Below are 112192 nucleotides of genomic sequence, written 5' to 3'. Positions count from 1 at the left end.
TTCTGCCCGTAAAACTGATGGGCGTATAAGAAAAAAATGTGATACAACAATTCAAACACAACGCAAACGATTATCCCCGTCATAATTCGCGCACTTGCGGCCTTGTCGCATCGCGGATTATCGAGAGGGCAACAACACTATTTAGGGTCTTCCGTAATGATCCCATTGATTTCTCAGGCACCGGGCGTCGTTCAGCTGGTGCTGACTTATTTGCAAGCACTGGAGCAACAGGGTTTTACAGGTGATACCGCCACCAATTATGCCGACAGGCTGACGATGGCGACCGACAACAGTATCTATCAGTTACTTCCCGATGCCGTCGTTTTCCCCCGTTCCACCGCCGATGTGGCGTTGCTTTCCCGTCTGGCCGCGCAGGAGCGTTTCGCGTCGCTGGTCTTCACCCCGCGCGGTGGCGGGACAGGCACCAATGGTCAGGCCCTGAATCAGGGCATCATCATTGATATGTCGCGCTATATGAACCGTATCATCGAGATCAACCCGGAAGAGGGCTGGGTGCGCGTCGAAGCGGGGGTGATTAAAGATCAGCTCAATCAGTTCCTGAAACCCTACGGCTACTTCTTTGCTCCGGAATTATCCACCAGCAACCGCGCCACGCTGGGCGGGATGATCAATACGGATGCCTCCGGCCAGGGGTCCCTGGTGTACGGTAAAACGTCCGATCACGTCCTGGGCGTGCGCGCGGTGCTGCTGGGCGGGGACATTCTCGACACCCAGGCGATTCCGGTGCAGCTGGCTGAAACCCTCGGGCAGGACAACACGGCGGTCGGGCGCATTTATCGCAGCGTGCTCGAAAGCTGTCGCGATAACCGCCAGCTGATTGTCGATAAATTCCCGAAGCTGAACCGCTTCCTGACGGGCTACGATCTGCGCCACGTCTTTAATGACGATTTGAGCGAGTTCGATCTCACCCGTATTCTGACCGGCTCGGAAGGTACCCTGGCCTTTATCACCGAAGCCCGTCTGGATATCACCCGGCTGCCGAAAGTGCGCCGCCTGGTGAACGTCAAATACAACTCCTTCGATGCGGCGCTGCGCAACGCGCCGTTTATGGTCGAGGCGCGCGCGCTGTCGGTGGAAACCGTCGACTCGAAAGTGCTTAATCTGGCGCGGGAAGATATCGTCTGGCATTCGGTCAGCGAGCTGATCACCGATGTGCCTGATAAAGAGATGCTGGGCCTGAACATTGTTGAATTTGCTGGCGATGATGCGGAGCTTATCGACTCACAGGTGCAGATGCTCTGTACCCGACTCGACGAGCTGATCGCGCAGGGCGAGGGCGGCGTGATTGGCTGGCAGTTGTGCAACGATCTCTCGGGCATTGAGCGCATTTACGCGATGCGTAAAAAAGCGGTCGGCCTGCTGGGGAATGCGAAAGGCGCGGCCAAACCGATTCCGTTTGCGGAAGATACCTGCGTGCCGCCGGAACATCTGGCGGATTACATTGTGGAGTTCCGCGCGTTACTCGACAGCCACGGTCTGAGCTACGGCATGTTTGGTCACGTGGATGCCGGTGTGCTGCACGTGCGTCCGGCGCTGGATATGTGCGACCCGCAGCAGGAGATGCTGATGAAGCAGATCTCCGACGACGTGGTCGCGCTGACGGCAAAATACGGCGGCCTGCTGTGGGGCGAGCACGGGAAAGGTTTTCGCGCCCAGTACAGCCCGGCGTTCTTCGGCGAGCAGCTGTACGGTGAACTGCGCAAAATCAAAGCGGCGTTTGACCCGAATAACCGCCTGAATCCGGGCAAAATCTGTCCGCCTGCGGGTGTGGACGATCCGATGATGCAGGTCGACGCGGTGAAGCGCGGCACGTATGACCGCCAGATCCCGATCGCGGTGCGTTCCTCCTGGCGCGGGGCGATGGAGTGTAACGGCAACGGTCTGTGCTTTAACTTCGACGTGAAAAGCCCGATGTGCCCGTCGATGAAAATCACCAGCAACCGCATTCATTCCCCGAAAGGGCGAGCGACGCTGGTGCGCGAGTGGCTGCGATTGCTGGCCGATCGCGGCGTGGACCCGCTGAAACTCGAAAGCGATTTACCGGAAAAACGCGCCAGCCTGCGCACGCTGATTGAGCGTTCCAGGAACAGCTGGCACGCCAGTAAAGGCGAGTATGATTTTTCCCATGAAGTGAAAGAGGCGATGTCCGGTTGCCTGGCGTGTAAAGCCTGCTCGACGCAATGTCCGATCAAGATCGACGTGCCGGAGTTCCGCTCGCGCTTCCTGCAGTTGTATCACTCCCGCTATCTGCGCCCGGTGCGCGATCATCTGGTGGCGACGGTCGAAAGCTACGCCCCGCTGATGGCGCGCGCGCCGAAGACGTTCAACTTCTTTATCAATCAGCCGCTGGTGCGCAAACTTTCCGAAAAACATATCGGCATGGTCGATCTGCCGCTGCTCTCCACGCCTTCTCTGCAACGCCAGCTCGTGGGCCACCGTTCGGCCAATATGACGCTGGAACAGCTGGAGGCCCTGAGCGACGAGCAAAAAGCGAAAACCGTGCTGGTGGTGCAGGACCCGTTTACCAGCTACTACGAGGCGCAGGTGGTGGCCGATTTCGTGCGGCTGGTGGAGCGCGTCGGCTATCAGCCGGTGGTACTGCCATTCTCGCCGAACGGTAAAGCGCAGCACATTAAAGGGTTCCTGACGCGCTTTGCGAAAACGGCGCAGAAAACGTCGGACTTTTTGAACCGTATCGCGCAGTTGGGCATGCCGATGGTGGGCGTCGATCCGGCGCTGGTGCTCTGTTATCGCGATGAGTACAAACAGACTCTGGGCGACAAGCGCGGGGATTTCAGCGTTATGCTGGTGCATGAATGGCTGCCTGCGGCGCTGCACTCTGCCGAGACAAAAGAGGTCAGCGGTGAAGCCTGGTATCTCTTTGGACACTGCACGGAAGTGACCGCGCTGCCGGGTGCCCCTGCGCAATGGGCCTCTATCTTTGCCCGCTTTGGCGCGAAGCTGGAAAACGTCAGCGTCGGCTGCTGCGGGATGGCCGGGACTTATGGGCACGAAGTGAAAAACCACGCGAATTCGCTTGGGATCTACGAATTGTCATGGCATCAGGCCATGCAGCGTTTGCCGCGAAACCGCTGTCTGGCGACGGGTTACTCCTGTCGCAGCCAGGTGAAACGCGTTGAAGGAAGCGGCGTTCGCCATCCATTGCAGGCTTTACTGGAGATTATGGGATGATCTGGAAACGTACCGTGACGCTTGAGGTGCTCAATGCCATGGGAGAAGGGAATATGGTCGGGCTGCTCGATATTCAGTTTACCCGTATCGGCGAAGACGTCCTTGAAGCCACCATGCCGGTGGACAGCCGCACGCATCAGCCGTTTGGCCTGCTGCACGGCGGCGCGTCCGTGGTGCTGGCGGAGACGCTGGGATCGGTGGCGGGTTACCTCTGTACCGACGGGGAGCAAAAGGTGGTGGGGCTGGAAGTGAATGCCAACCACATTCGCTCCGTGCGCAGCGGGCGCGTGCGAGGCGTCTGTCGCGCGCTCCATGCGGGCGGTCGTCATCAGGTGTGGCAAATCGATATTTTCGACGAGCAGGAGAGGCTGTGCTGTTCGTCGCGCCTGACGACGGCGGTGGTTTAAATAAAGGTAAACATCCTTGAGGAATTGTTTTTGGTCAAAAATTGGTCAGTCAGACGTGCTATACTGGTCAGGTTTTGTACATAGAGAGGATGTTATGGATACCGAAATGAGCCCCACCCAACTGGCAGTAGAGTTTTTACGTCGCGATAAGAGCAACCTGTCCCCGGCGCAGTACCTGAAAAAGCTGAAACAGCTTGAACTGGAGTTTGCCGACCTGCTCGCGCTCTCTTCAAACGAACTGAAAGAAGAGATCTACTTTGCCTGGCGGTTAGGCGTTCACGTCCATTAATACTCCCGCTTGTTTAAAAGGCCGCTTATGCGGCCTTTTTTGTTTTTATCCGTTGAGCGATGGGGTGGCTAAACGTTCACCGCGTCAATCAGCCGGGTTTTCATCGACTGATAGGCAGAGGCGGCATAATCTTCCGCCCAGCGCTGATCGTCGATGGCCTCCAGTTTAACCGCGCAGTACTTGGTTTCCGGCGTTTTCGACGTCGGGTCCAGATTATCCTGAGTCAGTTCGTTACAGGCTCCGATCCACCACTGGTAAGTCATGTACACCGCGCCCGGATTAATGCGTTCGCTGATGTTCGCCCGGGTGATCACTTTCCCGCGACGCGAACGCACCCACACCAGCTGTCCGTCTCTTACCCCCAGCGCGTCGGCATCCGCCGGATTCATCTGCACCCGTCCCGGTTCATCGGCCAGGCTTTGCAGCGCGGCGCAGTTACCGGTCATCGAACGGCAGGAGTAGTGGCCGACTTCGCGTACTGTACACAGCACTAACGGATAGTCTGCGTCCGGTACTTCAGCAGGCGCGCGCCACGGAGCGGCAAACAGTTGGCCTTTACCGTTGGGCGTATCGAACTGATTGTCTTTGTACAGGTAGGGCGTGCCGGGGTGATCCAGCGTCGGACATGGCCATTGCACGTGGCCCATCTCGCCCATTTTTTCGTAGGTGACGCCGAAGAACAGCGGGCAGAGTTCGCGCATTTCGTCCCAGATCTGCTGGTTGGAGTCGTAATGCATCGGATAGCCCATCTCGCTGGCAAGCAGGCTGATGATCTCCCAGTCGCGTTTCACATTGCCGCTGGCCTCGATTGCTTTACCGAAGCGCTGGAAGCCGCGGTCTGCACAGGTAAACACGCCGCCGTGCTCACCCCAGGAGGTCGCCGGTAACAGCACATCGGCGACTTCGGCGGTTTTGGTCATGAAGATGTCCTGCACCACCACGAAGTCGAGCGCTTCAAAGCCGCGACGCACCAGGCCCAGATCGGCTTCGGTCTGGAGCGGGTCTTCCCCCATGATGTAGTAGGCTTTGATTTTGCCTTCCAGCGCCAGGTGCGGCACTTCGGTGATGCGTGTGCCGACCTGATCGTCCATGGTGTTGACGTCAATCCCCCAGGCGTCGGCAAACTTCGTGCGCACGGCGGCATCCGTCACGTCCTGATAGCCAGGGAACATGTTCGGCAGCACGCCCATATCGCACGCGCCCTGTACGTTGTTTTGCCCGCGAACCGGGCCGACGCCGACGGCAGGGCGGCCGAGATTGCCGGTCAGCAGCGCCAGGCTCGACAGGCCTTTCACCACATCCACGGCCTGGCCGAACTGGGTCACGCCCATGCCCCACATCACCGTGGCAGACGGCGCGGCGGCGAAGGTGCGCATCGCCTGACGCACGTCGCGCGCCGGGATGCCGGTCAGATGCTCGACCTTCTCAGGCGCGTAATCCTGGACGATTTTACGATAATCGTCGAGGCCATCGGTGAAGCGCGCGACGTAGTTTTTATCGTACAGCTCCTCTTCCAGCAGAACGTAGCCAAAGGCATTGACCAGCGCCATATTGCTGCCGTTGTTGAGCTGCAAATGCTGATCGGCGATGCGCGCAGTTTCGATGCGACGCGGATCGCAGACGATGATTTTGGCACCGTTTTGTCGGGCTTTGAGCACCCGACGGGCGACGATCGGGTGCGAATCGGCGCAGTTATAGCCGAACACCAGCAGACATGCTGAGTTCTCGATATCGTTTATGGAGTTACTCATTGCGCCGTTGCCGAGCGTCTCCTGCAAACCGGCCACTGACGGGCCGTGGCAGACGCGGGCGCAGCAATCCACGTTATTGGTGTTAAGTACACCGCGCGCAAACTTCTGCATTACGTAGTTGGTTTCGTTGCCGGTACCGCGTGACGAGCCGGTCGTCATGATCGCGCGTGGGCCGTGCTGCTCTTTGATGGCTTTCAGTTTGCTGGCGGTGTAGCGGATCGCCTCTTCCCAGGTGACAGGGGTGAATTTGTCTCCTTTGTGATAGCGGATCATCGGCTGGGTGAGGCGAGGGGTGAGCAGACGGGTATCGTTGAGAAAGTCCCAGCCGTAAAAGCCTTTCAGGCACAGGGTTCCCTGGTTGGTGACGCCTTCAGCGGCTTCGGCACGGAGGATACGGTTGTTTTCTACAACGAGGTTTAATTTACAGCCTGCGCCACAGTAGGGGCAGACGCTTGCGATTTTTTTCATCAATAACAGACCTGTTAAGAAATGAATTAAGGTATTGCGGAGGTCCGCAATACATCATGCGATTCAATATGTTGAATGTGCGTCATCTGACATTCCTGCTAAGCAGGTTCTGTGCCAGATTTCATTTCATTGATTTAACAGGAGTTGTTTGGTTTTGAGCGCCTGGCTCGACATGACATTCGACAAAAGTGTCGACAAAAGAAAAGGCCAGTGAGAAAACGCAGCAGGGTGCGATGCTCTTCTGGCCTTCGGGGGCGAAATCGTTTTTTTAGATATCGTCCATGGTATAGCCAACCACGATTTCGAGGGTTTTGCGGATCACGTCCGCCATCACCACATCGTCGGTGGTTTCAAGGGCGTTAATCAGCCACAGGATAATGGCTTTGTTGGTCAGATGCCCTTCTGACGCCATGATACAGCTCACCGCAGAGGCGAAAAGCGCGGATTCATCGGCCAGTCTGTCGCCTGCATTACGGAAATATTCAGACAGCGCGGTATCATGAAAACCAGTATACGCAGCGGGTTGAACTTGAATATTTTGTCTCATTTATTCTCACCGTAAGGGTTATTGATCGGTTGCTGTTAGTGTATGTTTTTTGAACCGCTGGGCTTGCCATCGCCAAACAGCGGGAAAACATTATCGCTTTGCTCGCTTTTTAGACCGTTCAGATCCCTCTGAGGGCGGGCTCTCTTACGTTGTGCGAACGGCGTACCGCTGGCGCTGATTTCGGCTATCACCGCCGCGAGGGCTTCGCGACGGCGAGGGTCGGCCTCACTCGCCTCCATGTCCCGCAGTCTCCGCACGAGAGACTGCTTGCTGACAGGGCCGTGCTCTTTCAGAAGAGATAAAACCGCCTCTCCAATTAATTCATCTGTTAATTGCTCTATTTCACTTCTGTTCATAACTGCATCTCTGATTGCCGCAGGGTGACGTCACGCCGTGCGGCATTAAGTCAGATCCCCTTTTAAGGGGGTCTGCTGAAGATTGCCAGGTCTTTTTGTGCCTGAAACGTTCCTTCGTCAGAATTGACTTAAAAACCAGGTGATCTGTTAAATGGGTTTGCTATTGGATCTCAACGATCAAATAGCAAACCAATCAATGCATGGTAGTGGCTCTCTTCTTCTGGACCGGACGCCTTATCAAGACGGCTGAGTAACTTGGTGCACAGGTTTTTGCGATTCAAATGACGGCCATCGCTCAGGATCTCTACTACGATCTGTCCCAGGGTTTCTTGCTGAGTAGGTAGCGCAGCTTTCTCGAAGTACTGGACAATCGCATTACCGCTATCGGGAATGTAGCTGTTCTGACGCATGTATCACTCCTGTAAAATTAAGTAGTCAGCTAAGTTACGATTTAAGTTATACGTTTTTTAAAAAGTTGTACATTTTTGATGTACAGTTTTTTACCTTAATTTTAAGCAAAAAGTGCTATTTCTTTTTTATCAGTAAGTTACAATGTGTTTGATTCGATATCAGTACAGAATATATTGTACAAGATGTTTCACTCTGAAAATTCTGTACAAACGTGCGGGAGGCTGTGGAATCCGGCTGAACTGTTTGAAATGTGAATTATTTGTTAATCAATTAATGTGGTATAACAATGACCTGACCCCCGCGACACGCCGCGGGGGTAACCTTCTACTCACCAGGACGACTATGCTCACGACAATAATCTACCGCAGCCATCTCTGCGAAAACGTTCCGGTGAAAGCGCTGGAAGAGATGGTCGCGGGAGCGAACATTAAGAACGGGGAATCCGACGTCACCGGGATTTTACTGTTCAATGGAACGCACTTTTTCCAGCTGCTGGAAGGGCCGGAAGAGAGCGTTTTCCGCATTTACGCCGACATTTGCAAAGATCTGCGCCACTACAACCTGGTGGAGCTGCTGTGCGATTACGCGCCGTCGCGACGCTTTGGCAAAGCAGGAATGGAGCTGTTTGATTTACGCACTTATGATCGCCAGGAAGTGCTCCAGAAGGTGCTTGATAAAGGGACAACCAAGTACCAGCTGACCTACAACGATCGCGCATTGCAGTTTTTCCGCACCTTCGTTGAAGCGACGGAAAAAGCCAACTATTACGAAATTCCTGACGGCGATAGCTGGGACTTTATCCCGGATGACGACGTTGCACCGGCAGAACCTCTGGCGCTCGACGCATCGGCTGATTGCGGCTTTGCCTTTCAGCCGATTGTCGATCCTTTTGCCCGGGAACTGGTCTCCTATGAGGCCCTGATCCGCACCGCTGACGGCGGCTCTCCGGAAGCCTACTTCAAAAAATTCTCCGGCAACGAGATTTACGAGGCTGATCTGCAGAGTAAGAAAGTGGCGTTTGCCATGGCCGGTCAGTTACGCCTTCAGGAGCAGGCCTTATCCGTCAACCTGCTGCCGATGACGCTGGTGAATGTGCCTGGCGCGGTGGGATTTCTGTTAAATGAGATTGAAGCCAACGGTCTGGTGCCGGAGCAGATTGTGGTCGAGTTCACCGAGAGCGAAGTGATTTCGCGCTTTGATGAATTTAAAGACGCCGTCCGGCAGCTCAAAAGTGCCGGTATCAGCGTGGCAATCGATCACTTTGGCGCGGGTTTCGCCGGGCTATTACTGCTGGCACAGTTCCAGCCAGACCGAATCAAGATTAATCGCGATCTGGTGGCGGATGTCCATCGCAGCGGCCCGCGACAGGCGATTATTCAGGCCATCATCAAATGCTGTACATCCCTTGAAATCCTGGTGTGTGCCGTGGGTGTCGAAAAGGCGGAAGAGTGGATGTGGCTTGAGTCGGCGGGGATCTCCCAGTTCCAGGGACATCTGTTTGCCAGCCCGCGTTTTGGCGGGATTCCAGCCGTGGCGTGGCCGGAGAAAAAACAGGGATAGCGTCGTAAAGGTTGTACAAATCAGACCAGGTACACGTCATCTTGTACAAAATCGACTTGTACCCTGGTCAATTGTTAGTTATACAATCAGGTTATACAATCTGCTAAAGTTGATCAGGTTTGGTATGGAAGTATTGCGTTTAAGCATGAGGGAGTTAATGGCCTTATACAGTATCGGCGAAGTCGCCGAACGATGCGGAATCAACCCCGTCACACTGCGCGCCTGGCAGCGACGCTACGGTTTGTTGAAGCCGCAGCGCAGTGAAGGGGGCCATCGTCAGTTTGACGAAGAGGATATCCAGCGCATCGAGGAGATTAAACGCCTCATGAAAACCGGCATTTCGGTTGGCAAGGTAAAGGCGTTACTGGAAGTCGGCGTTCCTCTGGTGGACAGCAACTGGATCTCTCTTCAGGAAGAGATGATGACGGTGCTGCGGTTTGCCAGTCCCGCGAAACTGCGACTTAAAATTTCTGAATTCCGTCGCGACCACGCCATAGAAGTTCTCATCGATCACATTTTCATTCCGGTTCGTCAGCGTTTAAGCCTGGATCACAACACCGCCCGACACATGTCCAGCCTGCTGGATGGGGTGCTGATCGATTTCATTGCGATGCTTCTGGCTGAAGCGCGCAAAAAGCCGGGCAACGAAGCGTTGCTGATTGGGTGGGATACGGACGATCGTACGCGTTTATGGCTGGAAGCCGGGCGCCTGTCGCAGCAGGGCTGGCATATTGATGTGCTGGCTGAGCCGATTGACTCACCGAAACCCGAGCTGTTCCCGGGGCAAAAAATATTTGTCTGGACGGGGCATGCGCCCTCAATGCGTCAGCAGGAGCAGTTAGATCACTGGCGCGAACAAGGTTTTTCCGTCTCATTTATCAACGGCTAATCGCCTGACAAGACTAAAAAGGCCCTTTCGGGCCTGTCATATTTGCTGCTTATTCGCGGCTTATTTCCTGCCGACCAATAAACCGATGATCAGCCCGATTGCGCCTGCCGCCATCAGCCCGGTCAATGGATTATCACGAACTCTGTCAGAGACCTCTGAAGCGACGTCTGATGCTTGTGCTGCGTATTTGCGTGCGGCGCCTTTCAGCTGATGTTTCGGTGAATCAACCGCATCGCCAAACTGGGACTGCGCTTCGCCTGCAAATTCATCGGCTTTGTTCAGGGCTTTTTTCGCCAGGCGATCGGCTTCATTCTCAAAATCATGTGATGACATACTTATCTCCTTTTGGTGTCACATAAAGTTTAGTCCCTTATCCCTGACGCGCTGATGATTCGGTGTTTTCCTGGAATGCCCTGTTTGCGTAAATCACATAACGCCCTGATTTTCGGGTAGTCGGTTGATTCTGAAGATTTTCTAAAACCGATTAAATAAATAGGTATTCCCGATACATATTTTCCCCTTGCGCTGTTCTCACGGTTTTAGCCCATCAAATACGTTATACATCAAAGCATTAAACAATTTTTTCATAGGCTAATAACCTGCGTCGCAGGGTCTATGCTTAATAAAAGTAGCCAAAAAGGGCGGTTTAGCCGAAAGCCCCTGCTGTCAGGGGGTTGAAGTGATAATCGTTATCACTAACATGGTGTAATGCCCCTGGCGGCTTAACAGATGAGGTGGACCTATGGAATTGCATTCAGAAACCTTTAATCCCGCTGATTTTGCCTGGCGTGGTTTGACGCTGACGCCCACGGCGGCGGCGCATATTCACGAGCTGATAGCGAAGAAGCCGGATATTGTGGGCTTGCGTCTCGGCGTTAAACAGACTGGCTGCGCCGGGTTCGGCTACGTGCTGGACACGGTGAGCGTGCCCGAAAAAGACGATCTGGTGTTCGAAACCGACGGGGCGAAGCTGTTTGTCGCACTGCAGGCGATGCCGTTTATCGATGGCACCGAAGTCGATTACGTGCGCGAAGGCTTAAACCAGTTATTCAAATTCAATAACCCGAAAGCGCAGAATGAATGCGGCTGCGGCGAAAGCTTTGGGGTATAGGCGGTACTATGTCTCGTAATACTGAAGCAACTGACGATGTGAACACCTGGAGTGGCGGGCACCTCAACTATAAAGAGGGCTTTTTCACCCACCTGCAAACGGACGAACTGGCGAAAGGCATCAACGAAGAGGTGGTGCGCGCGATTTCGGCCAAACGTAATGAGCCGGAGTGGATGCTCGAGTTTCGCCTGAGCGCGTTTCGCGCCTGGCTGGAAATGGAAGAACCCCACTGGCTGAAAGCACATTACGATAAGCTCAACTATCAGGACTACAGCTACTACTCCGCGCCATCCTGCGGCAGCTGTGATGACACTTGCGCGTCTCAGCCGGGTGCCGTACAGCAGACGGGCGCCAACACGTTCCTGAGCAAAGAGGTGGAAGAGGCCTTTGAGCAGCTCGGCGTGCCGGTGCGCGAAGGACGTGAAGTGGCGGTCGACGCCATTTTTGACTCCGTTTCCGTTGCCACCACCTACCGAGGCAAGCTGGCCGAGCAGGGCATTATCTTCTGCTCCTTTGGCGAAGCCATTCACGACCACCCGGAACTGGTGAAGAAATACATCGGTACCGTGGTGCCGAGCAACGATAACTTCTTTGCGGCGCTGAACGCGGCGGTCGCCTCCGACGGCACCTTTATCTACGTGCCGAAAGGCGTGCGTTGTCCGATGGAGCTGTCGACCTATTTCCGCATCAACGCGGAAAAAACGGGCCAGTTCGAGCGCACCATTCTGGTGGCCGATGAAGGCAGCTATGTGAGCTATATCGAAGGATGTTCTGCGCCCGTGCGCGACAGCTATCAGCTGCACGCGGCGGTAGTAGAGGTGATCATCCACAAAGACGCCGAAGTGAAATACTCCACGGTGCAAAACTGGTTCCCTGGTGACGGTAATACGGGCGGCATCCTGAACTTCGTGACCAAGCGCGCCCTGTGCGAAGGTGAAAACAGTAAAATGTCCTGGACCCAGTCCGAGACCGGTTCGGCGATCACCTGGAAATACCCGAGCTGCATTCTGCGCGGCGATAACTCGATCGGTGAGTTCTACTCCGTGGCGCTGACCAGCGGCCATCAGCAGGCCGATACCGGTACCAAGATGATCCACATCGGTAAAAACACAAAATCGACGATCATTTCGAAAGGCATTTCTGCCGGGCACAGCCAGAACAGCTATCGCGGCCTGGTGAAAATCATGCCGACAGCGACAAACGCCCGTAACTTCACCCAGTGTGATTCGATGCTGATCGGCACCGACTGCGGGGCGCACACCTTCCCGTACGTGGAGTGTCGTAACAACACCGCCCAGCTTGAGCACGAGGCCACCACTTCGCGCATCGGCGAAGACCAGCTGTTCTACTGCCTGCAGCGCGGGATCAGCGAAGAAGATGCGATTTCGATGATTGTGAACGGCTTCTGCAAGGACGTGTTCTCTGAGCTGCCGCTGGAATTTGCCGTAGAAGCACAAAAATTACTCGCGATTAGCCTTGAGCACAGCGTCGGTTAAGGAAAAAACATGTTAAGCATTAAAGATTTACAGGTCAGTGTGGAAGATAAAGCGATCCTGCGTGGGCTGAATATTGACGTCCGTCCGGGTGAAGTGCACGCCATTATGGGGCCAAACGGCTCCGGGAAGAGTACGCTCTCCGCGACGCTGGCCGGGCGTGAAGATTATGAAGTGGTCGGCGGGTCCGTCGAGTTTAAGGGCAAAGATCTGCTGGAACTCTCCCCGGAAGATCGCGCCGGTGAAGGCATCTTTATGGCCTTCCAGTATCCGGTCGAAATCCCGGGCGTCAGCAACCAGTTCTTCCTGCAAACCTCCCTCAATGCGGTGCGCAAATACCGTGGAGAAGATGAACTGGACCGCTTTGACTTCCAGGATCTGATGGAAGAGAAGATCAAACTGCTGAAAATGCCGGAAGATTTGCTGACCCGTTCTGTGAACGTCGGCTTCTCCGGTGGCGAGAAAAAACGTAACGATATCCTGCAGATGGCGGTGCTGGAGCCGGAGCTGTGTATTCTGGATGAAACGGACTCTGGTCTGGACATCGATGCGCTGAAAATTGTTGCCGACGGCGTGAACTCCCTGCGCGACGGCAAACGTTCGTTCATTATCGTCACCCACTATCAGCGCATTCTTGACTACATCAAACCGGATTACGTCCACGTTCTGTATCAGGGCCGCATCGTTAAATCAGGCGATTTTACTCTGGTCAAACAACTGGAGGAGCAGGGCTATGGCTGGCTTACCGAACAGCAGTAACGCACTGCAGCAGTGGCATCGCCTGTTTGAAACCCAGGGCGAAACGCGATCTGAACAGGCGCAACAGCACTTGCAGCAGATGCTGCGTCTCGGTCTGCCGACGCGCAAACATGAAAACTGGAAGTACACGCCGCTGGACGGCTTGCTCAACAGTCAGTTTGTCACGCGTCTGGCGGATGTCACGCCAGCCCAGCGCGATGCGCTGGCGCTGAATATTGACGCCGTACGTCTGGTGTTTGTTGATGGGCGTTATAACCCGGAACTGAGTGACAGCACTGAGGGCAGCGGGTTTGACGTTGAGATCAATGACCAGCGCCAGTCTCTGCCTGTGCCGGTGCAGCCGGAAGTATTCCTGCATCTGACCGAAAGCCTGGCGTCAGGCGTGACGCATATCCGCGTGAAGCGTAATCAGCGCCCGGCGAAACCGCTGCTGCTTTTACACATCACGCAGGGGCTGGAGGGCGAAGAGGTCAATACGGCCCACTATCGTCATCATCTCGACCTGGCTGAGGGGGCGGAAGCGACCCTCATTGAGCATTACGTCAGCCTGAATGAGACCAGACACTTTACCGGCGCGCGCCTGACGATGAACGTGGCGGCCAATGCCCAGCTGCATCACATCAAGCTGGCGTTTGAAAACCCGGTGAGCCATCACTTTGCCCACAACGACATACTGATTGGCCCGGACGCGGCGGCGTACAGCCACAGCTTCCTGCTCGGCGGGGCGGTGCTGCGCCACAACACCAGCACGCAGCTTAACGGCGAGAACACCACGTTGCGCATGAACAGCCTGGCGATGCCGGTGAAGTCGGAAGTATGCGATACCCGTACCTGGCTTGAGCACAACAAAGGCTACTGTAACAGTCGCCAGATGCATAAAGTCATCGCCAATGACAAAGGGCGTGCGGTGTTTAACGGCCTGATTAACGTGGCGCAACACGCCATCAAAACCGACGGGCAGATGACGAACAACAATCTGCTGCTGGGCCGTCTGGCGGAAGTGGACACCAAGCCGCAGCTCGAAATTTATGCCGATGACGTCAAGTGCAGCCACGGGGCGACGGTTGGCCGTATCGACGATGAACAGATGTTCTATCTGCGTTCGCGTGGTATCAACAAGCAGGCGGCGCAGAAGATGATCATCTACGCGTTTGCCGCGGAGCTGACGGAAGCGCTGCGCGATGAAACCCTGAAACAGCAGGTGCTGGCACGCATTGGTCAGCGTTTGCCAGGAGGCGAAGCATGAGTTTTCCCGTAGAGAAAGTGCGGGCGGATTTTCCCGTCCTGACCCGTGAAGTGAACGGTCTGCCGCTTGCCTATCTCGACAGCGCGGCCAGCGCGCAGAAGCCGAATCAGGTGATTGACGCCGAGGCGGAGTTTTATCGCCACGGCTATGCGGCGGTGCATCGCGGTATTCATACCCTCAGCGCCGAAGCGACGCAGCGGATGGAAAACGTGCGCACGCAGCTTGCGACCTTCCTCAACGCCCGTTCACCGGAAGAGCTGGTGTTCGTGCGCGGCACTACTGAAGGTATCAACCTGGTGGCCAACAGCTGGGGCAGTGCGCAGGTGCATGCGGGTGACAACATCATCATCACCCAGATGGAGCATCACGCCAATATCGTGCCGTGGCAGATGCTCTGCGAGCGCGTGGGGGCACAACTGCGCGTGATCCCGCTCAATCAGGACGGGACGTTGCAGCTGGAGCTGCTGGATACCCTGCTCGACGACCGTACGCGGCTGGTGGCGATTACCCAGATTTCCAACGTGCTTGGCACCGAAAACCCGGTGGCCGAGATCATCGCCAAAGCGCATCAGGCCGGTGCGAAAGTGCTGGTGGACGGCGCGCAGGCGGTGATGCATCACGCTACCGACGTACAGGCGCTGGACTGCGATTTTTACGTCTTCTCCGGTCATAAACTGTATGGCCCGACCGGGATTGGCGTGCTGTACGTGAAAGAGGATATCCTGCAGGCGATGCCGCCGTGGGAAGGGGGCGGGTCGATGATCGCCACCGTCAGCCTGACGCAGGGCACGACCTACGCTAAAGCGCCGTGGCGCTTTGAGGCCGGGACGCCGAACACGGGCGGGATTATCGGGCTGGGCGCGGCAGTTGAGTACGTATCAGCGATTGGGCTGGATGCGATTGCCGAGTACGAACAGACGCTGATGCGCTATGCGCTGGCGGAGCTGGCCAGCGTGCCGGATCTGACCCTCTACGGACCGGATTCGCGCAAAGGGGTCATTGCCTTTAATCTGGGTCAACATCACGCCTACGACGTGGGGAGTTTCCTGGATAACTACGGCGTGGCCGTGCGCACCGGGCACCACTGCGCGATGCCGCTGATGGCGTTTTACCAGGTCCCGGCCATGTGCCGCGCGTCGCTGGTGATGTATAACACAACGGAAGAGATCGACAGGCTGGTGACAGGACTGAAACGTATCCATCACCTGCTGGGCTAAGAGAGGCAAGACATGGCCGCGTTGCCGGACAGAGACAAACTGTTGCGTAACTTTACCCGTTGCGCCAACTGGGAAGAGAAATACCTGTACATCATTGAGCTGGGACAGCGTTTGCCTGCGCTCAGCGAAGCAGCACACAGCCCGGAGAACATTATCCAGGGCTGTCAGAGCCAGGTCTGGATTGTGATGCGCCAGACCGACGACGGCGTGATTGAATTGCAGGGCGACAGCGATGCTGCCATTGTGAAAGGGCTGGTTGCCGTCGTGTTTATCCTGTATCACCAGATGTCCGCTCAGGACATTGTGGCCTTTGACGTGCGCCCGTGGTTTGAAAAAATGTCACTGGCGCAACATTTAACCCCTTCCCGATCCCAGGGGCTGGAAGCGATGATCCGCGCAATCCGCTCCAAAGCGTCCAACATTAGCTAAACTAAAAAGACTGCATTCATTCTGTTACGCGAGGTGGCTCCCACCTCGCTGGTTTTTCGGCTTTCTGGCGTTCTGTCAGTGAATAAGGAATCTCAGCATGAAGCGCGCGTCGATAATTACACTTTTACTGCTCAGCACTTTCGGTGGCCTTAATTCTGCCAGCGCGATGGATTATCCGTTGCCGCCAGCGGGCAGCCGCCTTATTGGTCAAAATCAAACCTACGCCATCCAGGAAGGGGACAAAAATTTGCAGGCGATTGCCCGTCGATTTAATACCGCGGCGCAACTGATCCTCGAAACCAATAATACGATTGCACCGGTCTATCCCGCGCCGGGGACGGTGATTACCATTCCGTCGCAAATGCTGCTGCCGGATACGCCGCGCGAGGGCATCGTGGTGAATCTGGCCGAGCTGCGGCTCTACTATTTCCCGCCGGGGGAGAATATCGTTCAGGTTTATCCTTTGGGCATTGGCCAGTTGGGGCTGGAGACGCCGGTCAGCACCACGCGCGTGAGCCAGAAAATCCCGAATCCAACCTGGACGCCTACACCGGGCATCAGAGCGCGTTCTCTGGCGCAAGGTATCAAATTGCCACCTGTGGTCCCGGCAGGGCCTAACAACCCCCTGGGGCGCTTTGCGCTGCGTCTGGGGATAGGGAACGGGGAGTATCTGATTCATGGCACCAGCGCGCCGGACAGTGTCGGTCTGCGCGTTAGCTCCGGCTGTATGCGCATGAATGCGCCGGACATTAAAGCGCTGTTTGCTCAGGCGCGCGTGGGCACCCGCGTGCAGATTATCAACGAGCCGGTGAAGTTCTCCGTTGAACCCGATGGCAGACGCTATGTAGAAGTACATCGCCCGCTGGCTCAGGTCGAAGGGGAGAACCCGCAAACCACGCCAATCGTGCATAACGCGGGCTTTGCGTCCTTTGCGTCGCTGGAGGGTAATGACAAAGTGCTGATTGATAAAGCGCTGTCGCGCCGCGCGGGTATTCCGGTTGCGGTCTCTGCGGGAAACGGCCCATCCGCCTCGGTGGCGAATCCGGTGCTGTCGGTGCAGAACAGTCGCGCATCAGACGCGGTGTCTGAAGGCGAGAAAGAGGTCGTCATGCAGTAGGGCGAATAGCAGGCAAAAAAAATGGCGCACAATGTGCGCCATTTTATTAACAGGTACTATTACTTACGGTATTTAGTAGCCTGGTTGTCCAGACGCTGGTTAGCGCGTGCTGCGTCGTCTTTAGCAGCCTGAACGTCAGAACGGATTGCGTTCACGTCGTTGCTCAGCTGGTCAACTTTAGCGTTCAGAGTCTGAACGTCAGAAGACAGTTGGTCGATTTTAGCATTGCTAGAACAACCAGCCAGCATAGTAGAAGCCAGGATTACCGCGCCCAGTACCAGTTTAGTACGATTCATTATTAATACCCTCTAGATTGAGTTAATCTCCATGTAGCGTTACAAGTATTACACAAAGTTTTTTATGTTGAGAATATTTTTTTGATGGGAATACACCTATTTTTGATCGTTCGCTCAAAGAAACAACGAATCTGCCCCTTTTGCCGAAAAAGCTATGTTAAAAAAGACATTTTTCATCGGATTCATCTTAGATAAATCGCTCTTAAATAGAAAAACTCGATTTGCATTTTGAATAAACATGGCTAATGCCATAAATAAAAAAAGCGCCCGGAGGCGCTTTTTTAGCAAATCAATTCGTTTGATAATGATTACAGGACGTGAACAGATGCCGTATTGGTCGTTCCGCTTGGTACCAGCGCACCAGAAACCATCACCACAACGTCACCTTTACGTGCCAGACCACAATCAACCAGCTGCAGAGCCACTTCTTTACCCAGACGGTAGAAATCGTCGGTAGACGCAATCTCTTTCACCAGGTGTGGGATCACGCCTTTGCTCAGAACCAGCTGACGAGCAGTGGTTTCGTTGGTGGTCAGCGCCAGGATGGTGGCGTTCGGGAAGTATTTACGCACGGCTTTAGCGGATTTACCGCCCTGGGTCGCCACCACGATCAGCGGCGCATCCAGTTTCTCAGCGGTTTCAACGGCACCACGGCAAACGGCTTCGGTGATACGCAGTTTACGGCTGTCGTTGCTGTTATCCAGACGGCTGGTCATGACGCGGTCAGTACGCTCGCAGATGGTGGCCATGATGGTCACGGCTTCCAGCGGGTATTTACCTTTCGCGGATTCGCCAGACAGCATTACTGCATCGGTACCGTCGAGGATGGCGTTCGCCACGTCACCGGCTTCTGCGCGGGTAGGGCGTGGGTTTTTGATCATAGAGTCGAGCATCTGCGTGGCAGTGATAACCACTTTACGTGCACGCACACACTTCTCGATCATCATCTTCTGCGCGAAGATCACTTCTTCAACCGGGATTTCAACGCCCAAATCGCCACGAGCAACCATGATGCCGTCAGACGCTTCGAGGATTTCGTCGAAGTTGTTCAGGCCTTCCTGGTTTTCGATTTTGGAGATGATCTGGATCTTCTCGCCGCCGTGGGCTTTCAGGTGCTCACGGATTTCGGTCACGTCGGAACGTTTACGGATAAAGGACGCTGCAACGAAGTCAACGCCTTGCTCGCAACCGAAGATCAGGTCTTGTTTGTCTTTTTCAGCCAGCGCTGGCAGTGCGATGGAAACGCCTGGCAGGTTAACGCCTTTGTTCTCGCCCAGGTCACCGTTGTTCAGCACTTTACAAACAACGTTTTTGCCTTCGATAGCGGTCACTTCCATACCGATCAGGCCGTCATCCACCAGCACGGTGTTGCCAACGGACAGGTCGGTGGTGAAACCTTCGTACGTCACAGCGACGATTTCGTTGTTACCCACAACGGATTTGTCGGTCGTGAAGGTGAAGGTCTGACCCGCTTTCAGGGAGACGTCGTTGCCGCCTTCCAGTTTGATGGTACGGATTTCCGGGCCTTTGGTATCCAGCAGGATCGCTGCTTTTTTACCGGTCTTGCTCATCACGTTGCGCAAGTTCTGAATACGTTGGCCGTGTTCAGCATAGTCGCCGTGAGAGAAGTTCAGACGCATTACGTTCATGCCGGCGTCCAGCATTTTGCTCAGCATCTCTTCAGATTCGGTTTTCGGGCCGATGGTGCAAACAATTTTCGTCTTTTTCATGACAGTCTTAGTCTTTAAGTTGGGAAGGATATGGAAATCTCGCTCCGGGGGCGCACTGCCGCAGAGTCAAACCTGTGTAGCGAAATTTTAAATGACACGCACTAAGGATAGGTGACATCAAATGAGCGTGCAGAAGAAAGTGTGCCTGAGTCTTGGCCCAACGAAGGAGAGGAGAAGTTGTACGTTGTTTTTTGTATTCCAAGCGCTGAAACCATTCACCCAGGGATTAGGCGCGCATTATACGCTGATTTTCAGATAAAAGGAAAATGGAAACGGTGTTTCAAAAAGATTCTGTGCAGTTTCACAAAAGATTGTTATCAACGCGTTAAGGCTAAACGCTATCTTGTTGCGGCAGAGGGAACGTCTGCCGCATTTCGCTTAATTTTTCAGCGCTTGTTCGAGGTCTGCGATCAGATCGTGGGCATCTTCAATCCCGACGGACAAACGAATCAGCTGCGGAACGATGCCGTTGGCTAACCGCTGCTCCAGCGGAATCGACGCGTGGGTCATGCTGTAGGGCTGGCTGACCAGGCTTTCCACGCCGCCCAGGCTCTCGGCGAGGGTAAAGAGTTTCAGCTTGCGGATAATCGCGGTGGCCTGTTGCGCATCACCTTTGACGACCACGGAAATCATCCCGCCCGGCAGGGCCATCTGCGTGCGCGCCAGCTGGTAATGTGGATGAGATTCCAGCCACGGGAACCACACTTTTTCGACCGCCGGATGCTGCTCCAGCCATTGCGCAATCGCCAGCGCGTTGGCGCTGTGTTTTTCGACCCGCAGGGCGAGGGTACGAATGCCACGCAGGGTCAGGAAGCTGCTAAACGGGTCGAGCACGCCGCCGACGGCGTTTTGCAGATAACCCAGCTGGTCAGCGAGTTCGCGGTTGTCGCCCACCACCGCCAGGCCCGCCACCACGTCAGAGTGGCCGTTGAGATATTTCGTCGCGGAATGGACGACGATATCAAAACCCAACTCCAGCGGACGATGGATCACCGGCGAGGCAAAGGTATTATCCGCCACGCTGATGATGCGATGGCGACGCGCAATCTCTGCGATAGCCGCGAGATCCACCAGTTTCAGCAAAGGGTTAGTCGGGGTTTCCACCCAAATCATTTTGGTGTCAGGGCGGATTGCCGCTTCAAGCGCCGATAAATCGCCAGGTTTCACCCAGCTCACCTGCAATCCCGTGCTGCGTTTGCGCACGTTTTCAATCAGGCGATATGTGCCGCCGTAGACATCGTCGATGGCGACGATATGGCTGTATTTATCCAGCAGCTCCAGCACGGTAGAGATCGCCGCCAGACCGGAAGCAAAAGCATAGCCGCGCGTTCCGCTCTCCAGCTCGGCAATCGCCGTTTCCAGCGCATGGCGCGTCGGGTTACCGCTGCGGGAATACTCGTAGCCCGTATGTTCGCCGGGAGACGGTTGCGCAAATGTCGAGGTGGCGTAAATGGGCGGCATCACCGCGCCGTGCTGATCGTTAAACTCGCCGCTGTGGACGCTCAAGGTTGCCAGGTTTTTCATGATTATTATTCCTTAGTGTTGGAGACGGTTGCGCCACACAGTGAGGACATCGCTGCGCGTAATCAGACCCAGAAAGCGATCGCGGTCGTTAATCACGGCCACGAGACCGCGGTCAAAGATCGGTTTCAGCGCGCTCTCAGACGCATGTTTGTCGAGCACCTCGACGTTGCGGGTCATTGCCTCGGTGACGGGCAGGGCGAAACGCTCGCCGTCCCCCGCGATATGGCTGACCAGATCCCATTCGTCGACAATGCCCACCACCTGACCGTTCTCTAAAACCGGCAGCTGTGAGATATCGTACAGCCGCATACGCGCCAGCACGGTCGCCAGGGTGTCATCCGGGGCGGCAGTAACGGTCGCGCCTTCGTCGTGACGCAGGGCGATATAATCAGAGAGATCGCCGGTTTGCGGGCGGGAGATCAGCCCCTGCTGGCGCATCCAGTCGTCGTTGAACATTTTCGAGAGGTACTTATTCCCGCTGTCGCAGGCAAAGGTCACCACCCGTTTCGGTGTGGTTTGCGCCTGGCAATAGCGCAGCGCCGCCGCCAGCAGGGTGCCGCTGGAGGAGCCGGCCAGAATGCCTTCGGTTTTTAGCAGGTCGCGGGCGGTGGTGAAGGCTTCACGGTCGGTGACGCGATAGGCCTGATGCACGCCTTCGATGTGCGCCAGCGGCGGAATGAAGTCTTCGCCGATCCCCTCGACCAGCCACGAACCCGCGTCATGGTGACGGCCCGACTCCACCTGATCCGCCAGCACTGAACCCGCCGGGTCGGCCAGCACAAACTCCGTGTGTGGAGAGTGCTGCGCAAACCACGCCTGCAGCCCGCCGAGCGTACCGCCGGACCCTACGCCAACCACAATCGCGTCGATCCTACCGTCCAGCTGTTCAAACAGCTCGGGTGCAGTAGAGGTGCTGTGCGCCAGCGGGTTGGCCTCGTTATTGAACTGGTCAATATAGAAGCTGCCGGGGATCTCCTGCGCCAGCCGCTTCGCGTAGTCCTGATAGTAGGCCGGGTGGCCTTTGTTGACGTCGGAGCGCGTCAGCACCACCTGAGCGCCCAGCGCGCGCAGATGAAAAATCTTCTCGCGGCTCATTTTGTCCGGCACCACCAGTACCAGCGCATAGCCTTTTTGTGCCGCAATCAGCGCCAGCCCCAGCCCGGTATTGCCCGCCGTAGCTTCAATAATGGTGCCGCCCGGTGCGAGCAGCCCTTTGCGCTCGGCTTCGTTGATCATCGACAGGGCCACGCGGTCCTTAATCGAGCCGCCAGGATTCTGGTTTTCGAGTTTTAAAAACAGCGAGCACAGGCCGGTATCCAGCTTGTGCAACTGGATGAGCGGCGTGCGGCCAATCAGTTCAGTCACGGAGTGATAAATCGCCATGGTCTTTTCCTTAACAGAGACATGGCTGGATGATAGGACTATGAAATTTCCTCAAGAAAGAACGTTTCACTGCCTGTTAGAACGGAAAGTAATATAAATGGCTGATTTGGCAGTTAAGACAGCAAGCCGTAAAGTGCTCTGGATGTGAGGATGGCTATATAAGGAGAAAATGCGGCAAAAATGACCGTTTTTGCGCCTCAGGCGCTGCCACATATGCATTGTGCAGATAATCATTACCGAAAATAAGCTAATCATCCTGCGCCCAGTCGCCACGCCACATATTCCTCAGCGTTATAAGACATTCGATTTTGTTCATTTAAAACATCATAACGTCTGATTACTATCGTTTGGACATCCATACTGCTAAACCGCTATATGCGTAACGGATAACGAAAAATAATGATTGTTCTCAGGAATATTTCGAAGGTTTTTGACAACGGAAAAGTGGCACTTACCGCCGTTGATAACGTCAATTTGACGGTCGAACAGGGGCAGATTTACGGGATTATCGGCTACAGCGGCGCCGGAAAAAGTACGCTGATTCGCCTGCTGAACGGACTGGAAAAGCCGACCTCGGGCAGCGTGACCATCAGCGGCCAGGAGATCTCTTCGGCCAAAGGCGAAGCACTGCGCCAGGCGCGCCTGAAAATTAGCATGGTGTTCCAGCACTTCAACCTGCTCTGGTCGCGTACGGTCAGGGAGAATATCGCCTTCTCAATGCAAATCGCGGGCGTGCCGAAAGCCAAAATTAACGCCCGCGTTGCAGAGCTGGTGGATCTGGTGGGGCTGAAAGGCCGCGAGACTGCTTATCCGTCGCAGCTCAGCGGCGGGCAAAAACAGCGCGTGGGCATTGCCCGTGCGCTAGCAAATAACCCGGACGTACTGCTGTGCGATGAAGCCACCTCCGCCCTCGACCCGCAAACGACGGATCAGATCCTCGATCTGCTGCTCGACATTAACCGTCGTTTTAATCTCACCATCGTGCTGATCACCCACGAAATGCACGTGGTGCGCAAAATCTGCGACCGCGTGGCGGTGATGGAAAACGGCAAAGTGGTGGAAGAGGGCGATGTCCTCGGCGTTTTCACTCATCCGCAAAAACCGATCACCCAGCAGTTTGTGCGCCAGGTGAGCCAGTACACCGAAGAAGAGGCCTTTAATCCGGAACTGGCGAACGAGCTGGAAGGCACGGTGATCCGCCTGACCTTCACCGGGCACAGCACCCACAAGCCGATTGTCGGGGAGCTGACCCTGCGTTACGGCCTGCCGTTTAACATTCTGCACGGCAAAATGACGCAAACGGCACACGGCGTTTTCGGCCAATTATGGGTGCACGTCGTCGCATCCGAAGAGCAACTGAACAATATCCTCGCCGACCTGAAGCACAGCGATATTGATGGCGAGGTAATTAAACATGGCTGAGACGCTTTTTCCGCATCTGAAATGGGACCAGCTGTGGGCCGCCACCCTGGAAACGCTCTACATGACGGCGATCTCCGGTGTCGCGACCTTTGTGTTGGGGATTGTCCTGGGGCTGGCGCTGTTCCTGACGGCGCGCGGCGGATTGTTCCACAACCGCACCGTCTACAGCGTCATCTCGATTGTGGTGAACGTTTTCCGCTCGATTCCGTTCATCATTTTGATTGTCCTGCTGATCCCGTTCACCAAGACCATCGTCGGGACGATTTTGGGGGCCAACGCCGCGCTCCCGGCGCTGATTGTTGGCGCGGCACCGTTTTATGCGCGTCTGGTGGAGATCGCCCTGCGCGAAGTGGACAAAGGGGTCATTGAGGCGACGCGTTCGATGGGCGCACGTCTGAGCACCTTAATTTTTCGGGTTTTACTGCCGGAATCATCACCTGCACTGGTCTCAGGCATTACGGTGACGCTGATTGCACTGGTGAGCTACAGCGCAATGGCGGGGGTGATTGGCGCCGGTGGTTTGGGAAATCTGGCTTATCTGGAAGGATTCCAGCGCAACCACGGTGATGTCACGCTGGTGGCAACGGTGACTATTTTGATCATCGTTTTCATTATCCAGTTCTGCGGCGACGTCATTACTTCACTGTTAGATAAACGATAAAACACACAGGAAACCACATCATGAAAAAGACACTGACACTGATTGCCGCCGCAACCCTAAGCGCCCTGAGCTTTGCCTCCTGGGCGGATACGCTGACCGTGGGCGCGTCCAACACCCCGCATGCGGAAATTCTGGAGCAGGCGAAGCCGATTCTGGCGAAACAGGGTATCGATCTGGAGATCAAACCTTTCCAGGACTACATCCTGCCCAACACCGCGCTCGCAGGCCGTGATATCGACGCGAACTACTTCCAGCACATTCCTTACCTGAACAGCGTGCTGAAAGATCATGCGGGCGACAAAGATTATGATTTCGTCAGTGCCGGTGCGATTCACATCGAGCCGATTGGTATCTACTCCAAAAAATACAAATCCCTGAAAGATCTGCCGGAAGGCGGCAAAATCATCATGCGTGATGCGGTCTCCGAAGAGGGGCGTATTCTCTCAATCTTCGAGAAAGAGGGCGTGATCAAACTGAAGCCAGGCATCGATAAAGTGACCGCGCGCATCAGTGACATTGTCGAAAACCCGAAAAAACTGCAGTTCACGCCGAACGTCGAAGCCTCTCTGCTGCCGCAGATGTATAACAACGACGAAGGCGCGGCGGTCGTGATTAACGCCAACTACGCCATTGATGCAGGTCTGGACCCGGTTCACGACCCGATCGCGGTCGAGAGCGGTGAGAACAACCCGTATGCGAACATCATCACCGTGCATCGCGGCGACGAGAAGAAGAAAGATATCGTGGCGCTGGTGGACGTGCTGCACTCCAAAGAGATTCAGGACTGGATCCGCACTAAATATAAAGGCGCTGTGATTCCGGTAAACAACTAATCCCCTGGATAAAAGACCCAGGCCCGGCGAGCGATCGCCGGGCTTTTTTTGTATCCATTCTGTTAATCATTTAAGCTACTCCTTTAAAGCAATGGAGTGGTAGCAATGGGCAATGTGACCAAAGACGACGCGCTTTATCAGGAAATGTGCCGGGTAGTGGGGAAGGTCGTTCTTGAGATGCGGGATTTAGGGCAGGAGCCTAAGCATATCGTCATTGCGGGCGTGCTGCGTACCGCGCTGGCGAACCAGCGCGTGAAACGCAGTGAACTGACAACGCAAGCGATGGAAACGGTGGTTAAAGCGCTGGCGGGGTGAAACGCCAGCGTTTAGCGATCTGCTCAAGCGAGCAGCAGAGCAGGTAATAGACCACGCCGGTAAAGATAAAAATGGCCGCCGGGTAAATCTGCACCCGGTTGTTCACCTGGCCGGCAACGGTGGTCAGTTCCGGCACATTGACAATAAAAGCCAGCGACGTGTCTTTCAGCAGGCTGATAAAAATCCCCAGCAGAGACGGCAGAATATTGCGCAACACCTGCGGCAGCAGGATCAGCCACAGCGTCTGCTGCGTACCAAATCCCTGAGTTAACGCCGCCTCAAATTGCCCGTCCGGCAATGCCCTCAGCCCGGCCAGCACGGAGTGCATCACGGCGGCCGCGGTAAACCACGCCAGCGCCAGGGTTACGGTCAACGCGCCGGGGAGATCGCCACCCGTTAAAAGCGGCAGTAAATACCACATCCAGAAAATCACGAAGATCAGCGGGATACCGCGAATCAGCTCGGCCCATAAAAACAGCGTGTTACGCACGACGCCCGGAAACCGCCAGGCGAGTGCCGCGAGCGCAATGCCGCCCGGCAGCGCCAGCACGGCCGCTCCCAGCGCCATCAGCAGCGTCAGCAACACCCCGCCAGGCTGACCGGCGGACATCCGTCCCCAGAGCAGATAATCCAGGTTATCGATAATGACATTCAGCCCGGCGATCATGCGTGTTCCCTCCCGGCGTTGATAGCCGCATGACGCGCACGCGGGCGGCGTTTTGTGGACGGCCCAAGCCTCACCAGCAGCAGCCCCAGCAACACGCCCGTCAGCAGATACAGCACGGTGCCTACGGTAAAAGCTTCCAGCGCGTGGGCGTTATAGCTCTCAATCTGGCGCACCTGATAGGTCAGCTCGGCAAAGCCGATGCCGCTGGCAAGAGAGGAGAGTTTCATTAAGTTCAAATACTGCCCGACCACCGGCTGCCAGGCGTTTGCCAGCCCCTGAGGCAGCAGGATGTAGCGGAACAGTCGCCAGGAGGAGAACCCCTGCGCCAGCGCCGCCTGTCGCTGCCCCGATGGCACTGCCTGCAATCCCGAGGCGATCTCCTCGATTAAGAACGCGGAGGTAAACACGCCCAGCCCCCACGCGGAACAGAGAAACTCCGGTGTAAACCACCAGACATTCCCCGGCAGAATCGACCAGCTGTGATCGGCGTTGATGAAATTGCGAAGTGCCTGCGGCAGCCCGTTCCAGGCCGCGAAATACCAGAACAATAGCTGCACCAGTAACGGCGTATTGCGAAACAGAGAGACCCATGCCGCCACGAGAGCGTTCCCCGTTTTCCCGCCCGCCAGACGGAGAAGCAAAAGCAGAACGGCGAAGATGCTGGCGATGATCATCCCCGCGAGCGTCACCCACAGGGTGGTCAGAAAGCCGGTTAAAATCCACTGCAAGGGCTGTCCGGTCAGTACCCCTTGCCAGTCGAGGGCGGGCATCAGGATGGCTCCTGATGCAGCGGGTTCAGCACCTTTTGCAGGAACTGGCGGGCGCGAGGATGTTCAGGATGACGGAAAAACTGCTCCGGCGGGGCGGTCTCCAGAATCTGTCCACCGTCGATGAACACCACCCGGTCGGCGATTTCGCGGGCAAACTGCATCTCGTGCGTTACCACAATCATCGTAATCCCGCTGTGGGCGAGAGCCTTCATTACCTGCAGAACCTCACCAATCATCTCCGGGTCAAGGGCCGATGTTGGCTCATCGAACAGGATAATTTGCGGCGATGAGGCCAGCGCTCGGGCAATGGCCACGCGCTGCTGCTGCCCGCCGGAAAGCTCGGTCGGGTAGTGGCTGGCTTTCTCCACCATTCCGACTTTCTCCAGCAGCGTCAGGGCACGCTCCTGCGCCTGCGGCGCTTTCCAGCCGTGAACATGCTCGAGCGCCAGACTGATGTTCTGGCTGGCGGTCAGATGGGCGTAAAGGTTAAATTGCTGGAACACAAATCCCACCCGGCTGCGAAGCTGGCGCAGGGCGGGGCCGGTCAGCTTGCGGGTGGGTTTGTCGTCAATCAGGATCTCGCCGCCGTTGAGGGACTCTAGCTGATTGATGAGGCGAATCAGCGTGGACTTTCCGGAACCGGACGGCCCCAGAATCGCCACCACTTCCCCCGGATCAATGCGAAGTGAAATGCCTTTCAGCACCTGATGATCGCCGTAACGTTTGACCACATCGCGGAACTCAACGCTTGCCTGCTCCAGATGTGAAAAATCCGCGGCACGGGCCGCGGAGCGTGAAAAAAGCGCTGAGAGCATATTACTGGGCTTCTATTTTAAAGGCGCGAGGCTGAGGTGAGGCGGTTTGTGGGCCAAACCAGACGTCATAAATTTTGGCGGCGTCGCCGGTTTTCTCAAGATTCACCAGCTCGTCATTCACCACGTTCAACAGCGCGGTTTCGCCTTTCTTCACTCCCACCCCGATCTCCTCTTTACTGAGCAAATCCGGCAGGATTTTAAAATCGGCTTTATCTGGCGCCTGGGCCAGTAAACCGGCCAGAATGGTGCTGTCCTGGGTAATCGCCTGCACGTTACCGTTGCGCAGGGCGGTTAAGGCCAGCGGAATATCGTCGTAAGAGAGCACGCGGGATTGCGGGAAACGCTGGTGCAGCGCCTGCTCGCCGGTGGTGCCTTTCACCGCGCCGATGCGCGCTTTGCTGTAATCATCCAGTTTATCCGCCGATTTTGCCGGAACCAGGAACTGCTGACCGGTCACGAAATAGGGCGTGGAGAAATCAATCACCTGAGCACGCTCCGGAGTGATAGTGATGTCGGCGACGATCAGATCGGCTTTCCCCGACTGCAGCAGCGGAATGCGGTTCGCCGGATTCGTGGCGACCAGTTCCAGCTTCACGCCAAGTTTTTTGGCCAGCGCTTTGGCGAAATCGACGTCATAGCCAACGATATCGTGCGTTTTGGCATCGATGGAGCCGAACGGCGGGTTGGCATCAAACGTGGCGACTTTCACCACGCCAGCGGCTTTGATATCCGCCAGCTGATCGGCCTGCGCCTGGGTCGATAAAAGGCCGCCTGTGGTCAGTAAACCAAGTGCCAGTGCGAGTGTGTGATAGTGCTTTTTATGTGTAGCCATAGTTCCCTCAAGTATCCCGTTGTTTTTGTTTTGTCCGGATACGCTCCCATAAGCGTTATCTATCGCCAAATAAGAAAATGTTCTTTGCTATATGCAAAAAGGTATTAGTGAACAGGGTGTTACGGGTAAGTGACGAGAGGCGATGTATTTGCGAATTCTGAAAATAGTCAGCTGATATTGGTATTTCCGTTAAGTCCAGTTTGGGGGTTAACTGAGTTCAGACGCCATCGAGAGGAGTGGGACCATGCAAAACTGGGTGAATACGTTACGGCGGTTTTTTGTCGCCAAATCAGAGACGGAGAACAGCGCGCAACGTGTTATTGAATCGGTGCTGCCGATCGCCAGTCTGTACGGCGTCGACGTCGCTAACATCGACCCGGAGTGGTTCCATGACAAAACACCACGCTGAGCTGCGCCACACGCGCATGACCTACTGGAACGAGCTGTGCAGCCGATACCTGAACGTATCGGCTTTTTTTTGTTCTTAATCCGTCAACCTGCTAAGGTCTAAGGCAAAAATCACCTCGCCTGAAGACTGAATGAACAGCCAAAAATTGATCCGGCGTGCCCTGGTGGTGTGGATAATCGTCTGCCTGCTGAGCAGCGTCCTGCTGTATGCCGAACAGATCCGCCGCCAGTTCTGGGAGCGCGATCGTGAATTTACCGCGCTCTTTTCCGCCATCAGCGCGGTGCTGACGCAAAACGAATCTGTTTTGCCCCTGCTCAATGGCGATGAAGATCTGACGGCGCTGCGCAAAAAATTCCCCCACATTCTGGCCCTGGAAAAAACAGCGGGCCGTGCGCTGGATGCTGCTCGCGTTGAGCCGCTCCGTGACGACCAGTACTGGCTGTACAATCCGTGGCGGCAGATCCGGGTGCGGATCGATCTGCGTCCGCTGCTCGCCGCCACGCACCGTTTTTCCCATCTCACTATCAGCCTGTCAGCAGCCGATGCGCATCCCTCATCGACGGCGTTCTGGCACTGGCAGCGGGCATTCCCTCAGCATACGCAGCCCTTTACCCTGACGGCGGATGCTGAACCGCACTGGCTGCAAATCTCCTGGGCGCTATTCCCGCTGCTGTTTGTCGGCTGGGCGGCCATCGTTGCAGCAGGGAGCGGTGTGCTCTGGCAACGCTTGCAGCGGCAAAACGCCGAGCAGCGAGCCTGGTATTATCAGCACGCGCGGCTGAATACGCTCGGCGAGATCACCGCCGGCATTGTGCATGAAATCAATCAGCCGCTGACGGCGGCGCAGACCTGGATTCAGGGGGCGCAGCGACAGCTGGCGCAGGAGAATCCGCAGGCGGTGGGCCATGCGCTCGGCGCGGCGCTGATTCAGACTCAGCGCATCGGCGAACTGCTGGCGCGCTTTCGTGAACACGTGGTGCAGGAAAAAGTCACGCTCAGCGAGATAGATTTAGCCCAATGCTGGCAGCATGTAGTGAATTTGCTTGAGCATGAGCGCAAATCGGAGCACATCACCGTCAGCCACGCTTTCACGGCCGACGCCGCCACCGTGCTGGCCGACAGGCTTTGGCTGGAGCAGGTGTTACACAACCTGCTCAGCAATGCCATACAAGCCCAGCAGGAGAATGCGCGCGGCTGGGTACACATCACCAGCCAGCGTAAAAACAGGGTCATCGAAATTATCATGACCGACGGCGGGGCGGGGTTCAGCCCGGAGGCGCTGGAGAAGGCGTTTATGCCGTTCTACAGCGGCAGAGAAAAGGGGATTGGTCTCGGGATGACGCTCACGGAATCGCTAATGATGCGCATGAATGGCACGATCGCGCTCGCTAACACGCCGGAGGGCGGGGCGCAGATCGTGTTGCAACTGGAACCGGGTAACGGAGCCGCACATGGGTAATGTGGTCTATTTGATTGATGACGACGCCGCCATCAGAGAGTCAATGGCCTTTCTTCTCTCGGGCATGCACTGGGAGGTGAAAACCTTTGCCAGCATCGAGGCGTTTACCGAAAGGTATAGCAACGACCGGGCGCTCGCGGGCTGTCTGCTGCTGGATATGCGCATGCCGGGCAAAGGTGGGCTGACCTGGTTGGAAGAGGGGGCGTGGCCGTGGCCGCTGCTGCCGGTGATCGTCATGACCGGGCACGGCACCGTTGATGCCTGCCGTCGGGCGTTTCATCAAAGGGTTTTCGAGTTTTTCACCAAGCCGCTGGATGCCGATAAGCTTATCGAAACCCTCGCTCGCGCATTTGAGGAGAGCCAGCGCCGCACGACCCACTGGCAGGAGGTGAGGCGGGTGAAAGCGCTGTTTGAACAATTGACGGCGCGGGAGCACGAAGTGCTTTGCGAACTGATGGAGGGGCGCAGCAATAAAGAGGTGGCGGCGCGCCTGAATTTATCACCCAGAACCGTTGAAGCGCACCGCGCGGCCCTGTTTGCCAAGCTCGGCGTGAGCAGTCTGGTGCAGGCCATCCGCGAATACGACAAATTGCAATCCGTATAACTACCAGGCGGGCTGCGTAATCAACCGAATACCGCTTAACCGATCATCCCGATAGCATCGTGTTGTCTCCCACATTCGAGGAATTGCGATGAAAACGTTAATGACGGTAGCCGCGCTGGTGGCAGGAATGATGTCGGTATCCGCGCAGGCAGAAACCCTGACGCAGAAAAATATCTCTCTCACTCAGGCAAATGCCCTGGCGAGCGCGGCGATTCAGGCCTGTAGCGCCAAAAATTACCAGGTCAGCGTGACGGTAGTGGATCGTGCAGGCGTGGTGAAAGCCGTGCAGCGCACCGATAACGCCGGTCCGCATACGGTAAAAGCCAGTGAGATGAAGGCGTTTACCGCGCTCAGCACCAAAAATGCCTCCGGCAAGGTGATGGAAGCCGCACAAAGCAACGCGGGCGCGCAGAATATGCGTGACGTTCCAGGCTTCTTGCTGCTGGCAGGTGGTTTGCCGGTGAAAGAGGGCGACGAGGTGATTGGTGCAATCGGTATCGGCGGTGCGCCGGGTGGTCAGTTAGATGAAGCCTGTGCACAGCAGGCGCTGGACAGTGTGAAAAAGTAACAAACGCTCTACGGTGTAGACGTTAAAAAAGCCGGGTAGGGCGAAGCCGCCACCCGGCCTTGACTGTCAGATCTTGCAGGCATCGCCGCAATCATCGTCGGCAACAACCGCCTGCGCTTTCTTGTCTGCATCTTCCAGACGTTCCGCGTTGCGCTCTTGCGCCTCTTCCAGACCGTTAAACACCAGATTATCGAGATCAATTTCCATTATTTACCTGCTGAGTTCAGTTTTGCTGTTGGCAGAGTATAGGATAAAAAAGTCGGTGAAAGTACCTCACCGCACGTAACGCCAATCCCTGCCATACTCTTTCTCTGACGGCTGAGAGGAGGGGAAATGATCACACTGTGCAAAACCTGCGGGACATCCTATGACACCACCACGGGCGCCGTGGAGCGCTGCGCGATTTGTGAAGACGAGCGCCAGTATGTTCCCGTTGGCGGGCAACAGTGGGTGGATTTTGACACCGTTGTCGCCAGCCACACCAACAAATGGCAGCAGCTTGAGCCAGGCCTGCTAAGCCTTAAAACCGTACCCAAATTTGCCATCAACCAGCGTGCGATCCTGCTGACTACACCGCACGGCAATATCCTGTGGGATTGCATCGCCACGCTGGACCCTGCCACCCGCACGCTGATTGACGCGTTGGGCGGGCTGCACGCCATTGCAATCTCCCATCCCCATTACTACACCACCATGCAGGACTGGGCGGTGGCGTTTGACGCGCCGGTTTATCTCCATGCCAGCGACCGGGAATGGGTGATGCGCGACAGCCCGGCGCTGCGCTTCTGGGAGGGGGAAACTCAGGATCTGCTACCCGGCGTGCGGCTGCTGCGTCTGGGCGGCCATTTTGCGGGCGGAACGGTGTTGCACTGGGATAACGGTAGCGGCGTCCTGCTTGCCGGGGATATTTTGCAGGTGACGCCCGGCGCGGATCGGGTGTCGTTTATGTGGAGCTACCCGAATATGCTTCCTCTGCCGGGGGCGGCGGTCAGTGCGATAACCGATCGACTGCGGGAGGTCCCGTTCCAGCGGCTGTACGGCGCCTTTGAAGGACAAAACATCACCGAAAACGCACACGACATCGTCATGCAATCAGGGCAGAAATATATTTCTTGTATGAAGTAAAGCGCGGTGGGTAAACTTCACAAGCGTGATCGCGATCATGCCTAAACTAAAACAGATAAAAGAGACATTGCTATGCAACATATCATTGAAGGTTTTCTCAGCTTTCAAAAAGAGATTTTCCCGCAACGTAAAGAACTCTTCCGCAGTTTAGCGTCCAGCCAGAATCCCAAAGCGCTTTTTATCTCCTGCTCAGACAGCCGTCTGGTCCCCGAACTGGTGACGCAGCAGGAACCTGGACAGCTCTTTGTCATTCGAAATGCTGGCAACATTGTGCCGCCGTTTGGCCCTGAGCCAGGCGGTGTCTCTGCGACGATTGAGTATGCGGTGGTGGCGCTGGGCGTGACCGATATTGTGATTTGCGGCCACTCCAACTGCGGTGCGATGAAGGCGATTGCCGACAATGCGAATCTGGACCCGATGCCTGCGGTGTCCCACTGGCTGCGCTATTCCGATGCGGCCAAAGCCGTGGTGGAAAAGAAAACCTGGGCCACCCCGACTGATAAAGTGAATGGCATGGTGCAGGAGAACGTGTTTGCCCAGCTGAGCAACATCAAAACCCATCCATCGGTGGCGGTGGGGCTGCGCAATAACGCCATCCGCCTGCACGGCTGGGTGTATGACATCGAAAGCGGCGAGATCCTCGCGCTGGATAAAGAGAGCAAAACCTTTATCTCCCTGTCTGACAACCCTCAGGTCTACTTCGAATAACGCTTTCAGGGCGGGACAGACCCGCCCTGCATCGCCGGTTAGCCCGGCAACACTTCCAGTTTTACACCCGCCTTACGTGCCGTCACTGGCAGCAAATCGACCGCCGCCACATATCCGTCCGGGTCGAGACAGCGGTTATAGCCTTTAGCTTGCGCCAGAATCTCGTCATCCCAGTAGATGCGTTTACGCTGATCGCCCTGAGTGGTCAGAATGCACTCCACGTCACCTCCGATGGCGCAATATTGACGCCAGCTGTTGGCCGGAACGGAAATCACCGAGCGCTCCGGCGCGATCACGCTGACCTCTTCGCCCGCCTGATTCCACGTCACCTTCAGCGACCCTTTGAACACCATAATCACCTGCACGTCCGGGCAGAGATGACGCCCGACCACATGCTCAGCGGCGAGGCGCAGCCATTCGACGGAAAACCCGTGCGGATTCACAATCGCCGGTGCCGAGTGGCGGTCCTGCGACATACCAAAACCAATCACCGGCGCGATCTCCCCGCCGTGGCCCGGCAGAACTGAATCCAGCAGGCCGTCCGCTGACCAGCCGCGATCGTCGCCAGTGACGGCACGCTGACGCATCTGTTCGACAGAATAGTGGCGCAGGGCGGCGATCTCTTCCGGCGGCAGCGGCGTTAACAGCTGTGAGGCATCCGGCAGCGTATCGCCCGCGTTCACGTCGATCAGCATATTGTCTTTGCTCAAATACAGCCCGTATTCGCTGGCCGCCGCCAGAATGGACGGATGCCAGATGATCCCCCCGGTGTTATTCCCGCCAAGCACCGTGTAGACCATGCCGCAGGTCTCTTGCGGGCTAACGTTGGTAAAGCCACGGAAAATCCACGTCGGAATCGACAGAATGGCCGGCGCGCTGAACTCGGCCTCGTTTTCGCCGTTCGCCCCCAGCGAAAACGCCAGGTGCCTTCATGAATCAAAAACACCTCAGCGGTGAAGTGCAGATGCAGGTTATTGGTCACCCCTTTCGGCATCGCCGCTGCGCCAATATTAAAGCCGTGCGGTTCCGGAATATTGACCACCTGCGCCGATGACTGGGTGACACCCGGCCCGATAAAGGAGTAGTTCTGCTTCAGGTGCGAGCCGGGCAGTTTGCAGTCGATAAACGCCAGATTGCAGGACACCATCTCATCGGGCGTGATGACGCGGCTTTTGGCCTGCGCCGGGGTGATATGTTGTGCTTTCATAATGTTTCTCCTGTTAGTAACCGGATGCGCCCGTGGTGGGAGCGGAGGCTCCGCGCGCCAGGGCGATAGCTTCCCGCGCGGCGCGGCCAAGCTGCATCACGTCGTTGGCGGGGGTGACAAACTGAAAACCCTGGTCGATACGCAGGCGTGCGGCGTCGCCGGAGGTGCAAAAAATCCCGGCCAGTTTTTGCTGCTGGCGACAGCGGCTGACCACCCGTTCGACGGCTGCGAGCATCTCAGGGTGCTGGGATTCCGCGCTGGCGCTGCCGGTGAGGGTTAACGACAGATCGTTCGGGCCGATAAACACGCCGTCCAGCCCGTCGGTTGCCAGAATGGCGTCGAGATTCGCCAGCCCTTCGCGGGTTTCAATCATCGCCAGCGTCAGGATCTCCTGGCAGGCGTGCTGCGGATAATCCGATCCGCCGTACAGCAGCCCGCGCGCCGGGCCAAACGAACGCACGCCAAACGGCGGATAGCGGCAGGCGGCGACGAACCGCGCGGCCTGTTCGGCGGTGGAAATCATCGGGCAGATAATGCCGTAGGCCCCGGCGTCGAGCATGCGCATGATTTGCGCCGGATCGTTATGCTGGACGCGTACCAGCGGCACCGCGGGCGTGGCCGACAGGGCCTGAAGCATCGTCAGGGCGCTGGCGAAATCGATCATTCCGTGCTGCAAATCGACCGTCACCGCGTCGTAGCCCTGATGACCGACGATCTCCGCGCTGTAGCTGGAAGGGATCGCCAGCCAGCCGTTGATGATGGGGGACTGTTCCTGAATCAATTGTTTGAGTTTATTGCGTCGCATGAAGGGACTCCTGAATCCACTGGCGCAGCGGCGGGACGACCTCATCGGGCGCTTCGAGCACCACGAAATGTCCGGCTGTTGGAACCGTGATGTGCCGGGCGCGGGGCGCACTTGCCGAGACCAGTTGGTGATGGTGGGGCGTGCAGATGAGATCGTGCGCGCCGTTAATGATAAGAATGGGGCAGGAGAGCGCGCTCAGCGCCCGGCGGTTATCCCGCCGGGAGAGGGCGATCTCCGTCTGGCTGGCAAAGGTGTCGTGGCCGCTCTCCTGCGCCATCTGGCAGACAAGCGCGTGGAGTGGCGCGTCAGAGCGCCGCCCGGGGGCGACATACTTTTCCCACAGGGTGGCAGACAGCCAGTTCGCCAGCCCTTGCTCACGCGCAGCGCGAACGGCCTCGCGTCGGAGGGCGGCATTTTCCGGCGCATCGGCAAGGGGATTCACCGACAGGAGCGCAAGCCCGGCCAGCCGCTCCGGGGCATCGGCCGCTATTTGTAGCGCCACGATAGCCCCAAGGGAAAACCCGGCCAGCAGAAAGCGCGGCGGCAGGTTTTGCAGCAGGCGCTGCGCGGCCTGCGGTGCGGAATCCGCCCCGGTAAGGCTCACGCACATCACGGAAGAGAGCGCCAGGCGCTCTATCAGCGGCTGCCACAGACACGCTGTGCAGAGCGTTCCGCCGATCAACACCAGCGGGAGCGCGGTGTTATCACACGCTGTTTTGTCCATTTGGCCTCTCATGTGGCAGTCCAGCCGCCGTCGACCAGCAGCGCAGTGCCGGTGATCATCGCCGCCGCATCGGAGGCCAAAAACACCACCGGTCCCATCACATCCTCGACGCGTCCGAGACGCCGCAGCTTGATGTTCTCCAGCACATAGCGGCGAAAATCCGGGTCGTCGAGGGACTGGCGCGACAGCTCGGTTTCGATAAAGGTCGGGCACAGGGTATTGACCCGGATACCCGCACCGCCCAGCTCCAGTGCCATGGTTTTGCTTAACCCCTCAAGTGCAAATTTTGACGCGCAGTAGACGCTGCGATTCGGGCCGCCGACATGGCCCATCTGCGAGGAGATATGGATGATGGAACCCGGAATGTTGCGCTCGCGCATCCGCTGCGCCACCCGCTGGCTGAGGAAAAAAGTGGCGCGCAGGTTCAGGGTCATCACCGCGTCAAAATGGGTTTCGCTGACGGCGAGGAAAGGCTCGTGACGAGCCAGCCCGGCGCTGTTGACCAGAATGTCGAAGGCGGGCAACTCTGCGAGCGCCGCATCGACGCGCGAGATATCGGTGATATCCAGCGCCAGCGAATGCAACGTCAGCCCGCCTTCAGCCGCAAGCGCGGCGGCGTGTTCCAGCGTGTGTTGATCGCGGGCGGCAATCCACACCTCTGCACCCGCCTGGGCGAGCGCCACGGCGCAGGCGAAGCCCAGCCCCCTGGAGCCGCCCGTGACCAGCGCCCGTTTTCCCGTAAGATGAAAAGAGGGAGTCTGGGGAAGGGTCATGATTACACCTTTTCCCGAACCGGCGCAGGCGTGGCGTAAGGCACGTCCGTATTCCCGTAACGGCGAACGCGAATGTTGGCCTGCTCCGCGTGCCCGGCAAAGCCTTCCAGCAGCGACAGACGCGAGCAGTAGCTGCCGATTTCGGCGGTGGCTTCGTCACTGAGGACTTTCTGCCAGGTGCAGGTTTTCATGAACTTGCCGACCCACAAGCCGCCTGTGTAGCGCGCCGCCTTTTGCGTCGGCAGGGTGTGGTTGGTGCCGATGACCTTGTCGCCATAGGCCACGTTGGTGCGCGGGCCGAGGAACAGAGCACCGAAGTTGGTGAGATTATTGAGGAACCAGTCGTCGCGATCCGTCATCACCTGCACGTGCTCGGAGGCGATACGATCCGCTTCGGCCAGCATATCGTCGTAGCTGTCGCAGACGATGATTTCACCGTAATCCTGCCAGGACTGACGGGCAACGTCGGCGGTCGGGAGTTTTGCCAGCAGGCGTTCGATCTCCGTCAGCGTCTCTTTTGCCAGCGTCAGCGAGTTAGTCAGCAGAATTGCCGGTGTCGTAACGCCGTGCTCTGCCTGGCCCAGCAGGTCGGTGGCGCACATTTCCGCATCGACGGTGTCGTCGGCGATCACCAGAGTTTCCGTCGGACCGGCGAACAGATCGATCCCTACGCGGCCAAACAGCTGGCGCTTGGCTTCGGCGACGAAGGCGTTGCCCGGTCCTACCAGCATATCAACCGGTGCGAGGGTGTCGGTGCCGAGCGCCATCGCGCCAATCGCCTGAATGCCGCCGAGGGCGAAGATCTCCGTTGCACCCGCCATTTTCTGCGCCGCGACAATCGCTGGCGCCGGTTCACCGCCAAACGGCGGGGCACAGCTGATAATGCGCGAGCAGCCCGCGACGTTGGCGGTGATAATCGACATATGCGCCGATGCCAGCAGCGGATATTTACCGCCCGGGACATAACAGCCGACGGCGTTAATCGGAATATTTTTATGGCCGAGAATAACGCCGGGGCGCGTTTCGATCTCCAGATCGCGCAGACACTCTTTTTGTGCGCGGGCAAAATTAAACACCTGCTGCTGGGCGAATTCGATATCGTGAATATCCTGGCGGCTGAGTTTTTTCATGCAGCTGTTAATTTCGGCGTCCGTCAGGCGATAATCCCGACGGTCGTAGTTATCAAATTTTATCGATAATTCACGGATTGCTTTATTCCCGCGTTTTTCAATATCCGCCAGAATCAGCTCAACGGTTTCACGTATTTGTCGCTGCGCTTCTTGACGTTCCTGCACCGGTTTACTGGATTTAAGTTGATAAGCCACAATGTTCTCCTTTAATACTCGAAATGACAGATGCCCTCCCGGCGAACCGGGATAGTTATTACATAATGAGCGGGAATTATTCTCGCGCGGAGGCGAGGGAACGGTTGGTGGATAATTCCACCGGCTGACGGGTTTTGCGGGAATAGACCCAGCGCACCGAAAGCGGGGTGGCGATGGCCGCAATAATCGAAAGCCCGGCAATAAACAGATACCCGGACGAGAGATTAATGTGCTGCATCATGACGCCCATGATTACCGGCCCGGCAAACATGCCGCAGGAGTAAATAGTCTGGAATAACCCCATGCGGGTGGACTGCTCATCGGAAGTCGTGTTGACCACGCTCAGGGACATAAACGCCGCGAACGCCATGCCGAACGAGAAACCGGCCAGCGCCTGAAGAAGATAAATCAGGTACAGATTGCTGGTAAACGGAATGCCAAACGACGAAATCACCTGGAGTAAAATCCCCAGCACCGCGGTTTTGACCAGCCCCAGTCGCTGATAAAACACCGAGCTGCACAGGGCAATCGCCAGGGCGTAGAAGACCAGATGGATGTTACTCAGCAGCGTCAGGATTCCGGCGCGGGCGCCGAGCTGTTCAGCGTAAATGGGGGTAAGGGTGTCGCGGGTGGCAAAAGGAACCAGAATCACGATGGTTGCCAGAATACCGATCAGCCAGACGGAGCGGTCAGCGAGCTGAAGTTTTGCCCCGGCGATACAGGCTTTCAGTGACGGCGCCTGCACCGGATCGTGGACGTCGCGTATGCGGGTGGTCAGGAACAGGGCGAGGAGAGCAGACACACAGGAGACGAAAAATGCGATGTTGTTCGCAAAATAGTGAATCAGCACGCCGCCGATGCAGTTGCCGAGAAACACGCCGATGGGGCCAGCCAGCGCCAGCAGGGCGACAGCCGCCGGGGCTTCTTTGCGATCAAAGTAGCGAATAAACAGAATGTTATACAGCACCCAGGTGGCGGCGGTTACGCCATCGGCGGCTTTCGCCAGATACAGGGTAATGGCGTTCGGCTCAAGCCAGGCAATCGGCCAGGCGATGACTGGCAGTACCAGCGCTATCTGGATAAAGATTTTGCGGCTCTTCACCACGTCAGAGATGATCCCCAGCGGGAAACGAATCATCAGCGTCGCCAGACCGCTGGCACCCATGATGATGCCCATTACCTGCGGTTCGATGCCCTGATTGATCATCATGGGCGCCAGAAACGCATCGATGCTGTGAATACAGATATAAAACAATACGCTAATGATAAAAAACAGCCGGGCTTCCGGTCGGCGCAACAGTGCTCGAAACATGGTTGTGAACCTCTTAAAAATTAATGGGTTATAACCAATCAAGTACAACGTTTACCGGCTCAGTCCCTCTGATGACATCCCAATTTGCCCGGTACAATTGACGGCATGCATACGTATTCAAAAATTGAAGTTACGAAAAGGTTTCAATTTTGTAAAGGTTCAATATCACCATTGTGAAAAAAATAATTTAGCCTGTTGCATACGCATGCAAAAGTGGTGTAAGACTAAAAAGCACTCACTTCCTGAGGCGCTTTTAACGGGGTGGTTATCGAAGATGGTATGTTATCTCTTTGAAACACATGGCCTGAATGTGGAAGTGACAGGATAAGGAACCCAGGGTAATGAAGCGTAAGACGTTTGCGGCGGTGACCAGCCAGCAGGTGGCACAGCTGGCAGGGGTGTCGCAGTCAGCGGTATCCCGCACCTTTACGCCGGGGGCGAGCATTTCGCCCGCCACGCGTGAAAAAGTGCTCAAGGCGGCGCGTGAGTTGGGCTATCGCCCGAATGCGATTGCCCGTTCGCTCAACACGGCCCGGTCGCGCATTATCGGCGTGGTGATCTCCTATTTTGACAACCAGTTTTATCCGCAGGTGCTGGAAGCGCTGGCGCAGAAGCTGGATACGCTTAACTACCACCTGCTGCTGTTTGTCGGCGACAGGGACGGCAACGTCGATCGCATTTTCGACCAGATTATGCAGTATCGCGTCGACGGGATTGTGCTGGCGTCGGTGACGCTGTCGCTGGATCTCTCTCAGGAGTGTCTTGCCGCCGGAATTCCGGTGGTGCTGTTCAATCGCAGCGAAGAGAGCGGAATGGCGTCGAGCGTCAACAGCAACAACGAAGCCGCCGCACGGCAGATTGCTGAATTCTTGCTCGCCGGAGAGCACAAGCGCTTCGCCTACGTGGGCGGCGTCGCAGATTCATCGGTGAATATCGCCCGCCAGCGGGGGTACCTCGACACGCTCGCGGAACACGGCGTCACTGACGTAGAGGTGGTGAATGGTAACTATGACGCGCAGCAAACCACCCGCGCGGCGTATTCGCTTTTCACTAAGACGCCTGCGCCAGACGCCATTTTTGTCGCCAACGATCATATGGCGGTGATGGTGATGGACGTGGCGCGCTACGAATTTGGCCTGCGGGTGCCGGAGGATGTGTCGATTATCGGCTACGACGACATCGGACCGTCCGGCTGGCCGTCCTACGCCTTAACCTCGGCCTCGCAGCCGGTGGAGGCGATGGTGACAGCGACGGTGGAATTACTGATGAAGCAGATCGACAGCGGCAACATCGAGCCTGAACAAATTACGCTGCCCGGTATGCTGGTGGTTCGCCATTCGGCGCGTCGCCCGCGCACGGGAGTCATCGAAAAAGACGGTTTATCTCTGTTCCAGCCTCAGGAGGTCAAATGAGCAGATTGCCGGGCTTCAGCCCCCAGTTCGACTCTATTCAGCAATTTATTCTGACGCTGACCCACGTGGTCTGGGAGCAGAAGGATATCGGTCAGTTGGCGGATTTCTACGCCACGCCGGTGGTGTTTATTACGCCGGAAAAACAGCTTAACGAACTGTCGCAATTTATGCGCCTGACCCTGGAGGCGATGCACAGCTTCCCGCAACGCTCCGTGCTGACGGAAGATATCCTGTGCAGCCACACGCCGGGCGAGGAGTATTACGCGGCGCAGCGCACGGTGGCGTCGATTCGCCATCAGGGGGAGGGATTTTTCGGTGCGCCGACCGGGAAAAATGTGTGGGTGCGCACCTGGGCAGACCGCATCTGCGCCCACGGCGCGGTGCGCCAGGAGTGGCTGCTCCAGGACCGGGCGGCGATTGTCTCTCAGCTGGGGCTGGATATTCGTGAGTTCGCCCGCAGCCTTTCTGCTACGCAGCAGCAGCTTGGCATTGAGCCGGAATCGGCCGAAACCCTCGACGCACGCTGGGCGGGTGGCCCGGAAGGCGATGATATCGACGGGCCGCTGGCGGGTGTGGTCGAGCGCTATCTGACTATGTGGGCGGGGGCAATGGCGGCACGGTGCCGGGGTTGTACCATCCTGCCGCGACGCTCTACGGGCCAGGGCACTGCATGGCCACGGGCGAGCAGGAGATCGGCGCCTGGCTGTCGGGCTATCGCGCGTCGTTTGCGGACAGTGAAACCCAATTGCACCACCTGATTGTGCGCAAAGATCCGAACGAGCCGGTGCGCATATCCCTGCGCTGGTCTCTGCTGACCTGGCACGATGGCTACGGCAAATTTGGCGCGCCGACCCGTAAACCCATTTCAATTACCGGTATTACCCAGCTCGAATTACGTGACGGTTTAATTATTCGCGAATATTTGGGTATCGATGAATTAGCGATCTGGTCGCAGATTGTGAAATAAATCAGATTGTGAAATAAAAAGGGAGGTTCGCCTCCCGCTATTCTTCTTTTATTAACGCTGTATAACATCGCCGTATTAGGTTCTGCGGTTAATTTCTCCATCCATTCCGGGTGAGGGATCCTTTTGTCTGAAAAGAAATGCAGGAGGTCATATGTCTTCAACTGAAGCAACCAATAAAGCTCCAGCAGTACCCGAGAAAAATAATAGCAAACCCGCGCGAGACGAGCCGGTATTACAGGTCGAGCGTCGTGACTTTATTGATCTCGTTCCGGAAAAACGCCCGCGCGCCCAATCATTACGAGGCTTCGATGATTGTTATACGGATATTGTCGATTATATTGTCCGCTGTACCCATAAAATATGGGATGAGCGTGATGTCGGATTAATTTACACCCATTACACCCACAACTGCGTGTTATATAACGCGCTGGGAACCCTCTATAACCGCGAGCAGGTCGTGCAGGATACGCTCCAGCGCTTAATTGCGTTCCCGGAGCGTCGCGGCATGGCGACCCAGGTTATCTGGAACGGCAATGACGTGGACGGTTTCTATACCTCGCATCTGGTGACCGGCAGCGGGCGTCACACCCAGTACAGCCATCTGGGCAAACCGACCAATCGCACCTTTGTGAACCGTACCGTCGCCGACTGTATGATCCACGAAAACAAAATTTACCGTGAGTGGGTGGTGAGCGACAACATGTCGCTGATGAAGCAGCTTGGGCTGAACACCGATGAAATCGCCTTTAACATGGCGAAAGAGCAGTTCGATAAAGGTTTTCGTGTCACCGATATTGGCGAGAACGGCCGGATGCTCGGCCAGTATCCGCCGGATGTGGCCTGTGACGTCTCTATCGCCCACACGGACACCGAAGAGCAGCTTCTGCGCTGGATGCATGAAATCTATAACCGCCGGATGCTGGGCAAAATCAAAGAGGTGTACGCCCCAACCGTGCAGTGGCACGGCCCGTTAATGAAAGAGCTGTACGGCACGGCGGCGGTGACGCACCAGACGCTGGCGCTGATCGGCATGATCCCTGATGGCGCATGGCTGCCGCAGCATATCTGCTCGAATCCATGCGATGAGGGCGGGGTGAAAGTGGCGGTGCGCTGGATTATCGAAGGCCACCACCTGGGCTACGGCGCGCTGGGCAAACCGACGGGCGAGCGTCTGTTCGTGATGGGCATGTCCCACTACCACATCGTCAACGGCAAAATCGTTGATGAATGGGTGGTGTACGACCACCTGGCGCTGCTGGCGCAAATAAAACTCGGCCAGATGGAGGAGGCGTAATGTCAGCACAAGCGATTACGGAACAGGTGCGCTGGATCAAGCAGCCGCAGGGGCAGGATGCGCAGGCCGACCGATCATTAACGGATAAAGTCAGCGCCATCATCGAGCGCGTGAAAACGGAAGGCGATGCGGCGCTGAGGGCATTTTCGCAGCAGTTCGACAACGTGGTGCCAGAGCAGTTTGAAGTGACGGCGCAGGAGATTGAAAACGCGCTGAACGATCTGGATCCGCAGACGCGGCACGACAGCGAGTTCGCCATTGCGCAGGTCCGCCGTTTTGCCCAAGCGCAGCTCGCGACCATGCAGCCGCTGGAGGTGGAAACCCTGCCGGGCGTGCATCTCGGACATCGCATTATTCCCGTGCAGACCGTCGGCTGCTACGTACCGGGGGGCGCTATCCGATCCTTTCGGCGCCAGTGATGTCGATTGTTCCGGCAACGGTCGCGGGCTGCGAGCAGATTATTGCCTGTCTGCCGCCCGCCGCTCATCCGGCGATGATTGCCGTCTGCCATCTGGCGGGTGCACATCGGATCTTCAAAATCGGCGGGGCGCAGGCGATTGCGGCGATGGCCTGGGGAACCGACAGCATTCCGGCGGTGGATAAAATCGTCGGGCCGGGCAACGCCTTTGTGAATGAAGCCAAGCGTCAGGTGTTTGGCAAAGTGGGGATTGATGCCCTGGCCGGGCCAAGCGAAATCTTCACCGTCGCCGATGACAGCGCCGATCCGCGTATTCTGGCGGCGGATCTGCTGGCGCAGGCCGAGCATGACGTCCATACCCGCGTCGGGCTGGCGACCACCAGTCGCGCCATTGCCGAAGGTACGCTGATAGAGATCGAACGTCAGCTGACCACGCTGCCGACGGCGGCTACGGCGGGTGAAGCCTGGCGTCGTCAGGGCGAAATCGTGCTGTGTGACACCGAGGAGCAGCTGATCGCGTTTGCCGATTTTATGGCGACGGAGCATCTGCAGGTGCACACCCGCGATCCGCACGGCACGGCGGCGAAGATCCGCAACTACGGTTCGCTGTTTATCGGCCAGAACGCCAGCGTGGTGTTTTCGGACAAATGCTGTGGGACCAACCACACCTTGCCGACGATGGCGGCGGCGCGCTACACCGGCGGGCTGTGGGTGGGTGCCTATGTGAAAATCTGTACCCATCAGTGGATTGATGACAAAGGCATTGCGGCGATTGCGGAGCCGGCTATACGCCAGAGCCGCACGGAAGGGATGCAGGGGCACCGGCGCGCGGCGGAGATTCGTCTGCGGCCTGAGGCGATTGACGCAATCACCTCGGGCACGCGTGATTAAATCAGCAGCCTGGCCTGGCCCTCCGCCAGGCCTTACTCCTCACTGAATGGCAGGCGACGACGCGCGCGCGACGCGCGTTGGGTGATCGCTTTCGCCATCGACTCGCCAATCTCCGCACACACGGTCAGCCCCTGCACAAAGGGCTGATCGTGCATTAGATACGGCAGGGCACCAAAGGCGATGCGCCCGCGCACGCTGTCGGGTGCCAGCAGGGTATAATCCTCACCGACGTCCGGGATCTCATCGCCGTTTTCCTGTAACTGCTGGCGCAGCGTCGGGAACGGCAGATCTTTGGTCTTCAGCGGTTTTTGTCCGCGGGCATCAATAAAGAGATCGAATTCATAACGCTCTCCTTTCGCCTTAATGATCGTCATGTCATCCTGCACATCCCTTTTATAATCCGCGCCGAGCGCCAGCACGCTGATAATGCCGGCCTCGCGCAGCGCCAGCAGCCGACGAATAGACTGGGAGGGAATGGCCGCATAGTTGTCGATAAAAATGCGCGACAGCCCGGCGTCAAAACGCTTGCGGTCTTTATCCGTCAGATGCGGGACGATCTCCTGCACCACTTCATGCATCCGCAGAATGGTGTAGCGCCAGGGCACCGTGCGTTTATCACGTTTGTTGCGCTCGACCTCATCGAGATTGGATTGCGCCCAACTGAAGGGATCGTGTTTGTGGCGCTCGGCAAAATAGGCGTCGTGGAAGGTATCGGCGCTCAGCGCTTCAAGGCCAATAGCGTGGCTCCACTGCGGATCGGCCAGCTCAAGTTCCTGCGTCATCAGGGTGAACACGCGATCGAGCAGCCCCTCAGATCCTGCGGCGAGCGCTTTTTCGATGGCCTGTTCCGTGACGAGGGTGAGCGGCTCGTAGGGGAGAGGACAGTAAAAATCGGCTTCTGGCAGAATGCCCGAGCGCGACATCAGCACGATGTCGAGCGCATCGCTCCCTTCGTCGAGCCTGAATTCCACGGGCTGATTTTCCGGCTCGATAAATTTACCGTGCTGAATGGCGACCGCCATCGCCGCATCTAACCCGCTGAGGGAGGTGCCCATAATGCCAACGCGACAGGCGCGAATAGTGGCTTCCATCAATCCCGACCAGGGGCTGGGGAAGAAAGAGCGCGTTGATTGCTCTTCGTCCGGCCAGACGTGACCGGTGGCGATCACCGCCAGATCGTACGTCGCAGATTCTGCCCGGTTCTCCGCCCAGACGTTGACGCCCTGAGGCGTCACCTCCAGGTCCTTAACCTGGCAGGACTCCTGTACCTTGACGGTAAAACCTCGCTGTTTCGCCTGTGCGATCAGCTGTAAAAACTGGTCGCGATAATACTCGCCCAACAAAATGCGTGGCAGGAACTGGCGGTCATGAAGGGAGGATTTCTGCACACCGTAGCGTGCCAGGTGTTCGCTGCTCTGGGTAAGCAGCCAGTCGAGATAGGTCGAAAAGAGCGGGGGGATTTCGATGCTGGCGATGTTAGCGAGCATCATCCGCGAGTTGTCTTCATCGCTGTAAGGCATGCCAACACCGGCCTCGTCGCCCTGCTCATAAATATCCACGGCCAGTGGCGTCTGATTTTTCAGCAGAGAGAAAAGGGTATAAATGCCAGTGGGGCCGGCACCGATAATCGCAATCTGTTTCATCCATTCTCACCCGTTATTATTGTTTGATTCCTGGAGGGCAACCGGGCACCGACTTCGCCGGGCGTTAACGCCTTTTGCCCGTCTGCCCTCGTCCATTTCTGAGTCATCACCGCTTTTAGTGCCGGATTTCCCGTACATCAAACAGTATATACGCTGTCACTATTTCTATAGCAGAAGCGGGAGCGTCATCAGAAAGCGGTTATCCGTCAGGATCTCGCCAGTGGAATACATTACGTCAGGGGATGAAACAGGATTCGCGCAAAGAAGCAGAGGGTTAAGCGGTGAAAATGTAAAACGGGAAACTTGGTCGAGAGAGAGCCGCAATGCCTGTTATTAACGGGCTAATCAGGGATATTCTGGAATGTTGAAAAGGGAGGTAAAGCTGAAGAGGTGTAACCTGAAATGGTGCGTCCGAGTGGACTCGAACCACCGACCCCCACCATGTCAAGGTGGTGCTCTAACCAACTGAGCTACGGACGCACTGTACAGATTTTTTTGATGGTGCGTCCGAGTGGACTCGAACCACCGACCCCCACCATGTCAAGGTGGTGCTCTAACCAACTGAGCTACGGACGCATCATGTTGTCTGTGACAACGGGGTCGAATATTAGCGACAGTGACGGGATGAGGCAAGAGGGAAAATGCAATTTTCTTCCGTATTTCACGTGATTGCTTCATTCCCGCGCAAAATGAAGAGAAAGTAGCCGCCCGTAGACGGCTAGCGGGTAATTAACGCGCAGCGCGTTGCAAAATCACATTCGATGGCTGACGTTGCAGGAAGCGCATACGCAGCATCATCAGGATAGCGGCGGAGGTTAATCCGATGATAAAGCCCATCCAGAAACCGGCCGGACCCATTCTGTCGACCACCAGATCCGTCAGTGCCAGCACGTAACCGCTTGGCAGCCCGAGCACCCAGTAGGCGGTGAAGGTAATAAAGAAGATCGAACGCGTATCTTTATACCCACGCAGAATACCGCTGCCGATCACCTGAATCGAATCGGAAATCTGATATACCGCCGCCAGCAGCATCAGCTGTGAGGCGAGGATCACCACTTCCGGATTGTCGTTGTAAAGCAGGGCGATCTGCTCGCGCAGCAACACGGTAAAGATGGCGGTACAGGCCGCCATGCACACGCCCACCATCAGGCCGGTATGCGCCGCCGTCTGTGCATCGAGCGTCGAACCCTGCCCCAGACGATAGCCGACGCGGATCGTTACCGCTGCCGCAAGGGACATCGGCAGTACGAACATCAGCGAGCTAAAGTTCAGCGCAATCTGGTGGCCTGCCACGTCGACAATCCCCAGCGGGGAGACCAGCAGGGCGACGACCGCAAACAGCGTCACTTCAAAGAACAGTGCCAGCGCAATAGGCAGACCGAGCTGCACCAGACGTTTCACCACGCTCATATCCGGCTTGCCGAAACCCGGCTCATTGCGGATATCGCGCATTGAGCGCGCGCGTTTGACGTAAGAGAGCATGCTGGTAAACATGACCCAGTACACCGCCGCCGTCGCGACGCCACAGCCCACGCCGCCCAGTTCAGGCATGCCGAAATGACCGTAGATAAAGACATAGTTCACCGGGATGTTTACCAGCAGCCCGATAAAGCCAATCACCATGCCGGGTTTGGTTTTCGCCAGTCCTTCACACTGGTTACGCGCCACCTGGAAGAACAGGTAGCCGGGCGCACCCCACAGCAGGGCACGCAGATAGCCGACGGCTTTATCGGCCAGGGCCGGGTCGATATTGTGCATCGAGCGAATAATATGGCCCGCGTTCCACAGCACAATCATGATCAGAACGGAGACACATCCGGCGAGCCAGAAGCCCTGACGCACCTGATGGGCAATACGATCGCGTCGGCCTGAGCCGTTAAGCTGGGCGATAACCGGCGTAAGGGCCAGCAACAGTCCGTGGCCGAACAGAATAGCCGGAAGCCAGATAGAGGTACCGATAGCAACGGCGGCCATATCGGTGGCGCTGTAACCACCCGCCATAACCGTATCCACAAATCCCATTGCGGTTTGAGCGACCTGCGCGATGATCACCGGTATTGCCAGCGCTAATAACTGACGCGCTTCATTCATGTACTTCTGCACGTGAACACCTTTTGTTTTGTTGTTATTTGAGAGACTAAAAAACCCGCCGAAACTGGCAGCAAGAAGAAAAAACAGGGGGAATGCCAGCTATTGTAGCGGGGTTTCTCTATTTATCTAGTGAAAAAATCGCCAGAAAATGCGCTCCGCTGGCAACCTGTTTTTCCAACTGTTATTGTGTTGCGATTAAACGGTGTCACTACCGTTGGGATAATACAGGAGTGGTAAGCATGTTTACTGGTATCGTGCAGGGCACTGCAAAACTGGTGTCCATAGATGAAAAACCTAATTTCCGTACCCATGTGGTCGAGCTGCCGGAATATATGCTCGACGGTCTGGAGACCGGGGCATCGGTGGCACACAACGGCTGCTGTCTGACAGTGACAGAGATTAACGGCAACCGTATTAGCTTTGATCTGATGAAAGAGACGCTGCGTATTACCAACCTCGGTGAGCTGGTGGTGGGCGACATGGTGAACGTTGAGCGCGCGGCGAAGTTCAGCGATGAGATTGGCGGACATTTAATGTCGGGTCATATTATGACGACCGCCGAGATTTCGAAAATCCTGACTTCAGAAAATAACCGTCAGATCTGGTTTAAGGTACAAGACGCGTCATTAATGAAATACATCCTGTACAAAGGATTTATTGGCGTGGATGGGATTAGTCTGACGGTGGGTGAAGTGACGCCAACCCGTTTCTGCGTGCATTTAATTCCGGAAACGTTGCAGCGCACGACGCTCGGGGCGAAAAAACTCGGCCATCGCATTAATATCGAAATTGATCCCCAGACCCAGGCGGTAGTGGATACCGTAGAACGGGTGCTGGCGGCGAAAGAATTAGCAAGTAAACTGACGTCGGAAGACGAATAAAATAAACCCCGGATATCCGGGGTTTATTTTTTTATCGCGCGACCCGCAAACCATGCTCGACGCCACGACTGAACACGACCTGCCAGAGCTGAATATCCCGGGCACGAAATGCGCCCGCACAGGCATTCAGGTAATATACGAACATCCGCTTGAAGCGTTCAGAATAGTTCTCCGCAATTTCCGGCCATGACGCCAGAAAACGTTCGTGCCAGGCCATCAGTGTCGTATCGTAGTCGGCACCGAAATTGTGCCAGTCTTCGACAATAAAGTGCGACTCACTGGCATCGGCTATCTGGCGAACCGAAGGTAAACAGCCATTCGGGAAGATATATTTATTGATCCAGGGATCGACCGAATGATCGGTCTTTTTGGAACCGATGGTGTGTAGCAGGAAAAGACCTTCCGGTTTCAGGTTGCGATCGGCAACCGTGAAATAGGTGTTGTAATTTTTGGGCCCAACGTGCTCGAACATTCCCACGGAGACGATACGATCGAACTGATCGTCCAGATCGCGATAATCCTGCAGCAGAATGGTCACATCCAGCCCCGCGCAGCGTTCTTGCGCCAGTTTCTGCTGTTCAGCCGAAATGGTCACGCCCACGACGCTCACGCCGTAGTGTTTCGCCATGTACCAGGCAAGCCCACCCCAGCCGCAGCCGATATCCAGCACCCGCATACCGGGCTGAAGCTGCAGTTTTTCGCAGATTAAACGCAGTTTCGCCTGCTGTGCATCTTCGAGCGTGGTGGCCTCTTTCCAGTAGGCACAGGAATATTGCATCAATGGGTCAAGCATGCGGCTGAAAAGATCGTTGCCAAGATCGTAATGCTCTTTCCCGACAATCCATGCCCGTTTTTTACTTTGCAGATTCAGCAACCGTGCAGAGGCAATCCGCAGCGTATCCTTCAGGTGGTGGGGGAGCTGGTTTTCCAGCCCGGCGCGCAGAACGTTATGGAAAAACATATCCAGCCGCTCGCAATCCCACCAGCCGTCCATGTAGCTCTCGCCTAAACCCAGCGAACCTTCCTGCAAGACGCGTTTGAAAAAATCGGGATGCTTTACCTGAATATCTGAAGGAGCAGACCCGTTAATCGCGATGCCCGCCCGACTCAGTAATTCATTGACGATCCGGAACCAGTTATTGTCCCGAACATTGACTTCTTCTATACACGATGAACTCATAGCTTCTCCATCACGTTGTGTGATCAGAACCTTCAAACAGCGTAGCCGCTTTTTATGGTTTGTGAGAAATCCCACGGTTTTTCCGTGAGGCTAATATCCGACGTAGAACAGAGGAAGGGAGATAACCCTTACCGAAAGGCCTTCCATGGTAAAACGGGAGCACTCCGGCTCCCGTTAACACATAATATTTATCGTATTTATATGAACCAAATTTAGTATAGGCCGCAAAAAAGAGCGATTCAACTGAAAGTTGTTAGCAGCCTAATGACTGAAATGTAACATAATTGCTCGCGCGATTACGCCTGCGACGATTTCGCCTCGGCGGTGTCCTCCGCCAGCGTCTTCACCGACGCCTGCATGCGATAACCCAGCGCGGCGAGAACCACGGTAGCCAGCATCACGCTGGTCGTGGTCATCAGCGGCGTAGCGATTAACGCAGAGACAATCAGGCTTGCGAGGAAGCACAGACCGAGCTGCAGGGTGTTTTGCAGCGCCGCCGCACGGCCCGTCGCATGAGGGAACGGGCGCAGTGCCTGAGCCACCACAATCGGGTAAATCGCCCCGTTTGCCACGGCCATCACACAGAATGGGATCAGAATTTCAGTCAGCCCGACGTGTGGAATAAAGCCAACCGCCCAGGTACCGATGACGCTCACGGCGAAAAGCACCAGCAGCCATGGCAGCATCTGTTCCCCCCGCCATTTTTGCAGCGCGGCACGGCAGCCGTAGCCCCCCACCAGGAACGCGATGGTCTGTGGAACATAGCTCAGGCCGATCACCGCCGGGCTGTAGCCCATATCATGCAGAATAAACGGCGAACCGGTCAGCCACGCAAAGAAGCTGGCGGAACAGGCGGCGTAGACCAGCACGTTGCCGCGATACGCGCGTGAACGTAGTAGCGACAGGAAAGTGACGCGATTATCGTGGTTTTCAGCCGGTTTCGGCTGAGCAGGTTTCAGCGTGAAGGCCGGTAACATCAGCACCAGCGTGATGATAAACAGGGTGGCGAAAATCGCCTGCCAGTCAAAATGCACCAGGATCCAGCTACCGAGCAGGGGAGCCAGCGCCGGAGAGAGACCGACCAGCGGCATAATGGTGGCAAAAATGCGGTTCACGCGAGACGCGGGATAATAGTCCGTCACTAACGCCTGCCAGGTGACGGCGGCGGCACACACACCGAATGCCTGGATAAATCGCAGCACCAGCAGCCAGGTGGCATCACGCACCCACAGCATTCCCAGGCAGCCGACGGCGAAAATCGCCAGACCGAGGAGCAGAATCGGTTTGCGACCGTAACGGTCAGAGAGCGGGCCCCATAACAGCTGTGCGAAGGCAAAACCGGCGAGGAACAGGCTCAGGCTGGCGCTGATGGCGGCGGCAGGGGTCTGTAAATCGGCCTGCATCGCGGCAAACGCGGGCAGGTACATGTCGGTCGCCAAAAAGCCCAGCACGCTTAAACCGCCGAGCCAGACCAGGAATCCTTTGTTGGGTTGCATTATTTTTTATTTCCTAAAGAGGGCAGGTAATCACTGGCGCAAAGTGTAGGGAGTGCAAACTGCCTTGTGAAACGCTAATATTTGGTGATTGCATTCAAAAATTTTGCAGGCAGAAAATGTGGTCAGAATATTCGTTAGAAGTGGTGGATGCGGTTGCGCGTAACGGCAGCTTTAGTGGTGCGGCCCAGGAACTCCACCGCGTCCCCTCTGCGGTGAGCTATACGGTGCGTCAGCTTGAAGAGTGGCTGGCGGTTCCGCTGTTCGAGCGCCGTCACCGCGACGTAGTTCTGACGCCAGCGGGCGTCTGGTTTTTGAAAGAAGGGCGATCTGTTATCAAAAAAATGATGATCACCCGCGAGCAGTGCCAGCAGATTGCGAACGGCTGGCGCGGGCATCTCGCCATTGCGGTCGATAACATCGTCAAACCCGAACGCACCCGACAGATGGTCGTCGATTTCTATCGCCACTTCTCTGATGTGGAGCTGCGCGTCTCGCAGGAGGTGTTCAACGGCGTGTGGGATGCTCTCTCTGACGGCAGGGTGGAGATGGCGATCGGCGCGACCCAGGCGATCCCGGTGGGGGGTCGCTATGCGTTTCGCGATATGGGTGCCCTGAGCTGGACCTGCGTTGTCGCCCGCGATCATCCTCTGGCCGCCATTGCAGGCCCGTTGAGCGATGATACGTTGCGCAACTGGCCGTCGCTGGTGCTGGAAGATACCTCACGATCGCTGCCAAAACGGATTACCTGGTTACTTGATAACCAGCGGCGTGTGGTCGCCCCGGACTGGGAGACGTCGGCGACCTGTCTTTCTGCGGGGCTGTGCGTGGGAATGGTGCCGGTGCATTTTGCACGTCCACGCATTGATCGCGGTGAGTGGGTAGCACTGACGCTGGAAAACCCGTTCCCGGATGCGGCTTGTTGCCTGACGTGGCAGCAAAACGATATGTCACCGGCGCTGGCGTGGCTGCTGGATTATCTGGGGGATAGCGAAACGCTGAACAGGGAGTGGCTGAGGGAGCCGGAATAACCGGCCCCTCGGGGAGATCAACGGCGGTAGTCGCGGAACGGACCGTCGGCCACGGAGCGGCGTTCAATCAGACGTGGGTGGACTTCTATCGACTGCGACTCTTCACGCTTGCTGACGATGCGGTCCAACAGCATATTGAACGCCGTTTCGCCCAGCGAGTCTTTCGGCTGGTGAATGGTCGTTAGCGCCGGAGTGAAGTAGCGAGCGTTGCGCACGTTATCGTACCCGATCACGGAAATGTCCTGCGGCACGCGCAACCCCAGCTCATCGGCTGCGCAAAGGGCGCCCATCGCCATAATGTCACCCCCGATAAAGACCGCGGTAGGGCGGTGCGACTGGGAGACGATCTGCTGCATCGCGCGGTAGCCGGATTCCGGCTCGAAGTCGCCCTGCACGATCCAGTTTTCTGGCACCGTAATCAGCGCTTCTTCCATCGCTTTCATGAACCCTGCCAGACGGCCTGCGCCGGTGTTGCGCTCCAGCGGACCCGGAATGACGCCGATTTCGCGGTGACCACGCTCAATCAGGTAGCGACCTGCCATGTAGCCGCCTTCAAAGGCATTATCGTTGACGGAATCGGTAAAATCAGCGCGGGTATCACCCCAGTCCATTACCACCATCGGAATGTGGCGATACTCTTCAAGCATGGAGAGTACGGACTCCGGGTATTCGGAACACATCACCAGCAGGCCATCAACGCGCTTTTGCGCCATCATCGACAGGTAAGCGCGCTGTTTCTCCTGGCTGTTCCAGGCGTTACCGAGAATCAGGGTGTAGCCCTTCTGGAAACAGTTTTTCTCAACCGCTTCGATGATCTCGGCAAAATAGGCGGCTTCGCTGCTGGTCGCCAGCAGGCCGATCGATTTAGTGTGGTTCACCTTCAGGCTACGCGCCACGGCACTTGGGGAGTAGTGCAGCTCTTTGATGGCGGCCCATACGGCGTTGCGCGTCTCTTCCGCAACGAAACGCGTTTTGTTAATTACATGTGATACGGTTGTAGTGGAAACGTTTGCGCGTTTCGCCACATCTTTGATTGTTGCCATTACATGTCACTCCAGACCATATCTTAAACTCCTGAAATACTTAAAGGTAAACGTTTGCCTTCTCTCACCCTTATCTCGCAATGTGAATTGCGATACGCCGGGAAAACGACTCAGAACGTCAGGAGGGGGTCAGTGGCCGGTACGCTTATAAATTTAGCGTGGAATTTTGTCTTATCTTGATGAAAAGGGGAAGAGCAAAAACGTTTATCAGCCTAAATCCAGGAAGATTTTTGGGGTAAACTGTGTAAAAATGAGCAAGCTCACTTTTCGTGGGGTGATTAAAAGGAGAAAAATTGATGAGTACCGATCTGAAGTTTTCGCTGACGACAACCATTATTGTTCTGGCTCTGATTGTCGCTGCGGGTCTGACCGCTGCGCTGCACTGATTTAAGCGGGGGAGAGTTCTCTCCCTCGTCTCCTGCCCGTTCCCTGATTGTTACCCGCAGGGCAAAAATCTTTTGCTAATTTGTTAACTTCTCATTTTTTGTGATTGATGTCATGCTTTTGACATCTTAGTCCCGTGTCGCGCGACGACACGGCATCCGGAGTTAATCAATGAAAATCAATTTTCCCCTGCTGGCCCTGGCGATTGGCGCTTTTGGCATCGGCACCACCGAGTTTTCCCCGATGGGGCTGTTGCCGGTTATCGCCAAAGGGGTAGATGTCTCTATTCCGGCCGCAGGCATGCTGATCAGCGCCTACGCCATTGGCGTGATGATTGGCGCGCCGCTCATGACGCTACTGTTGTCGCATCGTGCCCGTCGCAATGCGCTGATCTTCCTGATGGCGATTTTTACCCTCGGTAACGTGCTCTCGGCGCTGTCACCGGATTACACCACGCTGCTGCTGTCACGCATTCTGACCAGCCTGAACCACGGCGCGTTCTTTGGCTTAGGCTCAGTGGTGGCGGCGAGCGTGGTGCCAAAACACAAGCAGGCCAGCGCGGTGGCAACCATGTTTATGGGGCTAACCATCGCCAATATTGGCGGTGTACCGGCGGCGACCTGGCTTGGTGAAGTCATTGGCTGGCGGATGTCGTTTATGGCAACCGCAGGGCTGGGCGTAGTGGCGATGATTGCACTGTTCTTCTCCCTTCCGAAAGGCCAAGCGGGCGAGCGCCCGGACGTGCGTAAAGAGCTGTCGGTGCTGGTTCGTCCACAGGTGCTCTCCGCTCTGTTAACCACGGTGCTCGGGGCGGGCGCGATGTTTACGCTCTACACCTACATTTCACCGGTTCTGCACGATATCACCCACGCCACACCGCTGTTCGTGACGGCGATGCTGGTGTTGATTGGCGTCGGTTTCTCCCTGGGCAACTATCTCGGCGGTAAACTGGCGGATCGTTCGGTCACCGGGACGCTGAAAGGCTTCTTAACGCTGCTGATTGTGATTATGCTCGCGATTCCCTGGCTTGCGCGCAACGAGTTTGGGGCGGCCATCGCGATGGTGGTGTGGGGCGCTGCAACCTTTGCCGTGGTTCCGCCATTGCAGATGCGCGTCATGCGTGTGGCGCACGAAGCGCCAGGCCTGTCTTCTTCCGTGAATATCGGGGCGTTTAATCTCGGAAATGCGCTGGGTGCGGCAGCGGGTGGGGCGGTGATTTCAGGCGGGCTGGGATACGCTTTTGTACCGGTGATGGGGGCGATTATTGCGGCGCTCGGCCTGCTGCTGGTCCTGACATCGGGCCGTAAACAGCCGGAACCTGTTCGCGTCACAGAGTAATCAAAAAACGCAGAAGGGCTGCCCCTTCTGCGTCTCATTTATGCCGCGAAGTTCTTCGCCACAAATTCCCAGTTAACCAGCGCCCAGAAGTGCTCAAGGTAGTTCGGGCGAGCGTTACGGTAGTCGATATAATACGCGTGTTCCCACACATCAACGGTCATCAGCGGTTTCGCGCTGGTGGTCAGCGGCGTTCCCGCGTTTGACGTTGAGACGATAGCCAGTTTGCCGTCGGCCTCTTTGACCAGCCACGTCCAGCCAGAGCCGAAGTTCTTAATTGCTGCGTCAGTAAACTTCGCTTTGAAATCTGCAAAGCTGCCGAATGCGGCGTTAATGGCAGCCGCCAGTTCACCGGTTGGTTCGCCACCGGCGTTCGGTGCCAGGCAGTGCCAGTAGAACGTGTGGTTCCAGACCTGAGCGGCGTTGTTGAACACACCGCCGTCAGAACTGCGCACAATCTCTTCCAGCGTTTTACCTTCAAACGCAGTGCCCTTAACCAGATTGTTCAGGTTAGTGACATAGGTCTGATGGTGTTTGCCGTAGTGGTATTCCAGGGTTTCCGCCGAAATGTGCGGAGCCAGGGCGTCTTTTGCATACGGTAATGCAGGTAATTCGAACGACATTGCTTCTCTCCTTATTATAGTGTTGCACTGCAATAACCCTATTGAGTGCAAGGATAGAGTAGCAAATTGAAAGGGTATGCAAAAGAGGAACTTACCCTGCCGACGGTGCGGCAGGGCAGGGATTAGCGAATGGTTTTCGGGGTCATTACGCGGCGGGCGCCAACGTAATGGCGAACCCAGTAATCTTCGCTCAGGGAGGTGATTTGGATATCCTGCCCGCTGCGAGGCGACTGGATAAACTTGCCGTTGCCAACGTAAACGCCAACGTGATCGGCGGTGCCGCGACCTTGCGTGCGGAAGAAGACCAGATCTCCGCTCTCCAGCTCACCGCGATTCACGGCTGCCGCATCACGCAGGTGATACATCTCATTCGCCGTACGCGGGATGCGGAACTTCACCAGATCTTTATAGGCGTAATAGACCAGACCACTGCAGTCGAAACCGGTGCGCGGGGAGGTGCCGCCCCAATGATAGGGTTTGCCAATCTGCCCCATCAGCTTATTCATCGCGGTTTTCTGCGCTTTCTGTACGCGCACTTTATGCACCTCAGAGAGCTTCGCAGTTTTGCCCACTTTCACGCAGTTCGTTTTGTGGCCTTTCCGGACGGTGCATTTTTCCGGAGCCACTTTTGCAACTTTTGCGGCAGTGCGGGTGGGTTTGCTGCGGGTTTTACTGGTGAGGGCCTTACTGGAGGAGGACTGCTTTCGTGCGGTAGTGGTTTTTTTCTTTTCGCTTTTACGGGTGCTGGTAGGTGTTTTTTTCTTACGTTCTGTGGTTTTCGCCAGATGTGACTTCTGCACGGCAGAGTGCCGCGCCTGCTCCGAGGCGTTAGCCGCTGGCGTGAAAACGAGTGATGTAAACAGTAAAGCACAGAGCGTGATCGAGATTTTTGTTATCCGCGCCACTGAGCATTCCCCTGAATTAGATGTGGGTCATCAATAGTACCCACGTATGATTTACAAAGCCCGTCGATTCTAATCTAAAAATCTGCGAGATGTTAATAGCATTTATCGGTCTAAAAGTCTGTTTCGTTAGCGAGTGCAAAAAAAAAAGTCAGATTGTTGCCGCGTTGTTCACTCCCTGAACAAAACCACACCGGGTGAGGGGGTAAGCTATCTTTGGAATGCAACTTTAGCCGACAACCGTTAAGATATAAGCAGGTGACGAAAATGTTATTTTCCGATGTCTCTCTGACCCGCTACAATGTCAGACGATCGCCGTAACAGAAGTTAAAGGAAGCAAGACATGAGCACGACTATTGAAAAAATCCAGCGCCAGATCGCTGAAAACCCGATTCTGCTGTACATGAAAGGTTCACCGAAGCTGCCAAACTGCGGTTTCTCTGCACAAGCCGTGCAGGCGCTGTCTGCCTGTGGCGAGCGTTTTGCTTACGTTGATATTCTGCAGAATCCGGACATCCGCGCTGAGCTGCCGAAATACGCTAACTGGCCAACCTTCCCGCAGCTGTGGGTTGATGGTGAGCTGGTCGGCGGTTGCGACATTCTGATCGAAATGTATCAGCGTGGCGAACTGCAGCAGCTGATCAAAGAAACCGCTGCTAAGTACAAAACCGAAGAGCCAGACGCAGAATAAGTTCTTTTGCATCAGGCAAAAAAAAGCGACCTTTCGGTCGCTTTTTTTATTCTTCGCTGTCACCCATCGGCAGTGGCCAGCCACCCAGACGCTTCCAGCGGTTCACAATCTCACAGAACAGTTCTGATGTGCGCTCAGTGTCGTAAAGCGCCGAGTGCGCCTGAGTACCGTCGAAATCGATGCCCGCAGTAATACAGGCTTTGGAGAGCACGGTCTGGCCCAGTGCCAGCCCGCTCAGCGCGGCGGTATCGAAGGTCACGAACGGATGGAACGGGTTACGCTTGAGCGACGCGCGCTCGGCGGCGGCCATCATAAAGCTGTGATCGAACGTGGCGTTGTGCGCCACCATGATCGCGCGATTGCAATTGCTGTCCTTCATGCCTTTGCGCACCATTTTAAAAATGGCATGCAGGGCGTCATATTCACTCACCGCGCCACGCAGTGGGTTCGTAGGATCAATGCCGTTAAAGGCCAGCGCTTCTGGCTGCAGGTTCGCGCCTTCGAAAGGTTCAACATGGAAATGCAGCGTGGTGTCCGGTGTAAGCCAGCCCTGTTCATCCATTTTCAGCGTAATGGCTGCAATCTCAAGCAGCGCATCGGTTTTAGCGTTAAATCCGGCTGTTTCTACGTCAATCACAACAGGATAAAAACCACGAAAACGGTCGCACAGACCGGTAAGTTGAGCGTTATCGGACATCAGGGTCTCTTACAAGGGAAAAAAGCAGTGCGTATTATGACAAATTTTGCGAGGCGATGCAGTAAAACAACGGGCGCAGAACGCGCCCGGAGGGATCAATTGCCCAGACCGCGACCGGCGTCTTTGGCTTCAATCAGTTCGATTTTGTAACCGTCAGGATCTTCCACGAAGGCAATCACGGTGGTGCCGCCTTTGACCGGACCCGCTTCGCGCGTCACGTTGCCGCCGTTGCTGCGAATGCGCTCGCACGCTTCTGCCGCGTTATCCACTTCCAGCGCGATGTGGCCGTAAGCGGTGCCCAGCTCGTAGCTATCGACATCCCAGTTGTAGGTCAGCTCGATTACTGCTTCGTCGCTTTCCGGGCCGTAACCGACGAACGCCAGGGAATATTTGTATTCCGGGTTTTCGCTGGTGCGCAGCAGCTGCATGCCCAGTACGTTAGTGTAGAAATCGATAGAACGTTGCAGGTTACCAACGCGCAGCATGGTATGAAGTAGGCGCATATTTTCCTCTTGACCAACTCAATGGCTTATCTTTTTGAACAGAAACGATGTTTTAGTATAGCGGCGAATCATCGCCGCTATCAATGGACAACCGAGGAATTACAGGGAAGGGTAGTCGGTATAGCCTTCAGCGCCGCCGCCATAGAAGCTTTCTGGACGCTGTGGGTTCAGCTCGGCTTTACGCTGCAGACGTGCCACCAGGTCCGGGTTGGCGATGTAATCGCGACCAAAGGCCACGGCGTCGATCAGACCTTTGCCAATCAGATCTTCCGCTTTCTCTGGGGTGTACGCACCCGCACCGATGATGACACCCTGGAAGCGCGCACGCACTTTCTCACGGAATGCCTCAGAGTACGGCTGACCGCCCGCCCAGTCCGGCTCGGACATGTGCAGATACGCGATGCCGCGTTTCGCCAGCTCTTCGATCAAATACAGCGCGTCGGCTTCTTCGTTCGGGCCGTTGTCCACGTTCTGGAACGATCCAATTGGCGAAACGCGGATACCGATACGGTCCGGGCTCCACTCCTGGCACACCGCATCCACCACTTCCAGCACCAGACGGGCGCGGTTTTCCACGCTGCCGCCGTACTGATCGGTACGCTGGTTAGAAGACGGGGAGAGGAACTGGTGCAGCAGGTAACCGTGCGCAGAGTGCAGCTCGACCAGGTCGAAACCGGCTTCACGTGCATTCGCCACCGCCTGGCGGAAATCATTGACGATGCCTGGGATCTCATCGAGTTCCAGCGCGCGTGGGGTAGAGGTATCCACGCGAATGGCATGGCCGTTTTCGTCACGCAGCGAGGTGCGGGTTCCGGCGTTCAGGGCAGACGCGGAAACCGGTGCCTGGCCGCCAGGCTGGATGCTGTTGTGGGAGATACGGCCCGTATGCCACAGCTGGACCGCGATGCGACCATCATCGGCATGAACACCGGCGGTGATTTTTTTCCATGCTGCGATCTGCTCTGGGCTGTGCAGGCCCGGTGCGCCCGCATAACCTTTCGCCTGAGCGGAGATCTGGGTCGCTTCGGAAATGATCAGGCCGGAGCTGGCGCGCTGGCGATAGTATTCACCCATCAGCGGCGTTGGGATATCGCCCGGCTCAATGCTGCGCAGACGGGTGAGAGGGGCCATTAATACGCGATTGGGTGCGGTAACCGCACCGATTTTCAGTGGGGTAAATAATTTTTCAGTTGACATCATGACTCCTGAGTAGACCGGTCGACTAGTAGATGAATAAATAAAAACGCCTGTTAAACGCCAGGCGTCGTAATACTGTTCTTCACATGCGCCAGCGCGCTTTCAAGCGGCACGGCGCTGCGGGAAATTTTGGCCTGCAAATTTGCGCCTAACCACAGCGCGTACAACACCTGGGCCTGCGTTAAAGGATCGCCGCTAAAGTTTAGCGTTTTTTCAGCGCGACCTTTTTCCAGCGCCTGAGCCAGCAGGGCGATAACGCCGCTGGCCCCTTTGTCCATCGCGGTGCGCATATCTTCTGACAGATCGCACACTTCGGCGGACAATTTAACGGTCAGGCAACCGCTGATAATGCCCTGCTGACAGAACTGGTTCAGCGTTTCCTGATAGTAGTTGAGCACTCGATCACGGTAGCACCCTTCGCCGCTGGCAAAATGGGCGGCGAGACGCTGGTGGTAACTGGCATAGTGCCGCTCCAGCATCGCCACGCCAAACGCTTCTTTGGAGCGGAAGTAGTGATAAAACGAACCCTTTGGCACCTCAGCGGTTTTTAACAACTCGCTCAGCCCCATTCCGGTAAACCCGCGGTGCATACAGAGACGCTCGCCGGTGGCCAGAAGATGTTCGCGTGTATCGTGTTCAGTATTTTTGCTCATGGCGCTCACTGTAATAGACCAATCGGTCTAATGCAAGTATCACGATTTTCGACAGGTACTGATGAGATCCATCTGCGGATGATAAACCGCTGATTTTATGTTCATCATCCCGAGCACGGTCGAGTACAAATTATCCTGAGACACCTCTGTTTTCGCCGCCCGATCGCGTAAGCACGGCTCGTTGATACTGTAGTTGTTCACGTAATCCGGCGAGAGCCAGAACATAAACGGAATATGCGTCTGCTGTGTCGGCGCCAGCATGTACGGCGTGCCGTGCAGATACAGCCCGTTTTCGCCGAGCGATTCGCCGTGATCGGAGAGATAAATCAGCGCGGTGTTCATCGTCGTCTGACGCGCTTTCAGTGCATCAATGGTTTTACTGACCACGCTATCCGTATAGAGGATGGTGTTGTCGTAGGTATTCATCAGCGCCTGATGATCGCAGTCCTGGATCTGGTTGGTGTCGCAGGTCGGGGTAAACTGGCGATACGCTTTTGGATAGCGCTGGTAATAGGCCGGGCCGTGGCTACCCATCAGGTGGATCACCAGAACCGAGTCCTGCTTCAGGCCGTCGAGCACGTTGTCCAGACGGTGCAGGTTGACGTCATCAATACAGGATTTATCTTTGCAGAACTGATCCAGTTTCCACTGGGTCATATCCGTGTGCGGAATACGATCGCAGGCGCCCTTACAGCCGCCATCGTTTTCACGCCACAGCAGATTAATGCCAGCGTGCGCCAGCACATCCAGTAAACCTTCCTGATGACGCGCCAGATCGGCATCATATTTTTTGCGCGGCATACCGGAGAACATGCACGGCACTGAAACCGCCGTTTCTGTTCCGCACGATGACGCCTGTGGGAAGTTAATCATGTTCTCTTTTTTGAGCTGCGGGTTGGTGTCGCGCCCGTAACCGTTGAGAGAGTAATTTTCCGCGCGAGAGGCTTCGCCAATCACCAGCACCAGCACCGTTTTTTTCTTCTGCGCCAGAATGACTGGCCCTTTCTGGGCGTCCTGGCCGATGCGTACCAGCGTTTGATCGCCTGCAAACCAGCGGTTTTTGCTGTATTTGGCGATAGCGCTGACGTAGTTAGCAGGCGTCACCATTTTGACGATGCTTTTGTTATTGCGAAACAGCGAGGCGTAATCCTTATAGAAGACCGAGGCCACCAGAATAATTACCATCAGGGCACCCAGAATGGCCGCGACGCGCGTAAGCAGCGTGTACCACCATTTCCCGGAACGAATACGAATAAACAGCAGTGCAATGGAGGGAATTAACCCGATCGCCGCGATCCACAGCAGCATTTGCGGCGTGACCAGCGCGGTGGCTTCCTGCGAGTTGGTCTCGAAAATATTCACCATCATGTTCTGATCGATGACAGCGCCATAGGTGAACATAAAGTACGTGGCCCCGGCACAGCCCAGGGTCAACAGAATCATTAGCGGTTTACGGATAAAGGGGATATTAAGCAGGCTGAAAATAATCACCCAGCCACAAAACAGAACCAGCGGCACGGACGCCGCAAACAGGAAGTCATGCAGATGCGACGGGGCAATAATCTGCCAGCTGCGCTGAATAAACAGGGCATTGAGGAGAGTAAAGAACAGGGCGCAGCCGAGGGTAAATTTAATATCGTTACACTGTAACTTTTTCGCGGACCACATCATAAAGAAACCATTTGTTATATTGATGAGGCGAGTATAGGGAGCGAAGATTAGAGAAACCTTAATGACACATTTCTGTGCTAAAGCCCTTGCAGGCACGGCGTTTAGCGTCTTCACTGAAGGTGTTAAGTGATTTCGGGAGGTGTGTGTGGCAGAGCAACTGGAGTTTTTCCCCATCCAGAGCCCGTGCCGGGGAATTTGTCAGTCGGATGAACGCGGTTTTTGCCGGGGCTGTATGCGCAGCCGCGACGAGCGTTTTAACTGGCAAAAGATGAGCGACGCGGAAAAACAGGACGTCATACGCCTGTGCCGACAGCGTCTATTGCGCAAATTACGCGCAAACAAACCGACCGATACGGAAGAACCTCAGCAGCCTTCACTTTTTTAGCGGCGGAAATGCGTATACTCATGACATCACTTCCTTGAGGAAATTGTTATGGTTCAGCGTATTGCCCTTGCCCCGCAGGGCCCAGAGTTTTCGCGTTTTGTCATGGGTTACTGGCGTCTGATGGACTGGAATATGTCCCCGCGCCAGCTGGTCAGTTTCATTGAGGAACATCTCGACCTCGGGATTACCACTGTCGATCACGCCGATATCTACGGCGGCTATCTGTGCGAAGCGGCGTTCGGTGAGGCCATGAAACTTGCGCCACACCTGCGTGAGCGCATGGAGATTGTCACCAAATGCGGTATTGCCACCACCGCGCGCGCCGAAAATGCCCTGGGGCATTACATCACCGACAGCGATCACATCATCAAAAGCGCCGAGCAGTCGCTGGTCAATCTGGCCACCGACCATCTGGATTTGCTGCTGATTCACCGTCCCGATCCCCTGATGGATGCGGACGACGTGGCGCAGGCGTTCCTGTCGCTGCATCAGAGCGGGAAAGTGCGCCACTTCGGCGTGTCGAACTTCACACCGGCGCAGTTCGCGCTGCTCCAGTCCCGTCTGCCGTTTACGCTCGCGACCAACCAGGTGGAAATCTCCCCGGTTCACCAGCCGCTGCTGCTCGACGGAACTCTCGATCAGCTGCAACAGCTGCGCATTCGTCCGATGGCCTGGTCCTGCCTTGGCGGTGGTCGTCTGTTCAACGACGAGGCCTTCCAGCCGCTGCGAGATGAACTGGAAACCGTGGCCCGCGAGCTAAACGCCGAGAGCATTGAGCAAGTCGTTTATGCGTGGATCCTGCGCCTGCCGTCGCAGCCGCTGCCGATTATTGGCTCCGGCAAAATCGAGCGTGTGCGCTCGGCGATTGCGGCAGAAGAGCTGCAAATGACGCGCCAGCAGTGGTTCCGCATCCGCAAGGCCGCGCTGGGCTACGACGTACCTTAACTGCGCATTAGCCTGACTTTCCGGTGAAAATGTTGCCCCTGGTCTAAACTTTAGGGGCAAATTAAACCCGAGGAGGTCATATGAAGCGTTTTGCTCTGGCAGTCGTGACGCTGGTTGTGTGCGCAGGTGCGCAGGCAGCCAGCGAAACCGTCGACATGAATCTCGTTACCTCACAAGGGATCGGCCAGTCCATCGGGACGGTGACGATTTCTGAAACCGACAAAGGGCTGAAATTTGCGCCCGATCTCAAAGCACTTCCTCCTGGTGAACATGGTTTTCACGTTCACGCTAAAGGCAGCTGTCAGCCTGCACTGAAAGAGGGTAAAGCCTCTGCGGCAGAAGCCGCTGGCGGCCATTTTGACCCTCATCAGACGGGCAAACACGAAGGTCCGGAAGGGTTAGGCCACGAGGGCGATCTGCCTGTGCTGGTGGTGAACAACGACGGAATAGCCACCGACCCCGTTGTGGCCCCGCGTCTGAAAAAACTTGATGACATCAAAGGCAAGGCGCTGATGATTCACGTCGGCGGCGATAACATGTCCGATCAGCCTAAACCGCTGGGCGGTGGCGGCGCACGTTACGCCTGCGGCGTGATCTGATCGGTGATTGTCCCTGGCGGCGGGGCCTGTTCCAGCTGCGACAGGGAGCAGTGTAAACGCCAGACAAGAGACGCTAAATCGCGCGCGGCCGGAAGGGGGTGGCGTGCGAGCGTCTCACTGATGCGCTGCAGCTCGGCAAGCGTGACCGCCAGCGGACGTTGCTGCACGCCCCGTTTGCTCATGACATCTCTCAGCAGAGAGATACAGATGTCGCGCACCTGCGACAGCGGATCTGAGCGCGTTTCCCATGCACGCAACTGCCACACTACATGCGAGCAGTTCAGCAGCACCACGCCCCAGCGCAGCAGCCAGCGGCGGGATAATTCGTCCTGACTGTTGTTCAGCTGGCTCACGTGATGATAAACCAGCGACTCGTACTCATTTTCACTCAGATGGGGTTTGCGGCTGAGCTGATCGACAAATCCCGCGCGCAATTCGCGAATGTGGCGTCGGCTTTTGCGCGCATCGGAGCCAGGACGGAGGACCGCAAACGCCAGCCACGCCAGACCAACGCCGAGGATCTTCGCCAGATTATCATTCAGAAAATCGGCGAAATCGTACACCGGTGGATTAGTGACAGAGATAAACGAACCCATAAAGACGATCAGCTGCCCCCACAATCCGGCGAGTTTTGGCATCTGCAATTTCAGCAACTGCATGGTCGTGAGCAGCGGAAACAGGAACAGCAGGAACTGCCACAGATCGGTGACCTGCACCATCAGCCCGAATTTCACTGCGAAACTGAACAGCGAGAGCAGCACCAGCGTGCGCAACAGCAGCGTGAGGGAGTTGAAGGGGGAAGCTGCCACCGAGTAAAGCACGCAGCTGATTGCCGCCAGAGTCAACGCTGCCGAGCCGGATTCCCATTGTGTCGTAATGCTCCATGCGCCCACCAGCATCAGGGCGCAAAAGGTGCGAAATCCGCTCCAGAGCGCTTCGATATTATCCGTATGACGGGTCAGCGCCGGGCTGCCCGGCACCGCGAATTCGGTTATGGGCGTGGCTTCCTCAACGGCTCTGATCCAGCGGCTGCTGCGCAGATATAAACGACAGAAATAGAGCAGCCGCTGCCAGAAGGCGCGATGGCGGTAGTCAAACTCATCCGTCGGGGCGAGAGGGGCAATAATCCGCGCCACCGTAAGGATATCGGTTTGCGGGTTAGCGAGCGCCGCCAGCAGACGGTCGATCACTTCCCGCGTGTTTTCCGGCGGGTTTGGCCAGTTGAGTAACATCCTGCGCAGGCCGGAGAGGGCGCTGGTCATCCTTAGCTGCTGGTGAAGAAGATAGTTCAGCAACGTGTTCTGGCGACGAAAACGGTAATGGCTCCAGAACGCCTGAATACGCAGCAGGTTCATCGTCAGGATCTGCCCGATGACTTTCTCGTGGGCAAGGCGGATCGCGTCGCTGGAGTCAGGCTGCCAGAGTAAACTTGCGTGCTCAAGCAGGCGAGCATGCATGGTTTTCAGGGCGGTGATAAGCGTTGTTCCATCCGAGGTGCTGGGCAGAATCATCATCATCACGCCGCCGCAGAGGATACCGATAATCACTTCGCACACGCGTGCCTGAGCGATATCCCACAGCTCGGTGGTATCCAGAATATTGACTACCGGAAAGGCGATAATCGCCGCTGTATAACCGGCGAGCTGGAACGCGTAGGCCACGTTGTTGGTAAAATGGGCGCAGGCCCAGGTACACAAGCCCAGCCAGCCGGCCATGCTCAGCAAAAAGAGCCAGGGATCGTTGAGCGTGTGCCCGGCGATAATCAGCGCCGCCGTGGCCCCCAGCAGGCTGCCCGCGACGCGCCCGAGGCTTTTACTGATCACCCCTCCGACGGTAGGAAAACTGACCACCGCCGCTGAGGTCATCGCCCAGTAAGGCTCATCCAGATTCAGATAATAAGCCACCGAAAGGGCCAGACACATGGCGATGCCGTTGCGCAGGGCATATCGCCACTGCGCAGGGGTTGCTTTGAACCACGGCATTTTGCGCCAGGAGAAAGCAGAGAGGTCCATCAGCGCGTTCCGATCGAGACGGTGCAGGTTGTGCCGGAGACCAGCGTGATGTCTGCCGGGAGTTTGTCGAACTCCACGCGGACCGGAACGCGCTGGGCGAGGCGCACCCACGGCACGTTAGGTTTGATGTCGGGCACAAGGCCGGAGTCGGTCTCGACACTCTGATCGTAAATGGCGCGACCAATGCTGGAGACGTGACCCTGTAACCGGGTGGAGCCGCTGTAAAGCGTGATCTGCGCCGGTGCGCCTTCCTGGATATGACGAAGCTTTGTCTCTTCGAAATAACCGACAACGTAGAACGAGTGGCTGTCTACCAGCGCAAAGACCGGCTGCCCCTGAGTGGCGTAGTTCCCCTCGCGGGTGGAAAGATTGGTTACCCATCCGTCAACGGGCGCTTTAACGACCGTTTGCGTGAGCTGCCACTGTGCTTGTTTCAGCGTGGCTTCTGCCACCTCAGCGCTGGCCTTCATGGCTTTGACGTTGATATTCGCGGTATCAAGATCTTCAGCAGAGATAAAGTTTTGCGGCAGGTGGCGGCGGCGATTGGCTTCATTGTTGGCTTTCGCCAGGTCGGACTGTGCTTTTGCCAGCTGCGCCTGGGCGTTCAGTACTGCGATATGAAACGGTGTCTCATCGATGCGAAAGAGCACGTCTCCCGCTTTCACCCGCTGGTTATCCTTAACCAGCAGAGACGTGATGCTCCCGGAGACCTGCGGCGTAATGCTGACCTGCTCGGCGCGGACTTTGCCATCGCGCGTCCACGGCGACTGCATGTAAAAATTCCATAGCCACCAGCCCGCGACCAGTGCCAGAGCCAGAACCAACAGGCTGGAGAAATATTTAAGAGTTTTCAGCGACATATTCACCACGCAATCAACAGAGCCATAGCGAGACAGACGGAAAGGGTAAACAGCGAAAGATCCATCAGCATGGGGTGCCAGATTTCGCCGGAGTACATCCAGTCGCGAAGCAGTCGGTGGGCCACAAGCCAGATCAGAAAGCCCAGCATAACGGCTTTGAAAATCGGGGGAAAATAGACAGACGCACCGACAATCAGGTCCTGAAGGGGTAACCCCGCGGAGCTAGTAGAGAACTTCACGAGCAGAGATCCTTTGCAGTGGTGAGGGGCCAGTGTTAACACAATGAAGTGTCTTCATTAAGTGTAAATGATCCGTTCGGAATTGATGAATGCAGTATTGCATTTGTTTTGCCAATATAAATGCTGCACACTATTCTAAAATCAGTATAATAACTTAGCAAGCTAATTATAAGGAGATGAAATTGGAATCGCCATTAGGTTCTGATCTGGCAAGGTTGGTACGCATCTGGCGTGCTCTGATTGACCATCGCCTGAAACCTCTGGAATTGACACAGACGCATTGGGTCACGCTGCATAACATTCATCAGTTGCCGCCCGATCAGTCACAAATTCAACTGGCTAAAGCGATTGGCATTGAGCAGCCATCTCTGGTGCGTACGCTCGATCAGCTGGAGGAGAAGGGGCTGATTTCCCGGCAAACCTGCGCCAGCGATCGCCGTGCTAAACGCATTAAACTGACGGAAAAGGCAGCGCCTATCATCACTGAGATGGAAGCGGTGATCAGCAAAACGCGGGGAGAGATCCTCTCCGGGATTTCACCTGCCGAGCTGGAACAGCTGATTGATATGATTGCTCGCCTTGAGCAAAACATCAATGAGCTGCAAACCCGCGACTGACGTCATGACAAAGCCTTGCATCGCAAGGCTTTCTTTTTAGCGGTACACCACCACCCGGTTGCGCCCCGTCTCTTTAGCCTCATACATCGCCTTATCCGCACGCTCGACGCACTCTTCAGCTGTAACCGCAGATGACGTCGCGGTATACACGCCCATGCTGATGGTGATTGGCTCCGGAAGCTGTCCGTGGGTGGTTTCACGATCAAAACTGCTCAGCAGGATACGGATCCGCTCGGCCACCTGGCGTGCCGCCTCTGACGGGGTATTCGCCAGCAGCAAGACAAACTCTTCGCCGCCAATGCGTGCGGCAATATCCTGAGGACGGACCGAATCCATCAGCAGATTGGCAACAAACTGCAGCACTTTGTCGCCTTGCAGATGACCGTAAGTGTCATTGATGCGCTTGAAGCGATCGAGATCGCTGACAATCACCGACACGGGTTTACTGGCGCTGGTGGTTCTGAGCAAATGGTTCAAGGATTCATAGAAGTAGCTGCGGTTGTAGAGACGCGTCAGGGCATCGCGAATCGAGTTCTGATAAGACTGCTGATATTTCAGATGGGAATCGCGGTAGAGACTGAAGACATCGTGCAGCAGGGTAAAAATAATCAGCAACGTGGCGGTAGTTTCAAACAGACGCGAGCTGTACCAGGCAAATCCCCCCACATAATCACTGGCAAACAGGGTGACCAGCGTAATCATATAGCAGACACACAAAAAGCTGCCGCTGACCCAAAATTCATTGCGCAGACGCGTGATGACCAGCATGGTGATTAAAGTGACAATCCAGAAAATAATCAGAATGAGATTAATCACTTGATTCCATAATATTGTCATCTGCCGGGTGTCATTACTGACCAGATCTATCGAAAGTAATGTGCTGTGGCTCGAATATATCCACGCAAGAGTAATCATTGAAACGGTAAACAGAAATAAACAGATAATAATTATTACATGTACGCGGCGCGGTAATACATGATGACGCAGAGTATAAAGTACCGCCGCGCATGTGATCAGGAAGGCCATCATCATATTGCGGAACATGAAGAAAATCATCGCGTCGTTATAATTAATGCGATGCAGACCGAACGAGGTGAGCCACGCCGGGAAGCTGCTCAGTGTTCCCAGCATCAGCACCGCGGAGCCCGCGAAGGCAAAGGCGATGGCGAGCAGGAAAATCCGGTTTTTATCGCACCAGTATTTCATCAGCATAAAAAAGGCAATAAACAGATGAAATACTAAAAGAAATATTGTCAGCGTAGGAAAAATTAATGGCGAAAGGCTCGGAATAATACTCTCTGTTTTTAAATAAAGAGTATGTAATATTCCATAAAAGACCAGACAGGCAAGCAAGAAGGAAACGTAGCGGTTTCCCAGATATCGGTTTATCACGATCATACGGTTGTTAACTGACAGATAATACTTTATTAAGAAAAGAAGATGAGCGCGGAGGATAATGTAATAAGAGATAAAATACTTTGCGCGGGAACAAGAGAAGGGGAAGTAATTAATTCACGTGGTGAATGTGTTTTAGGGAATTAATTAATCGGAATGCATTCAAGAGTAATGGATGTGACCCTGAGGCCACATCCATTATGGAATTAGCGTGGGGATACAGTCACCTGGCTACCGTTGCTTGCCAGGACCACACGTTGGCCGCTAGCAAACTGGGTTTTACCCTGTTTCTGCACAACCATGATGGTGTTGCCGTCGTCTTTACGGATTTCCAGCTCAACGCCCTGGGTTTTGTTCATCGAACCCTGAACACCCTGACCCGCTACGCCACCCGCAACAGCACCCGCGGCAGTCGCCAGAGAACGTCCGGTGCCACCACCGACGGTGTTACCCAGGAAGCCACCCAGCACAGCACCACCAATCGCGCCAATCACGTTGTTGTCATCGCCACCCTGGATCTGAACCGGGCGAACGTTAACAACAGTACCGTAAGTGACGTTCTGAACTTGCTTGGCTTCGGAGGCGGTGTAAACGTCACCCGAAAGGGAATCGTTATTCACGCAGCCAGCCAGTGTTAAACCAATCAGTGAAACGCCCAGTACACGTAAAATCATTTGAATCTCCTGTTCACCAACAACGCTCAAACTGAGCATCCGTTATGGCTAAATTATATGGCATTGAGAGCCATAGATCATATCTTTGCACTAACAATAGGAAAATTGTACTTGAATTTGACTTAACGAGACATAAACGGAAGAGGCGGGGTGCTTGAGATCGGACATTGTTAAAAAATATTAGCCGGTCATAGAAATACCCCTTCATTTATGGTGGAGTGGTGACCCCAAGCCCAGATAACCTAAGGAAAGCGCATGAAATCGGGTCGTTATATCGGTGTCATGTCAGGCACCAGTCTTGACGGAGTCGATGTTGTCCTTGCCGCAATTGATGAAAACATGGTGGCGCAGCAGGCAAGCCTGAGCTGGCCGATTCCCGTTGAACTGAAAGAAGCGATTCTGAGCATTTGCCAGGGACAGCAGCTGACCCTTTCGCAACTGGGGCGGCTCGATGTGCAGCTGGGATCGCTGTTTGCCGATGCAGTGCTGGCACTCATGCAACAGGAAAATCTTCAGCCAAAGGACATCGTGGCGATTGGCTGTCATGGGCAAACCGTGTGGCACGAACCGCTTGGCGACGCGCCGCATTCGATGCAAATTGGCGACAATAACCAGATCGTCGCCAAAACCGGTGTGACGGTCGTGGGGGATTTCCGCCGTCGCGACATCGCCCTTGGCGGGCAGGGCGCGCCGCTGGTTCCTGCGTTTCACCAGGCGCTGCTGGCACATCCGGATGAACGCCGCATGGTGCTGAACATTGGCGGCATCGCCAATTTATCGATGCTCATTCCTGGGCGACCGGTGCGCGGTTACGATACCGGGCCTGGCAATATGCTGATGGACGCCTGGATCTGGCGTCAGCGTGGCAAAGCGTACGACAAAGACGCGCAGTGGGCGTGCGAGGGAAAAGTCATTATTCCGCTGCTGCAAACGATGCTGAGCGATCCCTATTTCGCCGCGCCTGCGCCAAAAAGTACGGGGCGCGAATATTTCAATTACGGCTGGCTTGAGCGCCAGCTGGCGCAGTTCCCGGCGCTGGCCCCGCAGGATGTGCAGGCGACGCTGGTGGAGCTGACGGCAATCTCGATTTCTGAGCAAGTTTTGCTGAGCGGCGGCTGCGAGCGACTGCTGGTGTGCGGCGGTGGCAGCCGAAATCCGCTGGTGATGGCGCGCCTCGCCGGGCTGTTACCGGGAACAGAGGTGACCACTACCGATGCGGTAGGCATCAGCGGCGACGATATGGAAGCCCTGGCCTTCGCCTGGCTTGCCTGGCGCACGGTCGCCGGTCTGCCGGGGAATCTGCCTTCCGTTACCGGTGCGCGCGAAGCCAGCGTGCTGGGCGCGATTTTTCCGGCCAATCCGCGGCATAATCAGAGTTAACTGAATTCCAGCCCTGCCCGTTGCCGTTAAAATCGAAAGGAATACAGGAGGGTGACTTCACCCTCCATGACCAGGATAGTCTTCGGAACAGGCTCATGAAAAAACTTCTTCTTACGTTTGCCCCTCTCTTACTCGCGGGCTGTAGCTACTACAACCAGGTTGTCGATCGCCTCAATACCGACACCCTCGAGTATCGCTGTGATGAAAAACCACTGACCGTGAAGCTCAATAATCCGCGTCAGGAAGCCAGTTTCATCTACGACAATAAAATGCTGAACCTGAAACAGGGCATGTCCGCCTCCGGCGCGCGCTACACGGACGGAATCTACGTATTCTGGTCCAAAGGTGACGATGCCACCGTCTACAAACGCGACCGCGTAGTTCTCAACAACTGCGTGCTGCAAAATCCGAAGCGTTGAGATTTTTACAGGGGCGGCGCACAATAGCGCCACCCAATTCTAATTTCAGCTAACGCCATGTCAGATAACGATGAATTGCAGCAAATTGCGCATCTGCGCCGTGAGTACACCAAAGGCGGCCTGCGTCGCCAGGATCTTCCCGCTGAACCCCTCGTACTTTTTGAGCGCTGGCTGAAACAGGCCTGTGAGGCCAAACTCGCCGATCCAACCGCGATGGTCGTCGCCACCGTCGATGAGAACGGCCAGCCTTACCAGCGTATCGTTCTGCTGAAACATTACGACGAAAAAGGGCTGGTCTTTTATACCAACCTCGGCAGCCGTAAAGCTCACCATCTGGAAAACAATCCGCGCATCAGCCTGCTGTTCCCGTGGCATATGCTGGAGCGTCAGGTGATGGTCACCGGTAAAGTTGAACGCCTCTCAACGCTCGAAGTGCTGAAATATTTCCACAGCCGTCCTCGCGACAGCCAGATTGGCGCCTGGGTCTCGAAACAATCGAGCCGCATTTCGGCACGTGGCGTGCTGGAGAGCAAATTCCTCGAGCTAAAACAAAAATTCCAGCAGGGCGAAGTGCCTTTGCCAAGCTTCTGGGGTGGTTTCCGCGTCCCCATCGAGCAGATGGAGTTCTGGCAGGGTGGCGAACACCGTCTGCATGACCGCTTTTTATACCAGCGCGACAACGACGCGTGGAAAATCGACCGACTGGCCCCGTAATCCTCGAAATTTGTTGTTTTAAGCGCTAGCGCTGGATGGGCTGGCGCTTTATTCTATGTCTCTTTCGCGCTAGGCGAAAAGTCGTGTACCGACAGAGGTGCAGTCGTTTATACATGGAGAATTTGATGGCAAGCAGTAACTTGATTAAACAATTGCAAGAGCGGGGCCTGGTGGCCCAGGTGACGGACGAAGTAGCGTTAGCAGAGCGACTGGCGCAAGGCCCGATCGCGCTCTATTGCGGCTTCGATCCCACCGCTGACAGCTTGCACTTGGGGCATCTTGTTCCATTGTTATGCCTGAAACGCTTCCAGCAGATGGGCCATAAGCCTGTGGCGCTGGTGGGTGGTGCAACCGGTCTGATTGGTGACCCAAGCTTTAAAGCCGCCGAGCGTAAACTGAATACGGAAGACACCGTGCAGGAGTGGGTGGACAAAATTCGCAAGCAGGTTGCGCCATTCCTCGACTTCGATTGCGGTGAAAACTCTGCGATTGCTGCCAACAACTACGACTGGTTTGGCAACATGAACGTGCTGACCTTCCTGCGTGATATCGGCAAGCACTTCTCCGTTAATCAGATGATCAACAAAGAAGCGGTGAAGCAGCGTCTGAACCGTGACGATCAGGGCATCTCCTTTACCGAGTTCTCCTACAACCTGCTGCAGGGTTATGACTTCGCCTGTCTGAACAAACTGCACGGCGTGGCGCTGCAGATTGGTGGCTCCGACCAGTGGGGCAACATCACGTCCGGTATCGACCTGACGCGTCGTCTGCATCAGAACCAGGTATTCGGTCTGACCGTACCGCTTATCACCAAAGCTGATGGCACCAAGTTCGGTAAAACCGAAGGCGGCGCAGTCTGGCTGGATCCTAAGAAAACCAGCCCGTACAAATTCTACCAGTTCTGGATCAACACCGCCGATGCGGACGTTTATCGCTTCCTGAAGTTCTTCACTTTCATGGACATCGAAGAGATCAATGCTCTTGAAGAAGAAGACAAGAACAGCGGTAAAGCGCCTCGCGCACAGTATGTGCTGGCCGATCAGGTCACCAGCCTGGTTCACGGTGAAGACGGTCTGGCGGCGGCGAAACGCATTACTGCCAGTCTGTTCAACGGCACCCTGAGCGATCTGAGCGTGGAAGATTTCGAGCAGCTGGCGCAGGATGGCGTGCCAATGGTTGAGATGGAAAAGGGCGCCGATCTGATGCAGGCGCTGGTCGATTCCGAGCTGCAGCCGTCCCGTGGTCAGGCGCGTAAGACCATCGCCTCCAATGCCATCACCATCAACGGTGAGAAGCAGGCCGATCCGGAATACACCTTCGCTGAGAGCGATCGTCTGTACGGGCGCTACACCCTGCTGCGTCGCGGTAAGAAGAATTACTGTCTGGTTTGCTGGAAGTAATCACAAGTGTTTGAGGGGCGTGGGAAACCACGCCCCTTTATTTTTTCAGGGTTGTGGTAAGAAAAATGAATAACATCCTCGCCATTCAGTCCCACGTTGTTTTTGGCCATGCCGGCAATAGCGCCGCAGAGTTCCCGATGCGTCGCCTTGGGGCCAACGTCTGGCCGCTCAACACCGTTCAGTTCTCCAATCACACACAATACGGTAAATGGACAGGCTGCGTGCTGCCTGCATCGCATCTGACGGAGATTGTGCAGGGTATCGCGGATATCGATCAGCTAAAGCGCTGTGACGCTGTTTTAAGCGGATATCTGGGATCGGCGGAGCAGGGCGAACATATCCTGGGTATCGTACGTCAGGTTAAAGCGGCGAACCCGTCGGCCAAATTTTTCTGCGATCCGGTGATGGGCCATCCGGAAAAAGGGTGCATCGTGGCGCCGGGTGTGGCGGAGTTTCATGTGCGTCATGCGATGCCGGCAAGCGATATCATCGCGCCAAATCTCATCGAACTGGAAATTCTCTGCGAGCATCCGGTGAACAGCGTAGAAGAAGCCGTGACAGCGTCACGTGAGCTAATAGCTCAGGGACCGGAGATTGTGCTGGTGAAACATCTGGCGCGCGCGGGGTTTAGCCCGGACCGCTTTGAAATGCTGCTGGTGACGAAAGACGACGCCTGGCATATCAGCCGTCCGCTGGTGGACTTTGGCGCTCGCCAGCCGGTGGGCGTGGGCGATGTGACGAGTGGGTTACTGCTGGTGAAACTGTTGCAGGGCGCATCCCTGCGCGACGCGCTGGAGCATGTGACCGCAGCGGTCTATGAAATCATGATCGCGACGAAACAGATGGATGAGTATGAGTTGCAGGTCGTGGCGGCGCAGGAGCGTATTGCGAAGCCGGAGCACTACTTTAGCGCGACGCAGCTTTAAAAACAGTGCCCGGCAAGCGCGCAGCGCCGCCGGGCAATGCAGAGATATATTAGTTCAACCCTTCCGCTTTCAGCGCCGCCGCCACGCCCGGACGTGCCGCCATGCGTTCCATATACGACGCAATATGGCTTAATCCTTCCATATTCAGCTTCACTGCCCGCGCCCAGCGCAGAACCGTAAACAGATAAGCGTCTGCAATGGTGAAGCGCTGGCCGCAAATCCACTGATCGTCTTTCAGGGCGTCATTAACGTACTGCAGTTTTTTCTCCAGCAGGGCACGAACGGTCGGTTTGTACTCTTCAGGCGTATCCGGGCGGAACAGCGGCGTGAAGCCTTTATGCAGCTCAGTCGCGATGTAGTTCAGCCACTCGAGGGTTTTATAGCGGGAAATGCTGCCCGTCGGTGCCAGCAGATGGCGATCGGGTACTGAATCGGCCAGGAACTGCATAATGGCGACGCCTTCGGTGAGCAACGTGCCGTCGTCCAGCGCCAGAGCCGGAACCTGTCCTTTCGGGTTAATCGCGAAATAATCCTCGCCATTCTCCAGACGCTTTTTCATCAGGTCGACGCTATCGAGCGTGAAATCCTTGCCGCTCTCGCGCAGGGTGATGTGTGAAGCAAGAGAGCATGCGCCTGGTTTGTAGAACAGTTTCATCGGTAACTCCTTTTTGCTGAGATTAGGGTCATGGTAATGCGCGGCAGAATAAAAAAAAAGCCGCTAACGCACAGTTAGCGGCTTCTCTTCAGTCGTTTCCCGATGACAATTACGCGGTAGCGGTATCCGTCGCTTTAGCGGTTTTGTCGTCGTCCTGGGTCATACGATTCAGTTTAGGCGCAGTCAGCAGCATCAGCACGGCGATAATTGCGGTGGCGATACCGATCTGCATGAATACGCGTCCGTACACTTCCAGGGAGACCAGAGGGTCGGTGACGTTTTCCGGAACGGCCATCAGGTTTGCAATTTTACCTGCAATGATAGCGGCACCCGCAGTAGTCAGGAACCAGCTACCCATGATGAAGCCCATCAGACGCTGTGGAACCAGCTGTGCAACCATTGCCAGACCCAGACCCGAGATCATCAGCTCACCGATAGACTGCAGCGCGTAGCTCAGAATCAGCCAGTTAACAGACACGATACCCGCGTCGGTCGCGAACTTGGTGCCCAGCGGCAGTACCAGGAATGCGCCAGAGCACAGCACCATACCGATGGCAAATTTGTGCGGCATTGGCAGACGGTCGCCCATCTTGTTGTAGATAGCGGCCAGAATCGGGCTACCAATCATGATCCAGAACGGGTTCAGTGCCTGGAACTGCTCAGGTTCGAACGCGATACCCAGAATGGCGTGCTCAACGTTACGAATGGCGAAGAAGTTCAGGGACGTTGGCATCTGGCTATACAGCACGAAGAAGACAATCGCCTGCAGCATCAGAATGAAGGCCACAATCATCTTACGACGCGCAGCGCCCTGCATAGCGAACGCTTCTTTCGCGAAGATGCAGATGATACCCAGAGCAACCACGCCCAGTACCGCGCGAGCAACGCCCTGGTTGTGCAGCAGCCAGGTGGCGATGGTAGCGAGGATCACAACGCCCACGATAGTCGCCAGCAGTTTGCCCATGTGAACCGGTTCGAAGTCAGGTTTAGAGCCGTAGTCTTTGACCCAGCGTTTGCAGAAGGCAAAGTTAACCACGGTGATCAGCATACCGACAACGGAGAGTGAGAACGCTACGCTCCAGCCGAACTTCGCTGCCAGCCACGGTGTTGCCAGCATAGAGAAGAAGGAACCGATGTTCACCGACATGTAGTACATGGTGAATGCACCGTCGAGACGCGGGTCATCTTTGCTGTAGCAGGTAGAAAGCAGGGAGGACGGGTTTGCTTTGAACAGCCCGTTACCGACAGCAATTGTCGCCATACCCATGTAGACAACCGCAGCATCGTGACCGGACCACGCAACCAGCGCATAGCCGACAGCCAGAACGATGGCGCCGAGCATGATCACGCGTTTGGTGCCAAGAACTTTATCGCCTAACCAGCCGCCGACGGCGACCAGGCCGTAAACCAGTGCACTGAAAGAGGAGAACAGCGTGATGGAATCCGCTTCGGACATACCCAGTTGTTTAACCAGGTAAACAGCCATAATCCCTTGCAGGCCGTAAAAGCCAAAACGCTCCCATAACTCGATAGAGAAGATGAGATAGAACGCTTTAGGCTGTTTGAAAGCGTTTAAACTTACGCTCTCTTCTGTTGGTTTATTGTTTGCAGTAGACACATATACCTCTTTTTTTACATCCCATATTAACGGGGGTGTTCATAGCGTAATTGACCGGAGTCCATTCGCCTTATAGTTATATTGGGAGGGGAAACGGCGGGTAATGTTCACTATCCTGACCCATCTGGCAAGGTGTTTGTAATACTCTGTTACATATAACCAGCGCGGTATAATACGCGGGTCAGACAAATGTTATTTAGCGTTAAATCTTTCAGCATGAGAATTGGTGGTTTTTTTCACTACTGAGACCCGTAAAAAAGGGCTGTATGGCGATATGTTCTGCTATATGGTCATTGTGGTAGTGATATGGTCCATATTCTGAAAATCAACTGGTTTAATCTGTTGTGAACGATCGGTCATAGCTTGTTCGCGCAAGGGCTTAGTGGGTTTTTATATACAAAAATCCAACATGACGTTATCAGAGTGATCGCGATCACAGATGTATAGAAAATTTCGCTGACGAAAAAACAATTAACCTGCCAGGGTGTTAATGAACCGAACAATCAAGAGGTCTGAAAGTGAACGAAGCGGATAATAAATGGGCAAAAGGAAGGTTTCCGGTTAGACCTTCCTTTAGTAAGGGATTGATATATTGAGCAGAGGAGGTAGGTGACGGAAATTCAGGCGTACACTTTCTCTTTATATTCGCATAAATCTTCGATCAGACACGAACCGCAGCGGGGTTTACGGGCGATACAGGTATAACGTCCGTGCAGGATCAGCCAGTGGTGGCAATCCACTTTAAACTCCGCCGGTACCACCTTCAGCAGCTTTTCTTCGACCTGCTCGACGTTCTTACCCGGTGCGAAATTCGTGCGGTTACAGACGCGGAAAATATGCGTATCGACAGCAATGGTCGGCCAGCCGAAAGCGGTATTGAGCACCACGTTGGCGGTTTTACGCCCCACCCCAGGCAGCGCTTCCAGCGCGGCTCTGTCTTCCGGCACTTCACCGCCGTGCTGTTCCAGCAGGATACGGCAGGTTTTAATCACGTTCTCGGCCTTGCTGTTAAACAGACCAATGGTTTTGATATACGACTTCACGCCGTCCACGCCCAGCTCCAGCATTGCCTGCGGCGTATTGGCGACAGGGTAGAGCTTCGCCGTCGCTTTGTTGACGCTCACGTCGGTAGCCTGGGCGGAGAGCAGCACCGCGATCAGCAGCTCAAAAGGGGAGTTGAAATTCAGCTCCGTTGTCGGATGCGGGTCATTATCACGCAGACGAGTCAGGATCGTGATGCGTTTCTCTTTATTCATACAGCCTTCTCAGGGAGTCCTTCCTGCACGCTACGCTCGGCGGCGCGGCGTTTACGTTTCTCATCAATGAGGTATTTTAACGCCAGCATCATACCAAGGCCAATAAATGCGCCCGGTGGCAGCATCGCCAGCAGGAACGGCGTATCCGTGTGGAAGACCTCAATACGCAGGGCCTTCGCCCAGCCGCCCAGCAGTGCGTCAGCGCCGTCAAACAGGGTACCGTTACCGAGGATCTCACGCATCGAGCCCAGCACAAACATTGCGCAGGTGGCGCCCATGCCGATGGCAAAGCCATCCAGCGCCGAGATCAGCGGATCGTTCTTCACCGCAAAAGCTTCCGCGCGACCCACGACGATACAGTTGGTTACGATCAGCGGAATAAAAATCCCCAGCGACTGATAAAGGCCGAACGCGTAGGCGTTGATCAGCATCTGCACGATACTCACCACCGAGGCGATGATCATCACGTAAATCGGAATACGAATCTCTGACGGCGTCCAGCGACGCAGGGCGGAGATCGACAGGTTGGTCAGGGTCAGCACCAGCGTGGTCGCCAGTCCAAGGCCGAGGGCGTTCGTGGCAGTGGATGTCACCGCCAGCAGCGGGCACATCCCCAGCAGCTGGACCAGCGCGGAGTTGTTCTTCCAGAGACCCTGGACAATAACCTCTTTAACCTGGCTCATGATTACTCCTCACAGGCGGGAAGATTGTTGATTTGCGCAGGCAGCGTTTCGGCATACAGCCCCGCGCGTTTCACCGCATTCACCACGGCGCGTGGCGTGATGGTCGCGCCGGTAAACTGGTCGAACTCACCGCCGTCTTTTTTGACTGCAAAGGCGGTGTCATTCTCACCATGAATCACTTTTCCGGCAAAATGTAAAATCCAGTCGCTGAGGCGAAGCTCGATTTTATCCCCCAGCCCTGGCGTTTCGTGGTGCTGCGTCACACGGGTGCCGAGAACCGTACCAGAGAAATCGGTGCCGACCAGCAGTTGAATTGCGCCAGAGTAGCCGTCCGGTGCGGTCGCTTCCATCACGGCACCCACGGCGGTATCCCCTTTACGGGCGATGAAAACGCGGTGTTCACCTTTGCCTAACTGCGGTGCCTGCACGATAAAGCAGCTTTTCTGCAGGTCATTATCGTAGAAATCTGACGGAATCACCTGATCGAACAGCGCCTTTTGCTGTTTCGATGCCTGTTCATCAATCGTCGTTTTGGTCATTTCATTCACCAGCGCGGTCAGCCCCGTCAGGGCAGCGGCGAAGATCGCCAGCGTCACGCCGTGTTTTTGCATTGTTTTCAGCATGGCGAATCCCTTAGCGGTGGCCATACACGCGAGGACGCGTGTAGTAGTCGATGAGCGGCACCGTGATATTGGCCAGCAGTACGGCGAACGCCACGCCATCCGGATAGCCGCCAAAACTGCGGATCAGCCAGACCAGCAGCCCCGCCAGCGCGCCAAAAATCAGGCGTCCACGGTTGGTGGTCGATGCGGTCACCGGGTCGGTCAGAATAAAGAAGGCACCCAGCATGGTTGCGCCGGAGAGCAGATGCATCTGCGGGCTTGGCAGCGGCTCGGACGAGAACATCCAGCCGAGCGTGGCGCAGATCGTCAGCGTCACCAGAAAGCTGACCGGAATGTGCCAGCGAATCGTCTTCTTCCACAGCAGGAACACGCCGCCCAACAGATAGGCGATATTAACCCACTGCCAGCCAGCGCCCGCCAGCACGCCGCTGTAGATTGGGTACGCCATGATCTGCTCAACGCTGTGACCGGCATGCAAAGAGGTTTTAAAGGTGTCGAGCGGCGTCGCCTGGCTGATACCATCCACGCCCATGCGCAGGGTGGTCATGTCGCCACCCGTTGCCGTGTGGCCGGTAAAGATCACCTGAAGCGCATCCATAAATCCCGGTACCGTCGCGGCAATCTCGTGCGGCGGCAGCCAGCTGGTCATCTGCACCGGGAAGGAGATCAGCAAGACCACATAGCCGATCATCGCCGGGTTAAACGGGTTATGCCCCAGGCCGCCGTACAGCTGTTTGGCAATAATAACCGCGAAAACGGTGCCCAGCACCACCATCCACCAGGGTGAAAACGGCGGAATACTGATCGCCAGTAACAGACCGGTGAGCAGGGCTGAGTTATCGGCGAGAATGCGGGGAACAGGCATTTTTCGAAGCTTAAGCACCAGCGCTTCGGCGGCCAGCGCACTGACGCAGCCGAGGACAATCTGAAACAGCGTCCCCCAGCCAAAAAACCAGAGCTGCACGGCAATGCCCGGTAAGGCCGCCAGGCAAACCAGCATCATAATGCGCGACGTCTGGCGCTGGTTATGGGTGTAAGGGGAACTTGCGATTCTGAAAACCATTTAATCCTCGTTTACTGCCTGCTGTGCGGCTTTCTTAGCCTGAACGCGTGCAATCGCGGCGGCGACTGCGGCTTTGCGTGGGTCGTCATTGGCGGCGGGTTCGGGGTCCTGCTGGGCCGCTTTACGCGCTTTGGCGCGAGCAATGGCGGCTTCAACGGCCGCTTTGCGCGGATCGACAGGGGTTTCCTGCTCGACGCTCTTTTCCTGTTGCTCCGCTTTACGCGCTTTGGCGCGAGCAATGGCGGCCTCAACGGCGGCTTTGCGCGGATCGACAGGCGGTTCCTGCTCGACGCTCTTTTCCTGTTGTTCCGCTTTACGCGCTTTCGCACGAGCAATGGCGGCCTCAACGGCGGCTTTGCGCGGATCGACAGGCGGTTCCTGCTCGACGCTCTTTTCCTGTTGCTCCGCTTTGCGCGCTTTGCGCGCTTTGGCGCGGGCAATGGCCGCTTCAACCGCTGCTTTACGCGGATCGCTCTCAGCGTTCGGCTGTGCGTCCTGGGCTTTTTCTGCCTGACGGGCGCGGGCCTGCGCTTTGCGCGCTTCACGCGCGGCGATGGCTTCGCTGTTGTCTGGTTTTTCACCGGCCGGAATGATCACCGGCTGTGCGGCAGAGGCTTTCTTCTCACGCACCCGCGCCAGCGCGGCGTTAATGGCATCCTGATCTTTTTCGGCTGGCTGAACGGCAGCCTTTTTATGACGTTCCTGACGCGCCAGTTTCTCACGCTCAAGACGCGCCTGACGCGCTTCAAAGCGGGCTTTGGCTTCGGCGGCACGTTTGTCTTCCAGCGAAATGGCGTAGATCTCGGCCTTTTCCTGACGGAAATACTGCACCAGCGGAATGCTGCTTGGGCAGACCCAGGCGCAGGCCCCGCACTCAATGCAGTCGGCCAGATTGTGGGCTGTGGCTTTATCGTGCAGCTGGCCTTTGCTGAACCAGTACAACTGCTGCGGCAGCAGATCGGCCGGACAAGCGTCGGCGCAGGCGCTACAGCGGATACAGCCTTTTTCTTCCTGCTCTTCGCCCATCTCGCTTGCGGAAGGGGCCAGCAGACAGTTGGTGATCTTGACGACCGGAACGTCCAGCCAGGGCAGGGTAAAGCCCATCAGCGGCCCGCCCATGATGACCATTTGATCGCTGCCCGGACAGAAGCCGGCCTGCTCCAGCAAATGACGCACTGGCGTACCCAGCCGCGCCCAGACGTTACCCGGCTGCGAAACGGACTCGCCTGTCAGCGTCACTACGCGTTCGGTCAACGGTTCCCCGTCGATCACCGCGCGTTTCACCGCGTAAGCCGTACCGACGTTTTGCATCAGCACGCCAATGTCAGAAGAGCGGCCGCCGTGCGGAACCTGTTTCCCGGTCAGAATTTGCGTCAGCTGTTTTGCGCCGCCGGACGGGTATTTAGTGGGAATAACGCGCAGGCCAATGTCATGGCTGCCCGCCAGCACCGCACGCAGCATGGAGATCGCCTGCGGTTTGTTATCTTCAATGCCGATCAGCACTTCGCGCGGCTGTAAAATATGGGCGAGGATGCGAATCCCTTCGACGACCTGCGCGGCGCAGTCCTGCATCAGGCGGTCATCAGCGGTGATGTAAGGCTCGCACTCTGCGGCGTTGATAATCAGGGTCTGAATTTTATCGCCACCACCGCGCAGCTTGGTGCCGGTCGGGAAGCCTGCGCCGCCAAGACCGGCCACGCCGAACTGGTGGATGCGCTCGATCAGGGCTTCGCGGCTCTGGGCGCGATAATCACTCCAGCCGTCGCGGTCGATCCAGCGGTCTTCACCGTCCGGCTCGATCATGACGCTTAATTCGGCCAGTGCCGAAGGGTGGGGAACCGTGTGGGGGGCAATCGCCACCACTTTCCCGGAGGTCGGTGCGTGGACCGGGAGCATACGCCCGCGTCCAAAGGTCAGCTGCTGACCGCGTAATACGTTGTCACCGACTTTCACGCACAGCTCGCCTTCCGCACCGATGTGCTGTTTCAGCGGCATGACGAACCGGTTTGCTAACGGGATCTGGCGCAGCGGCGTGCCGCTGGACTGGGTTTTCATCTCTGGCGGATGAATCCCGCCGTCGAAATCCCAAATCTTCTCTTTTCTGAACGCAGAAAATAACTTAAACATGGTGTTCCACAGGAATTATACGAACCGGAATGGTTTGAAGATCCCACTTCCAGCTGTCGGGAGTCGTTTCGACCGGACGCAGCTCGATGCATTGCGTCGGGCAGGGGGCCACACAAAGATTGCAGCCCGTACAGAGATCCGCCATCACGGTGTGCATCGCGCGGGTTGCGCCAACAATGGCGTCCACCGGGCAGGCCTGAATACACTTAGTGCAGCCGATGCAGTTTTCTTCGTCGATGACCGCCAGCACGCGCGCAGGCTCTTGCGCGCTCTCGTTGCCATCCACGGGCTGCGGATCGACGTTAAGCAGCGCCGCGATTTTTAACATCACGGCTTCTCCACCCGGCGCACAACGGTTAATCTTTTCACCGTTGCCTACCGCCTCAGCATAGGGACGGCAGCCAGGATAGCCGCATTGCCCACACTGGCTTTGCGGCAGAAGGTCATCGATTTTTTCGACGACAGGATCGCCTTCAACCGCAAAACGGCGCGAGGCGTAACCCAGAATAATGCCAAAAAACAGCCCCAGCACGCTGATGGCGGCGATGGCAATCCAGATAGCATTCATTACAACTTCACCAGACCACTGAAGCCCATAAAGGCCAGAGACATCAAACCCGCGGTGACCAGTGCAATGGCGTTACCGCGAAAAGGCGCCGGAATATCGGCAGCGGCCATGCGTTCACGAATAGAGGCAAACAGCACCATGACCAGCGAGAAACCGACCGCCGCGGAGAAACCGTACAGGGCCGATTGCAGGAAATTATGCCCAAGGTTGATGTTGAGCAGCGCCACGCCGAGCACGGCGCAGTTGGTGGTAATCAGCGGCAGGAAAATGCCGAGCAGGCGATAGAGCGCCGGGCTGGTTTTGCGCACCACCATTTCCGTAAACTGCACCACAAAGGCAATCACGAGAATAAACGCCAGCGTGCGCAGATAGATTAGGCCGAGGGGGATCAATATCCAGGTATCAATCCACCAGGCGCAAATAGAGGCCAGTGTCATCACGAAGGTGGTTGCCAGTCCCATGCCCATTGCGGTTTCCAGCTTTTTGGAAACCCCCATGAACGGGCACAGGCCAAGGAACTTCACCAGCACGAAGTTATTCACCAGCACAGTTCCGACAAAGAGCAGTAAGTAATCGGTCATTATTTAGCCTGAAATAAAAAAGCCGCCTATTATCGGATAAACCACAACGGGCGACAACAGGATAACTGTAGGGTTATTACGGGTTCACGAAGGTCTTTTTGACCCGGGCGGAACGCCTGAAGTAGGGCGCGAAGAGCGCAGCGGCCAGCAGCGGGAACAGCAGCTGGCGCACAGCCAGTAAGTCTGAAACCGGTGAAAAGGCAAAGGCCTTGATCGCCAACAGCACGGAGATCAGCAGCCAGATAATATAGTGCTTAGGCACTTTCTGACGGCGTTTAAAGAACGCAATGGTCAGCCAAAGTGTGTAATACCACATGGCAATGGCAAAACCGAAGGAGATAAACCACAGCGCGATATTCATTGTGCTCTGGGAGGTCAGATTCTTAAGCGCATACGGCGTCACGAGAGCCGTTGTATACAGCAGCAGCGCAAGCGATGCGCTTAACAAAGCCACCAGTAACCAGGCGAGCGGGGCGAGTAACCAGCCTCCGATTTTTTCTCCAGGCGATGCGGTCATGTTATCTCCCTCAGTCTGCACGAAATGATACCCGGCAAATTTACCGGGGCGTGAGTATATAACATTTCGCGCCGATGGCTACCGTCTTACAGCACGTAGCGCCAAACTGATTTAGGGACTTCGCCGATATTGAACAAACGACCGCCGGAAACCAGCTCTGCGCGACGATGATCGGCAGCGCGGTACATATTGATGATGTCCTGATTATCGGTCAGCGTGTAGTTCAAATGATCAAACAGTTTTTCCAGGCTCTCGAGAGAACTGATCTTGCGAAATTTTAATAAATAATCCTGAACTGTCATTTAATAAGCTTCCATTTTTAAAAGTAAATTTTATCAGTAGGGTAATTCGCTCGAATAATAAACGGATAAATAAAGACGTAAACAACCCACTTAAGGGTTAAGACTAAATTAGGAGTTTTCTTTGAAAGTTTCAGGCGTCGGACGACGCCTGCAGAAGAAGGTTAACTCTGATGACCGTGGCTGGCAACCGGCAACTGACAGGATATGTCACTCTTTTGCCAGCAGAACTTATTTGGTCTGAGACGCCGCAACCGGTTCTGGTGGCTGGTAGTTATCAATATGGCTGGCAACGCCGAGTAAAATGACGGAAACACCCAGGACAACCCATCCTGCTAATTCAACGATTCGATTGATAATTGACGTCATGATTCTTGTTTGTGATTTATCCATAAATACAGATTGAGAATGTTACAGCGCGATTTCCGCTATCGCAAGTCCTTTGGGAACGGTTTCTCTGTATGAATTCAGCAGGTTATATAATTGTAACAAAGACCGCTGGTCAGTCGTGCTGTTTTACTTTTTGTAATCCATTACAAAACGGTTGTGACAGGCTTGTTGATAGTGTGAAATGAGTGAAAGACAAGACGAGAGGCAACGACATGAGTGACAAAATCCGCGTCGGATTAATTGGTTATGGTTATGCGAGCAAGACGTTTCACGCACCGCTAATTGCCGGTACGCCTGGAATGGAGCTGGCGGCGGTTTCAAGCAGCGATGCGTCGAAAGTGCATGCTGACTGGCCTTCGGTTCCGGTAGTGTCTGAACCTAAGCACCTGTTTAACGATCCGAATATCGATTTAATCGTGATCCCCACGCCAAACGACACCCACTTCCCGCTGGCAAAAGCGGCGCTGGAAGCGGGTAAGCATGTGGTGGTGGATAAGCCCTTTACCGTGACGCTGTCTCAGGCACGCGAGCTGGACGCGCTGGCAAAGAGTCTGGGACGTCTGCTGTCGGTGTTCCACAACCGTCGCTGGGACAGTGATTTCCTCACACTTAAGGCGCTGATGAACGAAGGGACGCTGGGTGAAGTGGCGTACTTCGAATCCCATTTCGATCGTTTCCGCCCACAGGTACGTAACCGCTGGCGCGAGCAGGCCGGTCCGGGCAGCGGTATCTGGTACGATCTGGCCCCGCATCTGCTGGATCAGGCGGTGAATCTGTTTGGTCTGCCGGTCAGCGTGACGGTCGATCTGGCGCAGCTGCGCCCGGGCGCACAGGCCACGGACTATTTCCACGCGATTTTAACCTATCCGCAGCGTCGTGTGGTTCTGCACGGCACCATGCTGGCGGCGGCCGAATCTGCGCGCTATATCGTGCACGGTACGCGCGGGAGCTACGTTAAGTTTGGTCTGGACCCGCAGGAAGACCGTCTGAAAAACGGCGAACGCCTGCCGCAGGAAGACTGGGGTTACGATATGCGTGACGGCGTGTTAACGCGTGTCGAAGGGGAAGAACAGGTGCAGGAAACCTGGCTGACCCTGCCGGGGAACTATCCGGCCTATTATGCGGCGATCCGCGATGCCCTGAATGGCACGGGTGAAAACCCGGTTCCGGCGAGCCAGGCGATTCAGATTATGGAACTGATTGAGCTGGGCATCGAATCAGCGAAACACCGCTCGACGCTCTGTCTGGCGTAATAAAAAAGGCCGGCAAATTTGCCGGCCTTTTACTTCTTAGCCTGCGACTTTATCGCGCAGGGCCTGTTTTTCAGCCGCGCTCAAGAACGCAATTTCCAGGCCGTTGATCTGCGCCTGACGAATCTCTTCGCGGCTCAGTCCCGCCTGCGGCGCGGCAACATTATATTCATGAATAATATCGACACCTTGAACTGCCGGATCGTCGGTGTTCAGCGTTGCCAGCACGCCGTGCGCGAGGAACGTCTTCAGCGGATGCTGCGCCAGTGACGCAACGGTGCTGGTCTGAATGTTAGACGTCAGACAGGATTCGATGCCGATGCGCTGCTCGACCAGGAAATCCATCAGCGCCCGGTCTTCAACGGCTTTCACGCCGTGGCCGATACGCTCGGCACCCAACTCACGAATTGCCTGCCAGATGCTTTCCGGACCGGCCGCTTCGCCCGCATGAACGGTAACATGCCAGCCCGCGTCGCGCGCACGGTTGAAATGAGAGAGGAACAGGCTGCCGGGGAAGCCAAGTTCATCACCCGCCAGATCGACGGCGGTGATTTGATCGCGATGAGCCAGCAGCGCTTCCAGCTCCTGCAGACAGGCCGCTTCACCGAAGGTACGGCTCATAATGCCAATCAGATTCGCCTGTACGTTAAACGCCTTACAGCCTTCGCGCACGCCTGCGATAACCGCTTCCACCACGCCGTCGACGGGCAGATTGTGGGTCATCGCCATATAGCCTGGGGAAAAACGCAGTTCGACATAATGCAGGCCATTGCGCGCCGCATCTTCGATATTCTCGAACGCCACGCGACGACAGGCATCTAGCGACGCCAGCACTTTCACGCCCCAGTCCAGTTTGCTAAGGAAACTCACCAGATCCGGTTCGTTCGCCGTCACCTGGACGTGGGGAATAAGTGTCTCAATAGTTTGAGCGGGCAGGGACAAATTAAACTGGCGGCCAAGATCGAGAATGGTTTGGGCACGAATGTTGCCATCAAGGTGACGGTGAATATCGGTAAGGGGAAGGCGGGTATCAATCATGGTCGCACTCATTTTCTGGTTAAAGTGCGCCACATTATAAAAACATTTGCGGGTAAAAAGCTATTTGCGCAATGGAATATTCCATTGCGCAACCTGTCAGAGCAGAGAATGAATCCCCGCAATCAGCCGCTCAACGCCCTGTTCCAGTTTACTGCGTGGACATCCGGCATTCAGGCGTACATACCCGTTACCCTCCACGCCGTAGGTGTAACCTGGCATGATCGCGACTTTTTGCTGCTCAATGAGTACGTTCTGCAGCGCTTTGTCGTCGATACCGAGCGCGCTCAAATCAATCCATGCCAGATAGGTCGCTTCCGGCGGCTGCCAGTTCAGCTGCGGGAATGCAGCGTTGAGTTGCTCAGCCACATAGCGCAAATTTGCCTCCAGATAGGCGCGCAGGGCATCCAGCCACGGCTCGCCCTGCTGATAGGCGGCGATATGTGCCGTCAGTGCCAGCACGGACGGAGATGAAAGCCCGTCGCGGCCCTTTAGGGCGTTAAGATAGCTTGCGCGACTTTCATCGTCGCCGATCAGCCCGTACGCCCCGGTGAGTGCCGGGATATTAAAGCTCTTGGAGCCTGACGTTAGCAGCGCCCATTTGCTGCGCGCCACCTCGTTCCACGGCGTATGCTGGTGGTCGCCCCACACCATATCCATGTGGATTTCGTCGCTGATCACCGCCACATCGTAGCGCGCGCACAGCTCGGCCATGGTGTTCAGCTCGTCGCGCGTCCAGACTTTACCGGTCGGATTTTGCGGGCTGCACAGCAATAAAATCGTGTTTTCCGGTTTCGCCAGCGCGGCTTCCAGGCTGGCCATATCGCACTCCCAGCCGGCTGTGTTTTTTTGCATTGCGACCGGAACGACGTTGCGATCGTTGCCCTGGATGGCGTTGTAAAATGCATCGTAGGCGGGGGTATGCACCACAATGCCGTCGCCGGGTTTCGACCACACGCGAATCAGCTCGGAAACCATATAAATGACCGACGGACCGTACACCAGGGTGTTCGTATCAATCTGGCTGTGAAAACGCTGCTGGAACCAGTGCGCAACGGCGGCGAGAAATTCGTCATTTTTCCAGCGGCTGTAGCCAAACACGCCGTGACTGATACGCTGATTGAGTGCGTCGATGATGCACGGTGCGGTGGCAAAATCCATATCGGAAATGGTAAAGGGCAGCAGATCGTCAGCACCGAAGCGGTCGGCGACGTAATCCCATTGGGTACACCAGGTCCCGTGGCGATCGACGACGGTTGAAAAATCAAACATAGCGCTCGTCCTTAAAGTAAAAACCCCCTTCGCCAGAAGGGGGTGAGGTGTCAGGCTTCTACCGTACGCATCAGCGTCGATAGCTCATCTTTAACCGACTGGACCTGCGGCCCAATCACCACCTGCAAATTATGCTGATTTAACTGTACCACGCCGATGGCCCGGTTGGCCTTCAGGGCGTTGGTGTCCACCTTCGACATATCGTTCACCGACAGACGCAGGCGGGTTATGCAGTTATCGAGAGACGTGATGTTATCCGCGCCGCCCAGTGCCGCCAGAATCGCTGGCGTGTTGTAGCCGGATTTACCGACGGTACCCACAACGGCTTGTTCCACGCTGCTGGCGGTATCGGTATCGCGGCCCGGTGTTTTCAGATTAAAGCGGGTGATGGCGAAGCGGAAGATACCGTAGTAAACCGCAAACCAGATAGCCGCCACAACCGGCACCAGATACCACTTGGTCGACAGGCCGTGCAGGATGCCGAACACCACGAAGTCAATCACGTTGCCGTCGGTGTTACCGATGGTCACACCCAGCACCGCCATCACGGTGAAGCCCAGGCCGGTCAGCACGGCGTGGATGAGATACAGCACCGGTGCAACGAACAGAAACAGGAACTCGATTGGCTCAGTCGTTCCGCCTACCACGCAGGCGATGACGCCGGAGATCAGCAGGCCTTTAATTTTATGACGGTTTTCAGGACGCGCGCAGTGGTACATCGCCAGCGCCGCACCCGGCAGGCCGCCCAGGAAGGCCGGCATTTTACCCTGCGACAGGAATCGGGTCGCACTTTCAGAGAAGCCGTGGGTGGTCGGGCAGCTCAGCTGCGCCTGGAAGATAGTCAGCGCGCCACTCACGTCGTGGCCGCAGACGTCCATCGTGCCGCCTGCTTCGGTAAAGCGAATCAGCGCGACAAGAATGTGCTGTAAACCGAACGGCAGCAACAGACGTTCACCAGTACCGAAAATCATCGGGCCGAAATCGCCTGCGCTGTTGATGATGCGGCCAATCGCCGTAATCCCCATCGCGAAGACCGGCCAGATCAGGGGGATCACCAGACCAAACAGACCCATGACCACCAGGGTGACAATCGGCACAAAGCGGGTACCGCCGAAGAAGGCCAGGGCGTCCGGTAGACGGATATTGTGGAAGCGCTCGTGCAGCATCCAGATAATCACACCGGCAATAACCGCACCGAGGATCCCGGTGTCGATCGACTGAATACCCAGCACGCTCTGAATATTGTTCGCTTTCAGCACTGCCGCGTCGGTGGTGGGCAGAATGCCTTTAGCGGTCAGCCAGAAATTCACCGCCAGGTTCATCACCGCGTAGCCGACAAAACCGGCAAACGCCGCCACGCCTTTGTTCTCGCGCGCCAGCCCCAGCGGGATAGCGATACAGAACATGACGGGCAGGAAGCTAAAGGCAAAGGAGCCGACTTTACTCATCCAGATGAAGATTGCCTGCAGCACCGGGTTGCCGAGGAAGGGGATCAGGGTAATGACATCATGGCTGCTGAGTGAGCTGCCGATCCCGAGCATGATCCCGCAAAAAGAGAGCAGAGCCACCGGCAACATAAAGGTTTTACCCAGTTGCTGGAAAAACTCCCACAGCGATATTTTTTGTGCTGCTTTCGCCGTCATAAAACGACTCCTTGATGGTTAAAAGGGTTTTATCTGTTTCACTGTGGCGAGAAGATAAAACGTTTTACCAAACTTTAGTGCGCGCTGAATCACATTCTCATGCTTTAATTAGCAGTATAAATAGAACCTATTGATAAAACGTTTTATCTGACTGCACATCAGGGAGTTGCGCGTTCACATGTCTGTTGCGAAGAAGATCACCATCAATGATGTTGCGCTGGCGGCCGGGGTATCGGTCAGCACCGTTTCGCTAGTCTTAAGCGGAAAAGGGCGCATTTCTCCCGCGACGGGCCAGCGCGTGAACGAGGCGGTTGAGCAACTGGGGTTTGTGCGTAATCGCCAGGCAGCGTCTCTGCGTGGCGGACAAAGCGGCGTGATTGGCTTGATCGTGCGCGATCTGACGTCGCCGTTTTATGCAGAACTCACCGCCGGGCTAACAGAAGCGCTGGAAGCGCAGGGGCGGATGGTCTTTTTACTCCACGGCGGGCGCGAAGCGGATCAACTGCTCTCCCGGCTGGATATGCTGCTGACGCAGGGCGTGGACGGCGTGATTATCGCGGGGCGTCTGGCGTGGGGAGCGAGCTGTGCGAGCGCGCGGCACAGAAGGGCGTTCCGCTGGTGTTTGCCTCACGCGCCAGCTATCTCGATGAAGCCGATACCCTGCGCCCCGATAACATGCAGGCTGCACAAATGTTGACCGAGCATCTGATTCGTCGCGGTCATCAGCGCATCGCCTGGCTGGGCGGCAAGAGTTCGTCCCTTACGCGCGCCGAACGTGTGGGCGGTTACTGTTCGACGCTGATCAAATACGGTCTGCCGTTCCACAGCGAATGGGTGGTTGAGTGCGAATCGAGCCAGAAAAAAGCCGCCGAAGCGATGGGCGCGCTGCTGCGCAGTAATCCCACCATCAGCGCGGTGATCTGTTACAACGATATTATCGCCATGGGGGCCTGGTTCGGCCTGCTCCGCGCCGGACGTCAGAGCGGCGAGGGTGGCGTAGAGACCTTCTTCGACCAGCAGGTGGCGCTGGGTGCTTTTGCGGATGTCGGGGAAAACGCGCTGGACGATCTGCCTATTGTCTGGGCGACAACGCCCGCGCGCGAGATGGGTTACACCCTGGCAGACCGCATGATGCAGCGAATTGAGAAATCAGACGTCCAGGCCGGGCATCAGATCGTGTCGGCGCGACTGGTAACGACGAAATAACGATGTGAATCAACGTGCCGCACGGTTTTGCGGTTTTTCGCCAGATGAGTCAAAATCGTCTGGCCGATGTAATTACTCCAGTTGAAACTGTTTTGCAGCACAATCACCGCATTTTGATTCTGTTTATCAAAGCCAATGTAACTGGAGTACCCGCCAATATACCCCACCTGATAGGTCATTTTCTGGCCGTCCGTCTCGTCACTCACCCACGCGATATTGGCGGCCTCTTTGTGCCGATAATAGTAAGTACGAGTGACGTCCTTGAAAGCCTGGTTGATCGCCTTATCCTGCGTCGCGCTGATGTGCGCCCGGGCGTAGGCCGCCAGATCGCGGGCGCTACTGTACAGGCTTGCCGCTGCGGTCATGTTGTGCTGAAAATGCCAGTCCGGCGTCAGTTCGCCACGGCGTATAAATTTAGGCTGATCCCCTGCGTGGCCGAGCGCACGCCTCGGATATGACGCCAGTATTTCCGGCGTATAGCTGGAGTTTTGCATATCGAGTGGCTGAAAAATCAGCCGCTGGGCCAGGGCTTCGATCGATTCACCGGTCTTTCGTTGCAGAATATAGCCGAGGAGGGCGTAGCCGATGTTTGAATACTGCGGTTCGTGTGAGTCAGGCGCAGAGAAATCGCGCAGGTAATTGAGTACGTTATCGCTGTCGAGTTCTGAATAGAAGTTCTCGCCGGTACTGAAATAGCGCACAAGATTTTCGAGGGTCAACAGATCCATCGGCTGACGCGGTAAGCCAGAGGTGTGAGTGACCAGCTGCAACAGGGTGATGTTTTGCGCGTCAGCACTCAAGGGTGTGCCTTCAGGCAGTAAGGTCGCGAGCGTATCCGTCCAGTGGAGTTTGCCCTCATTGACCAGCAGGGTCGTGACTTCGGCGGTAACACCTTTGCTCAGTGAGCCGAGTGCAAAGAGGGTATCCGGGGTGACGGGGTACTGGTTTTTTGCGTCGGTTACGCCGTAGCTGTGAAATTCGGTGGGGCCGTTATGCTGAATAATGGCGACAATCATCCCGGTCACCTCTTTTTCTTGCATGTACTGCTGGATCATCGGGTCGATCCCGCGACCGTAGTATCCGACCACAACGCGGGTACTCTTTTGTTCCGGCATATCCATTTGCGATAACGTACTGTTTCCACAGCCAGCTAACACCAACAGGGACAAAAGCAGTAATGGTGTTTTAATGTTCATTCTTAAAAGCTGACTGTGCCGCCGTCCAGGAAAAATAGAGCGCGCAGTATACAAAAATGCGGCCCGGCAGGCGCCTGTTTTTCACGCTTTTGGTAGAGGGCATCAGGAGGCGGTGATCCAGATCAAGAGCCTTGCCCGCCTTACGAGGCATATTCTGCGCTCCTGTTAAGTTCTGTAAAACGATTACCGCCATGCAACTCTGTAAAACCCTGCTCGCTTTAGCCTTTGTTCCCGCCATCTCCTTTGCCGCCAGCAATATAGAAGTCGGTTTTTCACCGGAAGGGGGCGCCCAGGAGCTGGTGCTCAAAACCATCAATAACGCGACAAAATCGATCCGCATGATGGCCTTTTCGTTTAGCGCCCCGGATATCATGAACGCGCTGGTGGCGGCGCAGAAGCGCGGCGTCGATGTGCAAATCGTGATTGATCAGAACGGCAATGTTAGCGGCAAAAGCCTGCAGGCGATGCGCTATGTGGCACACAACGGCGTTAAGCTCAGAACGGACAATCACTACCGTATTCAACACGATAAAGTGATTATTGTAGACGGGAGTACGGTCGAAACCGGGTCATTTAATTTTGCCAAAACGGCGGAGTCTAAGAATTCGGAAAACGTGATAGTGATTCACAACGCCCCGGATCTGGTGGCGGAGTATCTTGCGCACTGGGAAAACCGCTGGCAGCAAGGGGTGGATTTCTCTGTGTAAAACTGCCGGGTGGCACAGCGCACCCGGCGGATAAGGCTAATGCCCGGCTAACAACAAGCCGGGCAATGCCTGTATTACTGCTGCGGTACTGCTGGAGCCGCAGGTTCAGCCGGTTCCGGCATCCCAAGTGTTGGCATACCAAACATACCGACAAAGTCTTCCAGCGGCATTTTCTGACCGTTTAACGTCACCTGACCATTCGCATACTGCAGGCTGGTGCTAATCACGTTGTCTTCAAGCGTGGTGATGCGGAACATCTGGCCCATGGCCGCCATGCCTTTCACCTGCTGGCTGGCGAGCTTAGCCGCATCGGCGTCGTTATAGCCTTCGAGCTTCGCTATCTGGGTCATAAACTCGGTCGCCATATCCATCGGGATCGTCAGTTTGCTGTCGATGGATTTCACGCTGCGATCCACTTCCTGCGCCAGCGTCTGCGCTTCACCGGTCGCGATGGCCGGATCTTTCAGGAACAGGGACAGGTTGAAGTTGGTTTCGCCTTTGCTGTTTTTCCAGCTCAGTGGGGCGATCGTGATAACCGGCTCGCCTTTCAGCAGCAGCGGCAGGTTGCTTAACAGGGCATCCATCGCTTTTTGCTGATACAGCTCAGGATTTTTGGTCATCAGCTCTTTATCGGCCAGCAGCGCCTGGCTTTGCGCACGATACTGCTGACTGAACTGATGCCACGCCTGGCCGTCGATATTGCCGAGTTTCAGGGTCAGTTTGCTGGAACCCAGATCCTGGCTCTGCACTTTGAGGCTATTCAGGCTGTAATCCAGCTGGCTGTTGACGCTCTTACCGTCTTTGGAGAGATCGGATTTACCGACCAATTCCATCCCTTCCAGAACGGCCATCTCTTTGTCTTCCACGGCAATCGCCATTTTACCCAGGCTGATTTGCTGGTCGCCCATGCGCTCGCCAAAGGTGGTCATACGGCTGTTGCCGTCGGCTTTGAGATTATTGAAGGTCAGCTGAACCTTCTGATTGTATTCGTTAACCGCGTTGACCAGGCCACTTTCCGCCGAGCCGCTCAGGGTGAACACGTTACCGTCGCGATCCGCGTCGAGTTTGAAATCGCCGCCGCTGAAGGCCACTTTCTCGTCGCCTTTTTCATAATTCAGCGCTTTCAGGGCGATATCGGAGCTTGTATCGCCGGCGTAGCTGATGCGTGTATCCACCACAAACGGCGACTCATTTTTCGCCAGTTCAAACAGCGGTTTAGACGCTTCGTTGTTGACCAGCGTGGTTTTTACCGACGCCATGGACGGAATCAGATTGAAATGCTTCAGCTGTGCCAGCGGGAACGGACCGTGATCGACAACTTCGTCCAGCACCACGCTGTGACCGTCTTTCAGCCAGCCATTTTCGGTGCCCGCAACGGGTTTAACCACCAGTTGCATATGGCTTTTGAAGACGCCGCGCTGATAGTTCTGATAGCTTAATTCCAGCCCGGCTTCCGGCGCCGTGCGTTTGATTTCGCTGTTAGCCTGCGCCACCATCTCTGCCAGACGACTCTCCAGCTGTTTGCCCGTAAACCAGGAGGCGCCCGTCCAGACCACCCCTAATGCGACAACAACACCAACCGCTATAACCGATTTTTTCATCATGATTGTCCATAAAATGAAACCAGGCGGTAAAAACCGCCTGGTGATTAAGTCTTCCACTAGCTTAGCAAGAGAGTCGATAAACTTATAGCTTATTGAAGACCCTTGCCAGGCGGCCATTTCCGCTGATAGCGATCGGGGACTCATTCGCCGCGACAAACGCCGACTCCCCTGGTTTGAGCACCAGGCGCTGTTCGCCTTTGCTCAGCACCGCTTCGCCTTCAACACAGAACAGGATTGCCGCGCTCTGCTGTGAGACCGCGGTTTCCGTCGCGCTCAGGTCGTGCAGCGCAAAAGCGAAGTCGTCAACAGGAATCGGGAAGTCCAGCTCTGCGCCGTTTTTCACCGGCTGAGTCAGCAGCTCTGCGGCAGGTTTGGCGACGAATTTGACGTTCGCTACCAGCTCCGGGATATCGATATATTTTGGCGTCAGCCCGGCGCGAAGTACGTTATCGGAGTTTGCCATCACTTCCAGCGCCACGCCCTGCAGATACGCATGCGGGGTTTCCGCAAACAGGAACATCGCCTCGCCCGGATTCAGTTTCACCACGTTCAGCAGCAGCGGAGAGAAGAGGCCGCTGTCGTTCGGGTAGAACTCAGAAATCAGGCGAATGGTCTGCCAGGGTTCACCCTGCTGGTTATTGAGAGCGGCTTTCAGCACTGCCAGCGCGTGGGATTTCTCGTCATCCTGCATATTCAGCAGGCTGGCAAACAGCTGGCTTAAGCCTGCGGCGTCCGGGTTTTCGAGGAAATGGGCAATAGCGTGATGGGCGCCCGCGACCGGCTGCAGCAGCGAAACAATCTCCGAGAACTCGCGGAAGGCGTTCATCGCCAGGAACGGTGTTAACGCGAAAACCAGCTCTGGCTTATGGTTCGGATCTTTGTAGTTACGTTCGGCGGCATCCAGTGGGATACCGGCTTTATTCTCTTTCTCAAAACCTATTTCAGACGCTTTCTTGTTCGGGTGCACCTGAATGGAGAGCGGCTGTGCGGCGCAAAGCACCTTGAACAGGAACGGCAGTTCGCCGAAACGCTGCGCCACGGCATCGCCCAGGAGCGTCGCTTTGTCCGCGTCGATCACCTCGCGCAGAGCGCGGACCTGGCCGCTGGCGTCTTCAATTTTTGAGCTGCTCTTCGGATGCGCGCCCATCCACAGCTCTGCCATCGGCAGGTTGTCAGGATTGGCGATACCGTAGAGATCCGTTAACGCAGTTTGACTTCCCCAGGCATAGTTCTGCACTGAGTTGATGAGTTTTTGCATTATCAAGCCCTGTTTCAAATGTGGAATTATCTTCGCGTATTAAAGCAATAAACCGCCCGGAAGTAACCTGCGCATGTAAAAAGTCGTACTAGTCTCAGTTTTTGTTAAAAAATTGTGTAGGATAAGCAAACTCGCTTTTAAGCAGGGCAGCGGAACATCTGCTCTTAAATAACCAGACCGAAGCAGTAAGTGAGAGAACAATGTCGAACAAACCCTTTCATTATCAAGATCCTTTCCCGCTGGCAAAGGATCAGACCGAATACTATCTGTTAACATCCGATCACGTCTCTGTCTCTGAATTCGAAGGGCAGGAGATCCTCAAAGTTGACCCGCAGGCGCTGACCTTACTGGCGCAGCACGCCTTCCACGATGCCTCCTTTATGCTGCGCCCCGCGCATCAGCAGCAGGTTGCCGATATCCTGAGCGATCCGCAGGCCAGCGAAAACGACAAATATGTCGCGCTGCAGTTCCTGCGTAACTCCGATATTGCTGCGAAAGGCATTCTGCCGACCTGCCAGGACACGGGCACGGCGATCATCACCGGTAAAAAAGGCCAGCGCGTCTGGACCGGCGGCGGTGACGAAGCGGCGCTGGCGCACGGTGTCTACAACACTTACATCGAAGATAACCTGCGTTATTCGCAAAACGCGGCGCTGGATATGTATAAAGAGGTGAACACCGGCACTAACCTGCCGGCGCAGATCGACCTCTACAGCGTCGATGGCGACGAGTACAAATTCCTGTGCATCGCCAAAGGCGGCGGCTCCGCGAACAAAACCTATCTGTACCAGGAAACCAAAGCGCTGCTTTCGCCGGGCAAGCTGAAAAATTACCTGGTCGATAAGATGCGCACGCTTGGAACGGCAGCCTGTCCGCCGTACCACATCGCGTTTGTTATCGGCGGGACGTCGGCGGAAAGCACCCTGAAAACCGTCAAACTGGCGTCGACCAAATACTATGACGGCCTGCCAACGGAAGGGAACGAACACGGTCAGGCATTCCGTGACGTTCAGCTCGAACAGGAGTTGCTGACAGAAGCGCAGAACTTAGGCTTAGGCGCTCAATTCGGCGGCAAATATTTTGCTCACGATATCCGCGTCATCCGTCTGCCGCGCCACGGTGCGTCTTGTCCGGTCGGGATGGGCGTCTCCTGCTCTGCGGATCGCAATATCAAAGCGAAGATCAACCGCGACGGTATCTGGATCGAAAAACTGGAAAACAATCCGGGGAAATACATTCCGCAGGAGTTGCGTCAGGCCGGTGAAGGTGAAGCGGTGCATGTCGATCTCAACCGTCCGATGAGCGAAATCCTGGCCCAGCTGTCGCAATACCCGGTCTCCACGCGTCTGTCGCTGAACGGCACCATTATCGTTGGCCGTGACATCGCTCACGCGAAACTGCAGGAGCGTCTGGATAAGGGCGAAGGTCTGCCGCAGTATGTAAAAGATCACCCGATCTACTACGCAGGCCCGGCGAAAACCCCGGAAGGTTATGCCTCTGGTTCACTCGGCCCGACGACGGCAGGGCGCATGGACTCCTATGTGGATCAACTGCAGGCCAACGGCGGGAGCATGATCATGCTGGCCAAAGGCAACCGCAGCCAGCAGGTGACGGATGCCTGCCACAAACACGGCGGATTCTATCTCGGCAGCATCGGCGGCCCGGCAGCGGTGCTGGCACAGGGCAGTATTAAGAGCCTGGAGTGCGTGGAATACCCGGAACTGGGGATGGAAGCCATCTGGAAAATTGAAGTGGAAGATTTCCCGGCGTTTATCCTCGTGGATGACAAAGGCAACGACTTCTTCAAACAGATCCAGTCGTCCCAGTGTTCAGCGTGCGTTAAGTAGTTTTTGTGCCGGGTGGCGGTTTCGCTTCACCCGGCACGACTCACCACAAGAGCGCACAAAGCGCCATACCGTTTTCCTGAAGCAAACAATACTTAATCCAGCATGTGAGCAATGTCCCCCATTTCATTGTTATCAAGGAGAAAGTAATGACAACGCAACGCCGCGAGAAAGATTCCATGGGCGCAATCGACGTCCCGGCTGACAAGCTATGGGGCGCGCAAACTCAGCGCTCGCTGGAACATTTCCGCATCTCGACGGAGAAAATGCCCGTTTCGCTGATCCACGCCCTGGCGCTCACCAAACGCGCAGCCGCGAAGGTCAACCAGGATCTGGGTCTGCTGTCCGGCGAAAAAGCCACCGCTATCATCAGCGCCGCAGACGAAGTGCTGGCCGATAAACACCCTGACGAATTCCCCCTTGCCATCTGGCAGACCGGCTCCGGCACGCAAAGCAATATGAACATGAACGAGGTGCTGGCTAACCGCGCGAGCGAACTGCTGGGCGGCGTACGCGGGATGGAGCGCAAAGTACACCCGAACGATGACGTCAATAAAAGCCAAAGTTCTAACGATGTATTCCCGACCGCGATGCACGTGGCGGCGATCATCGGCCTGCGCGAGCATCTCATTCCGCAGCTGAAAGTGCTGACCCAGACCCTGACGGCAAAATCGCAGGCGTTCGCTGACATCGTCAAAATTGGTCGTACCCATCTGCAGGACGCCACGCCGCTGACCCTCGGGCAGGAGATCTCCGGCTGGGTGGCGATGCTGGAGCACAACCTCAAGCATATCGACCATAGCCTGCCGCACCTCTCGGAGCTGGCGCTGGGCGGTACGGCGGTGGGGACGGGGCTGAACACCCATCCGGAATATGCCGTACGCGTGGCGAAAGAGCTGGCCGCGATCACCGGGCAGCCGTTTGTGACCGCGCCGAATAAATTCGAAGCGCTCGGTACCTGCGATGCGCTTGTCCACGCCCACGGTGCGCTGAAAGGGCTGGCGGCCTCGCTGATGAAAATCGCCAACGACGTGCGCTGGCTGGCCTCCGGGCCGCGCTGCGGGATCGGAGAAATCAGTATTCCGGAAAACGAGCCGGGCAGCTCCATCATGCCGGGCAAAGTGAACCCGACTCAGTGCGAAGCCATGACCATGCTCTGCTGTCAGGTGATCGGCAACGACGTTGCGGTGAATCTCGGCGGGGCGTCAGGCAACTTTGAGCTGAACGTCTATCGTCCGATGGTGATCCATAACTTCCTGCAATCGGTGCGCCTGCTGGCGGACGGTATGGAGAGTTTCAACGAGCACTGCGCGACCGGCATCGAGCCGAACCGCGACCGTATCAGCCAGCTACTGAATGAGTCGCTGATGCTGGTCACCGCGCTCAACACGCATATCGGCTACGACAAAGCGGCTGAAATCGCCAAAAAAGCGCACAAAGAGGGGCTGACCCTGAAAGCCTCAGCGCTGGCGCTGGGCTATCTGACGGAGGCCGAGTTTGACACCTGGGTGCGCCCGGAAGAGATGGTAGGCAGCCTGAAGTAATCACTCCGCCACATACAGGTGCAGCCGTGGAATGATCAAGCGCAGCGGCTGCGCCTGAGGTTTATAACGATGCTGAATATTGTCCGCATCATAATTCAGCAGTTCGCCAATGTCTGGCACCATCGCCCCCTGGTCTGCGTCGTACAGGGCAATCAGCGGCGTCGGGCAGGCGTACTGCACCTGCTTTTGTTCTCCCGCATACCAGACGCGTGCAATCGGCTGCACCTTCACCGGACGTTTGATTTTAAGGCGCGCATCGGCAGGCAGCGCGGCAATATTCTCGTACTCCTGCTCTAACCGCTCAATCCACTGTTCGCGTGACCAGGGCGCCATGGTGCGCGGCGATTTCAGGCTCTTCTCCAGCAGCGACAGCACCTCATTGCGGGTGAAATTTTTGATGATATGTTTGTTCGCCCAGCCAAAGCGCAGGGTCGCCGGATGACGCAGCAGCGTCAGCGTGCGGTAGGCATTGAGGGTAATCAGGCCCGGCAACTGGCGATGCACCCACTCAAAGCGCGCGGCAGGGGCGAGACCCGACTCTTCGGTTACGATCTTCTCAAACGCGGCTTTAAGGGAATTAATGTGCACAATCTGGCTTTCAAGCTGTTCTCGCAGGGGCGTGTCGCACTGGAGACAAATTACCCCAGGCAGACGCACGGCGGCTTTACTGCTGCGGTTTTCTGACTGCTGCTGAATAAACAGATGGCGATAATGCGCCAGCGTCAGATCCAACGCCTCCTTGCCGATATGTTGCTTCACCTCAATCACATCCAGCGGATCGTGCTCTGCGCCTTTCACCACGTCCGGCAGGGTGAAAACCCGCGCGGCCAGCAGCCGACAGGTTTTCAGCCGTTCGCTCAGGCTCATCAGTTCGTGTTCTATCTGGTGAAAGGTGGAGTTCAGCCGCTCGAGAAGATCGTAGGTCGCCATAAAACGCTCGCAGTAGTTACAACATACTTATTATATAGCACAGTGCGCCGGGTCAGGCTACGGTGCGGAATGGGTCTGGCAGGGACAAAGTATGCTTATCCATTGGGGGTTAAATATACGAAATTTGTATACTTCCCGACTCTTGCGGCCCATCGGTTGATCCAGAACAGGTAAAAAGTATGATGAAAACCTAAAATCGTCACACGTTTTATCTACCCCTAAATGGTAAGAGGCAATCCTTGTCCAGACCTGGCCGTATTGTCTGCGCGCTGCTGGCGTGCGCGTCGTTCTTCGCACAGGCAGCCGCCCCCGACGAACTGACAACCGCGTGGCCCGTCAATGTAGGACCGCTCAATCCCCATCTTTATACACCCAATCAAATGTTCGCCCAGAGCATGGTCTACGAACCGCTGGTGAAGTATCAGGCCGATGGTTCGGTCATACCCTGGCTTGCGAAAAGCTGGACCCACACGGCGGATGGCAAAACCTGGGTATTTACGCTTCGTGACGGTGTCACGTTTTCCAACGGCGAACCTTTTAACGCGCAGGCCGCCGCCGAGAACTTCCGCGCGGTGCTCGATAACCGCCAGCGCCACGCCTGGCTGGAGCTGGCCCGGCAGATTACGGATGTTAAAGCCCTGAACGACTCTGAGCTGCAAATCACCCTGAAAAGCGCCTATTACCCGTTCTTACAGGAGCTCGCGCTGCCGCGTCCTTTCCGCTTTATCGCCCCGTCGCAGTTTAAAAATAATGAAACGATGAACGGCATTAACGCGCCAATCGGAACCGGACCGTGGGTGCTGAAAGAGTCCAGGCTTAACCAGGTTGACGTGCTGGTGCGCAACGATCGCTACTGGGGTAAAAAGCCCGCCATCCGGCAGATCACCGTGAAGGTGATCCCGGACCCGACGACCCGCGCCGTGGCGTTTGAAACAGGTGATATTGACCTGCTGTATGGTAACGAAGGGCTGCTGCCTCTCGATACCTTCGCCCGCTTCAGCCAAAGCCCACACTACCGCACCCAGCTTTCCCAGCCCGTTGAAACGGTCATGCTGGCGCTGAACTCCTCCAAAGCGCCGACGGACGATCTGGCGGTGCGCGAAGCGCTGAACTATGCGGTGAACAAAAAATCCCTGATCGATAACGCCCTGTACGGCACGCAAAAAGTGGCGGACACGCTGTTCGCACCGTCAGTGCCTTATGCAAACATCGGTCTCAAGCCGCGCGAATACGATCGAAAGCAGGCCACATCGCTGCTGGATCAGTCGGGCTGGAAGGCCGTGAGCGGAAAAGCCATCCGCGAGAAAAATGGTCAGCCGTTGCGGGTAGAACTCGCCTATATCGGCACCGACGCCCTGAGCAAATCGATGGCGGAAATCATTCAGGCCGACATGCGTCAGGTGGGCGTTGATGTGGCGCTGGTGGGGGAAGAGGAGAGCAGTATCTACGCCCGCCAGCGCGACGGTCGATTCGGCATGATTTTCAACCGCACCTGGGGCGCGCCTTACGATCCACATGCCTTTATGAGCTCGATGCGCGTGCCGTCCCACGCCGATTATCAGGCGCAGCGGGGGCTCGCAGATAAGGCCATCATTGATAAAGAGATTGGCGAAGTGCTCTCCACCCGCGATGAACCTCAGCGTCAGGCGTTATACCGCGATATTTTGACCCGACTGCACAACGACGCGGTCTATCTGCCGATTAGCTATGTGTCGATGATGGTGGTGGCGAAGCCTGAACTTGGGGTGATCCCGTTTGCGCCCATCGCCTCTGATATTCCGTTTGAACTTATCCAGCAGGTGAAACCCTGATGTGGCGCTATATATTGCAGCGCATACTGCTGCTGATCCCGATGGTGTTCGCCGCCTCGGTGATTATCTTTCTGATGCTGAGACTCGGCACCGGCGATCCGGCACTGGATTATCTGCGTCTCTCTAATCTGCCGCCCACGCCGGAGATGGTGGCCTCTACCCGCGTGATGCTTGGCCTGGATCAGCCGTTAATCGTGCAGTACGGCACCTGGCTGTGGCGGGCGATGCACCTGGATTTTGGCATATCCTTCGCCACCCAGCGCCCGGTGCTGGACGACGTTATGCACTTTTTGCCCGCAACGCTGCTGCTGGCCGGTGCGGCGCTGGTGCTGATCCTGTTTACCTCCGTACCTCTGGGTATTTGGGCCGCGCGCCATCGCGATCGGCTGCCGGATTTCATCGTCCGGGTGATCTCTTTCCTGGGCGTCTCCATGCCCAACTTCTGGCTGGCGTTTTTGCTGGTGATGTTCTTTTCGGTTTATCTCAAATGGCTCCCGGCGATGGGCTATGGCGACTGGCAGCATCTGATTCTGCCCGCCGTGTCGATTGCCTTTATGTCGCTGGCGATTAACGCCCGGCTGCTGCGCGCCAGCATGCTGGATGTCGCCGGGCAGCGGCACGTCACCTGGGCGCGTCTGCGCGGCCTGAGCCATAAACAGACCGAGCGCCGCCATATTTTGCGCAACGCCTCGCTGCCGATGATCACGGCGGTGGGAATGCACATCGGCGAGCTGATCGGCGGGACGATGATCATCGAGAACATCTTCGCCTGGCCGGGCGTAGGGCGTTACGCCGTCTCGGCGATTTTTAACCGCGACTATCCGGTCATTCAGTGTTTTACGCTGATCATGGTGGTGGTTTTTGTCCTCTGCAATCTGGCGGTGGATGTGCTGAATGCGGCGCTTGACCCGCGCATTCGTCGTCATGAAGGAGCGCACGCGTGAATTTTTACCGTTCTGCACGCTGGCCCGTCCGGCTGGCGATGATGATGATTGCCCTGCTGGCGGCGATTGCCCTCACCAGCCAGTGGTGGCTGCCGTACGATCCGCAGGCGATTGATCTGCCGTCGCGGCTTCTGTCACCCGACAGCCAGCACTGGCTCGGCACCGACCATCTGGGGCGTGATATCTTTTCGCGTCTGCTGGCGGCAACGCGCGTCTCTCTGGGATCGGTGATGGCCTGTCTGCTGCTGGTGCTGATTCTGGGAATGACCATCGGCGGGGCGGCCGGGCTGCTTGGCGGGCGCGTGGATCAGTTCACCATGCGCATCGCAGATATGTTCATGACCTTTCCAACCTCGATTCTGTCGTTCTTTCTCGTGGGCGTGCTGGGGACGGGGCTGACTAACGTCATCATCGCCATCGCGCTTTCCCACTGGGCCTGGTACGCGCGGATGGTGCGCAGCCTGGTGATCGCGCTGCGTCAGCGGGAGTTTGTCCTTGCGTCGCGCCTGTCGGGGGCCGGGCATGTGCGTATTTTTGTCGACCATCTGACGGGGGCGGCGCTGCCGTCACTGCTGGTGCTGGCGACGCTTGATATCGGTCATATGATGCTGCACGTCGCGGGGATGTCATTTCTCGGACTGGGCGTGACGGCCCCGACGCCCGAGTGGGGCGTGATGATCAACGATGCACGTCAGTATATCTGGACGCAGCCGTTGCAGATGTTCTGGCCGGGGCTGGCGCTGTTTATCAGCGTGATGGCGTTTAATCTGGTGGGTGACGCCCTGCGCGATCACCTCGATCCTCATCTGATCACGGAGCATGCCCACTGATGCCAAAGCAGATTGATTTGCAGAATATCGTGCTCGAGGCGGATCGCACGTTAGTTAGTGGCGTCTCGCTGACGCTCAAACGCGGGCGGGTGCTGGCGCTGGTGGGGGGCAGCGGCAGCGGGAAATCCCTGACCTGTGCCGCTGCGCTCGGCGTATTGCCTGCCGGTGTGCGTCAGACGGCAGGGCGAATTCTGGCCGACGGCGAGACGGTGACGCCAGCCTCCCTGCGAGGGATTAAGATTGCGACCATTATGCAAAACCCACGCAGCGCCTTTAATCCGCTGCATACCATGGCTACCCACGCCAGGGAGACCTGTCAGGCGCTGGGTAAAAATTCCGCTGACGCCGCGCTTATCGCCGCATTAAAGGCCGTCGGGCTGGACGAGGCGGAACGCGTGCTGAAGCTCTATCCCTTCGAGATGAGCGGCGGCATGTTGCAACGGATGATGATCGCGATGGCCGTGCTGTGCGATGCGCCGTTTATCATCGCCGACGAACCGACCACCGATCTCGATGCCGTGGCCCAGTCGCGCATTCTGGATCTGCTGGATGACATCATGCACACCCGCGCGCCCGGTATGCTGCTGGTGACGCACGATATGGGCGTCGTGGCGCGCCTCGCGGATGACGTGGCGGTGATGGATAACGGCGTCATCGTTGAGCAGGGCGACGTTGAGACGCTATTTCGCGCGCCACAGCATCCGGTGACGCGCGGGCTGGTGTCGGCACATCTGGCCCTGTATGGCATGGAGTTGACCCAATGACACTGCTTTCCGTATCTGCGCTTTCACATCAATACGCCCGCTCAGAGTGGGTGCTGAACAACGTCGCCATGAGTCTGAAAACCGGAGAAACCGTAGCGCTACTGGGCCGTAGCGGCTGCGGGAAAAGTACGCTTGCGCGCCTGCTGGTAGGACTGGAATCCCCGAGCCAGGGCGACGTTTTCTGGCAGGGCGCGCCGCTTTCACAGCTCAACCGATCCCGGAAAAAAGCGTTTCGCCGCGAAATTCAGATGGTGTTTCAGGATGCCATCAGCGCGGTGAATCCGCGTAAAACGGTGAGTGAAATTCTGCGTGAACCGATGCGCCATCTTTTGTCCCTGTCTAAAGCAGAGCAGATGGCCCGCGCCCGTGATCTGCTGCGGGCGGTTGAGCTGGATGACACGCTACTCACTCAGCGCCCGCCGCAGCTAAGCGGCGGCCAGCTTCAGCGCGTGTGCCTGGCGCGGGCGCTGGCCGTTGAACCAAGGCTGTTGATCCTTGATGAAGCCGTGTCGAATCTCGATCTGGTGCTGCAGGCGAACGTGATTCGCCTGCTCAAAAAACTCCAGCAGCAGTTCGGTACCGCCTGCCTGTTTATCACTCACGATTTACGCCTGGTCGAGCGCTTTTGCGACCGGGTCATGGTGATGGAGGCGGGGAACATCGTGGAGACGCAAACCGTCGGTGCGCGATTAACCTTTGCGTCCGCTGCCGGACAAACACTGCAAAACGCGGTCCTTCCCGCATTTCCCGTGCGCCGTCGCGCCAGACTTTGAGGTTACATCAGATGCAACGTGTCACAATTACGCTTGATGATGATTTGCTGGAGATGCTGGACAGTCTTAGTCAGCGCCGTAGTTACAATAACCGCTCAGAAGCCATCCGTGATATTTTGCGCGGCACGCTGGCGCAGGAAACCACCCAGGAGCATGGCAGGCAGGGATTCGCGGTACTTTCTTACGTGTATGAGCACGAGAAACGCGATCTGGCCCGGCGTCTGGTCTCGACGCAGCACCATCACCACGATCTTTCGGTCGCTACGCTGCATGTCCATGTCAGCCACGAAGATTGCCTGGAGATCGCGGTGTTAAAAGGCGATATGGGAGACATTCAGCATTTCGCCGATGATGTGATTGCCCAGCGCGGCGTGCGGCATGGGCATTTACAGGCCTTACCTGATGAGAAGTAACGCCATCAGGCCGTGACAGGAAGGGCGATGTGATGATAGATCGGCCAGCTAAAGCAGAACTTTGCGCCGCCGAGATCGCTTTCGTCGCAGCTGACGCGCCCGCCCATCGCCTGAGCGATAGAGTGGACAATCGCCAGCCCCAGCCCGCAGCCGCCGGTGGCGCGGTCACGGCTGGGGTCAAGACGCACAAAGGGTTCAAACACCCGTTCACGCTCGGCGGCGGCGATACCAGGGCCATCGTCTTCCACCGCTAAACTGGCCTCGCTGCCGTTCAGATGCAGGCTGATGCGAAGCCTGCTTTCGCTGTAGCGCAGGGCGTTATTCACCAGGTTATCCAGCACGCGCTCCATCAGACGCATATCCAGCGCACCGTAATCACCGGGGCTGTTATCGAGCAGCAATGTGCGCTGCGGATTCACGCTCTGCACATCGTCAATATGGCTACGTATCCATGCCGACAGATCGGGTGAGCTGAGCTTAAGTTCATTCTGCGGGCGATCCAGACGGGCATAGGTGAGCAGCTCTTCGATCAACGCTTCCAGCTGGCCAATATCGCGATTGAGCGCCAGGGATTCCGCTTCCGTCAGGTTTTCGCTCATCTCCAGGCGATAACGCAGACGCACCAACGGCGTGCGCAGTTCGTGGGCGATGCCGTCAATCAGCGCTTTTTTACTGGCGATTAGCGCATTGATGTTATCGGCCATCTGATTAAAGGCCACGCCCAGGCGCTCGAAGCTGGAGGTGCTGTCAAAGTGGATGCGCTCGGTAAAGTGACCGTCGCCAAAACGCTGGGCCGCCGCTTCCAGACGCAACATATCCTGCCAGTGGGGCCGCATCCAGATTAATACCGGAAAGGCCAGCGAGATGGCGATGAACGCCAGCAGCGCGATATCCAGCAGGCGCATCTGATGTAAAAAATAGAGATAAGGAACCGGGCCAACCGCCAGCACGTAATGGCTGCGCGGAATACGCTGAATAAAGGTGTACTGATCGTCTAATGCCACGATATCGCCATCGCGCAGGCGCTGCGTGGTCTGGGGGTCTAAATTGTAGTTCTTGAGCGGCTCGATGCGCATATTAAACGACAGATTCAGATCCAGCTCTTTCAGCGTTCGCGCCCAGTCGTGCGGGGGAATTTCACGTAATTCGCTGCGCATCAGATAGAGCGAGCTTTTCATCAGGTCATCAAGCGACTGCCTGCCTGCGCGTTCGGCGGTGAATTTGTAAACCAGCCCGACCAGCATGGTCATCACCAGAAAACAGACAAACAGCAAAAGATAAAACTGCACAAACAGCTTTTTCATGAAATCACACCATTAACACAATGAGTTAGCGAACTGATTTTACCTTTGGGGCACCAGGGCGGCAGTGTTTTGTTCATCAATGCCCCAGGTAAGTGGCTATGAAAGCAGGGTTTGCTCCGGCTGACAACATGCAAACGCATGGCGTGGCCCAAATACGATGACGCGCAAAATTCGACCAGAATAGTCTATAATTTTTATAGAGTTACTTGAAACTGTCAGGGATGGGCCTCATATTTACCCTATGACACTGTAGATGGACAGAAGAGGTGAAATTATGACTGCTGATGATCTTAAAAGAAAAGCCGAGGAAGAGATTTCTGCACTTATCTCAAAGAAAATCATAGAGCTTCGGAAAAAAACCGGGAAAGAGGTGTCTGGCATAGATTTTACTGAGCGTGAAACAATGACCGGTCTGGAAGGTTACGAGGTAAAGATCAATCTTCTCTGATGACCACGCGACATGACTTTGCTATTCCTCGCTTTTTAGCATGATCACATCACAGCTAATAGTTAAGCTGCTTGCTTTCGGCGGGTGGCTTTTTTTTATCAACGCCCTCCACGCGGGTGAATTTTGAAGGGGCCAGAACCCGCTTGAAGTGCCGCTTCGCATGGCTTATTGAGGTCACCGACCTATACTTAGTCTGCAGTGAATGGCTGCATACCCTACTGGAGTAAGCCGTGAAAAACTATTCTACGCAAGTCAACAAAGACACGCCGAAAAAACCGGATAATACGCCGAAAGACAACGATAAGAGCCCGCAGAAAAGCAAAAAGTAGTGACTCAGGCCGTGCCTGACACACCGTTCGTCGGAGGTTAATGTGACTGAACGTCGAGATTGGGTTGATCCTGTACCGGTAGATGACCCTCTGCCGGGTGATACTGACCCCGTTGACCCCATCATACCTGATGATGTTGATCCACCGCTCAGGTAGCTTGCTACTAACCGCCTACGGGCGGTTTTTTATTTCCGTGGTTTACAGGATGGTTGATAGTCGGTTACAGCGCCATCGCGCATAATCAGGCCATTCATAACATCAGAAAAGGATGTCAAATATGTCAGATAAACATTGGTCGAGGACGGAATATCTTCACCAGACGGTGACGAACCCCAATATTCACATCAAAGGCACGCACAGTTATTACAGCGACTGCTGGGACAAGGGTTTTGAGCTCTCGGTGGTGCGGTATCTGCTCGGCGATGAGGTAAGCAGAAACTGGGAACCGCTCGGCGAACTGGACCAACTCTTCATCGGTAACTTTGTCTGTCTCGGTGCGGAGTGTGTGATTCTGATGGGCGGGAACAGCACTCATCGTCTGGACTGGCTCAGCCTTTATCCGTTTATGGAATCCATCAAAGAGGCCTATCAGCCGCGTGGGGATACGGTGCTGCAGGATGGATGCTGGCTGGGAATGCGGGCCATGATCATGCCTGGCGTCACCATCGGCGAAGGGGCTGTGGTCGCGGCGGGAGCCGTTGTGACCAAGGACGTACCGCCATACGCCGTGGTCGGCGGCAATCCGGCAATAATACTGAAATATCGACTGGCGGAAGAGGATATTGCGCGGCTGCTGGCGCTGAATCTGTATCAGCTTCCGGAAGAGACGCTGATGGAACTGCAGCCGCTGTTGTCGTCCGGGGATATTTCAGCGCTCGAACGGGGTGTGTCGGGTTATCAGGTTTCCCAGGCATGCGGCGCAAACAAATAGCCTTTGTTACGCACGGTTTTGATACGGTACGGCTCGGTGGCGTTATCCAGCAGCTTTTTACGCAGCCGCGAGATGGCGACGTCGACGCTGCGGTCCATACCGTCGTAACTGACGCCGCGCAGGTTTTTCAGCAACGCATCGCGGTCCATAATTTGCCCGGCATGGGTAGCCAGTTCCCATAGCAGGTCAAAATCAGCGGTCGACAGCGCGATATCTACCCCGGAAAGCAGCACCTGGCGGTTAACGGGATCGATCGACAGCGTGCCAAAGCGCATGGCTTTGTGGGGCGTGAGTGCGGCAGAGGCTGTCTGGTTTTCCGTCGCAACGCGCTGGCGCAGATGCAGGCGCAGACGGGCCAGCAGCACCGCTGGCGGCGTGGTTTTGAGAATATAATCGTTCGCGCCCATCTCAAGCGACAGAATATGGTTCATGTCGCTGTCGAGGGAGGTGAGCAGCACTATCGGGCCGTCCCATTGCGCGCGCAGATCGCGGCACACGGTCATCCCGTCTTTGCCGGGCAGCATGATGTCGAGCAGGACCAGGTCCGGTTTCTCGCGCAGCACCACCTCTTCAGCGCGGTCACCACGCGGCTCAACGATAACGTCCATATCGTGTTTTCCCAGATAGGCGGCAATCAGCTGGCCGACTTCGGGTTCGTCCTCAACAAAAACGATCTTATTCATACAACGTCTGTTTTCGTGAAAAAAGCCAACATACACCGCGTAACCTTAACCTTCCATTAATCTTTCTAAATTAACCCGAGTTCCGTTATTCTGACCGGTATTGTTAGTTGATTGTTAAGGGAAAAGAATGGCGCTCTTAATCAAAGCCGCGCTGGGTGCGTTGGTCGTGGTGCTGATTGGCATTTTAGCGAAGACGAAAAATTACTATATCGCCGGGCTGATTCCTTTATTCCCGACCTTTGCACTCATTGCCCACTATATCGTGGCGTCAGAGCGTGGCATTGACGCGCTGCGCACCACCATCGTGTTTGGCATGTGGTCCATCATTCCCTATTTTATCTATCTTCTGTCGCTGTGGTATTTCACGGCCATGATGCGCTTACCCCTGGCGCTGGGCGGGGCGGTGGTGTGCTGGAGCCTCAGCGCCTGGGTGTTGATCTTCTTCTGGAGCCGCTTTCACTAATTCAGCGGGCGGCCGCCATCTACGCCAAAAGAGCGCCCTGTGACGTAGCGGCTGGTCAGCAGATAGTCGATAAGATCGATCACCTCTTTCTCGCCCGGCGCGATTTTCATCAGTGATTTATTGAGCGCTTTTTGGCGGTATTCCGCGTCATCATGATCGTTAAACATAATCAGCGACGGGGCGATAGCATTCACCTTGACCTCTGGCGCGAGCTTGCGGGCGAACGAGCGCGTCATGTTGTCGAGCGCCGCTTTACTCGCCGCATAGGCGATATGTTTGTCGCTTCCGCGCTCCACCACATAGTCGGTGAAATGAATAATATCGCTCGCGGCGTGACCGTGCCCGCACAGCAAATCCTGCAGGGCGTGGTTGAGCAAATAAGGGGCGTGGACGTGGATCTGCATCATCGCCGCGAGGGTTTCGCTCAGCGAGGTTTCCGGGGTTTCCGCCAGCCAGGCACTGGCGTTATGCACGATGGCGCGCAGACCGTCGGTGGTTGATTTTACCTTGTCGGCAAACGCCAAAATGCCGTCGTCGGTGGCAAAATCTGCCTGGATGCAGACGGCACCGGCTTTTCTCAATCCTTCAATAGCGTCGTATTCTGTTCGGTAACTGACGATCACCGGCTGATGCTGGCTAAGAAAATGGTGAGCAAGGGCGAGGCCGATGCGTCGGCCAGCGCCAGTAATCAGAATCGGGCGTTGCGGTACATTTCCCATCGTATTTTCCTTGAGAGTTCAACGATGGGAAAAATCGCGCTTATCCCATCAACATCCACGTTGCCGGTACGGCAGCAACCAGTAACATGCCAATCAACGCCATTTCACGACGCTTGAGCGCGTGACCTAACTGATGCGTGCGGCGAGCGTAGATAAACACCAGCAGGCCCGGCGCATACAGCACCACAGAGAGCAGCAGATGCATGGGGCCTGAGGCATAGAGTAACCATAATCCGTAGAGACAAGCGCCAACACCGACCATGTAATGTGCCGGGCGGCTGGCTATTTTTAACAGATAAGCCCCGACTAAGAAATAGGGTACCAGAATCATCTCGGAGGCAATGGTCAGCAGGGTGTTATAGTCAGAACCTGTGAGCCAGATCAGCACCAGACAGACCTGCACACTGATGTTGGTCAGCCACAGGGACGCCGAGGGTGCGCTGTTTTTGTTCTGACGCGCAAACAGGCGCGGGAAAGCCTTATGCGTCGCGGCCAGGAAGGGCACTTCTGCCGCCATAATGGTCCAGCTCAGGTAAGCGCCGCAGACCGAAACAATCAGCCCAGCCGCAATCACTACGTCGCCCCAGGACCCCATCATTCTGACCATCAGACCCGCCATCGACGGGTTACGCATCTCAGCCAGCTCAGGACGCGCCACCACGCCGATAGAGAGCAGCGTCACCAGCAGATAAACGCTCAGCGCAGCCAGTACCGCCAGCAGCGTGGCACGGCCTACGTCGCGCTTATTACGGGCGCGCGCTGAAACCACCACCGCGCCTTCGACGCCGATAAACACCCACAGGGTGATAAGCATGG

General features: G+C 56.1%; 114 protein-coding genes, 2 tRNA genes and 2 pseudogenes (1 of these 118 running past the window's edge). 54 read left to right on the top strand and 64 right to left on the bottom strand.

Annotated features, from left to right (window positions below; translation table 11 throughout):
* Positions 1 to 156: 156 nt before the first annotated feature.
* The 3 genes from DAI21_RS17145 (at position 157) to DAI21_RS17135 (ending at position 3909) form a co-directional block, all read left to right on the top strand.
* The gene (locus DAI21_RS17145) at positions 157 to 3213 is read left to right on the top strand and encodes an FAD-binding and (Fe-S)-binding domain-containing protein (protein ID WP_107703726.1); all 3057 of its coding nucleotides are present in this window, start codon (positions 157 to 159) and stop codon (positions 3211 to 3213) included.
* Positions 3210 to 3620: a 1,4-dihydroxy-2-naphthoyl-CoA hydrolase gene (gene menI / locus DAI21_RS17140; RefSeq protein WP_100780455.1), complete on the top strand. Its 411-nt coding sequence runs from the start codon at positions 3210 to 3212 to the stop codon at positions 3618 to 3620. The genes DAI21_RS17145 and menI overlap by 4 nt, the downstream gene beginning before the upstream one ends.
* A 94-nt stretch (positions 3621 to 3714) precedes the next feature.
* Entirely contained in the window at positions 3715 to 3909 is a 195-nt protein-coding gene (locus DAI21_RS17135; protein WP_100780454.1) for a YdiH family protein, read from the top strand.
* 68 nt (positions 3910 to 3977) lie between these two features.
* Here the strand turns inward: DAI21_RS17135 and fdhF are convergent, their stop codons facing one another.
* The 4 genes from fdhF to ycgZ form a co-directional block, all read right to left on the bottom strand.
* A complete protein-coding gene (gene fdhF / locus DAI21_RS17130) occupies positions 3978 to 6128 on the bottom strand; it encodes a formate dehydrogenase subunit alpha (protein ID WP_107703725.1) in 2151 nt (716 codons plus the stop codon).
* 268 nt (positions 6129 to 6396) lie between these two features.
* On the bottom strand, positions 6397 to 6675 hold the full coding sequence (locus tag DAI21_RS17125; protein WP_100780452.1) for a biofilm development regulator YmgB/AriR family protein: 279 nt from the start codon (positions 6673 to 6675) through the stop codon (positions 6397 to 6399).
* A gap of 35 nt (positions 6676 to 6710) precedes the next feature.
* Positions 6711 to 7031, bottom strand: coding sequence for a hypothetical protein (locus DAI21_RS17120; protein ID WP_100780451.1), 321 nt, complete (start codon positions 7029 to 7031; stop codon positions 6711 to 6713).
* 170 nt (positions 7032 to 7201) lie between these two features.
* A complete protein-coding gene (gene ycgZ / locus DAI21_RS17115; RefSeq protein WP_100780450.1) occupies positions 7202 to 7441 on the bottom strand; it encodes a regulatory protein YcgZ in 240 nt (79 codons plus the stop codon).
* Positions 7442 to 7784: 343 nt separating this feature from the next.
* Here ycgZ and DAI21_RS17110 point away from each other — a divergent pair, with 343 nt between their 5' ends.
* Together DAI21_RS17110 and DAI21_RS17105 are read left to right on the top strand one after the other, a co-directional pair.
* Entirely contained in the window at positions 7785 to 9002 is a 1218-nt protein-coding gene (locus DAI21_RS17110; protein ID WP_107703724.1) for a diguanylate phosphodiesterase, read from the top strand.
* Between the two features lie 157 nt (positions 9003 to 9159).
* Positions 9160 to 9891, top strand: coding sequence for a MerR family transcriptional regulator (locus DAI21_RS17105; protein ID WP_100780448.1), 732 nt, complete (start codon positions 9160 to 9162; stop codon positions 9889 to 9891).
* A 60-nt stretch (positions 9892 to 9951) separates the two neighbouring features.
* On the opposite strand, the gene DAI21_RS17100 is transcribed toward DAI21_RS17105, so the two are convergent.
* Complete coding sequence (locus DAI21_RS17100; protein ID WP_100780447.1) at positions 9952 to 10224, bottom strand: YqjD family protein; 273 nt, start codon at positions 10222 to 10224, stop codon at positions 9952 to 9954.
* A 409-nt stretch (positions 10225 to 10633) separates the two neighbouring features.
* On the opposite strand from DAI21_RS17100, the gene sufA reads away from it, so the two are divergent.
* The 7 genes from sufA (at position 10634) to DAI21_RS17065 (ending at position 17263) form a co-directional block, all read left to right on the top strand.
* Positions 10634 to 11002 carry a Fe-S cluster assembly scaffold SufA gene (gene sufA / locus DAI21_RS17095; protein WP_095281754.1) on the top strand — a complete coding sequence of 123 codons (369 nt, stop codon included), beginning with the start codon at positions 10634 to 10636 and terminating at the stop codon, positions 11000 to 11002.
* A gap of 8 nt (positions 11003 to 11010) precedes the next feature.
* Complete coding sequence (sufB, locus tag DAI21_RS17090; protein WP_107703723.1) at positions 11011 to 12498, top strand: Fe-S cluster assembly protein SufB; 1488 nt, start codon at positions 11011 to 11013, stop codon at positions 12496 to 12498.
* A 9-nt stretch (positions 12499 to 12507) separates the two neighbouring features.
* Entirely contained in the window at positions 12508 to 13254 is a 747-nt protein-coding gene (gene sufC, locus DAI21_RS17085; RefSeq protein WP_107703722.1) for a Fe-S cluster assembly ATPase SufC, read from the top strand.
* Positions 13229 to 14500, top strand: coding sequence for a Fe-S cluster assembly protein SufD (gene sufD, locus DAI21_RS17080; RefSeq protein ID WP_107703721.1), 1272 nt, complete (start codon positions 13229 to 13231; stop codon positions 14498 to 14500). Before sufC ends, sufD begins: the two co-directional genes overlap by 26 nt.
* Positions 14497 to 15717: a cysteine desulfurase SufS gene (gene sufS / locus DAI21_RS17075; protein WP_107703720.1), complete on the top strand. Its 1221-nt coding sequence runs from the start codon at positions 14497 to 14499 to the stop codon at positions 15715 to 15717. Before sufD ends, sufS begins: the two co-directional genes overlap by 4 nt.
* Before the next feature lie 12 nt (positions 15718 to 15729).
* Entirely contained in the window at positions 15730 to 16146 is a 417-nt protein-coding gene (sufE, locus tag DAI21_RS17070; RefSeq protein ID WP_100780443.1) for a cysteine desulfuration protein SufE, read from the top strand.
* Between the two features lie 97 nt (positions 16147 to 16243).
* Positions 16244 to 17263 (top strand): L,D-transpeptidase family protein, encoded by a 1020-nt coding sequence (locus DAI21_RS17065; RefSeq protein WP_100780442.1) that lies wholly within the window; start codon positions 16244 to 16246, stop codon positions 17261 to 17263.
* Positions 17264 to 17322: 59 nt separating this feature from the next.
* Here the strand turns inward: DAI21_RS17065 and DAI21_RS17060 are convergent, their stop codons facing one another.
* The 4 genes from DAI21_RS17060 to DAI21_RS17045 all read right to left on the bottom strand — a co-directional run bounded on the left by DAI21_RS17060 (position 17323) and on the right by DAI21_RS17045 (position 22196).
* A complete protein-coding gene (locus DAI21_RS17060) occupies positions 17323 to 17559 on the bottom strand; it encodes a major outer membrane lipoprotein (protein WP_095281761.1) in 237 nt (78 codons plus the stop codon).
* 308 nt (positions 17560 to 17867) lie between these two features.
* Positions 17868 to 19289 (bottom strand): pyruvate kinase PykF, encoded by a 1422-nt coding sequence (gene pykF / locus DAI21_RS17055; protein WP_100780441.1) that lies wholly within the window; start codon positions 19287 to 19289, stop codon positions 17868 to 17870.
* Between the two features lie 378 nt (positions 19290 to 19667).
* Positions 19668 to 20813, bottom strand: a complete 1146-nt coding sequence (locus DAI21_RS17050) for a PLP-dependent aspartate aminotransferase family protein (protein WP_107703719.1) — start codon at positions 20811 to 20813, stop codon at positions 19668 to 19670.
* A gap of 12 nt (positions 20814 to 20825) precedes the next feature.
* Entirely contained in the window at positions 20826 to 22196 is a 1371-nt protein-coding gene (locus DAI21_RS17045; RefSeq protein ID WP_100780440.1) for a cystathionine beta-synthase, read from the bottom strand.
* Between the two features lie 399 nt (positions 22197 to 22595).
* Between DAI21_RS17045 and DAI21_RS17040 the strand changes: the two genes are divergently transcribed.
* The 4 genes from DAI21_RS17040 (at position 22596) to fumD (ending at position 25427) form a co-directional block, all read left to right on the top strand.
* Positions 22596 to 23618, top strand: coding sequence for a methionine ABC transporter ATP-binding protein (locus DAI21_RS17040; RefSeq protein ID WP_107703718.1), 1023 nt, complete (start codon positions 22596 to 22598; stop codon positions 23616 to 23618).
* Complete coding sequence (locus DAI21_RS17035) at positions 23611 to 24279, top strand: methionine ABC transporter permease (RefSeq protein WP_100780438.1); 669 nt, start codon at positions 23611 to 23613, stop codon at positions 24277 to 24279. Before DAI21_RS17040 ends, DAI21_RS17035 begins: the two co-directional genes overlap by 8 nt.
* Before the next feature lie 20 nt (positions 24280 to 24299).
* Positions 24300 to 25112 carry a MetQ/NlpA family ABC transporter substrate-binding protein gene (locus DAI21_RS17030; RefSeq protein ID WP_006174916.1) on the top strand — a complete coding sequence of 271 codons (813 nt, stop codon included), beginning with the start codon at positions 24300 to 24302 and terminating at the stop codon, positions 25110 to 25112.
* Positions 25113 to 25217: 105 nt separating this feature from the next.
* Complete coding sequence (fumD, locus tag DAI21_RS17025) at positions 25218 to 25427, top strand: fumarate hydratase FumD (RefSeq protein ID WP_014069945.1); 210 nt, start codon at positions 25218 to 25220, stop codon at positions 25425 to 25427.
* On the opposite strand, the gene DAI21_RS17020 is transcribed toward fumD, so the two are convergent.
* The 4 genes from DAI21_RS17020 to DAI21_RS17005 are packed head-to-tail and all read right to left on the bottom strand — an operon-like array spanning position 25408 to position 28511.
* Positions 25408 to 26094 (bottom strand): amino acid ABC transporter permease, encoded by a 687-nt coding sequence (locus DAI21_RS17020; protein WP_107703717.1) that lies wholly within the window; start codon positions 26092 to 26094, stop codon positions 25408 to 25410. The two genes, fumD and DAI21_RS17020, sit on opposite strands and share 20 nt — an antisense overlap.
* Positions 26091 to 26864, bottom strand: a complete 774-nt coding sequence (locus DAI21_RS17015) for an amino acid ABC transporter permease (RefSeq protein WP_107703716.1) — start codon at positions 26862 to 26864, stop codon at positions 26091 to 26093. The genes DAI21_RS17020 and DAI21_RS17015 overlap by 4 nt, the downstream gene beginning before the upstream one ends.
* The gene (locus tag DAI21_RS17010; protein ID WP_107703715.1) at positions 26864 to 27679 is read right to left on the bottom strand and encodes an amino acid ABC transporter ATP-binding protein; all 816 of its coding nucleotides are present in this window, start codon (positions 27677 to 27679) and stop codon (positions 26864 to 26866) included. The genes DAI21_RS17015 and DAI21_RS17010 overlap by 1 nt, the downstream gene beginning before the upstream one ends.
* Position 27680: 1 nt before the next feature.
* On the bottom strand, positions 27681 to 28511 hold the full coding sequence (locus tag DAI21_RS17005) for an ABC transporter substrate-binding protein (RefSeq protein ID WP_107703714.1): 831 nt from the start codon (positions 28509 to 28511) through the stop codon (positions 27681 to 27683).
* Positions 28512 to 28755: 244 nt separating this feature from the next.
* Here DAI21_RS17005 and DAI21_RS23080 point away from each other — a divergent pair, with 244 nt between their 5' ends.
* From DAI21_RS23080 to DAI21_RS16990, 4 genes are all read left to right on the top strand, one after another.
* Entirely contained in the window at positions 28756 to 28920 is a 165-nt protein-coding gene (locus tag DAI21_RS23080; RefSeq protein ID WP_164971748.1) for a hypothetical protein, read from the top strand.
* 130 nt (positions 28921 to 29050) lie between these two features.
* Positions 29051 to 30379, top strand: a complete 1329-nt coding sequence (locus DAI21_RS17000) for a sensor histidine kinase (protein ID WP_107703713.1) — start codon at positions 29051 to 29053, stop codon at positions 30377 to 30379.
* Entirely contained in the window at positions 30372 to 30983 is a 612-nt protein-coding gene (locus DAI21_RS16995; protein WP_107703712.1) for a response regulator transcription factor, read from the top strand. The genes DAI21_RS17000 and DAI21_RS16995 overlap by 8 nt, the downstream gene beginning before the upstream one ends.
* An 88-nt stretch (positions 30984 to 31071) precedes the next feature.
* Positions 31072 to 31551 carry a heme-binding protein gene (locus tag DAI21_RS16990; protein ID WP_107703711.1) on the top strand — a complete coding sequence of 160 codons (480 nt, stop codon included), beginning with the start codon at positions 31072 to 31074 and terminating at the stop codon, positions 31549 to 31551.
* A 66-nt stretch (positions 31552 to 31617) separates the two neighbouring features.
* On the opposite strand, the gene DAI21_RS16985 is transcribed toward DAI21_RS16990, so the two are convergent.
* A complete protein-coding gene (locus tag DAI21_RS16985; RefSeq protein ID WP_095281773.1) occupies positions 31618 to 31758 on the bottom strand; it encodes a hypothetical protein in 141 nt (46 codons plus the stop codon).
* Between the two features lie 126 nt (positions 31759 to 31884).
* Here DAI21_RS16985 and DAI21_RS16980 point away from each other — a divergent pair, with 126 nt between their 5' ends.
* Entirely contained in the window at positions 31885 to 32676 is a 792-nt protein-coding gene (locus DAI21_RS16980; protein WP_107703710.1) for an MBL fold metallo-hydrolase, read from the top strand.
* A 72-nt stretch (positions 32677 to 32748) separates the two neighbouring features.
* Entirely contained in the window at positions 32749 to 33384 is a 636-nt protein-coding gene (locus tag DAI21_RS16975) for a carbonic anhydrase (RefSeq protein ID WP_100780429.1), read from the top strand.
* A gap of 38 nt (positions 33385 to 33422) precedes the next feature.
* Here the strand turns inward: DAI21_RS16975 and DAI21_RS16970 are convergent, their stop codons facing one another.
* The 7 genes from DAI21_RS16970 to DAI21_RS16945 all read right to left on the bottom strand — a co-directional run bounded on the left by DAI21_RS16970 (position 33423) and on the right by DAI21_RS16945 (position 39530).
* A complete protein-coding gene (locus DAI21_RS16970) occupies positions 33423 to 34184 on the bottom strand; it encodes a hypothetical protein (protein ID WP_234419492.1) in 762 nt (253 codons plus the stop codon).
* Complete coding sequence (locus tag DAI21_RS23300) at positions 34091 to 34591, bottom strand: hypothetical protein (protein WP_234419491.1); 501 nt, start codon at positions 34589 to 34591, stop codon at positions 34091 to 34093. The genes DAI21_RS16970 and DAI21_RS23300 overlap by 94 nt, the downstream gene beginning before the upstream one ends.
* Before the next feature lie 13 nt (positions 34592 to 34604).
* A complete protein-coding gene (locus DAI21_RS16965; RefSeq protein ID WP_107703709.1) occupies positions 34605 to 35396 on the bottom strand; it encodes an HpcH/HpaI aldolase/citrate lyase family protein in 792 nt (263 codons plus the stop codon).
* Positions 35383 to 36120 (bottom strand): alpha/beta fold hydrolase, encoded by a 738-nt coding sequence (locus DAI21_RS16960; RefSeq protein ID WP_107703708.1) that lies wholly within the window; start codon positions 36118 to 36120, stop codon positions 35383 to 35385. Before DAI21_RS16960 ends, DAI21_RS16965 begins: the two co-directional genes overlap by 14 nt.
* Positions 36121 to 36128: 8 nt before the next feature.
* Complete coding sequence (locus tag DAI21_RS16955; protein WP_107703707.1) at positions 36129 to 36893, bottom strand: SDR family NAD(P)-dependent oxidoreductase; 765 nt, start codon at positions 36891 to 36893, stop codon at positions 36129 to 36131.
* A gap of 2 nt (positions 36894 to 36895) precedes the next feature.
* Positions 36896 to 38218 (bottom strand): histidinol dehydrogenase, encoded by a 1323-nt coding sequence (hisD, locus tag DAI21_RS16950; protein ID WP_107703706.1) that lies wholly within the window; start codon positions 38216 to 38218, stop codon positions 36896 to 36898.
* Between the two features lie 76 nt (positions 38219 to 38294).
* The gene (locus tag DAI21_RS16945) at positions 38295 to 39530 is read right to left on the bottom strand and encodes an MFS transporter (RefSeq protein WP_107703705.1); all 1236 of its coding nucleotides are present in this window, start codon (positions 39528 to 39530) and stop codon (positions 38295 to 38297) included.
* A gap of 341 nt (positions 39531 to 39871) precedes the next feature.
* Here DAI21_RS16945 and DAI21_RS16940 point away from each other — a divergent pair, with 341 nt between their 5' ends.
* The 4 genes and pseudogenes from DAI21_RS16940 (at position 39872) to hisD (DAI21_RS23510) (ending at position 44512) form a co-directional block, all read left to right on the top strand.
* Positions 39872 to 40942, top strand: a complete 1071-nt coding sequence (locus DAI21_RS16940) for a LacI family DNA-binding transcriptional regulator (RefSeq protein ID WP_107703704.1) — start codon at positions 39872 to 39874, stop codon at positions 40940 to 40942.
* A 595-nt stretch (positions 40943 to 41537) separates the two neighbouring features.
* Positions 41538 to 41909, top strand: a complete 372-nt coding sequence (locus tag DAI21_RS23295; protein WP_370447035.1) for a nuclear transport factor 2 family protein — start codon at positions 41538 to 41540, stop codon at positions 41907 to 41909.
* A 151-nt stretch (positions 41910 to 42060) separates the two neighbouring features.
* Complete coding sequence (locus tag DAI21_RS16930; protein ID WP_107703703.1) at positions 42061 to 43203, top strand: ester cyclase; 1143 nt, start codon at positions 42061 to 42063, stop codon at positions 43201 to 43203.
* Positions 43137 to 44512: pseudogene (gene hisD / locus DAI21_RS23510) on the top strand (histidinol dehydrogenase). Before DAI21_RS16930 ends, hisD (DAI21_RS23510) begins: the two are co-directional and overlap by 67 nt.
* A 32-nt stretch (positions 44513 to 44544) precedes the next feature.
* Here the strand turns inward: hisD (DAI21_RS23510) and DAI21_RS16920 are convergent.
* From DAI21_RS16920 to mdtK, 4 genes are all read right to left on the bottom strand, one after another.
* Positions 44545 to 46155, bottom strand: a complete 1611-nt coding sequence (locus DAI21_RS16920; protein WP_107703702.1) for an FAD-NAD(P)-binding protein — start codon at positions 46153 to 46155, stop codon at positions 44545 to 44547.
* A gap of 403 nt (positions 46156 to 46558) precedes the next feature.
* Positions 46559 to 46635: transfer RNA gene (locus DAI21_RS16915), tRNA-Val, on the bottom strand.
* A 19-nt stretch (positions 46636 to 46654) separates the two neighbouring features.
* A tRNA-Val gene (locus DAI21_RS16910) sits at positions 46655 to 46731 on the bottom strand.
* A gap of 153 nt (positions 46732 to 46884) precedes the next feature.
* The gene (gene mdtK, locus DAI21_RS16905) at positions 46885 to 48258 is read right to left on the bottom strand and encodes an MdtK family multidrug efflux MATE transporter (protein WP_107703701.1); all 1374 of its coding nucleotides are present in this window, start codon (positions 48256 to 48258) and stop codon (positions 46885 to 46887) included.
* A gap of 227 nt (positions 48259 to 48485) precedes the next feature.
* Here mdtK and DAI21_RS16900 point away from each other — a divergent pair, with 227 nt between their 5' ends.
* Positions 48486 to 49127 (top strand): riboflavin synthase subunit alpha, encoded by a 642-nt coding sequence (locus tag DAI21_RS16900; RefSeq protein WP_100780416.1) that lies wholly within the window; start codon positions 48486 to 48488, stop codon positions 49125 to 49127.
* A gap of 31 nt (positions 49128 to 49158) precedes the next feature.
* Here DAI21_RS16900 and cfa read toward each other — a convergent pair whose 3' ends face one another.
* Together cfa and punC are read right to left on the bottom strand one after the other, a co-directional pair.
* Positions 49159 to 50307, bottom strand: a complete 1149-nt coding sequence (cfa, locus tag DAI21_RS16895) for a cyclopropane fatty acyl phospholipid synthase (RefSeq protein ID WP_107703700.1) — start codon at positions 50305 to 50307, stop codon at positions 49159 to 49161.
* 296 nt (positions 50308 to 50603) lie between these two features.
* Complete coding sequence (gene punC, locus DAI21_RS16890; protein WP_107703699.1) at positions 50604 to 51803, bottom strand: purine nucleoside transporter PunC; 1200 nt, start codon at positions 51801 to 51803, stop codon at positions 50604 to 50606.
* 116 nt (positions 51804 to 51919) lie between these two features.
* Here punC and punR point away from each other — a divergent pair, with 116 nt between their 5' ends.
* Positions 51920 to 52831, top strand: coding sequence for a DNA-binding transcriptional activator PunR (gene punR, locus DAI21_RS16885; RefSeq protein WP_100780413.1), 912 nt, complete (start codon positions 51920 to 51922; stop codon positions 52829 to 52831).
* Positions 52832 to 52848: 17 nt separating this feature from the next.
* On the opposite strand, the gene purR is transcribed toward punR, so the two are convergent.
* Positions 52849 to 53874, bottom strand: a complete 1026-nt coding sequence (purR, locus tag DAI21_RS16880; RefSeq protein ID WP_100780412.1) for an HTH-type transcriptional repressor PurR — start codon at positions 53872 to 53874, stop codon at positions 52849 to 52851.
* A gap of 296 nt (positions 53875 to 54170) precedes the next feature.
* Between purR and DAI21_RS16875 the strand changes: the two genes are divergently transcribed.
* Together DAI21_RS16875 and DAI21_RS16870 are read left to right on the top strand one after the other, a co-directional pair.
* Positions 54171 to 54260, top strand: coding sequence for a YnhF family membrane protein (locus DAI21_RS16875; RefSeq protein WP_100780411.1), 90 nt, complete (start codon positions 54171 to 54173; stop codon positions 54258 to 54260).
* A gap of 169 nt (positions 54261 to 54429) precedes the next feature.
* A complete protein-coding gene (locus tag DAI21_RS16870; RefSeq protein ID WP_107703698.1) occupies positions 54430 to 55596 on the top strand; it encodes an MFS transporter in 1167 nt (388 codons plus the stop codon).
* 38 nt (positions 55597 to 55634) lie between these two features.
* Here the strand turns inward: DAI21_RS16870 and sodB are convergent, their stop codons facing one another.
* A complete protein-coding gene (gene sodB / locus DAI21_RS16865) occupies positions 55635 to 56216 on the bottom strand; it encodes a superoxide dismutase [Fe] (RefSeq protein ID WP_100780409.1) in 582 nt (193 codons plus the stop codon).
* Positions 56217 to 56338: 122 nt separating this feature from the next.
* Positions 56339 to 57121, bottom strand: coding sequence for a C40 family peptidase (locus DAI21_RS16860; RefSeq protein ID WP_107703697.1), 783 nt, complete (start codon positions 57119 to 57121; stop codon positions 56339 to 56341).
* Positions 57122 to 57461: 340 nt separating this feature from the next.
* Here DAI21_RS16860 and grxD point away from each other — a divergent pair, with 340 nt between their 5' ends.
* A complete protein-coding gene (gene grxD, locus DAI21_RS16855) occupies positions 57462 to 57809 on the top strand; it encodes a monothiol glutaredoxin 4 (protein ID WP_095281803.1) in 348 nt (115 codons plus the stop codon).
* Positions 57810 to 57855: 46 nt separating this feature from the next.
* On the opposite strand, the gene rnt is transcribed toward grxD, so the two are convergent.
* The 5 genes from rnt to eptA all read right to left on the bottom strand — a co-directional run bounded on the left by rnt (position 57856) and on the right by eptA (position 62527).
* Complete coding sequence (rnt, locus tag DAI21_RS16850; RefSeq protein WP_100780407.1) at positions 57856 to 58506, bottom strand: ribonuclease T; 651 nt, start codon at positions 58504 to 58506, stop codon at positions 57856 to 57858.
* A gap of 95 nt (positions 58507 to 58601) precedes the next feature.
* Positions 58602 to 59009: a lactoylglutathione lyase gene (gene gloA, locus DAI21_RS16845; protein WP_012017189.1), complete on the bottom strand. Its 408-nt coding sequence runs from the start codon at positions 59007 to 59009 to the stop codon at positions 58602 to 58604.
* A 99-nt stretch (positions 59010 to 59108) separates the two neighbouring features.
* Positions 59109 to 60206: an alkene reductase gene (locus tag DAI21_RS16840; RefSeq protein WP_102103565.1), complete on the bottom strand. Its 1098-nt coding sequence runs from the start codon at positions 60204 to 60206 to the stop codon at positions 59109 to 59111.
* A 53-nt stretch (positions 60207 to 60259) separates the two neighbouring features.
* The gene (locus DAI21_RS16835; RefSeq protein WP_102103566.1) at positions 60260 to 60859 is read right to left on the bottom strand and encodes a TetR/AcrR family transcriptional regulator; all 600 of its coding nucleotides are present in this window, start codon (positions 60857 to 60859) and stop codon (positions 60260 to 60262) included.
* A gap of 39 nt (positions 60860 to 60898) precedes the next feature.
* The gene (eptA, locus tag DAI21_RS16830) at positions 60899 to 62527 is read right to left on the bottom strand and encodes a phosphoethanolamine transferase EptA (RefSeq protein ID WP_107704279.1); all 1629 of its coding nucleotides are present in this window, start codon (positions 62525 to 62527) and stop codon (positions 60899 to 60901) included.
* 148 nt (positions 62528 to 62675) lie between these two features.
* On the opposite strand from eptA, the gene DAI21_RS16825 reads away from it, so the two are divergent.
* The 3 genes from DAI21_RS16825 (at position 62676) to sodC (ending at position 64459) form a co-directional block, all read left to right on the top strand.
* Positions 62676 to 62915 (top strand): DUF1289 domain-containing protein, encoded by a 240-nt coding sequence (locus tag DAI21_RS16825; protein ID WP_100780403.1) that lies wholly within the window; start codon positions 62676 to 62678, stop codon positions 62913 to 62915.
* Between the two features lie 48 nt (positions 62916 to 62963).
* Positions 62964 to 63860 (top strand): aldo/keto reductase family oxidoreductase, encoded by an 897-nt coding sequence (locus DAI21_RS16820; protein WP_100780402.1) that lies wholly within the window; start codon positions 62964 to 62966, stop codon positions 63858 to 63860.
* 80 nt (positions 63861 to 63940) lie between these two features.
* Positions 63941 to 64459, top strand: coding sequence for a superoxide dismutase [Cu-Zn] SodC (gene sodC, locus DAI21_RS16815; protein WP_100780401.1), 519 nt, complete (start codon positions 63941 to 63943; stop codon positions 64457 to 64459).
* On the opposite strand, the gene DAI21_RS16810 is transcribed toward sodC, so the two are convergent.
* Genes DAI21_RS16810 through DAI21_RS16800 form a run of 3 tightly spaced genes read right to left on the bottom strand, consistent with a single transcriptional unit; the run spans position 64438 to position 67570 of the window.
* Positions 64438 to 66471: an FUSC family protein gene (locus tag DAI21_RS16810; protein ID WP_100780400.1), complete on the bottom strand. Its 2034-nt coding sequence runs from the start codon at positions 66469 to 66471 to the stop codon at positions 64438 to 64440. The two genes, sodC and DAI21_RS16810, sit on opposite strands and share 22 nt — an antisense overlap.
* On the bottom strand, positions 66471 to 67331 hold the full coding sequence (locus tag DAI21_RS16805; protein ID WP_107703696.1) for an HlyD family secretion protein: 861 nt from the start codon (positions 67329 to 67331) through the stop codon (positions 66471 to 66473). The genes DAI21_RS16810 and DAI21_RS16805 overlap by 1 nt, the downstream gene beginning before the upstream one ends.
* A 2-nt stretch (positions 67332 to 67333) precedes the next feature.
* On the bottom strand, positions 67334 to 67570 hold the full coding sequence (locus tag DAI21_RS16800) for a DUF1656 domain-containing protein (RefSeq protein ID WP_107703695.1): 237 nt from the start codon (positions 67568 to 67570) through the stop codon (positions 67334 to 67336).
* A 176-nt stretch (positions 67571 to 67746) separates the two neighbouring features.
* On the opposite strand from DAI21_RS16800, the gene slyA reads away from it, so the two are divergent.
* Positions 67747 to 68187: a transcriptional regulator SlyA gene (gene slyA, locus DAI21_RS16795; protein ID WP_100780397.1), complete on the top strand. Its 441-nt coding sequence runs from the start codon at positions 67747 to 67749 to the stop codon at positions 68185 to 68187.
* A 36-nt stretch (positions 68188 to 68223) separates the two neighbouring features.
* Here the strand turns inward: slyA and DAI21_RS16790 are convergent, their stop codons facing one another.
* Both DAI21_RS16790 and slyB read right to left on the bottom strand, forming a co-directional pair.
* On the bottom strand, positions 68224 to 69585 hold the full coding sequence (locus DAI21_RS16790; RefSeq protein WP_107703694.1) for a GGDEF domain-containing protein: 1362 nt from the start codon (positions 69583 to 69585) through the stop codon (positions 68224 to 68226).
* Positions 69586 to 69788: 203 nt separating this feature from the next.
* Positions 69789 to 70256, bottom strand: a complete 468-nt coding sequence (gene slyB, locus DAI21_RS16785) for an outer membrane lipoprotein SlyB (RefSeq protein ID WP_100780395.1) — start codon at positions 70254 to 70256, stop codon at positions 69789 to 69791.
* A 255-nt stretch (positions 70257 to 70511) separates the two neighbouring features.
* On the opposite strand from slyB, the gene anmK reads away from it, so the two are divergent.
* The 5 genes from anmK (at position 70512) to pdxY (ending at position 75095) form a co-directional block, all read left to right on the top strand.
* Positions 70512 to 71636: an anhydro-N-acetylmuramic acid kinase gene (gene anmK, locus DAI21_RS16780; RefSeq protein ID WP_107703693.1), complete on the top strand. Its 1125-nt coding sequence runs from the start codon at positions 70512 to 70514 to the stop codon at positions 71634 to 71636.
* 95 nt (positions 71637 to 71731) lie between these two features.
* Positions 71732 to 72055: a C-type lysozyme inhibitor gene (gene mliC, locus DAI21_RS16775; protein ID WP_100780393.1), complete on the top strand. Its 324-nt coding sequence runs from the start codon at positions 71732 to 71734 to the stop codon at positions 72053 to 72055.
* A 57-nt stretch (positions 72056 to 72112) separates the two neighbouring features.
* Positions 72113 to 72769, top strand: coding sequence for a pyridoxamine 5'-phosphate oxidase (gene pdxH / locus DAI21_RS16770; RefSeq protein WP_100780392.1), 657 nt, complete (start codon positions 72113 to 72115; stop codon positions 72767 to 72769).
* A gap of 125 nt (positions 72770 to 72894) precedes the next feature.
* Positions 72895 to 74169, top strand: a complete 1275-nt coding sequence (gene tyrS / locus DAI21_RS16765; RefSeq protein WP_107703692.1) for a tyrosine--tRNA ligase — start codon at positions 72895 to 72897, stop codon at positions 74167 to 74169.
* Between the two features lie 65 nt (positions 74170 to 74234).
* Positions 74235 to 75095 (top strand): pyridoxal kinase PdxY, encoded by an 861-nt coding sequence (gene pdxY / locus DAI21_RS16760; protein ID WP_100780390.1) that lies wholly within the window; start codon positions 74235 to 74237, stop codon positions 75093 to 75095.
* Positions 75096 to 75144: 49 nt separating this feature from the next.
* Here the strand turns inward: pdxY and gstA are convergent, their stop codons facing one another.
* The 12 genes from gstA to blr all read right to left on the bottom strand — a co-directional run bounded on the left by gstA (position 75145) and on the right by blr (position 85442).
* On the bottom strand, positions 75145 to 75750 hold the full coding sequence (gene gstA, locus DAI21_RS16755; RefSeq protein WP_100780389.1) for a glutathione transferase GstA: 606 nt from the start codon (positions 75748 to 75750) through the stop codon (positions 75145 to 75147).
* 109 nt (positions 75751 to 75859) lie between these two features.
* Positions 75860 to 77368 (bottom strand): dipeptide/tripeptide permease DtpA, encoded by a 1509-nt coding sequence (gene dtpA / locus DAI21_RS16750; protein ID WP_100780388.1) that lies wholly within the window; start codon positions 77366 to 77368, stop codon positions 75860 to 75862.
* 620 nt (positions 77369 to 77988) lie between these two features.
* Positions 77989 to 78624: an endonuclease III gene (gene nth, locus DAI21_RS16745; protein ID WP_107703691.1), complete on the bottom strand. Its 636-nt coding sequence runs from the start codon at positions 78622 to 78624 to the stop codon at positions 77989 to 77991.
* A complete protein-coding gene (locus DAI21_RS16740) occupies positions 78621 to 79307 on the bottom strand; it encodes an electron transport complex subunit E (RefSeq protein ID WP_100780386.1) in 687 nt (228 codons plus the stop codon). Before DAI21_RS16740 ends, nth begins: the two co-directional genes overlap by 4 nt.
* A gap of 2 nt (positions 79308 to 79309) precedes the next feature.
* Entirely contained in the window at positions 79310 to 79930 is a 621-nt protein-coding gene (gene rsxG, locus DAI21_RS16735) for an electron transport complex subunit RsxG (protein ID WP_100780385.1), read from the bottom strand.
* A gap of 10 nt (positions 79931 to 79940) precedes the next feature.
* A complete protein-coding gene (gene rsxD / locus DAI21_RS16730; protein WP_107703690.1) occupies positions 79941 to 80993 on the bottom strand; it encodes an electron transport complex subunit RsxD in 1053 nt (350 codons plus the stop codon).
* Positions 80994 to 83120 (bottom strand): electron transport complex subunit RsxC, encoded by a 2127-nt coding sequence (rsxC, locus tag DAI21_RS16725; protein WP_107703689.1) that lies wholly within the window; start codon positions 83118 to 83120, stop codon positions 80994 to 80996.
* Entirely contained in the window at positions 83113 to 83688 is a 576-nt protein-coding gene (rsxB, locus tag DAI21_RS16720; RefSeq protein ID WP_107703688.1) for an electron transport complex subunit RsxB, read from the bottom strand. Before rsxB ends, rsxC begins: the two co-directional genes overlap by 8 nt.
* Positions 83688 to 84269, bottom strand: coding sequence for an electron transport complex subunit RsxA (gene rsxA, locus DAI21_RS16715; RefSeq protein ID WP_100780381.1), 582 nt, complete (start codon positions 84267 to 84269; stop codon positions 83688 to 83690). Before rsxA ends, rsxB begins: the two co-directional genes overlap by 1 nt.
* A 76-nt stretch (positions 84270 to 84345) precedes the next feature.
* Entirely contained in the window at positions 84346 to 84786 is a 441-nt protein-coding gene (locus tag DAI21_RS16710; protein WP_100780380.1) for a DUF2569 domain-containing protein, read from the bottom strand.
* Positions 84787 to 84872: 86 nt separating this feature from the next.
* The gene (gene ydgT, locus DAI21_RS16705) at positions 84873 to 85088 is read right to left on the bottom strand and encodes a transcription modulator YdgT (RefSeq protein ID WP_064325909.1); all 216 of its coding nucleotides are present in this window, start codon (positions 85086 to 85088) and stop codon (positions 84873 to 84875) included.
* Positions 85089 to 85316: 228 nt separating this feature from the next.
* Positions 85317 to 85442, bottom strand: a complete 126-nt coding sequence (blr, locus tag DAI21_RS16700) for a division septum protein Blr (RefSeq protein WP_181827939.1) — start codon at positions 85440 to 85442, stop codon at positions 85317 to 85319.
* Positions 85443 to 85687: 245 nt separating this feature from the next.
* On the opposite strand from blr, the gene DAI21_RS16695 reads away from it, so the two are divergent.
* Complete coding sequence (locus DAI21_RS16695; RefSeq protein ID WP_107703687.1) at positions 85688 to 86728, top strand: oxidoreductase; 1041 nt, start codon at positions 85688 to 85690, stop codon at positions 86726 to 86728.
* A gap of 36 nt (positions 86729 to 86764) precedes the next feature.
* On the opposite strand, the gene add is transcribed toward DAI21_RS16695, so the two are convergent.
* From add to malX, 3 genes are all read right to left on the bottom strand, one after another.
* Positions 86765 to 87763: an adenosine deaminase gene (gene add, locus DAI21_RS16690; RefSeq protein WP_102103577.1), complete on the bottom strand. Its 999-nt coding sequence runs from the start codon at positions 87761 to 87763 to the stop codon at positions 86765 to 86767.
* 96 nt (positions 87764 to 87859) lie between these two features.
* Positions 87860 to 89032 carry a MalY/PatB family protein gene (locus DAI21_RS16685; RefSeq protein WP_102103578.1) on the bottom strand — a complete coding sequence of 391 codons (1173 nt, stop codon included), beginning with the start codon at positions 89030 to 89032 and terminating at the stop codon, positions 87860 to 87862.
* 50 nt (positions 89033 to 89082) lie between these two features.
* Positions 89083 to 90675 carry a maltose/glucose-specific PTS transporter subunit IIBC gene (gene malX, locus DAI21_RS16680; RefSeq protein ID WP_100780375.1) on the bottom strand — a complete coding sequence of 531 codons (1593 nt, stop codon included), beginning with the start codon at positions 90673 to 90675 and terminating at the stop codon, positions 89083 to 89085.
* A 178-nt stretch (positions 90676 to 90853) separates the two neighbouring features.
* Here malX and DAI21_RS16675 point away from each other — a divergent pair.
* Positions 90854 to 91881, top strand: a pseudogene (locus DAI21_RS16675) (Mal regulon transcriptional regulator MalI).
* Here the strand turns inward: DAI21_RS16675 and DAI21_RS16670 are convergent.
* Positions 91845 to 92996, bottom strand: coding sequence for a serine hydrolase domain-containing protein (locus DAI21_RS16670; protein WP_370447034.1), 1152 nt, complete (start codon positions 92994 to 92996; stop codon positions 91845 to 91847). The pseudogene DAI21_RS16675 and the gene DAI21_RS16670 overlap by 37 nt on opposite strands.
* A gap of 70 nt (positions 92997 to 93066) precedes the next feature.
* Positions 93067 to 93228, bottom strand: coding sequence for a hypothetical protein (locus tag DAI21_RS22980; protein ID WP_159075423.1), 162 nt, complete (start codon positions 93226 to 93228; stop codon positions 93067 to 93069).
* Positions 93229 to 93268: 40 nt separating this feature from the next.
* On the opposite strand from DAI21_RS22980, the gene DAI21_RS16665 reads away from it, so the two are divergent.
* Positions 93269 to 93784, top strand: a complete 516-nt coding sequence (locus DAI21_RS16665) for a phospholipase D family protein (RefSeq protein ID WP_107703685.1) — start codon at positions 93269 to 93271, stop codon at positions 93782 to 93784.
* Between the two features lie 74 nt (positions 93785 to 93858).
* Here the strand turns inward: DAI21_RS16665 and DAI21_RS16660 are convergent, their stop codons facing one another.
* Both DAI21_RS16660 and manA read right to left on the bottom strand, forming a co-directional pair.
* Entirely contained in the window at positions 93859 to 95385 is a 1527-nt protein-coding gene (locus tag DAI21_RS16660) for a YdgA family protein (protein WP_107704278.1), read from the bottom strand.
* 85 nt (positions 95386 to 95470) lie between these two features.
* Positions 95471 to 96646, bottom strand: a complete 1176-nt coding sequence (gene manA / locus DAI21_RS16655) for a mannose-6-phosphate isomerase (RefSeq protein WP_102103582.1) — start codon at positions 96644 to 96646, stop codon at positions 95471 to 95473.
* A gap of 200 nt (positions 96647 to 96846) precedes the next feature.
* On the opposite strand from manA, the gene fumA reads away from it, so the two are divergent.
* Both fumA and fumC read left to right on the top strand, forming a co-directional pair.
* Complete coding sequence (fumA, locus tag DAI21_RS16650; RefSeq protein ID WP_107703684.1) at positions 96847 to 98493, top strand: class I fumarate hydratase FumA; 1647 nt, start codon at positions 96847 to 96849, stop codon at positions 98491 to 98493.
* Positions 98494 to 98639: 146 nt separating this feature from the next.
* Positions 98640 to 100034: a class II fumarate hydratase gene (gene fumC / locus DAI21_RS16645; protein WP_107703683.1), complete on the top strand. Its 1395-nt coding sequence runs from the start codon at positions 98640 to 98642 to the stop codon at positions 100032 to 100034.
* On the opposite strand, the gene tus is transcribed toward fumC, so the two are convergent.
* Complete coding sequence (tus, locus tag DAI21_RS16640; protein WP_107703682.1) at positions 100035 to 100964, bottom strand: DNA replication terminus site-binding protein; 930 nt, start codon at positions 100962 to 100964, stop codon at positions 100035 to 100037.
* Positions 100965 to 101203: 239 nt separating this feature from the next.
* Between tus and nikA the strand changes: the two genes are divergently transcribed.
* From nikA to nikR, 6 genes are read left to right on the top strand one after another with little or no spacing between them, the layout of a single operon-like run.
* The gene (nikA, locus tag DAI21_RS16635) at positions 101204 to 102775 is read left to right on the top strand and encodes a nickel ABC transporter substrate-binding protein (RefSeq protein WP_107703681.1); all 1572 of its coding nucleotides are present in this window, start codon (positions 101204 to 101206) and stop codon (positions 102773 to 102775) included.
* Positions 102775 to 103719 carry a nickel ABC transporter permease subunit NikB gene (gene nikB, locus DAI21_RS16630; RefSeq protein WP_107703680.1) on the top strand — a complete coding sequence of 315 codons (945 nt, stop codon included), beginning with the start codon at positions 102775 to 102777 and terminating at the stop codon, positions 103717 to 103719. Before nikA ends, nikB begins: the two co-directional genes overlap by 1 nt.
* The gene (gene nikC / locus DAI21_RS16625; RefSeq protein ID WP_107703679.1) at positions 103716 to 104549 is read left to right on the top strand and encodes a nickel ABC transporter permease subunit NikC; all 834 of its coding nucleotides are present in this window, start codon (positions 103716 to 103718) and stop codon (positions 104547 to 104549) included. The genes nikB and nikC overlap by 4 nt, the downstream gene beginning before the upstream one ends.
* A complete protein-coding gene (gene nikD, locus DAI21_RS16620; protein ID WP_107703678.1) occupies positions 104549 to 105313 on the top strand; it encodes a nickel import ATP-binding protein NikD in 765 nt (254 codons plus the stop codon). Before nikC ends, nikD begins: the two co-directional genes overlap by 1 nt.
* Entirely contained in the window at positions 105310 to 106086 is a 777-nt protein-coding gene (gene nikE, locus DAI21_RS16615; RefSeq protein ID WP_107703677.1) for a nickel import ATP-binding protein NikE, read from the top strand. The genes nikD and nikE overlap by 4 nt, the downstream gene beginning before the upstream one ends.
* An 11-nt stretch (positions 106087 to 106097) precedes the next feature.
* Positions 106098 to 106499, top strand: coding sequence for a nickel-responsive transcriptional regulator NikR (gene nikR, locus DAI21_RS16610; protein WP_100780361.1), 402 nt, complete (start codon positions 106098 to 106100; stop codon positions 106497 to 106499).
* A 5-nt stretch (positions 106500 to 106504) separates the two neighbouring features.
* Here nikR and rstB read toward each other — a convergent pair whose 3' ends face one another.
* On the bottom strand, positions 106505 to 107803 hold the full coding sequence (rstB, locus tag DAI21_RS16605; RefSeq protein WP_107703676.1) for a two-component system sensor histidine kinase RstB: 1299 nt from the start codon (positions 107801 to 107803) through the stop codon (positions 106505 to 106507).
* A gap of 274 nt (positions 107804 to 108077) precedes the next feature.
* Here rstB and DAI21_RS16600 point away from each other — a divergent pair, with 274 nt between their 5' ends.
* On the top strand, positions 108078 to 108251 hold the full coding sequence (locus DAI21_RS16600) for a GnsA/GnsB family addiction module toxin (RefSeq protein ID WP_100780891.1): 174 nt from the start codon (positions 108078 to 108080) through the stop codon (positions 108249 to 108251).
* 606 nt (positions 108252 to 108857) lie between these two features.
* A complete protein-coding gene (locus DAI21_RS16595; RefSeq protein ID WP_107703675.1) occupies positions 108858 to 109511 on the top strand; it encodes a CatB-related O-acetyltransferase in 654 nt (217 codons plus the stop codon).
* Here the strand turns inward: DAI21_RS16595 and rstA are convergent.
* Complete coding sequence (gene rstA / locus DAI21_RS16590) at positions 109478 to 110194, bottom strand: two-component system response regulator RstA (protein ID WP_100780354.1); 717 nt, start codon at positions 110192 to 110194, stop codon at positions 109478 to 109480. The two genes, DAI21_RS16595 and rstA, sit on opposite strands and share 34 nt — an antisense overlap.
* A gap of 127 nt (positions 110195 to 110321) precedes the next feature.
* Between rstA and DAI21_RS16585 the strand changes: the two genes are divergently transcribed.
* On the top strand, positions 110322 to 110657 hold the full coding sequence (locus DAI21_RS16585; protein WP_102103591.1) for a GlpM family protein: 336 nt from the start codon (positions 110322 to 110324) through the stop codon (positions 110655 to 110657).
* Here DAI21_RS16585 and folM read toward each other — a convergent pair.
* On the bottom strand, positions 110654 to 111376 hold the full coding sequence (gene folM, locus DAI21_RS16580) for a dihydromonapterin reductase (RefSeq protein WP_107703674.1): 723 nt from the start codon (positions 111374 to 111376) through the stop codon (positions 110654 to 110656). The two genes, DAI21_RS16585 and folM, sit on opposite strands and share 4 nt — an antisense overlap.
* 40 nt (positions 111377 to 111416) lie before the next feature.
* A protein-coding gene (locus tag DAI21_RS16575; protein WP_100780351.1) for an amino acid permease crosses the window boundary here: on the bottom strand, positions 111417 to 112192 show its 3' portion. It continues 607 nt past the right edge of the window; 776 of the gene's 1383 nt are visible here — the last part of the coding sequence; the start codon falls outside the window, past its right edge; its stop codon occupies positions 111417 to 111419.

Source organism: Lelliottia sp. WB101 (assembly GCF_003051885.1).
Lineage (GTDB): Bacteria > Pseudomonadota > Gammaproteobacteria > Enterobacterales > Enterobacteriaceae > Enterobacter > Enterobacter nimipressuralis.
This window is presented reverse-complemented; position numbering and strand designations above follow the sequence as displayed.

What these genes read in the sequence shown, in the direction of transcription:
- DAI21_RS17145 (WP_107703726.1), top strand. Translation starts at nt 157, where the DNA reads ATGATCCCATTGATTTCTCAGGCACCGGGCGTCGTTCAGCTGGTGCTG.
- menI (WP_100780455.1), top strand. Translation starts at nt 3,210, where the DNA reads ATGATCTGGAAACGTACCGTGACGCTTGAGGTGCTCAATGCCATGGGA.
- DAI21_RS17135 (WP_100780454.1), top strand. Translation starts at nt 3,715, where the DNA reads ATGGATACCGAAATGAGCCCCACCCAACTGGCAGTAGAGTTTTTACGT.
- fdhF (WP_107703725.1), bottom strand. Translation starts at nt 6,128, where the DNA reads ATGAAAAAAATCGCAAGCGTCTGCCCCTACTGTGGCGCAGGCTGTAAA.
- DAI21_RS17125 (WP_100780452.1), bottom strand. Translation starts at nt 6,675, where the DNA reads ATGAGACAAAATATTCAAGTTCAACCCGCTGCGTATACTGGTTTTCAT.
- DAI21_RS17120 (WP_100780451.1), bottom strand. Translation starts at nt 7,031, where the DNA reads ATGAACAGAAGTGAAATAGAGCAATTAACAGATGAATTAATTGGAGAG.
- ycgZ (WP_100780450.1), bottom strand. Translation starts at nt 7,441, where the DNA reads ATGCGTCAGAACAGCTACATTCCCGATAGCGGTAATGCGATTGTCCAG.
- DAI21_RS17110 (WP_107703724.1), top strand. Translation starts at nt 7,785, where the DNA reads ATGCTCACGACAATAATCTACCGCAGCCATCTCTGCGAAAACGTTCCG.
- DAI21_RS17105 (WP_100780448.1), top strand. Translation starts at nt 9,160, where the DNA reads ATGGCCTTATACAGTATCGGCGAAGTCGCCGAACGATGCGGAATCAAC.
- DAI21_RS17100 (WP_100780447.1), bottom strand. Translation starts at nt 10,224, where the DNA reads ATGTCATCACATGATTTTGAGAATGAAGCCGATCGCCTGGCGAAAAAA.
- sufA (WP_095281754.1), top strand. Translation starts at nt 10,634, where the DNA reads ATGGAATTGCATTCAGAAACCTTTAATCCCGCTGATTTTGCCTGGCGT.
- sufB (WP_107703723.1), top strand. Translation starts at nt 11,011, where the DNA reads ATGTCTCGTAATACTGAAGCAACTGACGATGTGAACACCTGGAGTGGC.
- sufC (WP_107703722.1), top strand. Translation starts at nt 12,508, where the DNA reads ATGTTAAGCATTAAAGATTTACAGGTCAGTGTGGAAGATAAAGCGATC.
- sufD (WP_107703721.1), top strand. Translation starts at nt 13,229, where the DNA reads ATGGCTGGCTTACCGAACAGCAGTAACGCACTGCAGCAGTGGCATCGC.
- sufS (WP_107703720.1), top strand. Translation starts at nt 14,497, where the DNA reads ATGAGTTTTCCCGTAGAGAAAGTGCGGGCGGATTTTCCCGTCCTGACC.
- sufE (WP_100780443.1), top strand. Translation starts at nt 15,730, where the DNA reads ATGGCCGCGTTGCCGGACAGAGACAAACTGTTGCGTAACTTTACCCGT.
- DAI21_RS17065 (WP_100780442.1), top strand. Translation starts at nt 16,244, where the DNA reads ATGAAGCGCGCGTCGATAATTACACTTTTACTGCTCAGCACTTTCGGT.
- DAI21_RS17060 (WP_095281761.1), bottom strand. Translation starts at nt 17,559, where the DNA reads ATGAATCGTACTAAACTGGTACTGGGCGCGGTAATCCTGGCTTCTACT.
- pykF (WP_100780441.1), bottom strand. Translation starts at nt 19,289, where the DNA reads ATGAAAAAGACGAAAATTGTTTGCACCATCGGCCCGAAAACCGAATCT.
- DAI21_RS17050 (WP_107703719.1), bottom strand. Translation starts at nt 20,813, where the DNA reads ATGAAAAACCTGGCAACCTTGAGCGTCCACAGCGGCGAGTTTAACGAT.
- DAI21_RS17045 (WP_100780440.1), bottom strand. Translation starts at nt 22,196, where the DNA reads ATGGCGATTTATCACTCCGTGACTGAACTGATTGGCCGCACGCCGCTC.
- DAI21_RS17040 (WP_107703718.1), top strand. Translation starts at nt 22,596, where the DNA reads ATGATTGTTCTCAGGAATATTTCGAAGGTTTTTGACAACGGAAAAGTG.
- DAI21_RS17035 (WP_100780438.1), top strand. Translation starts at nt 23,611, where the DNA reads ATGGCTGAGACGCTTTTTCCGCATCTGAAATGGGACCAGCTGTGGGCC.
- DAI21_RS17030 (WP_006174916.1), top strand. Translation starts at nt 24,300, where the DNA reads ATGAAAAAGACACTGACACTGATTGCCGCCGCAACCCTAAGCGCCCTG.
- fumD (WP_014069945.1), top strand. Translation starts at nt 25,218, where the DNA reads ATGGGCAATGTGACCAAAGACGACGCGCTTTATCAGGAAATGTGCCGG.
- DAI21_RS17020 (WP_107703717.1), bottom strand. Translation starts at nt 26,094, where the DNA reads ATGATCGCCGGGCTGAATGTCATTATCGATAACCTGGATTATCTGCTC.
- DAI21_RS17015 (WP_107703716.1), bottom strand. Translation starts at nt 26,864, where the DNA reads ATGCCCGCCCTCGACTGGCAAGGGGTACTGACCGGACAGCCCTTGCAG.
- DAI21_RS17010 (WP_107703715.1), bottom strand. Translation starts at nt 27,679, where the DNA reads ATGCTCTCAGCGCTTTTTTCACGCTCCGCGGCCCGTGCCGCGGATTTT.
- DAI21_RS17005 (WP_107703714.1), bottom strand. Translation starts at nt 28,511, where the DNA reads ATGGCTACACATAAAAAGCACTATCACACACTCGCACTGGCACTTGGT.
- DAI21_RS23080 (WP_164971748.1), top strand. Translation starts at nt 28,756, where the DNA reads ATGCAAAACTGGGTGAATACGTTACGGCGGTTTTTTGTCGCCAAATCA.
- DAI21_RS17000 (WP_107703713.1), top strand. Translation starts at nt 29,051, where the DNA reads ATGAACAGCCAAAAATTGATCCGGCGTGCCCTGGTGGTGTGGATAATC.
- DAI21_RS16995 (WP_107703712.1), top strand. Translation starts at nt 30,372, where the DNA reads ATGGGTAATGTGGTCTATTTGATTGATGACGACGCCGCCATCAGAGAG.
- DAI21_RS16990 (WP_107703711.1), top strand. Translation starts at nt 31,072, where the DNA reads ATGAAAACGTTAATGACGGTAGCCGCGCTGGTGGCAGGAATGATGTCG.
- DAI21_RS16985 (WP_095281773.1), bottom strand. Translation starts at nt 31,758, where the DNA reads ATGGAAATTGATCTCGATAATCTGGTGTTTAACGGTCTGGAAGAGGCG.
- DAI21_RS16980 (WP_107703710.1), top strand. Translation starts at nt 31,885, where the DNA reads ATGATCACACTGTGCAAAACCTGCGGGACATCCTATGACACCACCACG.
- DAI21_RS16975 (WP_100780429.1), top strand. Translation starts at nt 32,749, where the DNA reads ATGCAACATATCATTGAAGGTTTTCTCAGCTTTCAAAAAGAGATTTTC.
- DAI21_RS16970 (WP_234419492.1), bottom strand. Translation starts at nt 34,184, where the DNA reads ATGGTCTACACGGTGCTTGGCGGGAATAACACCGGGGGGATCATCTGG.
- DAI21_RS23300 (WP_234419491.1), bottom strand. Translation starts at nt 34,591, where the DNA reads ATGAAAGCACAACATATCACCCCGGCGCAGGCCAAAAGCCGCGTCATC.
- DAI21_RS16965 (WP_107703709.1), bottom strand. Translation starts at nt 35,396, where the DNA reads ATGCGACGCAATAAACTCAAACAATTGATTCAGGAACAGTCCCCCATC.
- DAI21_RS16960 (WP_107703708.1), bottom strand. Translation starts at nt 36,120, where the DNA reads ATGGACAAAACAGCGTGTGATAACACCGCGCTCCCGCTGGTGTTGATC.
- DAI21_RS16955 (WP_107703707.1), bottom strand. Translation starts at nt 36,893, where the DNA reads ATGACCCTTCCCCAGACTCCCTCTTTTCATCTTACGGGAAAACGGGCG.
- DAI21_RS16945 (WP_107703705.1), bottom strand. Translation starts at nt 39,530, where the DNA reads ATGTTTCGAGCACTGTTGCGCCGACCGGAAGCCCGGCTGTTTTTTATC.
- DAI21_RS16940 (WP_107703704.1), top strand. Translation starts at nt 39,872, where the DNA reads ATGAAGCGTAAGACGTTTGCGGCGGTGACCAGCCAGCAGGTGGCACAG.
- DAI21_RS16930 (WP_107703703.1), top strand. Translation starts at nt 42,061, where the DNA reads ATGTCTTCAACTGAAGCAACCAATAAAGCTCCAGCAGTACCCGAGAAA.
- DAI21_RS16920 (WP_107703702.1), bottom strand. Translation starts at nt 46,155, where the DNA reads ATGAAACAGATTGCGATTATCGGTGCCGGCCCCACTGGCATTTATACC.
- DAI21_RS16900 (WP_100780416.1), top strand. Translation starts at nt 48,486, where the DNA reads ATGTTTACTGGTATCGTGCAGGGCACTGCAAAACTGGTGTCCATAGAT.
- cfa (WP_107703700.1), bottom strand. Translation starts at nt 50,307, where the DNA reads ATGAGTTCATCGTGTATAGAAGAAGTCAATGTTCGGGACAATAACTGG.
- punC (WP_107703699.1), bottom strand. Translation starts at nt 51,803, where the DNA reads ATGCAACCCAACAAAGGATTCCTGGTCTGGCTCGGCGGTTTAAGCGTG.
- punR (WP_100780413.1), top strand. Translation starts at nt 51,920, where the DNA reads ATGTGGTCAGAATATTCGTTAGAAGTGGTGGATGCGGTTGCGCGTAAC.
- purR (WP_100780412.1), bottom strand. Translation starts at nt 53,874, where the DNA reads ATGGCAACAATCAAAGATGTGGCGAAACGCGCAAACGTTTCCACTACA.
- DAI21_RS16875 (WP_100780411.1), top strand. Translation starts at nt 54,171, where the DNA reads ATGAGTACCGATCTGAAGTTTTCGCTGACGACAACCATTATTGTTCTG.
- DAI21_RS16870 (WP_107703698.1), top strand. Translation starts at nt 54,430, where the DNA reads ATGAAAATCAATTTTCCCCTGCTGGCCCTGGCGATTGGCGCTTTTGGC.
- sodB (WP_100780409.1), bottom strand. Translation starts at nt 56,216, where the DNA reads ATGTCGTTCGAATTACCTGCATTACCGTATGCAAAAGACGCCCTGGCT.
- grxD (WP_095281803.1), top strand. Translation starts at nt 57,462, where the DNA reads ATGAGCACGACTATTGAAAAAATCCAGCGCCAGATCGCTGAAAACCCG.
- rnt (WP_100780407.1), bottom strand. Translation starts at nt 58,506, where the DNA reads ATGTCCGATAACGCTCAACTTACCGGTCTGTGCGACCGTTTTCGTGGT.
- gloA (WP_012017189.1), bottom strand. Translation starts at nt 59,009, where the DNA reads ATGCGCCTACTTCATACCATGCTGCGCGTTGGTAACCTGCAACGTTCT.
- DAI21_RS16840 (WP_102103565.1), bottom strand. Translation starts at nt 60,206, where the DNA reads ATGTCAACTGAAAAATTATTTACCCCACTGAAAATCGGTGCGGTTACC.
- DAI21_RS16835 (WP_102103566.1), bottom strand. Translation starts at nt 60,859, where the DNA reads ATGAGCAAAAATACTGAACACGATACACGCGAACATCTTCTGGCCACC.
- eptA (WP_107704279.1), bottom strand. Translation starts at nt 62,527, where the DNA reads ATGTGGTCCGCGAAAAAGTTACAGTGTAACGATATTAAATTTACCCTC.
- DAI21_RS16820 (WP_100780402.1), top strand. Translation starts at nt 62,964, where the DNA reads ATGGTTCAGCGTATTGCCCTTGCCCCGCAGGGCCCAGAGTTTTCGCGT.
- sodC (WP_100780401.1), top strand. Translation starts at nt 63,941, where the DNA reads ATGAAGCGTTTTGCTCTGGCAGTCGTGACGCTGGTTGTGTGCGCAGGT.
- DAI21_RS16810 (WP_100780400.1), bottom strand. Translation starts at nt 66,471, where the DNA reads ATGGACCTCTCTGCTTTCTCCTGGCGCAAAATGCCGTGGTTCAAAGCA.
- DAI21_RS16805 (WP_107703696.1), bottom strand. Translation starts at nt 67,331, where the DNA reads ATGTCGCTGAAAACTCTTAAATATTTCTCCAGCCTGTTGGTTCTGGCT.
- slyA (WP_100780397.1), top strand. Translation starts at nt 67,747, where the DNA reads ATGAAATTGGAATCGCCATTAGGTTCTGATCTGGCAAGGTTGGTACGC.
- DAI21_RS16790 (WP_107703694.1), bottom strand. Translation starts at nt 69,585, where the DNA reads ATGATCGTGATAAACCGATATCTGGGAAACCGCTACGTTTCCTTCTTG.
- slyB (WP_100780395.1), bottom strand. Translation starts at nt 70,256, where the DNA reads ATGATTTTACGTGTACTGGGCGTTTCACTGATTGGTTTAACACTGGCT.
- anmK (WP_107703693.1), top strand. Translation starts at nt 70,512, where the DNA reads ATGAAATCGGGTCGTTATATCGGTGTCATGTCAGGCACCAGTCTTGAC.
- mliC (WP_100780393.1), top strand. Translation starts at nt 71,732, where the DNA reads ATGAAAAAACTTCTTCTTACGTTTGCCCCTCTCTTACTCGCGGGCTGT.
- pdxH (WP_100780392.1), top strand. Translation starts at nt 72,113, where the DNA reads ATGTCAGATAACGATGAATTGCAGCAAATTGCGCATCTGCGCCGTGAG.
- tyrS (WP_107703692.1), top strand. Translation starts at nt 72,895, where the DNA reads ATGGCAAGCAGTAACTTGATTAAACAATTGCAAGAGCGGGGCCTGGTG.
- pdxY (WP_100780390.1), top strand. Translation starts at nt 74,235, where the DNA reads ATGAATAACATCCTCGCCATTCAGTCCCACGTTGTTTTTGGCCATGCC.
- gstA (WP_100780389.1), bottom strand. Translation starts at nt 75,750, where the DNA reads ATGAAACTGTTCTACAAACCAGGCGCATGCTCTCTTGCTTCACACATC.
- nth (WP_107703691.1), bottom strand. Translation starts at nt 78,624, where the DNA reads ATGAATAAAGAGAAACGCATCACGATCCTGACTCGTCTGCGTGATAAT.
- DAI21_RS16740 (WP_100780386.1), bottom strand. Translation starts at nt 79,307, where the DNA reads ATGAGCCAGGTTAAAGAGGTTATTGTCCAGGGTCTCTGGAAGAACAAC.
- rsxG (WP_100780385.1), bottom strand. Translation starts at nt 79,930, where the DNA reads ATGCTGAAAACAATGCAAAAACACGGCGTGACGCTGGCGATCTTCGCC.
- rsxD (WP_107703690.1), bottom strand. Translation starts at nt 80,993, where the DNA reads ATGGTTTTCAGAATCGCAAGTTCCCCTTACACCCATAACCAGCGCCAG.
- rsxC (WP_107703689.1), bottom strand. Translation starts at nt 83,120, where the DNA reads ATGTTTAAGTTATTTTCTGCGTTCAGAAAAGAGAAGATTTGGGATTTC.
- rsxB (WP_107703688.1), bottom strand. Translation starts at nt 83,688, where the DNA reads ATGAATGCTATCTGGATTGCCATCGCCGCCATCAGCGTGCTGGGGCTG.
- rsxA (WP_100780381.1), bottom strand. Translation starts at nt 84,269, where the DNA reads ATGACCGATTACTTACTGCTCTTTGTCGGAACTGTGCTGGTGAATAAC.
- DAI21_RS16710 (WP_100780380.1), bottom strand. Translation starts at nt 84,786, where the DNA reads ATGACCGCATCGCCTGGAGAAAAAATCGGAGGCTGGTTACTCGCCCCG.
- ydgT (WP_064325909.1), bottom strand. Translation starts at nt 85,088, where the DNA reads ATGACAGTTCAGGATTATTTATTAAAATTTCGCAAGATCAGTTCTCTC.
- DAI21_RS16695 (WP_107703687.1), top strand. Translation starts at nt 85,688, where the DNA reads ATGAGTGACAAAATCCGCGTCGGATTAATTGGTTATGGTTATGCGAGC.
- add (WP_102103577.1), bottom strand. Translation starts at nt 87,763, where the DNA reads ATGATTGATACCCGCCTTCCCCTTACCGATATTCACCGTCACCTTGAT.
- DAI21_RS16685 (WP_102103578.1), bottom strand. Translation starts at nt 89,032, where the DNA reads ATGTTTGATTTTTCAACCGTCGTCGATCGCCACGGGACCTGGTGTACC.
- malX (WP_100780375.1), bottom strand. Translation starts at nt 90,675, where the DNA reads ATGACGGCGAAAGCAGCACAAAAAATATCGCTGTGGGAGTTTTTCCAG.
- DAI21_RS16670 (WP_370447034.1), bottom strand. Translation starts at nt 92,996, where the DNA reads ATGCCGGAACAAAAGAGTACCCGCGTTGTGGTCGGATACTACGGTCGC.
- DAI21_RS22980 (WP_159075423.1), bottom strand. Translation starts at nt 93,228, where the DNA reads ATGCCTCGTAAGGCGGGCAAGGCTCTTGATCTGGATCACCGCCTCCTG.
- DAI21_RS16665 (WP_107703685.1), top strand. Translation starts at nt 93,269, where the DNA reads ATGCAACTCTGTAAAACCCTGCTCGCTTTAGCCTTTGTTCCCGCCATC.
- DAI21_RS16660 (WP_107704278.1), bottom strand. Translation starts at nt 95,385, where the DNA reads ATGAAAAAATCGGTTATAGCGGTTGGTGTTGTTGTCGCATTAGGGGTG.
- manA (WP_102103582.1), bottom strand. Translation starts at nt 96,646, where the DNA reads ATGCAAAAACTCATCAACTCAGTGCAGAACTATGCCTGGGGAAGTCAA.
- fumA (WP_107703684.1), top strand. Translation starts at nt 96,847, where the DNA reads ATGTCGAACAAACCCTTTCATTATCAAGATCCTTTCCCGCTGGCAAAG.
- fumC (WP_107703683.1), top strand. Translation starts at nt 98,640, where the DNA reads ATGACAACGCAACGCCGCGAGAAAGATTCCATGGGCGCAATCGACGTC.
- tus (WP_107703682.1), bottom strand. Translation starts at nt 100,964, where the DNA reads ATGGCGACCTACGATCTTCTCGAGCGGCTGAACTCCACCTTTCACCAG.
- nikB (WP_107703680.1), top strand. Translation starts at nt 102,775, where the DNA reads ATGTGGCGCTATATATTGCAGCGCATACTGCTGCTGATCCCGATGGTG.
- nikD (WP_107703678.1), top strand. Translation starts at nt 104,549, where the DNA reads ATGCCAAAGCAGATTGATTTGCAGAATATCGTGCTCGAGGCGGATCGC.
- nikE (WP_107703677.1), top strand. Translation starts at nt 105,310, where the DNA reads ATGACACTGCTTTCCGTATCTGCGCTTTCACATCAATACGCCCGCTCA.
- nikR (WP_100780361.1), top strand. Translation starts at nt 106,098, where the DNA reads ATGCAACGTGTCACAATTACGCTTGATGATGATTTGCTGGAGATGCTG.
- rstB (WP_107703676.1), bottom strand. Translation starts at nt 107,803, where the DNA reads ATGAAAAAGCTGTTTGTGCAGTTTTATCTTTTGCTGTTTGTCTGTTTT.
- DAI21_RS16600 (WP_100780891.1), top strand. Translation starts at nt 108,078, where the DNA reads ATGACTGCTGATGATCTTAAAAGAAAAGCCGAGGAAGAGATTTCTGCA.
- DAI21_RS16595 (WP_107703675.1), top strand. Translation starts at nt 108,858, where the DNA reads ATGTCAGATAAACATTGGTCGAGGACGGAATATCTTCACCAGACGGTG.
- rstA (WP_100780354.1), bottom strand. Translation starts at nt 110,194, where the DNA reads ATGAATAAGATCGTTTTTGTTGAGGACGAACCCGAAGTCGGCCAGCTG.
- DAI21_RS16585 (WP_102103591.1), top strand. Translation starts at nt 110,322, where the DNA reads ATGGCGCTCTTAATCAAAGCCGCGCTGGGTGCGTTGGTCGTGGTGCTG.
- folM (WP_107703674.1), bottom strand. Translation starts at nt 111,376, where the DNA reads ATGGGAAATGTACCGCAACGCCCGATTCTGATTACTGGCGCTGGCCGA.